98 protein-coding genes and 1 pseudogene (2 of these 99 running past the window's edge) are annotated in these 115343 nt (G+C 63.4%); 43 read left to right on the forward strand and 56 right to left on the reverse strand.

The features are described from left to right. The 9 genes from JQ600_RS12040 to JQ600_RS12080 all read left to right on the forward strand — a co-directional run. A protein-coding gene (locus tag JQ600_RS12040; RefSeq protein ID WP_212388961.1) for a hydantoinase/oxoprolinase family protein crosses the window boundary here: on the forward strand, window positions 1-1665 show its 3' portion. Its footprint begins 360 nt before the window's first position; the window shows 1665 of its 2025 coding nt (coding positions 361-2025); its start codon lies off the left edge, out of view; it ends in the stop codon at window positions 1663-1665. Between the two features lie 4 nt (window positions 1666-1669). Then, entirely contained in the window at window positions 1670-3631 is a 1962-nt protein-coding gene (locus JQ600_RS12045; RefSeq protein WP_212263750.1) for a hydantoinase B/oxoprolinase family protein, read from the forward strand. Between the two features lie 107 nt (window positions 3632-3738). Continuing rightward, a complete protein-coding gene (torT, locus tag JQ600_RS12050) occupies window positions 3739-4836 on the forward strand; it encodes a TMAO reductase system periplasmic protein TorT (protein WP_212263749.1) in 1098 nt (365 codons plus the stop codon). A 79-nt stretch (window positions 4837-4915) separates the two neighbouring features. Next, complete coding sequence (locus JQ600_RS12055) at window positions 4916-6454, forward strand: sugar ABC transporter ATP-binding protein (protein WP_212388962.1); 1539 nt, start codon at window positions 4916-4918, stop codon at window positions 6452-6454. Beyond that, window positions 6451-7470 (forward strand): ABC transporter permease, encoded by a 1020-nt coding sequence (locus JQ600_RS12060; RefSeq protein ID WP_212388963.1) that lies wholly within the window; start codon window positions 6451-6453, stop codon window positions 7468-7470. Before JQ600_RS12055 ends, JQ600_RS12060 begins: the two co-directional genes overlap by 4 nt. Continuing rightward, window positions 7463-8476: an ABC transporter permease gene (locus tag JQ600_RS12065; RefSeq protein ID WP_212388964.1), complete on the forward strand. Its 1014-nt coding sequence runs from the start codon at window positions 7463-7465 to the stop codon at window positions 8474-8476. Before JQ600_RS12060 ends, JQ600_RS12065 begins: the two co-directional genes overlap by 8 nt. Beyond that, window positions 8473-9348 carry a xanthine dehydrogenase family protein subunit M gene (locus tag JQ600_RS12070; RefSeq protein ID WP_212388965.1) on the forward strand — a complete coding sequence of 292 codons (876 nt, stop codon included), beginning with the start codon at window positions 8473-8475 and terminating at the stop codon, window positions 9346-9348. The genes JQ600_RS12065 and JQ600_RS12070 overlap by 4 nt, the downstream gene beginning before the upstream one ends. Before the next feature lie 24 nt (window positions 9349-9372). Beyond that, entirely contained in the window at window positions 9373-9831 is a 459-nt protein-coding gene (locus tag JQ600_RS12075) for a (2Fe-2S)-binding protein (RefSeq protein WP_212388966.1), read from the forward strand. A 14-nt stretch (window positions 9832-9845) separates the two neighbouring features. Continuing rightward, window positions 9846-12209, forward strand: coding sequence for a xanthine dehydrogenase family protein molybdopterin-binding subunit (locus JQ600_RS12080; RefSeq protein WP_212388967.1), 2364 nt, complete (start codon window positions 9846-9848; stop codon window positions 12207-12209). Window positions 12210-12250: 41 nt separating this feature from the next. Here JQ600_RS12080 and JQ600_RS12085 read toward each other — a convergent pair whose 3' ends face one another. Next, window positions 12251-14176, reverse strand: a complete 1926-nt coding sequence (locus JQ600_RS12085) for an FAD-binding monooxygenase (RefSeq protein WP_212388968.1) — start codon at window positions 14174-14176, stop codon at window positions 12251-12253. A 134-nt stretch (window positions 14177-14310) separates the two neighbouring features. On the opposite strand from JQ600_RS12085, the gene JQ600_RS12090 reads away from it, so the two are divergent. Together JQ600_RS12090 and JQ600_RS12095 are read left to right on the forward strand one after the other, a co-directional pair. Then, on the forward strand, window positions 14311-14793 hold the full coding sequence (locus JQ600_RS12090; protein WP_212263741.1) for a MarR family winged helix-turn-helix transcriptional regulator: 483 nt from the start codon (window positions 14311-14313) through the stop codon (window positions 14791-14793). A 331-nt stretch (window positions 14794-15124) separates the two neighbouring features. Next, window positions 15125-15928, forward strand: a pseudogene (locus JQ600_RS12095) (LysR substrate-binding domain-containing protein); the annotation flags it as partial. 87 nt (window positions 15929-16015) lie between these two features. Here the strand turns inward: JQ600_RS12095 and JQ600_RS12100 are convergent. The 19 genes from JQ600_RS12100 to JQ600_RS12190 form a co-directional block, all read right to left on the reverse strand. Continuing rightward, window positions 16016-17473 (reverse strand): amidase family protein, encoded by a 1458-nt coding sequence (locus JQ600_RS12100; RefSeq protein ID WP_312010973.1) that lies wholly within the window; start codon window positions 17471-17473, stop codon window positions 16016-16018. A 7-nt stretch (window positions 17474-17480) separates the two neighbouring features. Then, window positions 17481-18284 (reverse strand): xanthine dehydrogenase family protein subunit M, encoded by an 804-nt coding sequence (locus JQ600_RS12105; protein WP_212263739.1) that lies wholly within the window; start codon window positions 18282-18284, stop codon window positions 17481-17483. An 11-nt stretch (window positions 18285-18295) separates the two neighbouring features. Continuing rightward, window positions 18296-20683, reverse strand: coding sequence for a xanthine dehydrogenase family protein molybdopterin-binding subunit (locus JQ600_RS12110; RefSeq protein WP_212388969.1), 2388 nt, complete (start codon window positions 20681-20683; stop codon window positions 18296-18298). Between the two features lie 2 nt (window positions 20684-20685). Continuing rightward, window positions 20686-21174, reverse strand: a complete 489-nt coding sequence (locus tag JQ600_RS12115) for a (2Fe-2S)-binding protein (RefSeq protein ID WP_212388970.1) — start codon at window positions 21172-21174, stop codon at window positions 20686-20688. 28 nt (window positions 21175-21202) lie between these two features. Then, window positions 21203-22309 (reverse strand): ABC transporter ATP-binding protein, encoded by a 1107-nt coding sequence (locus JQ600_RS12120; RefSeq protein WP_212388971.1) that lies wholly within the window; start codon window positions 22307-22309, stop codon window positions 21203-21205. Between the two features lie 10 nt (window positions 22310-22319). Beyond that, window positions 22320-23186, reverse strand: coding sequence for an ABC transporter permease (locus JQ600_RS12125; protein ID WP_409363300.1), 867 nt, complete (start codon window positions 23184-23186; stop codon window positions 22320-22322). A 23-nt stretch (window positions 23187-23209) separates the two neighbouring features. Continuing rightward, on the reverse strand, window positions 23210-24070 hold the full coding sequence (locus JQ600_RS12130; RefSeq protein WP_212388973.1) for an ABC transporter permease: 861 nt from the start codon (window positions 24068-24070) through the stop codon (window positions 23210-23212). 91 nt (window positions 24071-24161) lie between these two features. Further along, window positions 24162-25508, reverse strand: coding sequence for a PotD/PotF family extracellular solute-binding protein (locus JQ600_RS12135; protein ID WP_212388974.1), 1347 nt, complete (start codon window positions 25506-25508; stop codon window positions 24162-24164). Between the two features lie 375 nt (window positions 25509-25883). Continuing rightward, the gene (locus JQ600_RS12140) at window positions 25884-27050 is read right to left on the reverse strand and encodes a M20 family metallopeptidase (RefSeq protein ID WP_249135845.1); all 1167 of its coding nucleotides are present in this window, start codon (window positions 27048-27050) and stop codon (window positions 25884-25886) included. Window positions 27051-27149: 99 nt separating this feature from the next. Beyond that, window positions 27150-28733, reverse strand: a complete 1584-nt coding sequence (locus JQ600_RS12145; RefSeq protein WP_212388975.1) for a GMC family oxidoreductase — start codon at window positions 28731-28733, stop codon at window positions 27150-27152. Between the two features lie 21 nt (window positions 28734-28754). Then, complete coding sequence (locus JQ600_RS12150; RefSeq protein WP_212388976.1) at window positions 28755-30317, reverse strand: ABC transporter substrate-binding protein; 1563 nt, start codon at window positions 30315-30317, stop codon at window positions 28755-28757. A 292-nt stretch (window positions 30318-30609) separates the two neighbouring features. Further along, window positions 30610-31800 (reverse strand): multiple monosaccharide ABC transporter permease, encoded by a 1191-nt coding sequence (gene mmsB, locus JQ600_RS12155; protein WP_212388977.1) that lies wholly within the window; start codon window positions 31798-31800, stop codon window positions 30610-30612. Then, window positions 31797-33386 carry a multiple monosaccharide ABC transporter ATP-binding protein gene (gene mmsA / locus JQ600_RS12160; protein ID WP_212388978.1) on the reverse strand — a complete coding sequence of 530 codons (1590 nt, stop codon included), beginning with the start codon at window positions 33384-33386 and terminating at the stop codon, window positions 31797-31799. Before mmsA ends, mmsB begins: the two co-directional genes overlap by 4 nt. Window positions 33387-33466: 80 nt before the next feature. Continuing rightward, the gene (chvE, locus tag JQ600_RS12165; protein WP_212263729.1) at window positions 33467-34531 is read right to left on the reverse strand and encodes a multiple monosaccharide ABC transporter substrate-binding protein; all 1065 of its coding nucleotides are present in this window, start codon (window positions 34529-34531) and stop codon (window positions 33467-33469) included. Between the two features lie 183 nt (window positions 34532-34714). Further along, window positions 34715-35602, reverse strand: coding sequence for an SMP-30/gluconolactonase/LRE family protein (locus JQ600_RS12170; protein WP_212388979.1), 888 nt, complete (start codon window positions 35600-35602; stop codon window positions 34715-34717). Window positions 35603-35612: 10 nt separating this feature from the next. Next, window positions 35613-36719: an aldose epimerase family protein gene (locus JQ600_RS12175; protein WP_312010974.1), complete on the reverse strand. Its 1107-nt coding sequence runs from the start codon at window positions 36717-36719 to the stop codon at window positions 35613-35615. Window position 36720: 1 nt separating this feature from the next. Continuing rightward, a complete protein-coding gene (locus JQ600_RS12180) occupies window positions 36721-37650 on the reverse strand; it encodes a Gfo/Idh/MocA family protein (protein WP_212388980.1) in 930 nt (309 codons plus the stop codon). Between the two features lie 39 nt (window positions 37651-37689). Continuing rightward, window positions 37690-38622: a dihydrodipicolinate synthase family protein gene (locus JQ600_RS12185; protein WP_212388981.1), complete on the reverse strand. Its 933-nt coding sequence runs from the start codon at window positions 38620-38622 to the stop codon at window positions 37690-37692. Window positions 38623-38641: 19 nt separating this feature from the next. Further along, a complete protein-coding gene (locus tag JQ600_RS12190; protein WP_212388982.1) occupies window positions 38642-39364 on the reverse strand; it encodes a FadR/GntR family transcriptional regulator in 723 nt (240 codons plus the stop codon). A gap of 467 nt (window positions 39365-39831) precedes the next feature. Here JQ600_RS12190 and JQ600_RS12195 point away from each other — a divergent pair, with 467 nt between their 5' ends. After that, complete coding sequence (locus JQ600_RS12195) at window positions 39832-40788, forward strand: tripartite tricarboxylate transporter substrate binding protein (RefSeq protein WP_212263723.1); 957 nt, start codon at window positions 39832-39834, stop codon at window positions 40786-40788. A 15-nt stretch (window positions 40789-40803) separates the two neighbouring features. Here the strand turns inward: JQ600_RS12195 and hutU are convergent, their stop codons facing one another. Genes hutU through hutI form a run of 3 tightly spaced genes read right to left on the reverse strand, consistent with a single transcriptional unit; the run spans window position 40804 to window position 45259 of the window. Continuing rightward, window positions 40804-42474, reverse strand: coding sequence for a urocanate hydratase (hutU, locus tag JQ600_RS12200; RefSeq protein ID WP_212388983.1), 1671 nt, complete (start codon window positions 42472-42474; stop codon window positions 40804-40806). Then, window positions 42471-44048: a histidine ammonia-lyase gene (gene hutH, locus JQ600_RS12205; RefSeq protein ID WP_212388984.1), complete on the reverse strand. Its 1578-nt coding sequence runs from the start codon at window positions 44046-44048 to the stop codon at window positions 42471-42473. Before hutH ends, hutU begins: the two co-directional genes overlap by 4 nt. After that, on the reverse strand, window positions 44045-45259 hold the full coding sequence (hutI, locus tag JQ600_RS12210; protein ID WP_212388985.1) for an imidazolonepropionase: 1215 nt from the start codon (window positions 45257-45259) through the stop codon (window positions 44045-44047). The genes hutH and hutI overlap by 4 nt, the downstream gene beginning before the upstream one ends. 89 nt (window positions 45260-45348) lie before the next feature. On the opposite strand from hutI, the gene JQ600_RS12215 reads away from it, so the two are divergent. The 5 genes from JQ600_RS12215 (at window position 45349) to JQ600_RS12235 (ending at window position 50171) form a co-directional block, all read left to right on the forward strand. After that, window positions 45349-46707, forward strand: a complete 1359-nt coding sequence (locus tag JQ600_RS12215) for a formimidoylglutamate deiminase (RefSeq protein ID WP_212388986.1) — start codon at window positions 45349-45351, stop codon at window positions 46705-46707. Next, window positions 46704-47447 carry a histidine utilization repressor gene (hutC, locus tag JQ600_RS12220; RefSeq protein ID WP_212388987.1) on the forward strand — a complete coding sequence of 248 codons (744 nt, stop codon included), beginning with the start codon at window positions 46704-46706 and terminating at the stop codon, window positions 47445-47447. The genes JQ600_RS12215 and hutC overlap by 4 nt, the downstream gene beginning before the upstream one ends. A gap of 130 nt (window positions 47448-47577) precedes the next feature. After that, on the forward strand, window positions 47578-48528 hold the full coding sequence (locus JQ600_RS12225) for an ABC transporter substrate-binding protein (RefSeq protein WP_249135846.1): 951 nt from the start codon (window positions 47578-47580) through the stop codon (window positions 48526-48528). Between the two features lie 87 nt (window positions 48529-48615). Continuing rightward, entirely contained in the window at window positions 48616-49389 is a 774-nt protein-coding gene (locus JQ600_RS12230; protein ID WP_212263784.1) for an ABC transporter permease, read from the forward strand. Beyond that, window positions 49386-50171 (forward strand): ABC transporter ATP-binding protein, encoded by a 786-nt coding sequence (locus JQ600_RS12235; RefSeq protein ID WP_212388988.1) that lies wholly within the window; start codon window positions 49386-49388, stop codon window positions 50169-50171. Before JQ600_RS12230 ends, JQ600_RS12235 begins: the two co-directional genes overlap by 4 nt. Window positions 50172-50213: 42 nt before the next feature. Here JQ600_RS12235 and JQ600_RS12240 read toward each other — a convergent pair whose 3' ends face one another. The 15 genes from JQ600_RS12240 to JQ600_RS12310 all read right to left on the reverse strand — a co-directional run bounded on the left by JQ600_RS12240 (window position 50214) and on the right by JQ600_RS12310 (window position 66541). Beyond that, on the reverse strand, window positions 50214-51299 hold the full coding sequence (locus tag JQ600_RS12240) for a putative FMN-dependent luciferase-like monooxygenase (RefSeq protein ID WP_212388989.1): 1086 nt from the start codon (window positions 51297-51299) through the stop codon (window positions 50214-50216). Between the two features lie 143 nt (window positions 51300-51442). Further along, window positions 51443-52438 (reverse strand): ABC transporter ATP-binding protein, encoded by a 996-nt coding sequence (locus JQ600_RS12245; protein ID WP_212388990.1) that lies wholly within the window; start codon window positions 52436-52438, stop codon window positions 51443-51445. Further along, window positions 52435-53424, reverse strand: coding sequence for an ABC transporter ATP-binding protein (locus JQ600_RS12250; RefSeq protein WP_212263714.1), 990 nt, complete (start codon window positions 53422-53424; stop codon window positions 52435-52437). Before JQ600_RS12250 ends, JQ600_RS12245 begins: the two co-directional genes overlap by 4 nt. Window positions 53425-53428: 4 nt before the next feature. Continuing rightward, a complete protein-coding gene (locus tag JQ600_RS12255; protein WP_212388991.1) occupies window positions 53429-54352 on the reverse strand; it encodes an ABC transporter permease in 924 nt (307 codons plus the stop codon). After that, complete coding sequence (locus JQ600_RS12260) at window positions 54349-55290, reverse strand: ABC transporter permease (RefSeq protein ID WP_212263712.1); 942 nt, start codon at window positions 55288-55290, stop codon at window positions 54349-54351. Before JQ600_RS12260 ends, JQ600_RS12255 begins: the two co-directional genes overlap by 4 nt. Before the next feature lie 17 nt (window positions 55291-55307). Next, window positions 55308-56912 (reverse strand): ABC transporter substrate-binding protein, encoded by a 1605-nt coding sequence (locus tag JQ600_RS12265; RefSeq protein WP_212388992.1) that lies wholly within the window; start codon window positions 56910-56912, stop codon window positions 55308-55310. Between the two features lie 234 nt (window positions 56913-57146). Next, window positions 57147-58319: an amidohydrolase/deacetylase family metallohydrolase gene (locus tag JQ600_RS12270; protein ID WP_212388993.1), complete on the reverse strand. Its 1173-nt coding sequence runs from the start codon at window positions 58317-58319 to the stop codon at window positions 57147-57149. Between the two features lie 81 nt (window positions 58320-58400). After that, the gene (locus JQ600_RS12275) at window positions 58401-59774 is read right to left on the reverse strand and encodes an amidohydrolase family protein (RefSeq protein ID WP_212388994.1); all 1374 of its coding nucleotides are present in this window, start codon (window positions 59772-59774) and stop codon (window positions 58401-58403) included. Further along, entirely contained in the window at window positions 59771-61351 is a 1581-nt protein-coding gene (locus JQ600_RS12280; RefSeq protein WP_212388995.1) for an ABC transporter substrate-binding protein, read from the reverse strand. Before JQ600_RS12280 ends, JQ600_RS12275 begins: the two co-directional genes overlap by 4 nt. A 49-nt stretch (window positions 61352-61400) precedes the next feature. Continuing rightward, window positions 61401-62285 (reverse strand): polysaccharide deacetylase, encoded by an 885-nt coding sequence (locus tag JQ600_RS12285; protein ID WP_212388996.1) that lies wholly within the window; start codon window positions 62283-62285, stop codon window positions 61401-61403. Then, on the reverse strand, window positions 62272-63084 hold the full coding sequence (locus JQ600_RS12290; RefSeq protein ID WP_212489950.1) for an ABC transporter substrate-binding protein: 813 nt from the start codon (window positions 63082-63084) through the stop codon (window positions 62272-62274). The genes JQ600_RS12285 and JQ600_RS12290 overlap by 14 nt, the downstream gene beginning before the upstream one ends. A gap of 16 nt (window positions 63085-63100) precedes the next feature. After that, a complete protein-coding gene (locus JQ600_RS12295; RefSeq protein ID WP_212388997.1) occupies window positions 63101-63865 on the reverse strand; it encodes an amino acid ABC transporter ATP-binding protein in 765 nt (254 codons plus the stop codon). Then, window positions 63862-64719: an amino acid ABC transporter permease gene (locus tag JQ600_RS12300; protein WP_212388998.1), complete on the reverse strand. Its 858-nt coding sequence runs from the start codon at window positions 64717-64719 to the stop codon at window positions 63862-63864. The genes JQ600_RS12295 and JQ600_RS12300 overlap by 4 nt, the downstream gene beginning before the upstream one ends. Further along, window positions 64716-65540, reverse strand: a complete 825-nt coding sequence (locus JQ600_RS12305; RefSeq protein ID WP_212388999.1) for an ABC transporter substrate-binding protein — start codon at window positions 65538-65540, stop codon at window positions 64716-64718. The genes JQ600_RS12300 and JQ600_RS12305 overlap by 4 nt, the downstream gene beginning before the upstream one ends. A 41-nt stretch (window positions 65541-65581) precedes the next feature. Next, entirely contained in the window at window positions 65582-66541 is a 960-nt protein-coding gene (locus JQ600_RS12310) for an N-carbamoyl-D-amino-acid hydrolase (RefSeq protein WP_212389000.1), read from the reverse strand. Between the two features lie 149 nt (window positions 66542-66690). Between JQ600_RS12310 and JQ600_RS12315 the strand changes: the two genes are divergently transcribed. Further along, a complete protein-coding gene (locus JQ600_RS12315) occupies window positions 66691-67590 on the forward strand; it encodes a LysR family transcriptional regulator (protein WP_212263702.1) in 900 nt (299 codons plus the stop codon). Between the two features lie 28 nt (window positions 67591-67618). Here the strand turns inward: JQ600_RS12315 and JQ600_RS12320 are convergent, their stop codons facing one another. Genes JQ600_RS12320 through JQ600_RS12330 form a run of 3 tightly spaced genes read right to left on the reverse strand, consistent with a single transcriptional unit; the run spans window position 67619 to window position 70151 of the window. Continuing rightward, window positions 67619-68659 carry a biotin-dependent carboxyltransferase family protein gene (locus JQ600_RS12320; protein WP_212389001.1) on the reverse strand — a complete coding sequence of 347 codons (1041 nt, stop codon included), beginning with the start codon at window positions 68657-68659 and terminating at the stop codon, window positions 67619-67621. Continuing rightward, window positions 68656-69384 (reverse strand): allophanate hydrolase subunit 1, encoded by a 729-nt coding sequence (locus tag JQ600_RS12325; RefSeq protein ID WP_212389002.1) that lies wholly within the window; start codon window positions 69382-69384, stop codon window positions 68656-68658. Before JQ600_RS12325 ends, JQ600_RS12320 begins: the two co-directional genes overlap by 4 nt. Continuing rightward, window positions 69381-70151 carry a LamB/YcsF family protein gene (locus JQ600_RS12330; protein ID WP_212389003.1) on the reverse strand — a complete coding sequence of 257 codons (771 nt, stop codon included), beginning with the start codon at window positions 70149-70151 and terminating at the stop codon, window positions 69381-69383. Before JQ600_RS12330 ends, JQ600_RS12325 begins: the two co-directional genes overlap by 4 nt. Before the next feature lie 319 nt (window positions 70152-70470). Here JQ600_RS12330 and JQ600_RS12335 point away from each other — a divergent pair, with 319 nt between their 5' ends. From JQ600_RS12335 to upp, 3 genes are read left to right on the forward strand one after another with little or no spacing between them, the layout of a single operon-like run. Next, window positions 70471-71721, forward strand: coding sequence for a GTP cyclohydrolase II (locus JQ600_RS12335; protein ID WP_212263698.1), 1251 nt, complete (start codon window positions 70471-70473; stop codon window positions 71719-71721). A 30-nt stretch (window positions 71722-71751) separates the two neighbouring features. Beyond that, on the forward strand, window positions 71752-72975 hold the full coding sequence (locus JQ600_RS12340) for a URC4/urg3 family protein (protein ID WP_212489951.1): 1224 nt from the start codon (window positions 71752-71754) through the stop codon (window positions 72973-72975). 16 nt (window positions 72976-72991) lie between these two features. Further along, window positions 72992-73621 (forward strand): uracil phosphoribosyltransferase, encoded by a 630-nt coding sequence (gene upp, locus JQ600_RS12345; protein ID WP_212263697.1) that lies wholly within the window; start codon window positions 72992-72994, stop codon window positions 73619-73621. 8 nt (window positions 73622-73629) lie between these two features. Here upp and JQ600_RS12350 read toward each other — a convergent pair whose 3' ends face one another. Then, window positions 73630-74415 carry an alpha/beta fold hydrolase gene (locus JQ600_RS12350; RefSeq protein WP_212389004.1) on the reverse strand — a complete coding sequence of 262 codons (786 nt, stop codon included), beginning with the start codon at window positions 74413-74415 and terminating at the stop codon, window positions 73630-73632. A 145-nt stretch (window positions 74416-74560) separates the two neighbouring features. On the opposite strand from JQ600_RS12350, the gene JQ600_RS12355 reads away from it, so the two are divergent. Further along, the gene (locus JQ600_RS12355) at window positions 74561-75316 is read left to right on the forward strand and encodes a helix-turn-helix transcriptional regulator (RefSeq protein WP_212389005.1); all 756 of its coding nucleotides are present in this window, start codon (window positions 74561-74563) and stop codon (window positions 75314-75316) included. 30 nt (window positions 75317-75346) lie between these two features. Here JQ600_RS12355 and JQ600_RS12360 read toward each other — a convergent pair whose 3' ends face one another. Continuing rightward, entirely contained in the window at window positions 75347-76183 is an 837-nt protein-coding gene (locus tag JQ600_RS12360; RefSeq protein ID WP_212489932.1) for an alpha/beta hydrolase, read from the reverse strand. Between the two features lie 186 nt (window positions 76184-76369). Here JQ600_RS12360 and kynU point away from each other — a divergent pair, with 186 nt between their 5' ends. Further along, entirely contained in the window at window positions 76370-77563 is a 1194-nt protein-coding gene (kynU, locus tag JQ600_RS12365; protein ID WP_212389007.1) for a kynureninase, read from the forward strand. Further along, window positions 77560-78414, forward strand: coding sequence for a tryptophan 2,3-dioxygenase (gene kynA / locus JQ600_RS12370; RefSeq protein ID WP_249135848.1), 855 nt, complete (start codon window positions 77560-77562; stop codon window positions 78412-78414). The genes kynU and kynA overlap by 4 nt, the downstream gene beginning before the upstream one ends. A gap of 3 nt (window positions 78415-78417) precedes the next feature. Here the strand turns inward: kynA and JQ600_RS12375 are convergent, their stop codons facing one another. The 3 genes from JQ600_RS12375 to JQ600_RS12385 form a co-directional block, all read right to left on the reverse strand. Next, complete coding sequence (locus JQ600_RS12375) at window positions 78418-79200, reverse strand: aspartate/glutamate racemase family protein (RefSeq protein WP_249133271.1); 783 nt, start codon at window positions 79198-79200, stop codon at window positions 78418-78420. 79 nt (window positions 79201-79279) lie between these two features. Then, window positions 79280-80467 carry an ABC transporter substrate-binding protein gene (locus JQ600_RS12380; RefSeq protein WP_249135849.1) on the reverse strand — a complete coding sequence of 396 codons (1188 nt, stop codon included), beginning with the start codon at window positions 80465-80467 and terminating at the stop codon, window positions 79280-79282. Window positions 80468-80730: 263 nt separating this feature from the next. Further along, window positions 80731-81300 (reverse strand): winged helix DNA-binding protein, encoded by a 570-nt coding sequence (locus JQ600_RS12385; protein ID WP_212389008.1) that lies wholly within the window; start codon window positions 81298-81300, stop codon window positions 80731-80733. A gap of 74 nt (window positions 81301-81374) precedes the next feature. Between JQ600_RS12385 and JQ600_RS37380 the strand changes: the two genes are divergently transcribed. The 13 genes from JQ600_RS37380 (at window position 81375) to JQ600_RS12455 (ending at window position 98824) form a co-directional block, all read left to right on the forward strand. Beyond that, the gene (locus tag JQ600_RS37380) at window positions 81375-84209 is read left to right on the forward strand and encodes an ABC transporter permease subunit (protein WP_312010975.1); all 2835 of its coding nucleotides are present in this window, start codon (window positions 81375-81377) and stop codon (window positions 84207-84209) included. Further along, a complete protein-coding gene (locus tag JQ600_RS12400; RefSeq protein ID WP_212263691.1) occupies window positions 84206-84925 on the forward strand; it encodes an ABC transporter ATP-binding protein in 720 nt (239 codons plus the stop codon). Before JQ600_RS37380 ends, JQ600_RS12400 begins: the two co-directional genes overlap by 4 nt. A 5-nt stretch (window positions 84926-84930) precedes the next feature. After that, entirely contained in the window at window positions 84931-86100 is a 1170-nt protein-coding gene (locus JQ600_RS12405; RefSeq protein ID WP_212389009.1) for a thiolase family protein, read from the forward strand. 13 nt (window positions 86101-86113) lie between these two features. Then, window positions 86114-87358, forward strand: a complete 1245-nt coding sequence (locus JQ600_RS12410) for an SDR family NAD(P)-dependent oxidoreductase (protein ID WP_212389010.1) — start codon at window positions 86114-86116, stop codon at window positions 87356-87358. Then, window positions 87355-88182 carry a cyclase family protein gene (locus JQ600_RS12415; protein ID WP_212389011.1) on the forward strand — a complete coding sequence of 276 codons (828 nt, stop codon included), beginning with the start codon at window positions 87355-87357 and terminating at the stop codon, window positions 88180-88182. The genes JQ600_RS12410 and JQ600_RS12415 overlap by 4 nt, the downstream gene beginning before the upstream one ends. Next, entirely contained in the window at window positions 88179-89789 is a 1611-nt protein-coding gene (locus tag JQ600_RS12420) for an ATP-dependent acyl-CoA ligase (RefSeq protein ID WP_212389012.1), read from the forward strand. The genes JQ600_RS12415 and JQ600_RS12420 overlap by 4 nt, the downstream gene beginning before the upstream one ends. Before the next feature lie 132 nt (window positions 89790-89921). Then, a complete protein-coding gene (locus JQ600_RS12425; RefSeq protein ID WP_212263686.1) occupies window positions 89922-92072 on the forward strand; it encodes an indolepyruvate ferredoxin oxidoreductase subunit alpha in 2151 nt (716 codons plus the stop codon). A gap of 12 nt (window positions 92073-92084) precedes the next feature. Further along, complete coding sequence (locus JQ600_RS12430) at window positions 92085-93635, forward strand: indolepyruvate oxidoreductase subunit beta family protein (protein WP_212389014.1); 1551 nt, start codon at window positions 92085-92087, stop codon at window positions 93633-93635. 8 nt (window positions 93636-93643) lie between these two features. After that, window positions 93644-94606 (forward strand): PDR/VanB family oxidoreductase, encoded by a 963-nt coding sequence (locus JQ600_RS12435; protein WP_212263684.1) that lies wholly within the window; start codon window positions 93644-93646, stop codon window positions 94604-94606. Between the two features lie 17 nt (window positions 94607-94623). Next, window positions 94624-95937 carry an aromatic ring-hydroxylating dioxygenase subunit alpha gene (locus tag JQ600_RS12440; protein ID WP_212389015.1) on the forward strand — a complete coding sequence of 438 codons (1314 nt, stop codon included), beginning with the start codon at window positions 94624-94626 and terminating at the stop codon, window positions 95935-95937. 8 nt (window positions 95938-95945) lie between these two features. Beyond that, window positions 95946-96428, forward strand: a complete 483-nt coding sequence (locus tag JQ600_RS12445; protein ID WP_212263682.1) for an aromatic-ring-hydroxylating dioxygenase subunit beta — start codon at window positions 95946-95948, stop codon at window positions 96426-96428. A gap of 7 nt (window positions 96429-96435) precedes the next feature. Beyond that, on the forward strand, window positions 96436-98088 hold the full coding sequence (locus tag JQ600_RS12450) for an AMP-binding protein (protein WP_212389016.1): 1653 nt from the start codon (window positions 96436-96438) through the stop codon (window positions 98086-98088). 7 nt (window positions 98089-98095) lie between these two features. Further along, window positions 98096-98824, forward strand: a complete 729-nt coding sequence (locus JQ600_RS12455; protein ID WP_212389017.1) for an SDR family oxidoreductase — start codon at window positions 98096-98098, stop codon at window positions 98822-98824. A gap of 6 nt (window positions 98825-98830) precedes the next feature. Here the strand turns inward: JQ600_RS12455 and JQ600_RS12460 are convergent, their stop codons facing one another. The 6 genes from JQ600_RS12460 to JQ600_RS12485 all read right to left on the reverse strand — a co-directional run bounded on the left by JQ600_RS12460 (window position 98831) and on the right by JQ600_RS12485 (window position 105463). Continuing rightward, entirely contained in the window at window positions 98831-100702 is a 1872-nt protein-coding gene (locus JQ600_RS12460; protein WP_212263679.1) for a bifunctional sugar phosphate isomerase/epimerase/4-hydroxyphenylpyruvate dioxygenase family protein, read from the reverse strand. Between the two features lie 130 nt (window positions 100703-100832). After that, window positions 100833-101894, reverse strand: coding sequence for a Gfo/Idh/MocA family protein (locus JQ600_RS12465; protein ID WP_212489933.1), 1062 nt, complete (start codon window positions 101892-101894; stop codon window positions 100833-100835). A 3-nt stretch (window positions 101895-101897) separates the two neighbouring features. Next, window positions 101898-103193 (reverse strand): FAD-binding oxidoreductase, encoded by a 1296-nt coding sequence (locus tag JQ600_RS12470; RefSeq protein ID WP_212389019.1) that lies wholly within the window; start codon window positions 103191-103193, stop codon window positions 101898-101900. Between the two features lie 19 nt (window positions 103194-103212). Next, on the reverse strand, window positions 103213-103944 hold the full coding sequence (locus JQ600_RS12475) for an amino acid ABC transporter ATP-binding protein (RefSeq protein WP_212389020.1): 732 nt from the start codon (window positions 103942-103944) through the stop codon (window positions 103213-103215). Then, window positions 103941-104594, reverse strand: a complete 654-nt coding sequence (locus JQ600_RS12480) for an amino acid ABC transporter permease (protein ID WP_192734427.1) — start codon at window positions 104592-104594, stop codon at window positions 103941-103943. Before JQ600_RS12480 ends, JQ600_RS12475 begins: the two co-directional genes overlap by 4 nt. Window positions 104595-104695: 101 nt before the next feature. Then, entirely contained in the window at window positions 104696-105463 is a 768-nt protein-coding gene (locus JQ600_RS12485; protein WP_212263675.1) for an ABC transporter substrate-binding protein, read from the reverse strand. A gap of 184 nt (window positions 105464-105647) precedes the next feature. On the opposite strand from JQ600_RS12485, the gene JQ600_RS12490 reads away from it, so the two are divergent. From JQ600_RS12490 to JQ600_RS12505, 4 genes are all read left to right on the forward strand, one after another. After that, window positions 105648-106247: a cupin domain-containing protein gene (locus JQ600_RS12490; protein WP_212263674.1), complete on the forward strand. Its 600-nt coding sequence runs from the start codon at window positions 105648-105650 to the stop codon at window positions 106245-106247. Window positions 106248-107030: 783 nt separating this feature from the next. Then, window positions 107031-108005, forward strand: a complete 975-nt coding sequence (locus tag JQ600_RS12495) for an N-carbamoyl-D-amino-acid hydrolase (RefSeq protein ID WP_212391174.1) — start codon at window positions 107031-107033, stop codon at window positions 108003-108005. 338 nt (window positions 108006-108343) lie between these two features. Then, entirely contained in the window at window positions 108344-108823 is a 480-nt protein-coding gene (locus JQ600_RS12500) for a phasin (protein ID WP_312011097.1), read from the forward strand. A gap of 225 nt (window positions 108824-109048) precedes the next feature. Further along, on the forward strand, window positions 109049-109276 hold the full coding sequence (locus JQ600_RS12505) for a hypothetical protein (protein ID WP_212391172.1): 228 nt from the start codon (window positions 109049-109051) through the stop codon (window positions 109274-109276). Here the strand turns inward: JQ600_RS12505 and JQ600_RS12510 are convergent. From JQ600_RS12510 to JQ600_RS12520, 3 genes are all read right to left on the reverse strand, one after another. Then, on the reverse strand, window positions 109251-110084 hold the full coding sequence (locus JQ600_RS12510) for a Crp/Fnr family transcriptional regulator (RefSeq protein WP_212391170.1): 834 nt from the start codon (window positions 110082-110084) through the stop codon (window positions 109251-109253). The two genes, JQ600_RS12505 and JQ600_RS12510, sit on opposite strands and share 26 nt — an antisense overlap. Before the next feature lie 335 nt (window positions 110085-110419). Next, a complete protein-coding gene (locus JQ600_RS12515; RefSeq protein ID WP_212391168.1) occupies window positions 110420-111685 on the reverse strand; it encodes a D-amino acid dehydrogenase in 1266 nt (421 codons plus the stop codon). Between the two features lie 71 nt (window positions 111686-111756). Then, window positions 111757-113085: an aspartate aminotransferase family protein gene (locus tag JQ600_RS12520; RefSeq protein ID WP_212391166.1), complete on the reverse strand. Its 1329-nt coding sequence runs from the start codon at window positions 113083-113085 to the stop codon at window positions 111757-111759. Between the two features lie 161 nt (window positions 113086-113246). Here JQ600_RS12520 and JQ600_RS12525 point away from each other — a divergent pair, with 161 nt between their 5' ends. Further along, on the forward strand, window positions 113247-113795 hold the full coding sequence (locus JQ600_RS12525; protein ID WP_212269126.1) for a cupin domain-containing protein: 549 nt from the start codon (window positions 113247-113249) through the stop codon (window positions 113793-113795). A 12-nt stretch (window positions 113796-113807) separates the two neighbouring features. On the opposite strand, the gene JQ600_RS12530 is transcribed toward JQ600_RS12525, so the two are convergent. Continuing rightward, window positions 113808-114755: a LysR family transcriptional regulator gene (locus JQ600_RS12530; protein ID WP_212391164.1), complete on the reverse strand. Its 948-nt coding sequence runs from the start codon at window positions 114753-114755 to the stop codon at window positions 113808-113810. A gap of 258 nt (window positions 114756-115013) precedes the next feature. Here JQ600_RS12530 and JQ600_RS12535 point away from each other — a divergent pair, with 258 nt between their 5' ends. After that, on the forward strand, window positions 115014-115343 hold the 5' end (the start) of the coding sequence (locus JQ600_RS12535; protein WP_212269124.1) for an ABC transporter ATP-binding protein. Its footprint extends 753 nt past the window's final position; only the first 330 of its 1083 coding nucleotides appear in the window; its start codon is at window positions 115014-115016; its stop codon lies beyond the right edge, outside the window.

Consider the following 115343-nt stretch of genomic DNA (forward strand, 5'->3'; position numbering starts at 1 on the left):
TCCGAACGCGTCGATGCGGCCGGCAAGGTGATCCAGCCGCTCGACACTGACGCCGCGCGCAAGGTCGCGCGCATTCTGAAGCGCCGGGGCGTGGCCGCGATCGCGGTCTGTTTCATGAACGCCTACCTCAATGGCGAGAATGAGCGCGCGATGCGCGATATCCTGCTGGCGGAGATGCCGGACATTCCGGTGTCGATCTCCTCGCAGGTGCTCCCCGAAATCTTCGAGCACGAGCGATTCTCGACCACGGTCGTCAACGCCGTCGTCAGTCCGGTCGTCGTCAGCTACACGAGCCGCCTCGGCGAGCGCCTTGCCGACGAAGGCTACACCCGCGATCTCCTCCTGCTGCACACCGGCGGCGGCGTCATGACGCCGGCGAGCGTCAAGGATTTCGCCGCGCGCCTCGCAGGTTCCGGCATTGCCGCCGGCGCGATTGCCAGCCGCTACATCGCGGGTCTCTGCGGCTTTCCCAATTCGATTGGCCTCGACATGGGCGGTACCTCGACCGACGTTTCGCTGGCCTATGAGGGTCAGTCACGCATCACCAAGGACTGGTACATCGAATACGGCTACCCGATCCGCTTTGCCTCCATCGAGGTGCTCACCATCGGCGCGGGCGGAGGATCGCTCGCCTGGACCGATCCGGCCGGTTCCTTGCGCAACGGCCCGCAATCGGCCGGCGCCTATCCAGGCCCGGCCTGTTACGGCAATGGCAATGCGCAGCCGACCAATACCGACGCCAACGTCACGATGGGTCGGCTCGGCACCAGCCTGGCCGGCGGCAAAGTGATGCTCGATCCCGAGCTTGCCCGCAAGGCCGTCGAGGATGGCGTCGCAAAGCCGTTCGGTTTCGGCCTGCACGAGGCGGCCGACGCGATCCTCAAAGTTGCCAACGCCAACATGTCGGACGCGGTACGGCTGATCTCGATCAGCCGCGGCTACGATCCGCGCGACTTCGCCCTCGTCGCTTTTGGCGGCGCCGGCGCCCTGCACGGCGTCGATGTCGCCCGCGAACTCGCGATCCCCGTCGTGATCGTGCCGCCCAATCCCGGCGTGACCTCGGCGCTCGGATGCCTCCTGGTCGACATGCAGCACGACTTCTCGCAAAGCTGCATGGTCGGCGCCGACGAGGCCGATTCCGCCGACATCGAGGCGCAGTTCGCCGCGCTGGAGAAAGAAGCGCTGGCGCGGCTGACCCACGAAGGCGTCGCCCAGCAGGACATCGTGCTGCAGAGGTCGATCGATATGATGTATCGCGGCCAGTGGCGGTCGCTCGCCGTCAGCGCGCCGCGTCCGATTGGCGCGATAGCCGACCTCGTCAAGAGCTTCCACGCCGAGCACCAGCGCGAATACAATTTCCGCCGCGACGATTCTCCCGTCAGCTTCTTCCGTCTCAACCTGAAGGCCGTCGGTATCGTACCCAAGGCCGAGTTCGCCGTGCACAAACCTACCGGAGCGACCCCGGAGCCGGTCGATCGGCGCCGGGTGTGGTTCGACGGCAACGGGCTCGACACGCCGGTGTTCCAGCGCGACGACCTGCCCTGCGGCTTCAGCTTCCAGGGTCCCGCAATCATCGAACAAGTCGACGCGACCACCGTGGTGCCGCCCGGCGCCAGCGCGGAAGTCGACAAATACCTCAACATCATCATCCGCGTGAAGGAGTGAGCCGATGGCCGGCAATCTTGCGCTCGACCCTGTAACCTTCGAAGTCCTGAAGAACTCCTTCATCACCAGCGTCGACCAGATGGGCGAGCAGGTGCTGCGGACCTGCTATTCCTTCGTCATCTACAACCGCGATTTCTCGAGCGCCCTGCACGATGCCAAGGGCGAATGTGCAGCCCAGGGCAATCAGGACATCGCCGTCCATGTCGGAACGCTGCACTTCACCTGCCAGGACGTCATGCGCCACTTCGAAGGCGACATGCATGAGGGTGACGTCTTTGCGATCAATGACCCCTATGCCGGCGGCACGCACTTCTCCGACGTACGCCTGATCCGGCCGATCTTTGCCGACGGCAAGATCATCGCCTTCAGCCAGTCGAACGGACACTGGTCTGATGTCGGCGGCAGCGTGCCCGGATCGTTCGACGTCGCCGCCCGCGAGATGTTCCGCGAGGGGCTGCGCATCACCCCGGTACGCCTGTTTGACAAGGCCGGCCTGCGCAGGGACGTCGCGCATTTGATCGCCTCGAACACGCGCGACCCGGCTTCGATCATTGGCGACATCCAGGCGCAGGCCCAGGCAACACAAGTCTGCGAGCGCGAAATCCTTCGCCTCGTCAACAAATACGGCCGCGACACCGTCGAGACCGGACTTGCCGCCGTCCAGGACTATGTCGAGCGCTCGGCGCGCCAGCGCATCGCCGCCCTCCCGGACGGTGAATGGGAGACGGTCGACTTCATCGATCGCGACCCTGCCGGTGGCGAAGGGATGATCCCGATCCGAATCAAGATGACGATCAAGGGCGACCGTGCAATCTATGATTTCACCGGCAGCCATCCGACCATTGGCTCGATCTACAATTCGGCCTTCGGCGCCACCTTCTCGGCCGTTGCGGCGGGCATGAAGACCTTCTTTCCCGACTTGCCGCTCAACTCCGGCTTCTACCGCTGCTTCGACATCATCGCGCCCGAGGGCTCGATCGTCGACGCCAAATGGCCAATCGCAGTCACCGGCTTCCTGATGCCGTTCGAGAAGATCATGAATTCGATCTACGAGATGTGGTCGAAGCTGATGCCGGAGCGCGCGCTCGCCTGCGCCTTCAATCTCGAATATTTGCTCACCGGCGGTCTCGACGCCCGCAGCTCCGACAAGCCGATCTTCATGTTCTACGACTGGCTGCCGGGCGGCTGGGGCGGACGCAACGGCAAGGACGGCAGCAACGTCACGACCGCCTGCTTCGGCACCGGCCTGATGTCGCAGCCTGTCGAGGGCCAGGAGCGCGCCAATCCGATCCTGACCACCAAGTGCGAAATCCTTACGGACTCGCCCGGCCCCGGCAAATGGCGCGGCGGTGCAGGGGTGGTGAAGACCTCACGGATGTTGCAGGCGGAGAAGACGGTGATCTCCTATATCTGCGACCGCGAACGCGCCGTGGTCTGGGGCATTGAAGGCGGCCTGCCTTCGATGCCGCATGGCCTGACCCTGCATCGCGCCGGCGCCGCCGCCGAGGAACGGCTGGGTTCGATCTTCTCCGATGTCCCGATCGGCGAAGGCGACGTGTTCTCGCGCCCCACCGCCGGTGGCGGCGGGTTCGGCGATCCGCTTCTGCGCGATCCGCGTCTTGTGATCGAGGACATCAAGGACGACTACGTCTCGGTCGAGCGCGCCGCCAAGGACTATGGCGTGGTGGTACAGACCATCGACGCCGAGCTCTGCGAATATGAGATCGACAGGGCCGCTACCGATGCACTCCGCGCCAAGATCAGGGCCGAGCGCGTCGCCAAGGCGCGGCTCGACCCGGAAGTGGTGGCGCAACGTTTTCGCAGCGGCGCGATCGATACGCTCGACGTGATCCGCCAACACGCCGTGATCCTCGACTGGGGCACCGGCGCTCTCCTTCCTGAATCCACGCGCCAGTTCCGCGAGGTATTCGAGCGACGCTCGGTCGCAAATTGGGCCGCGGACTAATCCCCGCCGGCAACCGCGTCGCCCACGGGCGGCGCGGCGCGCGCATGCAAATGGGGAGCCGAACTCGTCGGCCCTCGCCCTTTCATTCGAACCATGAGGATAGAGCTATGACCAGTACGACGTACCTTCCCGTCAACCGGCTTCGGCCGATCCGCTCCACGCTCTGCATCGCCGCGGGCCTCGCACTTGCGGCGATCTCGCCCGCCGCGGCCGAGACGCCCTGGTTTCCGATGAAGGTCTACGACGCCTCGTCCGGCACACCGAAGCCGGCGGAGTACACACCACTGCCGAAGGCCGAGAAGCCCTACAAGCTCTGCGTGCTGTTTCCGCATATGAAGGACAGCTTTTGGGTGGCGGTCGCCTACGGCATCGTCAAGCAGGCCGAGACAATGAACGTCAACATGACCCTCTACGAGGCCGGTGGCTATGAGAACCTGCCGAAGCAGCTCTCGCAATTCGACGATTGCATGGCGAGCGGCGCCGACGCGATCATTGTCGGCGCGATCTCCGGTGCGGGTCTCAGCAAGAAATTCGAGGAAGCCAAGGCCAAGGGCGTGCCGGTCGTCGGTGTCGCCAACCCGCTGCCGCCCAACGCCCTGCCCGCCGCGATCTATGTCGACTTCGTCGCCATGGGCGGGGTGACCGGCGAAGGCCTGCTGGCGCAGGCCAAGCCCGACGCCAAGCTCAACATCGTGACATTCCCGGGCCCCGCCGGCTCGGGCTGGGCGGAATCCTTCAACGAAGGTTTCAAGAAGGCGGTGGCGAAGAATCCGAACGCCAAGGTCCTTGCCGAGAAGTTCGGCGACTCCGGCGTTGCGGTCCAACTCCAGTTGATTCAGGACGCGCTGCAGGCCTACCCGGGCATGAACGTGATCTGGGGCACCGCACCCACCGCTGAAGCGGCGATCGGCGCGGTCGCGGAAGCCGGCCGCAGCGACATGAAGATCATGTCCTCCTACGAGAACCAGGCCATGCTCGATGCACTGAACCGCGGCGACGTCCTCGCCTTTGCGACCCAGTACCCGGTCGGCGAAGGCGCCGTCTCGGTCGATCAGGCCGTGCGTTTGATCGAGAAGAAACCCGTGATGAGTCTGGCTCAGCCGTTGGCCTCGGCCGTCGACAAGACCACCGTGCCGAAGCTGCAGATGGGCCTCGTGCTGGCGCCCGGAAGCTGGAAGCCGGTCTACTCGGTCAAGGCCAAGTAAAGCCTCAAGTAAGCTCCGGCAACACACCGGCGGGAGACAAGCGCTCCCGCCTGCTTACCGGCCGCCTGCGGAGACGGGGATGGATGTCGACATCGACTTGAAGCAGACCGGGCCCCTGCTCGCATTGCGGGGGATCTCAAAACGATTCACCGGCGTCCGCGCCCTCGACCGGGTCGATCTCGATGTCCGTGCCGGCGAACTGCATGTGCTGTTCGGCGAGAACGGCGCCGGCAAATCGACCCTGATCAATGTGGTGTCAGGGACGTTTCCGCCCGACGAAGGCACATTCCATTTCGGCGGCGAGGAAATCCGCCACCTCACGCCGCAGCGGGCGCGCGCGATCGGCATCAGCCCGGTGTTCCAGGAATTCTCGCTGGTTCCAAGCCTCACGGTGGAAGAGAACCTGTTCCTCGGCCGCGAAGTCTCGAGCAGCGGCGTGTTGCGGGCGCGCGAGATGCGCAAGCGGGCCCGGGCGCTGATCGACGAACTTGGCTTCGACCTTGATCCATCGCAGCGCGTCGACGATCTCTCGCGCGCGCACCAGCAGATGACGGAGATCGCCAAGGCGCTGCTCGGCCGGGTGCGTCTGCTCATCCTCGACGAGCCGACCGCCTCGCTGACGGAGCGCGAGACCGGACGGCTGTTCGAGCTGATTGCCCGGCTGAAGAGCCAGAATGTCGGGCTGATCTATGTTTCACACCGCATGCGCGAGATCCGTGCGCTTGCCGACCGCGTCACCGTGCTGCGCGACGGCCGCCATATCCGCACCCTCAATGCCGCCACGTCGACCGACGGCGAACTGGTCGAACTGATGACCGGCCGCAAGATCGACCTGCTGTTTCCGACGATCGCGCACAAGCCGGACAAGGTCATGGTCGACGTCGAAAACCTCACCTTGACCGACGGCAGTGTTCGCGACGTGAACTTCTACGCCCAGGCGGGCGAGATCACCGGCATTGCAGGCCTCGTCGGCTGCGGCAAATCGGAGCTGATCCGCGCCATCTACGGGCTGGAGCCGATGGCTTCGGGCGTAGTCCGGATCGATGGCTTGCGCTACGAATTCCCCACGCCGCGGCGCAGCCTGAAGCATGGCATCGCCTATTTCCCCGCCAACCGGATCGCCGAAGGGCTCGCGCTGTCGCGCCCGATCCGCGAGAACGCCTCGATGACCGGACTAGACCTGCCCGCGTTCGCCCGCTTCGGCGTGCTGCGACAGGCTGCGGAGCGCATCACAATCGCCGGCATCATGGAGCAGTTGCAGCTCAGGCCGCCCAACATCGAGCGGGCCGCAGGCGCGCTGTCCGGCGGCAACCGCCAGAAGGTGATGCTCGGGCGCGCGCTGACGCGCGAGCTGACCGTCTTCCTGTTCGACGAGCCGAGCGTCGGTATCGACGTCGGTGCCAAGCTCGAGGTCTACGAATTCATGAAGCGCCTCGTCGAGGCCGGCGCTGCGGTCATCGTGGTGTCGTCCGAATTGCCGGAGGTGCTGGCGCTGTCGAACCGGCTCTACGTCATGCACCATGGCCGGATCGCTGCCGAGCTGAAGGGCGCCGAGAAGACCGAGCAAAACGTGCTTGCGAGCTTCTTCCGCGATCACCTTGCGGCGGAGGTGGCATGAGCACGGCCCTCACCGCCACCCAACCTCGAACTTCCACCGGCTCTGGCCGATCGATCGCCGGATGGATCGGATTGCTGCCGGCGCTGCTGGTCGCGCTTGTCGCCGGCATGTCCGCGATCGATCCCCAGTTCTACGGCATCATCAACATCCTCAACATCCTGCGCAACGCGTCGTTTCTCGCGATCGTCGCTTGCGGCCAGGCGCTGGTGATCATCGCGGGCGGTTTTGACCTCTCGGTCGGCGCCGTCGTCGCGCTCGCCAGCGTGGTGACCGCAAAGACCATGGCGGCCGCGGCAGTCGCGTTTCCCGGCAACAACGCCCTCATCATCGCAAGCGGCGTCGCTGCCGGGCTCGGCTGCGGACTGCTGGTCGGGCTCGTCAACGGCTTCTGCGTGGCGAAGCTCAAGGTCTCGGGCTTCGTGGTGACGCTCGGCACGATGTCGGCGACCGCCGGCGTCGGCCTCATGATCACCAGCGGCATCCCGGTCTACGGCATGCCCGAGGCTTTCGTAAAAGGTTTTGGGCGTGCCCAGGTGCTCGGCCTGCCGACCGCTGTCTACCTCGCACTCGCCGTCATCCTCGTGACGATGTTCGCGCAGCGGCGAACCTTGTTCGGCCGCTACGTCTATGCGATCGGCGGCAACGTCGATGCGGCCGTGGTGTCCGGTGTGTCGATCCAGCGCCATATCGTCGGCACCTACGTCCTCTCCAGCGTGCTCGCCGCCCTCGCCGGCATATTGCTGACCGCACAGGTCGGCTCCGGCCAGGCCAGCTTTGGCGGCGACCGCATGATGCTGCAGTCGATCGCCGCCGCCGTGATCGGCGGCGTCAGCCTGCGCGGCGGTGTCGGCCGGGTCGAGATCGTCGCCATCAGCGCGCTGTTTCTGACCATCCTCGGCAACGCACTCAACCTCCTGCACATCGACTCCCGCCTGCAGCCGGTATTCCTCGGCGTCATCATGGTAGCGGCGGTGGCGCTGGACGAACTCAGCCGACGGAGGAAGTCCCGTGTCTGACCTCGAATTGTCGGTCGCCGCCAAGGACACCGGTCAAACGAGACGGCTTCCGGCCGAATGGCTCTGGAGCGCGATGCTGCCGATCGCGCTGGTCGTGCTGCTGCTCGGCTTTGCCGCCGTCGACAGCCGCGTGCTCTCCCCGGCCAATCTGCTCAACATCGCCCAGCAGACCAGCTATCTCGCACTCTTCGCGATGGCGCAGACCGTGGTCATCCTGACACGTGGCTTCGATCTTGCCCTTGGTCCGACAGTATCGATGGTCAGCGTCGGCACCGCGCTGGCGATGGCCGGCGCCACCGCATCGGGCCACGACACGACCACCGTCCTGCTCGCCGGACTTGGCGCCGGCTTCGGCCTTGGCATCGCGTGCGGCCTGTTCAATGGCGTGGTGATCGCGCTGCTCGGCGTGAACCCCTTTGTCGCAACCCTCGGCAGCTACAATATCGCGATCGGCGTCGCGACGACGCTGTCGGCCGGACGGCCGGTGCAGGGCGTACCTGGCACGTTCTCGCAGATCTTCTACGGCGGCAACATATTCGGTGTCCCCGCCGCCATCGCAATCACCGTCGCGATCGGCATCGTGCTGCAACTGATGCTGGCGCGTACCGTCTTCGGTCGCTCGCTCTACATCATCGGCACCAACCCGCGCGCCGCAGCGGTGGCGGGCTTGCCGGTGAAGCGCATCCTGGTTCTCACCTATGTGCTGTGCTCGGCCCTCGCCGCCCTCGGCGCCATCATGATGACGGCGCGCACCGGCTCGGGCGAACCTAATCTCGGCGGCTCGCTGTCGCTGCAGGCGATTGCAGGCGCCGTGGTCGGCGGAACGAGCCTCGCCGGCGGACGCGGCGGGGTCGGCACCGCGGTGCTCGGCGCCTTGTTCGTCACAATCCTCTCCAACGGCATGAATCTCACCCGCATCGACGGGTACGTCCAGATGGTCGTGCTGGGCGCCATCGTCATCATCGGCGTGCTGCTCGATCGCCTGCGACTGGAGCGGCGCCAATGACGACTAATCCCCTCCTGCAAAGCGGTCCGGCGGGATCGTTCTACGTCGCGCCCTCGCTGCCGGCAGCACTCGATGCGCTGAGCGACTACGGCACCGCTGGCGCTCCCTTTGCCGGTGGCACCTGGATCATGCGGTCTCCGATCCGGCACGAGCAGCTCAAGGCGCACTATGTCGCGATCGGGAAAATCCCCGAACTGAGCGCGGTCAAGATCGGCACCGACACGATCGAGATTGGCGCCGCGGTGACACACGCGGCGTTGGCGCTGGCTTTGGCCCGTCTCCCCGAGTTCGGCGTGCTCACAGCGGCGGCCGGCCGCGCCGCCAATCCGGCGATCCGCGCGATGGCGACGATCGGGGGCAACCTCTCGGCAACGGCGTTCGCCGCGGCGGATTGTGTGCCGGCGCTGCTATGCCTCAACGCCGAAGTCGAAATTGCCAGCCGAAACGATCGTGAGCGGATCAATCTGGAACAGTTCCTCAGGATGCGATCGACACTCGCACCCGGCCGGCTGCTCACGCGGATCGTCGTGCCGCGGAACGCGCGCAAGACCGCGCATGCGCGCCTGCCACTGCGCCAGTCGGGCGACTACCCGGTCGCCATCGTCAGCCTCGCGGTGGCGACCGATCCGGCGAACCGTGTGCAGGCCGTTCGGATCGCCGTCGGTTCGGTCGAACCGGCTGCGCGCCGCTGGGTCCGCCTCGAAGCGGCGCTGCTCGGCCACGTGCTGAATCCGGTACAGGCTACCAAGGTCGCGGCCGAACTGGCCGATGAATTCACCGGCCGCGACAGCGTCGAGGTGCCGGCCTGGTACCGCGTGAGCGTGTTGCCAAGCCTTGTGCGTCGCGCTGCCGTCGCCGCGCTTGGCAGCTGAGCGCCGATGATGATGGAGGTGAACATGGCCCTGAGCCTGAACGTCAACGGCGATCGTCGCGGCTTCACCGCTGATCCCGTCACGCCGCTGGTCGACGTCCTGCGCGAGGAGTTTCACCTGACCGGCGCCAAGCCGGTCTGCCGCGAGGGCTTTTGCGGCGCCTGTATGGTGCTGGTCGACGACAGGCCCACTTTGTCGTGTCTGATGCCCGCGGCGCTCGCGCAGGGTTGCGAGGTCCGCACCGTCGAAGGCCTCGCGGCAAATGGCACATTGAACCCGATTCAGCAGGCGCTCGAGGCTTGCGACGCCGTGCAATGCGGCATGTGTTTTCCCGGCATGGTGGTGACCCTGACGCATCTGATGAAGGCGACGCCCGGCGCAACGCGCGACGACGTCCGCTCCGCGCTGACCGGCAACATCTGCCGGTGCACCGGATATGAGAGCATCGTCGAAGCGGCCGTGCGGGCGCTCACCGCGACATGATGGGAGGCCCAGCGATGGCCGACGTTTCCGCAACCATGGATTTCCGACGCCGCGATGCCGGCGACAAACTGCGCGGCCACACGCGCTACACCGTCGATCGCTATCTACCGGGCATGTTGCACGCCGCGGTGCTACGCGCCAACGTCCCCTCGGGACGCATCGTCCGCCTCGACACCGCCAAAGCCGCGCGCATGCCCGGCGTGCGCGCGGTGGTGACAGCCGCCGACGCACCCGGCACGATCGGAATCGGCATCGCCGATCACCCGCTGTTTGCCCGCGACGTGATCCGCTACGATGGCGAGCCCTTGGCAGCGGTTGCCGCCGACACGCTTGCGCAAGCCCAGGCTGCCCTCGCCGCGATCGAAGTTGAGACCGCGCCCGAGCCGGCCGTGCTCACCATGGCCGAGGCGCTTGCGCCTGAAGCGCCCCTCGTTCATCCCGACTGGCGCGCGTACGAAGTCCTGTTCGAAGGCGGGGCACGCGAAGGTAACGTCGCCTGGGAAGCGACCGTGGTCCGCGGCGATGTTGATGGCGCCTTCGCACGGACTGACGTGGAGATCATCGAGAGCGCCTTCCGCGTCGGCCGCCAAAACCATATCGCCTTCGAGCCGCGCGCGGTGGTCGCAAGCTACGAAGACGGCCGTTTCCACATCGAGACCTCGACCCAGGTTCCCTGGGGCATCCGCAACGCAACCGCACGGCTCCTCGGTGTCGCCGCATCGCAGGTGCGCGTGACGGTGCCACCGGTCGGCGGCGGCTTTGGCCTCAAATTCGATCTTGCGGTCGAACCCTTCGCCGCCCTGCTTGCCCGCGCCAGCGGCCGGCCGGTCCGGCTGGTCAACTCGCGGGAAGAGGAGATGCTGACCTGCCTGTTCCGCGAGAATGCCGAGATCCGCATTCGCTCGGCGGTGACACGCGAAGGCGAGATCGTCGGGCGCGAAGCCGTCGTCCTGATGGACTGCGGGGCGTATGGCGGAGAACAGATCTTCCTGACCACCATGACCGCGCACACGCTCGGCGGCAACTACCGGCTCGGCGCGGTGAGGCTGGTCTCGCGTGCGGTCTACACCAACACCGCTCCGAACGGAGCGTTCCGCTGCTGCAACGGCGTCTACAACACCTTCGCGTTGGAGCGGCACACCGACGAGATCGCCGCCCGGATCGGCATGGATCCCCTCGCCTTCCGCCGCCGCAACGTGCTCGGCGATGGCGATCTCGGCGCCACCGGCCAGGTGTTCGAGGGCGACGTGCTCGGCCCGATGCTCGCGCGGATGGACACGCTACGCGACGCGGCCGCCCCGCCCCGCAAGCTTGCCGACGGTCGGCTGTTTGGCCGCGCCACCACGGTCGGAACCTGGTTCGTCTTTGTCGGTCCTTCGGCGGCAACCGTGAACATGAATGCCGATGGCACGGCCACGCTCGTGACGTCAGGCGTCGAGATCGGCTCCGGCTCGATGATGCAGAGCCTTCCGCAGATCGTCGCCAGTACGCTCGGCATTGACCCTGGAAACGTGATCGTGCGCGCCGCCGACACCGATGCGGCTGGCTACGATGTCGGCGTCGGCGGCGGCCGCACCACGGTCGCGCTCGGCGCAGCCAGTCTTTCGGCCGCGCAGGAAGTACGCACAAAGCTGCTCAAGGTCGCCTCTGACATGATCGAGGCGGCACCGGAAGACCTCGTGATGCGGCAGGGACGAATCGAGATCGCCGGCGCGCCCGGTTCGGGCCGCACGGTCGCCGAGGTCGCGACCCGCGCCCAGGCCCAGATCGGACCTGTCTCCGGCACCGGCGCCTTCACGGGGGCCGGCGTGCCGGCGATGCCGGGATGCGTCGCCGGCCACTTCATCGACGCGATCGACATCCCCGTATTCGCTGTCCATGATTGCGAGGTCGCCGTCGACGGAGAGACCGGGCATGTCGAAGTGCTCAGCTATCGCGTCGTCCAGGATGTCGGCCGCGCACTGAACCCGCGCGCGATCCAGGGCCAGATCCAGGGCGGCGTCGTGCAGGGACTGGGCTATGCCTTGCACGAAGAGGTCACGATCGGCACCAACGGCCGCGTCAACCAGAACGGATTCGAAACCTACCGCGTGCCGCTGGCGCTCGATGTCGTGCCGGTCGAAATCAGCCTCTACGAGGGTGCGCCGTCAATCGGACCGCTCGGTACCAAGGGTGCCGGCGAAGTGCCCATCCTCAATGTCGGCGCGGCCATCGCATGCGCGGTTGCTAACGCAACGGGTAAACGCGTCCAGGAGCTGCCACTCACGCCACCGCGCGTGCTCGAACTGCTCCTCGACCAGAAGCCAGACCTCTCGCTGTCCCACATTGCCGAAGACTGGGCGGACAATCTGGTGCGCCCGCACGGTACTACCGGATAGAGAAGACGTCCTCAAAACTTCAGTTCGGGCGCGGGCTGCGTTCAGTCCGGTCGGGTCATGAAGCCATCGAAGAACGTCGTGAGCGGCCCATACCCCTCGAGCGGCAGAACGTGCGCCACGTACTGGTCTGGCCGTACGATCACCATGCATCCCTGTTCGCGATCGATGCCACGCATCGTGAAGATGTCGTTGCCGCCTGTCAGGTCGGCGCAGAACATTTTTTCGTAATCGCGAAGTCCATAACGTCCCTTCTCCGGCAGCAGGAAGGACGGCATCGCCTCGATAGCGAGCGCGTGATGATGTTGCTGGAAAACCGCGCGAACATCGATCACCGAGTCGATGTCCTCGTTATCAGGGGTGTATTTCCGCACAGGAGAGGCCTGCGCCTCGGCGAGGAAGTCGCACAGGGCCCGGATGCCGGAGCTGGACGCGGCGGGATTCTCCGCGCCGGCAAAGGCAAAAATGCGCCAGCGGCCGTCCGCCTTGACCGCGTGGCCGAGGTGAACCGGCTTGGCGTCGGCCAGACGGACGACCGGCGCGGAATGAAAGCGCATGCCGATCGTCAGCCCCTCGGCCAGATGCTGATGGGTTGGCTCGCCGGTCAGGAGCGAGGGTCGGTAACGGGCCGCGGTTCCCGCGGTGTAGCGCCCGTGCCTCACGAAATAGCGCTGCGTCTCGGCCGGATCGAACCCCTTACTCGATGCGAGCAAGGCGGCCCATTCGCGGTCGAAGTCGATCAGTTCCTTGGCAATAGCCTGGCGTTCGGCCGAATAGCTGTGCAGGAGGCTGGGCGCGCATCGCTTCCGCAAGACAGCCGCCAGCTTCCATCCGAGATTGAAACCGTCCTGCATGGATACGTTCATGCCCTGGCCCGCTTTCGGGCTATGGGTGTGGCAGGCGTCGCCGGCGATGAATACACGCGGCAGACGTTTCGCGACGTCCGCTTCCGGCACGTCATCGAACTTGTCGCACAGGCGCTGGCCGATCTCATAGACCGACCACCACGGAACCTCTTTCACGTCGAGCGAATAGGGCTTGAAAATGCGCCGCGCCGCCGCGATCAGGTCGTCGGCCGTGATGTTACGATTGGAAATCCTCTCGCCGGCATCGAGCTTGTCGAGTTCGATATACAGCCTGAAAAGATAGCCGCCTTCCCGCGGAATGATGATGATGCTGCCGTGGTTGGCGGACTGTATCAATGACTTGAAGCGGACGTCCGGAAAGTCGGTGACGGCCAGCACGTCCATGACGCCCCAGGCATGGTTGGCGGAGTCGCCGCGCAGCGTGCGCCCGATGCTCGCGCGCACCGTGCTGCGCGCCCCGTCGCAGCCCACCACATAGCGCGCCTTGATCGTCTCGATCTGTCCTTCGTGCGCGGAATCGAGCCGTTCGAATCTCGCGGTCACCTGATGGGGACCGGCATCGTCGCCGGAGGTGGCCGCAGGGTCGATCTGAAGATCGAGCAGGCGCCGCGCATAATACGGCTCGAGCCGCGACGGCGATTTGCGCATGACGTCGAGGTAGAAATCATGCACCCGCGCCTGGTTCAGGACGACATGCGGAAACTCCGACAGCCCGTCTTCGGTGTCCTGCACCCGTCCGCTGCGGACGATGTTGTCGGGCTGCGCAGGGTCGGGCTTCCAGAAGCTCGTCTCGTTGATCCAGCAGGCTTCCTTCAGCACACGCTCGCTGAAGCCGTAGGCTTCGAACATCTCCATCGTGCGGCAGGCAACGCCATCAGCCTGGCCGCGGAGCAAAGGGCCCGGCTTCTGTTCAACGATGCAGGTCTTGATATCGGGAAAGACGGACAGTTGAGCCGCCAGCGTCAGCCCGGCCGGACCGCAGCCGACGATGAGGATGTCGACCTCCGCCGGAATGGCGCCAGCAGATCCTGGCGCAACAACCCGTTGTGCAGGGTCTTGAATCTCGGGGTCGCCGGGTTCGAATCCGTTCAGATGAAATTGCACGAAACCCTCCCCGCGCCTGACGCGAGTTCCGGGCCGTCAGCTTGCTCAGCTGCGGACCCAAAAAGCTGTTGCCGAATTTAATCAGTATGCTTATTATCAGTATACTTGTCAAGCGAGCAACCTGGAGGGTTTTGGTGACCGAGAACGACGACAAGCCGGGGCACCTGGCGCGCCGGTTCCAACAGATTGCGGTGGCGGTCTTCCATGCCGCGGTCGAGGAAGCCGGCTATGACCTCACCCCAGTTCAATACGCAGCGCTCACCACCATCGGGACGCAACCGGGAATCGATCAGGCGACGCTTGCCGGGTTGATCGCCTATGACAGGACGACCATCACCGGCGTTGTGGATCGGCTGGTGCAGAAAGGCTTGCTGGTTCGGCTGGCTAGCCGCACCGACAGGCGCGCCCACGCGTTGCAGGTCACCGATGAAGGACATCGGACGCTCGACGGGATAGAGCCGGCAGTCGAGGCTGCACAGCGGATCTTGTTGGCTGGCCTGTCCAATGCCGAGGCCGCGACACTCATGCGGCTCTTGCGCAAGGCCATCGCCGCCGGCAACGAACTTAGCCGCGCCCCGCAGCAAACGGCTTTGACAGATGCCGCCAGAAAGAAATAGCTTTCGTTCGTCAGGCAGCGACGACGGGAAGCCCACGGCCCCCTACTCGGCGCGCGTGTTGACAAGCCTTAATCCGGTCGTTTCCTGCCGACGTCCAGCTTAAATCGCACCGACTGCTATCTTTTTTGGCTTGCTGCTTAATCCGTGATCGCTGGCGCGCGAATCTTTCGAGAACAGGACGCGGCGCTCCGCGCCAGTCGTAAGCACACCCCGCTCTTTATCAGCACCGGCCCAGGACTCCTTATTTTCCTACCCAAGCACGAAAATTGCATAGAACGGCCCTGCCTGCACAGCGAGCAACGCCATGAACCTGATCAATCTGGACATCCGCATGCTGCGTTCGCTGATGTCGGTCGTCGAAACCGGCAGCATCACCGAGACGGCGCGGCGGCTTGGTCGTACCCAACCCGCGATTACCCTTCAGCTACAGCGGCTGGAGGAGCTCACCGGAAAGGCGATTTTCATTCACGAGGGCCGCCGGCTGTTTTTGACGGCGGAAGGCGAGACGGTCCTGAGTTACGCACGATCGATCGTCGGATTTCACGACGAAATGTTGTCGCAACTCGCCTCTCCGGACATCGAGGGTCACGTGGTGCTCGGCACCCCGGACCTCTATGCCGCCTTCATGCTCCCCTCGATCCTGAGGATTTTCCGCAAAGCCTTTCCGCGCGTTCAGCTGGAGCTGAACTGCTCTCTTTCGACACCACTCGTCGGATGCGTGAAGCGCGGCGAAGTCGATATCGCGCTGGTGACCCGCATGAACGATTTCACCGGCGGACAGGTGGTGCGGCAGGAGCAGTTAGTCTGGATGACCGGGGAGCAATCCACGGCGCATAACGAAAAGCCAATCCCCCTGGCGCTGCTGCCGCCGGGCAATATCTTTCGCGACCATGCGATCGAACGGCTGGAAGCATCAAGACTCCGATGGCGCATTGCCTGCGTCAGTCCCAGCGTCGGCGGTTTGCAGGCCGCCGCTTTCGCCGGCATGGCGGTCACCGTCCTCGGCCGCTCCGCACTGGTGCGCAACATGCGCGAGATCGGCGACAAGGAAGGGCTGCCGCCGCTGCCTAAGGTCGATCTCCTGCTGTATAAGTCCCCGACCGCGACATCAAAGGCCGCGAGCGCCCTGCACGACTATCTCGCACACTATCTCAATCTCGAAGACGAGCTCCTGCTGGGCAAGGAGCTTCCGCTATCCGAAAACGACAGCAGCGCAAGCCGATCAGCTCATCTGGGGCCGAAACTCGGTCCAGGGCCGCGCCCGCTCGAAGGCAGCGGCGATGCGGATGATGAGCCCCTCCTCGAGCCACGGCGCGATAATCTGAAGTCCAATCGGAAGCCCGTCGCTGTCGAAACCGCAAGGAATCGTGGCGGCCGGCAGCCCGGTCAGATTTATCGGCCAAGAGAACGGCGACCAACCTAGGTGGCGGTCGACGGCAACGCCGTCGACTTCATCGACCCCAAGTGCACCGGCTGGAAATGCCGTCACGGCCACCGTCGGCGTGACGATCGCATCGACCTTGCCAAACATTTCCAAAAACGAACCGCGCAGGCTGTTGCGGCGATAGCTGGCCTCGACATATTGGACGCCGCTATACACTGCGCCCTTCGCCACGACGTCACGGTAGTCGCCATCCGAGCCTGCGAGCGCGCTGGCGTCGCGGGCCGCGACGGCTGCGGCCTGCTCGGTGTAAGCGATCGGCTTCAAGATTCGTTCGAGCATATCAGGTTCGAAATGAACACAATCCGGAACGATGCTGGCGCCAAGCGAACCGAGCGTCTCAACCGCCGACTGAAAGGCCTTGCGAATGTCGGGCGCCACCGCCGCATAGCCGAAGTCGACACTGCTTCCGATCCTGATCCCGTCGAGCTTTACCGCTGTGGCGTCAAAGCTGCGCGTCGGCACCGGCAGGCTGGCGGCATCACGCAGATCGTGGGCCGCGATCACTTCGAGAAGCAGGGCCGCGTCGGCGACCGTACGCGCAATTGGTCCGGTATGTGCGAGCGACGCCCATGACGGCGGCGCGAAGCCCGGCGACCTCGGAACCAGCCCAAAGGTCGGCTTGATGCCGACCACGCCGCAGAAGGAGGATGGCACGCGTATCGATCCGACTCCGTCGGTGCCGATCGCGAGCGGCCCGCATCCGGCAGCGACCGAGGCCGCGGCCCCGCCACTCGATCCGCCACTGGTCCGTTTCGTGTTCCAGGGGTTGCGCGTGATACCGGACACCGGGCTGTCGGCCGTCAGCTTGTAACCGGATTCGCAAGTCGTGGTCTTGCAGGTCACGATTGCACCTGCCGCCTTCAAGGCCGCAACGGCCGCGCCATCGACGGTCGGCACCAGATCCCTGTTGGCGGGCGCGCCTCCGAGCGCGCGCACGCCGGCGACATAGACAAGGTCCTTGATGCTGACCGGCACGCCGGTCAGTTTGCCTGCCGGCTGCCCCGCGGACCAGGCAGCTGTCGCCACGTCAGCCGCCTTGCGCGCCTGATCATAGGTCTCGGTCACGACCACGTTGCAGGATGCATTGGTCAGTTCCAGTGCGGCAATCACATCCTCGATGACGTCGCGCGGCGTGAACCGCCTGGTGCGATAGCCCTCCAGTAATTCAACGGCTGACAGCCTGGCCAACGCATTGGCTTCAGTGGCGCCGTCGGCGCGGGCCTTTCCTGCTTTCACGGCAACCTCACAACGTCTGGAGAGCGGCCGCTATGGCCTTCTTTGCCATCACAGTCACGAGATGGGCGCGGTATTCCGCATCCGCGTGGATATCGGAGCTGAGGTTTTCCGAACTCACCTTGATGGCGGCGACTGCACCCGGCGTGAACGAGCCTTCGAGCGCAGCTTCCATCGCTCCGACGCGAAACACGCCAGGCCCCGCCCCGGTCACTGCGACCCGGACCTTTCCGGCCTTCTTCGCCGCGCAGACGCCGACGACCGCATAGCGCGACGCCGGGGATTTGAACTTGGCATAGCCGCCGGCCGACGGCACCGGGAAGCGCAGCGCAATAATGATCTCGCCCGGTTCGAGCGCCGTTTCAAACAGCCCGCGAAAGAACGCGTCGGCGGCGATCTCCCGGCGATCGGTCACCACAATCGCATCCAGCGCGAGCACCGCGGCCGGATAGTCGGCCGAGGGATCGTTGTTGGCGACCGAACCGCCGATCGTGCCGCGGTTGCGAACCGCGGGATCGCCGATACCGGCGGCGAGACTGGCCAACAGTGGGATCTTGCCGCGCACCAGTTCTGATTCCGCGACATCGACATGCCTGGTCATCGCGCCGATCGTCAGGACATCGTCCTTGAACGAAATCCCCGCCATTTGCGGGATCTTCGACAGGTCGATCAGCGCGGCCGGCGCCGCCAGCCGCTGCTTGATGGTCGGCAGCAATGTCATCCCGCCGGCCAGTGGCATGCTGTCTGCCACACCGCCAAGCAGCGCCGACATCTCGTAAAGCGTGCTCGGCCTGTGAAATGCAAATGATCTCATTTCGACTTCTCCTACTCTGCGGCCTGCGGCATTGCGGCATTCTGAATGACGCGCCAGATCCGGTTCGGCGTCGCCGGCATATCGACATGCATCACGCCAAGATGCGACAAGGCATCGACGACGGAGTTGATGACGGCCGCGGGCGACCCGATGGTGCCGACCTCGCCGCAGCCCTTCACACCCATCGGGGTGTGCGTACACAGCGTGGAATGGGTCTTGATCGTCATGTTCGGCAGATGATCGGCGCGCGGCATGGTGTAGTCCATGAACGATCCTGACAGCAGCTGCCCCGAGACGTCGTCATAGACGGCGTTCTCATAGAGCGCCTGGCCAACGCCTTGAACGATGCCGCCATGCAGCTGGCCTTCGACGATCATCGGGTTGATGACGGTGCCGACGTCGTCGACCGCGGTATATTTCTCCAGCGTCACGATCCCGGTCTCGGGATCGATTTCGACCTCGGCGATGTGGCAACCGCCGGGATAGGTGAAATTGACGGGATCGTAATAGGCCTGCTCCTCCAGCCCGGGTTCGAGGATTTCGAGCGGATAATCGTGCGGCACATAGGCGGCGCCCGCGATTTCCTGAAAGGTCTTGCTGCGGTCGGTACCGGCGACCGAGAAGACGCCCGCCTCGAACTGGATATCCTGCTCACTGGCTTCGAGCAGGTGCGCGGCGATCTTCTTGCCCTTAACGACCACCTTGTCGCTGGCCTTCGAGAGCGCGGCGCCGCCGACTACCAGCGAACGCGAGCCATAGGTGCCCATGCCGAATTGCACACGGTCGGTATCGCCGAACACGATGTCGACATTGTCGAAGGCGACCCCGAGCTTTTCCGACACGATCTGCGCGAAGGTGGTCTCGTGCCCCTGCCCGTGATTGTGGGTCCCGATCAGCACGGTCACCTGCCCGGTCGGATGCACACGCACGGTGGCGCTTTCGTAAAGACCGCCGCGGGCGCCGAGCCGGCCGGCAAAGCGTGACGGTGCAAGGCCACAGGCTTCGACATAGGTCGAATAACCCAGCCCGCGGAACTTACCGTCGCGTTCCGACGCCGTCTTGCGTTCCGCAAAGCCGGCGACATCCGCCGCCACGAGAGCGCCTTCGAGGCAGCCCATCGGATCGCCGGAATCATACTCGACCAGAACCGGCGTCTGGTACGGATAGGCTTCCTTTGGGATGATGTTGCGGCGGCGCAATTCGACGCGATCGATGCCCATTTCCTTGGCCGCGACATCCACCAGACGCTCGACCACGAAGGTGGCTTCCGGACGCCCGGCGCCGCGATAGGCGTCGACCGGCACCGTGTTGGTGAAGACCACCTTCACGTTGCAATAGATCGCGGGCGTGGTGTAAACGCCGCCGAGCAATGGACCATAAAGGTTGGTCGGGATGTTGGGGCCGAAGGTGGAGAGATAGCCGCCCATATTGGCCAGCGTGACCACCTTCAGCGCCAGGAATTTTCCGTTCTCGTCGAGCGCGAGTTCAGCCTCGGTGACGTGATCCCTTCCGTGCCGGTCCGAGACAAACCCTTCCGAACGGTCCGCTACCCATTTGACGGGACGGCCGACGCGTTTGGCCGCCCAGGTGATCACGGCCTCCTCGCCGTAATGGAATTGCTTGACGCCAAAACCGCCGCCGACATCGGGCGCCACCACGCGCACTTTCTGCTCGGGGATTTTCAATACCAGCGCGCTCATCAGGAACCGCACCACATGCGGAAACTGGCTGGTGGTCCACAGCGTGTAGTGGCCCGTTCCACCATTATATTCGGCGATCGCCGCGCGCGGCTCCATCGGGTTGCCGATCAGGCGATTGTTGACGAGGCTGAGGCGCGCTACATGCGCGGCCTTCCTGAACGCGGTCGTAACCGCGGCCTTATCGCCGAGCTCCCAATCGCAGCAGAGATTGTTCGGCACGTCGTCGAACAGTTGCGGTGCGCCGGGGCGAACCGCTTCGAGCACGCCGACTACCGCCGGCAGCACGTCATAGTCGATCACGACCGCTTCCGCCGCCGCGCGCGCGAGCTCCAGCGTATCGGCGATCACGAAGGCGACCATGTCGCCGACGAAGCGCACCTTGCCCTGCGCCAGCATCGGAAACGCCGGCTCCTTCATCGGCAGGCCGTCCGAGCCGTGAATGCCCCAGCCGCACGGCAGCGAACCGAGCCCGTCGGCGGCGACGTCGTCGCCGGTGAGAACGGCCTCGACGCCCGGCATTGCCAGCGCCGCCGTCCTGTCGATGCCACGGATGACAGCATGGCCGTGCTGGGAGCGAATGAACACGCCGAACGTCATGTCAGCGCGCTTGACGTCGGCGACGTAGTTGCCGCGGCCGGTCAGAAACCGGAAATCTTCCTTGCGACGGGGCGCGGCGCCAATTCCGATAATGTTGGACATGGCTATTCTCCGATCGCAGGTGCGTTCATGGCGGCGGCACCGGCCAGCACCGATGCCACGATGTTCTGATAACCAGTGCAGCGGCAGATATTGCCTTCGAGGCTGTGGCGGACTTCAGCCTCCGTCGGCGCCGGGTTCTTCGCGGTCAGCGCCACCGCCGTCATCACCATGCCCGGCGTGCAGAAGCCGCATTGCAGGCCGTGATTTTCATGAAACGCCTGCTGCATCGGATGCAGGGCGTTCGAACCGCCCGGCCCCGACAATCCCTCGATGGTCGTCAACGTGCCGCCGTCGAGCATCGGTGCAAGCAGAGTGCAGCTCTTCACCGCCTCGCCGTTGAACAGCACGACGCAGGCGCCGCACTGGCTGGTGTCGCATCCGACATGGGTCCCTGTCAGGTTGAGGTTCTCGCGCAGCAATTCGGCGACCAGCGTCGCAGGCTCGACATCGACCGTCCGGGGCCGGCCGTTAAGCGCAAAACTGATTTTCATCTGGCATCTCCGGGGGCTGGGGCTGACATCAGGCAAGAACGCGGGCGCGGCCCGCCGACCAGGTCGCAAGCAGCATATCGCCGACATCGAAGGGATCGCGGAAGAACGTCCGCTCCGGGATGTAGGCGACAAAATCCTCGTCAGGCAACGTGTCGAGCATGACCTTGACGAACGATCCCTGGTACTCGATGGCGACGACGCGGCTCGGCAGCGCCGTCGCGCCATCGCCGAGACCGCCGGCGTCGACCCGCATCAGTTCGATATCGTCGCGCCGCACCGCCAGATCGATCCGATCGCCGACGGAAAGTCGCGCATCGGCGCACAGCCCGACCTGGATCCCGCTGCGGTTCGGCTGCGACAGCACGACGTGGCCATCGCCGATCTTCTCGACCTTGCCGGACAGCACATTCTGGCCGCCCAGGAATTCCGCGACGTAGCGGTCCCGCGGATAGGCGTAGACGTCGCGCGCCGGCCCCGATTGCTTGATCTTGCCCTTCTCCATCACCACGACGATGTCAGCGAGTGCGATCGCCTCGAGCTGGGTATGGGTAACGTGAATGAAGGTGATGCCGAGTTCGCGCTGCATCCGGCGCAGCTCCTGGCGCATCTGAACCCGAAGCTGCTCGTCCAGCGCCGACAACGGCTCGTCAAGCAACAGCACCCGCGGTTCGGTGATCGCCGCGCGCGCCAGTGCGACGCGCTGCTGTTGTCCACCAGACAGATTGGCCGGCAACCGGTCCGCCAGTTCGGTCAGCCGCACCTTTTCCATCATCAGATCCGCAGCCTTGTAGCGCTCGGCCCTGGATTGGCCGCGCACCCGCAGCGCGAAGGCGATGTTATCGCGTACGTTCAGATGCGGAAACAACGCGTAGGACTGGAACATCATCGCAGTGCGTCGCTCGACCGGCGCCATTCCCGCGACATTCTCGCCGCCGATCACGATCTCGCCCGCGGTCGGATCCTCGTGACCCGCAATCATCCGCAGGATCGTGGTCTTGCCGCAGCCGGAGGGCCCGAGAAAGCAGCAATAGGCGCCGTCGGGAATTTTGAGGTTGACGCCATCGACCACGTTGGTCGCGCCATCGTAACTCTTGCAGAGACCTGCCAATTCGATATCGCCGGCGCCTGCGCGCATTCCCAATTCCTCAGTGCGTTGCCGCGCGCACGCCGCGGCGCTTGTTGATGAAAACAATGGCGGCGATGCAGCCGCCGATGATCGCAAACGACACGATCGTGGTAACGGTGCCGAGCGCATAGAGCGATGGCGACGTCACGTTGAGCGTCATGCTCCAGATTTCGAGCGGCAGGGTGTTGAGCGAGCCCGCGGTCTGCAGCGTGCGGGCGAACTCGTCATAGGACAGCGTGAAGCCGAACAACGCGACCGCAACCAGGCCGGGCGCCAGCACCGGGATCACCACCAGGCGGATGGTCTGCCAGCGGGTGGCGCCGAGATCGCGGGCCGCCTCCTCCCACACGCTGTTGAAGCGGGACATCACGGCGAACATCACCAGCACGCCGAACGGCAGCGTCCACGACAGCTGCGCACCCAGCGCGGAGGTGTACCAGCTCGCGTTGATGCCGAGCCACTGAAACAACAGACCGATGCCGAGCCCGAGCACCAGCCCGGGCGCCACCAGACTGCCGATCATCAGGTAGAACACGAAGGTGTCACCGAAGAAGCGGCGGCGGAACGCCAGCCCCGCCATCAGCGACACGACCAGTGTAACCACCGTCACCAGCGCCGCCAGTTTGATCGAACGGTCGAACGATCCCTTGACGTCGCCGGTGCGCACCTGCGTGAACAGATCGACGAACCAGTGCAGCGAATGCCCTTTCGTCGGAAACACCAGTCCGCCGCGGATATCCTGGAACGACAGGATGTAGATGCAGATCATCGGCCCGTAGAGTGCCGCGACGTAGAGCGTGAAAACGGCCGCGAGCGCGTAGAACGTCCAGGGGCGGCGATCGCCGCGCGCGACGGCGGGGACACGCCGGGTTCTGACCATAGCCATATCAGCCTCGCCGAGAGCGACCGTCATTGCGTGATCTCCCGGCGAATATCGACGACGCGCAGGATCAGGGCGATGACGGCAATCAGAACGACGGTCAGCAGCACCGCGCTGGCCGCGGCGATCGGATATTGCAGCACGCCGACGTTCTCGTAGAACGCGCTGACGACGGAAGCCGACCCGCCGCCGGACATCACCTTGACCACAAAGAAGTCGCCCATCACGATCGAAATCACGAAGGTCGATCCCAGCGCGATGCCACTCTTCGACATCGGGATGATGATGTAGCGCATCACGTCGAGGCGGCTGGCGCCGGCGTCGAGCGCCGCCTCCACCACCCGCTTGTCGATGCGCGCCAGCGAATTAAAGATCGGCACCACCATGAAGATCGTCAGCTGGTGGACATAGGCGATGACGACCGCGAGACCGGAATAGAGCAGCACTTCCAGCGGTTCGCGGATCAGGCCGACGCCAAGCAACGCCGAATTGACGAGTCCTTCCTTTCCGAGCAACGGTATCCAGGAAATCATCCGGATGATATTCGAAGTCCAGAACGGAATCGTGCAGATCAGAAACAGGCCGATCGCGAGCAACTGGTTCCTGACATGGAAGACTAGGAAATAAGCGACCAGGAACCCGATGATCAGCGTGAACAGCCAGGTCAGCACCGCGAATTTCAGCGTCGCGACATAGAGATGGAACGTCTGCGCCGAAGTCAGCACATCGGCGTAGTTTGCCAGCGTGAACGTCGGCAGCAACCCGCCAAAACCGTCGGTCTCGAAGAAGCTCGCGACCAGCACGACCAGCGTCGGCAGCAAGAAAAACGGCACCAGCACCAGCATCAGCGGTGTCACGTAGAGCCATGCGCTCAAATTTGGTTGCCGCATCACCTGGCCTGACTGGACTTCATTTCGGATCTTTCGGGACGGCAATTTGAGGTTTGCCGGCGCTCGGGCTGCGCCGGCAGGACCATTCACATCAAGCGACCTTGAAATCGTTCCATCGCTTGTTCATGTAGGCCGCCTCATCCATCAGCGTGTTCCAGCAGGAGATGTTCTTGACCCGGTCGAGGAATGAACCGCCGTCCCGCTTGGTGCCGGCCTTCTCCATTGGCACGCCGTAGGGATCGTTGATGACGGAGGGCGCGGGCTTGCCGTCGTACCAGAAGTCCCACTCCGCCGCGGTCAGGAACTTCTTGGCCGTCGATGGCACCGGGCTGTAATAGCCGTAGCGCCCGACAAACCCACCCTGCCAGCCCGAGAGATACCAGTTGAGATAGTCGTAGGCGGCACCGAGCTTCTTGCCCGACAGGTGCTTCATCAGGCCCATGCCGTTGCACCAGCCGCGATAACCTTCCTTGCCGTTCTTGACGTTGACCGGCGCATAGACGCAGGGAATCTCCTTGACGCGGACGGCGGCAACCGCCGGCGACCACATCGACTGGATCACCACCTCACCTGCCGCCATCAACTGCACCGACTGGTCGAAGGTGGTCCAGGTCGCGCGGAACTGACCGGCCTTCTTCAGTTCGATCAGCTTGTTGCAGGTAAAGTCGATCTCCTCCTTGGTCATGTTGCCCTTGTTGCCGTACTTGATCAGGCCGGCGCTCTCGAAACAAAGGGCGGCGTCCATGATGCCGATGGCGGGAACGTCGAGGATGGCGGCCTTGCCCTTGAACTTCGGGTCGATCAGGTCCTTCCACTCGGTAATTTCACGGCCGACGAGATCAGGACGATAGCCGATCGAGTCCGCATTATAGACCTGCGGCAGGAAGGTCGCCCATTCCGTCACGCCGTCGTTCAATTCGGTCGAATTCGGCTTGGCGATATACATCGCTTCATAGGGGGAAATGCCCTGCCGCGGAATCTTGTGGCCGTCGATCTCGCCCTTGGTGAAGATCGGCAGGATGTTGTCAAACTCCTTGATCTTCTTGACTTCGATGCCCTGGATCACGCCGCGCTTGGCGGCAAGCTTGGCCTGCCATCCCTCGAGATCCGCGATATCCACCGAGTCCGGCTGGCTGATGAAGCGGTTGATCGAGGCCGATGTATCCAGATTCTGCATCGTGACCTTGAAACCGAGGTCCTTTGCCGCCTGATCGCCGATCGCCTTGACCACCGAGTAGGAGACGCCGACATGCCGGAGCTCGATGTCCTTGATCTCCTGCGCCCAGATCGTCGGGAAGCCGCGAAACGCGTCGGAGCCGACAGCTGCGCCCGCCGCAGCCGCACCAGCTTTGAGAAGCGCCCGCCTCGAAAGACCTTTCTTCTTTACCGGAAGTTTGGACGAACCGGCCTTCGCACCGTCCTTGTCGTCATCAAACATCGTTCTCTCCGTTCGCGTTTGGTGGACCAGCCTGCACCCCAACCGGCTCGTTCGTTTGCGCGACCGTGTTGATGATCAACCGTAGCGAGGGAGAAATCCGATTGTAAAATCGGAAGTTAAAATTCCACGTATAAGGACGACTAATGTAGATCGCCGCCTGCTCAATGTGGCAGCAAGCCGATCTATAATTTGACCTTTACTTTGGAGAACGGTGGACGACCGATGAGCAGATCACGGAGGCTGCCTGGCGTCGTTTCGACATTGACGGTCCAACCAGGATGTCGAAATTCGGGATTGCTACCGTCGTCGGAAGCTGAGTTGAACCTTCATGGACGCTCACGGTGCAATGGCGGTCGCGGCCGAGGAAGCGGCAGATTAATCGACACCAGTCCTGAGGATCGCCAGCGCGAGCGCCTGGGCGCGCGGGACGATGCTGTCGAGTTCGAGATATTCCTGTGCGGTATGGGCTTTGCCGCCAACCGGGCCTACTCCGCAAATCGTCGGGGTGCCGACGCTCGCGGTGAAGCCGGAATCGGCGCAACCGCCGGCGAATTCGCCGTCGAGGTTAGGCAGGCCTGCATCCTTTGCCGCCGCGCGGTAGCCATCAAACAGGATTTTCGACGTCTCACTCTGCACCACCGGCAGGAATTCGCCGTTGATGTGCAGCTTCGCCGTCGTGCCCGGCACCGTCGACGTGGCGATAATGGCCTCGATCGCCGCCAGTGTGGTGGCGCGATCGGCGGGATCGATGTAGCGCATGTCGATCTGGCCCTCGGCATACGGCGCAGTGGTGTTGACCGACTGGCCGCCGGCGACCAACCCGACATTGAGGGTGATGCCTTTTGCAAGGTCGGTCAACGCGTGGATCTGCACGATCTTGTGCGCGAGTTCGCCGATCGCGCTGATGCCTTCGGCAAAATTGCCGCCGGAATGCGCCGCCTTGCCTGATATCTCGAAGCGCATGAACACGCCGCCCTTGCGGCTGGTGACGACGTTGCCGGTCGGCCGGCCGGGCTCGGAATTATACACCGCACGCGCAGCTCGGCCTTCACGTTCGATCACTGGACGCGACGATGGTGAGGCGATCTCCTCGTCGGCGGTGAGCAGCAGTTTGATCGGGCACGGCGCGCCGCCGAATTTGTGGAATGCCACGGCGACAAAGGCGTTGATCACCAGACCGGCCTTCATGTCGGCGACCCCCGGCCCATACGCCCGGCCGCCCTCGATGGTGAACGGCCGGCGCGCCACCTCGCCCTTGGGAAACACCGTGTCGCGATGCCCCATCAGCAAAATCGGCTTCTCGTTGCTGCCCGGCTTCGTCACCAACGCGTGGACGGCATCGCCGAACACATCATGCGGCTCGCGCCACGCCTCGATGCCGTGCGCGGCAAAATGCTGCTCGAATCGTGCGCCGACCGCATCGACGCCCGCCTTGTCATAAGAGCCGGAATCGATGTTCACGGCGTCGCGCAGCAGATCGATCATCGATTGCTTTTGCGACGCGATCCATTCGGTGATCTGCACTTCGGTACTGGCGGGCATGGCATTTCCTTCGTGGCAATCTATCGAGCCGCATCCGCCTCCATTTGGAGAAGGAGCGGCTCCCGGTTCTTACAATGCCAGTTCTTAAAGCGCCAATTCTTAAAGCACCATGGCGGCGGCGTTGTTTGACACGCCGGTCTTCCTCATCATCATGCGCGCAATCGCCTCGCCAATCACCACCGTGGTGAAATGGGTGTTGGCGCGGCAATCGGACGGCATAATCGAGGCATCCGCCACGCGCAGCGCGGCGATGCCCTTCACGGTGCCATCCGGATTGACCACGCCGTTGGCGTCGTTGAAATCAGCCATGCGGCACGAACCGGCGGCATGCTGGATGTCGCCGGTGTCGCGGCGGAGCAGCGCTTCGAGTTCCCCGTTCGGCAGCGCAGCGGCCTGCGGCAGCGTCAGGTCGGTATCGATCAGGCGGATCCACTCGGCGATGTCAGCCAGCGCCGGCCGGGTGGTGAGCACGGCCAGCCGCTTCACCGCATCGACCATGCGCAGCAGGTCGCGGTCGTCGGCCAGCATGTTTTCGTCGACGATCGGATCGATCGATGGGTCGGTCGAAGCCAGCTTCAAATTGCCGCGCGAATAGGCGTTGAACAGCCCCGCACCGATGGCACCGGGGTTGCCGACGCCGCGATGGTTGAAAGCGATCAGGATCATGTCGCGCTTGCCTCCATCCGCCAGCCCGGACGAATACGTCACGCAGCAATTGGTGTGACGCGTGTCCGGATCTGTCGGCTGGAATTCGTCGCGCAGCTTGATGGTAGCGCGAAACAGCGGATGGTCGAAGAAGTGCCTGCCGACCGGCAGGTCGCGCTCGACCGCGATGCCCATCGCCTTCAGCTCGTCGGCCGGGCCGATGCCCGAACGTAGCAGTATCGCCGGGCTATGGATGGCGCCGGCGCACAGCACGATCTCGCGCGCCTTGATCTCCGAACTGCCCTGCCCTTCGATGTGAGCCAGCACACCGGTGGCCTGACCGTCCTTGATCAGGAGGCGGTCGACCAGCGCGTGACCCCGGATCTCCAGATTGGCGCGGCCGCGCGCCGGCTCCAGATAGGCTTCATTGGTGGTGATGCGGCGGCTGTCGCGGCTGTTGATCGGATAACAGGCGACGCCCTCGCCAACCGGCCCGTTGAGATCGGCACACCACGGATATCCCGATGCCAGCGCGGCGTCGCGCAGCCCGCGATCGATCGGCCCCCACTTCTCCGGCGGCGCGCGATAGACGGGCAACGGTCCGCCGCGGCCATGACCTGCGCGGTCGCCGAACTCGAAATCATCCTCGATGACCGAAAACAGCGGCATGACCTGTTTCGCCGACCAGCCGGTGCAGCCACCAGCCGCCCATTCGTCGAACGCGTCAGCCACACCGCGGATGGCGATCTGGCCGTTCATCATCGAACTGCCGCCGAGGCCCTTGCCGCGCCAATAGAAGCGCGCCTCCTGCCCCGCCACCCGGCGCGTCAGCAAGTTAGGCCACTGCCATTTCTCCTGATATTCGCGCATGTGAATGATTGGAATCGGATTCGGCGTCCGGACCTCCCAGGGCGCCTCATCGGCGCGCCAGTCGAGGCCAGCTTCCAGCAGCAGCACGCGCCTGGTGCCATCCTCGGAGAGCCGGGCGGCAACCGCGGCGCCGGCAGAACCGCCGCCGACTACAATGACGTCATACATGGCGTTACTTCATACATGGCGTTACTTCTCGATGTTCCAGAAGATCGGAATGGCGGACGGTATCAAACCGCGCAGATTGGCGCGATAGGCGGCCGGCTGAGCGAACTGTCCCCACGGAATGCCGGGTGCCTGATCATACATCACGGTCTGGATCTCGGAAGCAATCTTCTTGCGATCCTCCTCGGCGGGAGCCTTGGCAAAGGCGTCCAGCAGCGGAGTGATGCGCGGATCGCACTGCCAGCCCGTGAAGTCGGCGCAGTTGAACGCCACCATGACGTTGGTCAAGGGTGACGCCAGATCGAAGCCGCCGGCGTGAACGCCATAAACGCTCCAACCTTCCTTCTTGGTGCGACGGGCAAGCACCGAGGCCCAATCCATCACCTGCAGATCGACATTGAAGCCGGCCTGCTTCAACTTCTCTGCAAGGACCTGCGCCGAAATGCGCGGCGCCTCGAGGTCGCTGGCCTGCATCACGATCACAGGCTCGCCGGCATATTTCGTCGCCTTGAGCGCCGCGCGCGCCGCCTCGACGGAAGGTTTCGCGGCTGCTTCGGTTCCGGCCTTGCTGTCATAGGTGGTGCCGCAAGTAAAGAACGTTGCGCAAGGTGTGGCGTATTTGGCATCGAGCCCCAACCCGTCCATCACCTCGCGCTGATCGACCAGCTTCCACAGTACGCGCCGGATCGCCGGATCGTCGAACGGCTTCTGCGTGGCGTTCAGGCGATAGGCGCCGGCAAACATGTTGCCGCCGGTGAAGTTGACGACCTTCACGCGGGCGTTCTTTTCCAGAACCGGCAGCAGGTCGAACGGCGCGTATTGCATGTAATCGACTTCGCCGGTCTGCAGCGCCGACGCCGCGGTGGATCCATCCGGAATGACGCGAATTTCCAGCGTGTCGATGTTGACGCGCTTGCCGCCGGCCAGGAAGTCGGCGGGTTCGGAACGCGGCACATAATCGGCGAACTTCTTCAAGATCATGCGGTCGCCGCTGCGATGATCGGCCTTGCTGTAGACGAACGGCCCGGAACCGACGATTTCGGTGATGCGTTGATCGGCCGGCGTCTTGGCCACCCGCTCCGGCATCATGAAGGCAACAGGGCTGACGGGATTTCCGAGCGCATCGATCACGAGGCCCGAAGGTTCTTTCAGCGTCAGCACGAACGTCCTGGCGTCAGCAGGCTCGAGCGATGCGGTGATGGCGAAGATTCGCCGGCCAAGCGCGTTGCGCTGTCCCCAGCGGCGCAGCGATGCGACGCAATCCGCTGCCGTGACTGGCTGGCCGTCATGCCATTTCAGGCCGTCACGCAAGCTGAACGTGTAAACCAGTCCGTCAGGCGAAACCTTCCAGTCCTGCACCATCTGCGGCTTGATCTCACCCTTGGTGTCCTTTGCGAACAGGGTGTCGAACACCATGAACCCGAAGGTCCGCGAGATATAGGCCGGCGTAAAATGCGGATCGAGCGTGGCGATTTCCGCTTCCAGCACCGCGACAAGATTGCCGCTAGCATAGGACGGCGTAATCGCCGGAGCCGCGCCGAGCGCGAGCGAAAACGTGGCAGCGATGAAAGCCTTCAATTTGAACATGGATGCCTTTTTTGGGTTCGTGAGGAGAGTCTGCGAGGCTTCGGAAGCCGAGAAACGCACCCCCGCAAGCAGGTGCTTAATCAAGCAATGTCCGTGCCGTGTGGGGCACGCTGCTCATGTCGCAACGACTACCTGCCGTGCATTTGCCGAGGCCTCGGAGCACCGGTTGTGACGTTGGTCCCGGCACGTCGCCTTCGAGAATGAAGCGATCGCAGACGTATCCGCGCCACAACTACGGCCGCGCGCGCATGCCGGATCGCCGGCTGATTGAGGAATTGGATTGCTTCGCGCCTCAGCGTCGCTGGTTATAAACGTCAAGACATACCGCGCCCAGCAACACGAGGCCCTTGATCACCTGCTGGTAGTCGATCCCGATGCCGAGGATCGACATGCCATTGTTCATCACCCCCATGATCAGCGCGCCGATCACGGCGCCGGCGACTCGCCCGACACCGCCATAGGCCGAGGCCCCGCCGATGAAGCAGGCGGCGATCACGTCGAGCTCGAAGCCGACCCCGGCCTTTGGTGTCGCGGTGTTGAGCCTTGCGGCGAACACCAGGCCGGCGAGCGCGGCCAGCACACCCATGTTGACGAAGGTGAGGAAGGTCAGCCGCTCGGTCTTGATGCCTGATAGTTTTGCGGCCTTCTCATTGCCCCCTACCGCATAGATCTGCCGCCCGATCGTGGTGCGCGCGGTGATGAAGCCGTAGAGCGCGATCAGGGCGATCATGATCACGAGCACGTTGGGCAGTCCACGATGCGAGGCGATCAGATAGGTGAAATAGACGATCACGCCGAACAGAACTATGTTCTTGAACACGAAGAAGCCGGTCGGCTCGACCTCGACACCGTGGCTTGCGCGCCGGGCGCGGGTGGTGACGCCGACATATACCAGGCCAAGCGCCAGCACGGCGCCGATCAGGAGTGAGGTGGGGTTGAGCGAGCCGGCGCCGGGAAACAGTTCAGGAATGAAGCCGGAGGAGAGTTTCTGGAAGGTCGGTGAAAACGGGCCAACCGATTGACCTTGTAACACCGCCAGCGCCAGCCCCTTGAACACCAGCATGCCGGCCAGCGTGACGATGAAGGACGGAATCTTGAAATAGGCTACCCAATAGCCCTGCGCCGCGCCGATTAGCCCACCGAGCGCGAGGCAAATGATCGCGGCTGGAATGAAATGCATGCCGTAACGTACCATCAGCACCGCGGCGATCGCGCCGATGAAGCCCGCGACCGATCCGACCGACAGATCGATGTGCCCGGTGACGATGACCAGCAGCATGCCGAGCGCCATGATCACGATATAGCTGTTCTGCAGCACCAGATTGGTGAGGTTGAGCGGGCGCAGCAGCGTGCCGTCGGTGACGACCTCGAAGAACAGCATGATCGCGAACAGCGACAGCAACATGCCGTATTCGCGCAAATTGGCCTTGAGAAAGCCCGCATGCTTGCGCGCCTCGGGAAGCATCACGGTGTTATCGCTCATGGATGCGCCTCTCCCAATAGCTTCTCTTCCAGTTTTCGTTCCAGGTCTCTATCGACCAGTTGTTCGCCCTTGCGCACGATGACCCGCATGATTTTTTCCTGCGTCGCCTCGGCGTGATCGAACTCGCCGACAAAGGCCCCACCGTTCATGACGCAGATGCGGTCACAGATCCCGAGCAGTTCCGGCATTTCCGACGAGATCACGATGACCGCCTTGCCGGCATCGGCCAGCTCATTGATGATGCAATAGATCTCGTATTTGGCGCCGATGTCGATACCTCGGGTCGGCTCGTCCAGGATCAGGATTTCCGGATCGGTGAACAGCCATTTCGACAGCACCACTTTTTGCTGGTTGCCGCCGGACAGGTTGCCGGACGTCTGATAGACATCGGAACAGCGGATGCGCATGCGGTTGCGATAATCGCTCGCCACCTGCAATTCCTTGATGTCGTCGATGACGCGGCGGGCTGCGACACTATCGAGATTGGCAAGCGTGATGTTCTTGCGCACGTCTTCAGCGAGCAGCAGGCCGAGCTGCTTGCGGTCCTCGGTGACGTAGGCCAGACCGGCGTCGATGGCGCGGCTCACGGTCGAGAGGTCGATCTCGCGACCATGCAGCAAGGCGCGGCCCGTGATGTTGCGGCCCCAGGAGCGGCCGAACAGGCTCATGGCGAATTCGGTGCGGCCTGCGCCCATCAAACCGGCGATGCCGACGATCTCGCCGCGGCGAACCTGGAAGTCCACATTCTTGATGGCTTGCCGATCGGTATGCTGGGGATGATAGACCGACCAGTTCTCGACCTTGAACACCACCTCGCCTATCGCAGGCTCCCGCTTGGGGAAACGATGCTCCAGATCTCGGTCCACCATCTTGCGGATGATACGATCTTCCTCGACCGCGCCTAGCTCACAATCCAGCGTATCGACAGTACGGCCATCGCGCAGCACCGTAATGCGGTCCGCGACGCGGGCCACCTCGTTGAGCTTGTGCGAGATCAGGACCGCGGACATGCCATGGGAGCGGAACTCGAGTAGAAGGTCGAGCAGCGCCGCACTGTCGCTTTCGTTGAGGCTCGCGGTGGGCTCGTCCAGAATCAGAAGGCGCACTTCCTTGGACAGCGCCTTGGCGATCTCAACCAGTTGCTGCTTGCCGACGCCTATATCGGTGACCAGCGTGTCCGGCGCCTCATTGAGCCCCACTTTCGCCAGCAGCTGCTGCGACCGCCGGTAGACCGCGTCGCGATCGATCACGCCGAACCGCGACGGCGGGCTCGCAATGAAGATATTCTCCGCGATCGAGAGCAGCGGGATCAACGCAAGCTCCTGATGAATGATGATGATGCCGAGCGCCTCGGAATCGTTGATGTCGCGGAAGTGGCGCTCCTCGCCGTCATAGACGATGCTGCCGTCATAGCTGCCATGGGGATAGACGCCGCTCAGCACCTTCATCAAGGTCGACTTGCCGGCGCCGTTCTCGCCCACCAGCGCGTGGATCTCGCCTTGCCTCACGGTAAAATTGACGTCGTCGAGCGCTTTGACGCCGGCGAAGGCTTTGCTGATACCGCGCATTTCAAGCAATGTGGCCATTCAAGTTCCCTGGAAGATGCGGGAAGGCATGGATGGCCGGGGCATATGTTCCCCGGCCATCCGCTTCATTACAGCTCGCCTCAGTTGATTTGCGCCTTCTTGTAATAACCGCCGTCGATCAGGATTTTTTCCCAATTGGTCTTGTCGACGACTACAGGCTTGAGCAGGAAGGACGGCACGACCTTGACGCCATTCTTGTAGGTGGTGGTGTCGTTGACAGTTACGGTCTTGCCGCTCAACGCCGCGTCCACCATGTCGGCGGTGACCTTGGCAAGGTCGCGGGTATCCTTGAAGATCGTGGAGTATTGCTCGCCGCGCAGCATCGATTTGATGGAAGGCACTTCGGCGTCCTGACCGCTCACGATCGGCATCGGCATATTGCCGCTACCGTAGCCGACGCCCTTGAGCGACGACAGGATGCCGATCGAAAGGCCGTCATAGGGCGAAAGCACCGCGTCGACCCGCTTGGTGGTGTAGAACGCGCTGAGCAGATTATCCATCCGGGCCTGCGCCGTGGCGCCGTCCCAGCGCAGCGTCGAAACCTTGTCCATTCCCATCTGCTTGCTCACGACCACGAGCTTGCCGCTGTCGATATAGGGCTGCAGCACCGACATCGCGCCGTTGTAGAAGAAATAGGCGTTGTTGTCGTCGGGTGAGCCGCCGAACAGCTCGATGTTGAACGGGCCCTTGCCTTCCTTCAGCTTCAGCCCTCCCTCGATCGACTGCGCCTGCTGCACGCCGACCTGGAAATTGTCGAACGTCGCATAATAATCGACGTTGGGCGTGTCGCGGATCAGGCGGTCATAGGCGATTACTGTGATGCCCTTGTCCTTGGCCTGCTTGAGCACATCGGACAGGGTAGTGCCGTCGATCGAAGCGATCACCAGTACCTTGGCGCCCTTGGTCACCATGTTCTCGATCTGGGAGAGCTGGTTCGGAATATCGTCTTCGGCGTATTGCAGGTCGGTATTGTAACCGCGCTCCTTCAGCACCTTGACGATATTGTTGCCGTCATCGATCCAGCGCGCCGAAGCCTTGGTGGGCATGGCGATGCCGACAGTGGGCTTGGTTTGCGCGAGCGCGGGTTCCGCAAGGGCGACCGCGCCGAGCAAGATGGCCGATAGAGCAGATTTGAGCAGTTTCATGTTTCACTCCCAGGTGTTGAACGTTAATCGCCGCGTTATCAGCGGTTTGCTTTTGGCGCCGGTAACGTATCGGCGCATCATTGGGGAACGTCAGGCCGGCAGAGACGTGAACAGATGATCGGCCACACGTTATGGTTCCGCAAGTACATGCAGCCCTCATGGGCCGAATTGTGAAGCGACACATCATGACGAACCGAGCCTGATGCGCGGTTCCGGCCGCCCCCGTGCGCCGACATCGAGAACGAAGGTTTGGCCGTGGTGCGGGTCGGCAGCCCTGGCATGCTCGTCCATGCCCTCCCAGGCCGTGGTGACCAGCAGCGAAGCGAAATTCCGGCCGACAAAGACCGGGCAACTCGGCTGCTTCGCCGGAATCCTGATGGTGCGGACCCGATCGCCTGCCGGGGTGTAGGCATCGATGCACGATCCGCCCCAGCGCGCATTCCAGATCAGCCCATCCGCATCGACGACCGCGCCGTCCAGGCCGCCTACCCCGCCGCTGGCATCATAGAGTGTCTCGGGATTTCCGGTCGGCAGCGCGTTCGCCGGGTCGACGGCGACGCGGTAAAGGACGCCCTTGCTCGTATCGGTGAAGTAGGCCGTGGCGCCATCGGGCGAAAAGCAGATTGCGTTCGGGATGGTAATGCGGGCATAGAGCTGACGCAGCTCGCCGCGGTAAAAACGATAGATCGCGCCGGCTCCCTTTTCTGCGGTGCGGCCCATGGTCCCGATCCAGAGCGCGCCGCAGGGATGAACGCGTCCATCGTTGGAGCGGGTTGTCGCATTGTCCGCTTCGAGCGGCATATGAAGCGTGAGGCGGCCATCCGCGATGTCGCGGACATAGAGGCCATCTTCGGTCGCAAGCAATTGGCGCTTGTCATCGATGAAGGCCAGGACGCTGGCCATCAGCGGAAGCGCGTGCGAATTGACCGCGCCGGATGCAAGGTCGGCCTGAAACAATTGGCGCTCGATGATATCGAACCACCATGCGGTGTCGGTCGCCGCATCATAGGTGCAGCCCTCGCCGAGATGGCAATGCCAATCGCTCAGGATGCTGGTGCCGACTTCTTCCACGCGAGTTCCCTTATTCCCCTGCAACTTGATTGACGGAAAATCGATACAGCGACGTATGACGATAGGTCTGCCCGGGATCGAGCCGCGCCGATGGAAAATCGGGACGGTTTGGCGTGTCGGGATAGACCTGCGGTTCGAGGCAGAGCGCGTCATACTGCCGGTGAACGCGGCCATACTTGCCGGTCACGGACCCGTCGAGAAAATTGCCGGAATAGAACTGGACGCCCGGCTGGTTGGTCCAGAGTTCGAGAACCCGGCCCGACTTTGGCTCTTCCACGCGGGCGGCAAAGCGCGGCTCCGTGGTCGCGCCGCCGGGCAGACAGAAATTGTGGTCGTAGCCCTGCCGGATCTGAACCTGCTCGGCCGCATCGCGCAGGCGGGCGCCGACAGGATGGGATTTGCGAAAATCAAACGGCGTCGCATCGACCTTATCGGGCGCGCCCAACGGAATGCCGGCGGCACTGATCGGCAGATATGCGTCCGCCACGATCGTCACATGATGGTCGAGCACGTCGCCACTGGACTCGACGCCAGCGAGATTGAAAAAGCTGTGGTTGGTCAGATTGACGATGGTCGGCTTGTCGGTCACCCCTGAGAATTCAAGCGCGAGCTCGCTGCCACCGGAAATGCGATAGATGACCTCGGTTTTCAGCGTGCCGGGATAGCCCTCCTCGCCATCCGGACTGACATAGGACAGCGTGACGAACGGCGCCGGGTCTTCACCCATTGCCGTGATGGTCCATGGTTTGCGATCGAAGCCTGATAACCCGCCATGCAGCGCGTTGGCTCCGTCATTGGTGGGCAGCTGAAAGCGTTCGCCATCGAGTTCGAACGTGCCGCCCGCGATCCGGTTGGCATAGCGCCCGACCGTGGCGCCGAGGAAACGCCGAACCGCGAGATAGCCTGCAAGATCATCGCGGCCGAGGACCACATCGGCAAGGCGCCCGGCCCGGTCAGGCACGAAGATCGACTGCAGCGCCGCACCATAGGTGATGAGACGCACCTCAAAACCATCGTCACCACGCAGCCGCACCATTTCGATCGCGGTGCCGTCCGGAAGATGCCCGAATACCTCGCGGGCAATCTTCGCCGTCTGTGATTGGCCTGACTGCGTCACGTCATACCTCGATGAATGGTTCGACGTCGCGGCGCCGGCCGAGCATGAAGGCATCGGCGACATGGACCAGCGGCGACAGATCGACATCGGACGCACCGCTTGCGATCAGTTCGACGAAGCGCCGATAGATGCCGCGATATTCCGCCTGCTTTTCGTCAACCAGGATATGGCCATCATGCGAGAGATGGCTGCCGCCGGAAGAGAGCGTCAACCGCCCGGCGTCGGTCTCGACCCGGATGTCCCAGGTCTGGGGGCCGGTCTGGCGCCAATCGAACTCCGCCCGGATCGGAATGCACGTCTGGTCCGAAAAGACGAGATCGGCCGCGATCGGCGCCGCGCGATTGCGCGGGAAGGACAATTCGGCCTCCGTTAGAAAGAACGGCCGCGGCAGGATGCGGGTCAGGATCGAGAGCGCGTTGATGCCGGGATCGAACACGCCAAGTCCGCCCGGCTCCCAGATCCAGGCCTGACCGGGATGCCAGACCCTGACATCCTCCTTCCATTCGACGACCACGGATTTGATCTGGCGGCCGGCGAGGAAGGCGCGCGCGGGTTCGACGGCCGGCGCAAAACGCGAATGCCAGGTTGCAAACAGCGTTCGCCCGGTTTGCCTGGCCGCAGCGACCAGCGGATCGAGTTCACTGACGGTGGCGCCCGGCGGCTTCTCGAGCAGCACATGCTTGCCGGCCTTCAGCGCAGCCGCCGCCTGCGCGTGGCGCACCTGGGGCGGCGTGCAGAGCGCAACGGCATCAATATCGAGTCTGGCGTCGAGTAGTTCGTCAAGCGTCGCAAAATGCACGATCCCGTCGATCGAAGCATTGCGGCTGGCGATCGCGGCAAGTTCGATGCCGTCGGTGTCTGATATCGCCGGGATATGCTGATCCCTGGCGATCTTGCCGAGGCCGACGATGGCAATGCGAATGGTGGTCACGTCAATTCTTCTCGACGTTCGAGGAACGATGTCAGCGGCTCACTTGCCCCAGCGCAGCACTAGCGGATTCAGCGGGCGCGCGATTTCGATCAGCCCAGCCCGAACGGCCGGATGCAGCGGCTGCAGCGGAAGCCGGACGGTCTCGTGCCGGATGACGCCGCCTTCCTTCATCAGCGCCTTGCAGGCGATCAGGCCGCACTGGCGGTTTTCATAGTTGATCAGCGGCAGCCAGCGTTCATAGGCCGCAACCGCTTCGGCGCGTCGGCCGGCGAAATACGGATCAGTGATCTGGCGAATGCCGTCGGGATAACCTCCACCGGTCATGGCGCCAGTCGCACCGGCATCGAGGTCGGCCATCAGCGTGATCGCCTCCTCGCCGTCCCACGGACCCTCGATCGCCGTGCCGCCGAGCGCGATCAACTCGCGCAGCTTGGCGGCGGCCTGAGGCGTCTCGATCTTGAAATAGGCGATGTTCTCGAGCTTCCGCGCCATGCGGGCGAGAAAGGCCGCCGACAGCGCCGTACCGGCGACCGGCGCATCCTGGATCATGATCGGAATCGAGATCGCATCCGAAACAGTGCGGAAAAACTCATAGATGGCGTTTTCCCCGACCCGGATGGTCGCGCCATGATAAGGCGGCATCACCATCACCATCGCGGCGCCGGCCTGCTGGGCCCGCCGCGAACGTTCAGCACAGATGTGCGAAGCAAAATGCGTGGTCGTGACGATGACGGGGACGCGTCCCGCGACGTGCTTCAACACGGCATCGAGCACCGTGTCGCGCTCGGCGTCGGTCAACACGAACTGCTCGGAGAAGTTGGCGAGGATGCACAGTCCCTGCGAGCCGGCATCGATCATGCAATCGACGGCACGTTTCTGGCCGTCGAGATCGAGCCGGCCGTCGCCGTCGAACACCGTCGGCACGACTGGAAACACCCCCTTATAGGGCCGCTCGACGGTGGAATCTGCCATGACCATTCTCCGCTTTTGCTTAACCAGCCGCGCCGTGGCGGCGCAGGCCGTTGAAGATGACTTCCTTCATCGCCGCGGAAGCCGCCTCGGCATTCCGCTCGGCGATTGCGTCGACAATTCGTTCGTGGGCCGCGATGGTGATTTCGCGCTCTTGCTCTTCGGTCGGCGCGCTCAGCCGGAACGACGCGCGCAATGCCGCCTCGATCACGGCGCCGATCGATCGCATGAACGGGTTGGCCGAACTGGTCGCGATGTCGAGGTGCAGCCGAAGATCGGCGTCAGCAAATTCAACTGAATCAGAAGCGAAGCTGCGCATCCTGGCGATGCTGTCGCGCAGGTGAGCGATCGCATCATCCGCCCGTCGCTCGGCGGCGAGAGCTGCGGCATGCGGCTCGACGGCGAGGCGAATGTCGGCGAGATCGCGAAGAAACCGCTTGTCGATCCCGGCTTCGAGGTGCCAGCCGAGCACATCGGAATCGAACATGTTCCAGGCCGAACGTTCCCTGACCCGCGTGCCGACGCCCGCCTTGGAATTCAGCAATCCCTTGGCGGACAACGTCTTGACGCTTTCACGCAATACGGTGCGCGAAACGTCGAACATGGCAGTCAGTTCCGCATCGCGCGGCAGACTGGCGCCTTCCGGATAGCGGCCGACAATGATGTCGATCCCGATCGTCCGGGTCACTTCCACCTGGCTGAAATGACCGCGGCCCGGCGCAATCACGACCCGGTCGGACCTCATGGCGGGTCTCGTGGAGTCATGGCTGGTTTCGCTCCCTGATCGTTGCGGACCGTCCTGCCTCTTCGGGCAAGCTCAAATCTGGCGCGATCTCCCATGCCACAACCCTCAAGCCTTGTATAGCATATTATCATATTAGTATGACTTTCTTTCGGTCGACCATTTTGTGTCCTTCGGCCCCCCTCGTCGCGGCTGTGCTCAAGGGGCTGCGCAGTTGGCGCCACAGCATGTCAACAGTTTCCATATCGTGGATATGAACTGGCAACTGTAGACACTACGTCAGCGAACCGGTATGAACGGCGACCTGCGGGCAACCGCATCGTCGGTCGAAAAAAGCGTTTCGAGCGCCGCGCCGGACACCTGGCGCAACCGACGTCTTCAGCCAAAACACTGCGCGCCGTTGCATTTTTTCACGGCCAACCGGCTTTCATCACCCGAGGGAATCGACAGTGGACATTTGGAGCAGATCCATGCGCCGTACCGTGCTGGCGTTCGCAACGCTTCTTGCCGTGTGTGGCGTCGCAACGGCGGAAACATACCCCTCACGTCGGATCACTGTGATCGTGCCGTTCGGCGCGGGCAGCGGCACGGATGGCGTGGCCCGAATTGTCACCCAACGGCTCTCCGAAATGCTCAAAACGACCATCGTGGTGGAGAACCGCCCCGGCGCGAGCGGCGCGATCGGTGCGGTCGCGACCGCGCGTTCCGCGCCGGACGGCTATACGCTGATGTTCGGCGGATCATCCACCCATGCCGCCAACCCCAGCCTGCTTAAGTCCATCCAGTATTCTCCCAAGGACGACTTCGCGCCCGTCTCCCGTGTCGGCCTGTTCCCCTACATCCTCGTCGTCAATCCCGGGATCGAGGCCAAAAACGTCGGCGAACTGATCGCGCTTGCAAAGCAGAAGCCCGGCTCGATGTCGTTTGCTTATTCAAATGCGCTGGGCCAGCTTGCCGGTGAAATGTTCAAACGGCGCGCCGGTATCGATATCCAGGCCGTGCCGTACAAGAGCAGCCCGGAAGCCATAACGGACGTCATCGCCGGTCGCGTTTCCCTGATGTTCAACGATGTAACTTCTACCCTGCCCCTGGCGCGGTCGGGTCAGCTTCGCGCACTTGTGACCATCACGAAGGACCGCACGACGCTGCTATCCGAATTGCCCACCATCCAGGAGCAGGGACTTGATTTCGGCAATCTCTCCGCATGGACCGGCGTGTTCGCGCCCAAGGGCACGCCGCCGGAGGTGGTCGAAAAGCTGGCGGAGTCGCTGCGCGAAATCCTGGCTGAACCCGCGGTCCGCCAGCGCCTCGCCGAAATCGGCTTCGAAGCGCAGTGGCTCCCGCCGAAGCCATTCGCCGAACACGTCGCCACCGATATCGAGCGATGGGCAACACTCACCAAGGAAGCGGGCATCGTGCCTCAGTGAGGCTGACGGTTTCGGCTACGACGGTAAACCGGGCAGATCGAGACCGTTGGTCCTTGCACACTCGATCGCGGTCTCATAGCCCGCATCGGCATGGCGCATGACCCCCGTCGCCGGGTCATTCCAAAGCACCCGCTCGAGGCGGCGCGCGGCCTCCGGCGTTCCGTCTGCGACGATCACCATGCCGGCGTGCTGCGAATAGCCGATGCCGACGCCGCCGCCGTGATGCAGCGAGACCCACGTGGCCCCGCTGGCACAATTGAGCAGCGCATTGAGCAGCGGCCAGTCCGACACCGCGTCCGAGCCGTCGCGCATCGCTTCGGTTTCGCGGTTTGGGCTCGCCACCGAGCCGCTGTCGAGATGATCGCGACCGATCACGATCGGTGCCTTCAACTCGCCCCGCGCCACCATTTCATTGAACGCCAGGCCCAGCCGGTGGCGATCGCCAAGGCCGACCCAGCAGATCCGCGCCGGCAGTCCCTGGAACTTGATCCGCGCTCGGGCCATGTCGAGCCAGTTGTGCAGATGCTTGTCATCCGGCATCAACTCCTTGACCTTGGCATCGGTGCGGAAAATGTCTTCGGGGTCCCCTGATAGCGCGGCCCACCGGAATGGCCCGACGCCGCGGCAGAACAGCGGGCGGATATAGGCCGGAACGAAGCCGGGGAAATCGAACGCGTTCTTCAATCCCATGTCCTTCGCCATCTGTCGGATGTTGTTGCCATAGTCGAGCGTGGGAATGCCCTGCGCATGGAAATCCAGCATGGCCTGGACGTGGCCGACCATGGAAGTCTTCGCCGCCGCCTCAACCGCTTTCGGATCCGCCTCGCGCCTGGACGTCCACTCGGCAAGCGTCCATCCCTTGGGCAGATAGCCGTTGATCGGATCATGCGCGCTGGTCTGGTCGGTGACGATGTCGGGCCTGACGCCGCGGCGCACCAGTTCGGGAAAAATATCGGCGGCGTTGCCGAGCAGGCCGACCGAGACCGGTTTCCCGCTTTGCGCCACCTCCGCCATGATCGCGAGCGCCTCATCGAGCGTGCTTGCCTGCCTGTCGAGGTAACCCGTGCGCAGCCGCATCTCGATGCGGCTCGGCTGGCATTCGACGGCGAGCATCGACGCACCGGCCATCGTGGCGGCAAGCGGTTGGGCGCCGCCCATGCCGCCAAGACCGGCCGTGAGAATCCATTTGCCCGCGAGGCTGCCGCCATAATGACGTCGCCCCACCTCGACGAACGTTTCGTACGTCCCCTGCACGATGCCCTGGCTGCCGATGTAGATCCACGACCCGGCGGTCATCTGGCCGAACATCATCAAGCCCTGCTTGTCGAGTTCGTTGAAGTGATCGAGCGTCGCCCAGTGCGGTACCAGGTTCGAATTCGCGATCAGCACGCGCGGCGCATCGGGATGGGTTCGGAAAATTCCGACCGGCTTGCCCGACTGAACCACCAGCGTCTGGTCGGCTTCGAGCTTGCGCAAGGAGGCAACGATCCGGTCGAAACTGTCCCAGTCGCGCGCCGCGCGGCCAATGCCGCCATAGACGACGAGTTCGCTCGGCCGTTCGGCAACGTCAGGATCGAGATTGTTCATCAGCATTCGGAGCGGCGCTTCGGTGAGCCAGCTCTTGGCGCTGATCTCGGACCCGTGCGGCGATCGGATGATACGGTCGTTGTCCAGTCGGCGGTTCATGACAAATGACCTTTCTCGGCAAGGTTTGGAAACGGATTGTTCTCGAGCACCGAAATCGCAACTGATGGCAATGTGCCGGCTGCGACCAGCGCCGTTGCTTTCGCAATGTCGTCGGCCATATAGCGATCGCCACCGAGCGCCGGTACTTGCTCGCGCAGCGTAGCAATCACCGCAGCAAGTGCGGGGCTGGTCGTATGCGGCGCGCGCAGCCCGATGCCCTGCGCCGCCACCAGCAGCTCAATGCCGAGAATGGCCGCAAGATTATCCGCCATGTCAGACAACCGGCGGGCGGCGTGCGCGGCCATCGACACATGATCTTCCTGGTTGGCGCTGGTCGGTGTCGAATCGATCGAGCAGGCCGCGGCACGTTGCTTGTTCTCGGCATAAAGTGCGGCCGCCGTCACTTCGGCAATCATGAAGCCGGAATTGATGCCGGGCTCCGGGGTGAGGAATGGCGGCAGACCAAAGTTCAGCGCAGGATCGACCAGCGTAGCGATGCGCCGTTCACTGATCGCGCCGATCTCCGACAAGGCCAGCGCAATCTGGTCAGCGGCGAACGCGACCGGCTCGGCGTGAAAATTTCCACCCGAGACGATCTCTCCGGTCTCTACCAGCACCAGCGGATTGTCGGTGACCGCGTTGGCCTCGATCGTCAGTGTGCGGGCGGCTTGCGTCAGCAGGTCAAGTACGGCGCCGGCCACTTGCGGCTGGCAGCGCAGGCAATAAGGATCCTGCACGCGCTCGTCGCCTTCGAGATGCGAGTTCCTGATATCGCTGCCCTCCAGCAACGCTGTCAGCGCCGCCCCGGCTGCGATTTGCCCGTTATGTCCGCGCAACTGCTGGATCTCGGCGCGAAACGGCGCCGTCGAGGCCATCGCCGCATCGACCGACAAGGCGCCGGTCACCAGCGTCGCGCAGAGCAGCCCATGGGCGCGCAATAATCCGGAAATCGCATAGGCCGTCGAAAACTGCGTGCCGTTGATCAGGGCCAAGCCTTCCTTCGGGCCGAGCGTCACCGGCGCGAGACCGGCGGCGGCCAGCGCATCAAGGCCCGGCACGACCTTGCCATCGACGAGCGCCTGCCCTTCGCCGATCATGACGGCCGTCATATGCGCCAGCGGCGCCAGATCGCCGGACGCGCCCACTGAGCCCTGCTGTGGCACCAGCGGAAAAACGTCGCGCGCCAGCATCGCCTGCAATTGCTCGATGATTTCGCGTCGAACGCCCGAGGCGCCCCGCCCCAGCGAGACGATCTTCAGCGCCATCATCAGACGCACGATCGGTTCGGGCGTTGGCAGCCCTACCCCGCAGCAATGCGACACGATCAAATTTCGCTGCAGCAGAGTGGTCTGGCCGGGCGGGATTCGCTTCGACGCCAGTTTTCCAAAGCCGGTATTGATGCCGTAAGCCGGAATGTCCGCGTCCGCGGCCTTGGCAACAATGGCCGAAGCCGCCTCGACGCGCGGCAAGAAGGATGGATCGAGCGCGACGGCCGCGCCCGCAAGCACTTGCGCAAGCTCGTCGAGGCTGACCCGTCCGGGCGAAACGACAATGGATGCGTTGCGGTCGCTCATTGTCCCCTCCACACCCTTGCGTGCAACGGGTTGAAGCCCATCCGGTAGACGAGTTCGGCGGGCCGCTCGATATCCCAGATCGCGAGATCGCACCATTTGCCGGCTTCGAGCGTGCCGGTCTCCCCGAGAACGCCGAGCGCGCGAGCTCCTTCGCGCGTCACACCGGCCAGGCATTCGGCAACATTCATCCGGAACAGCGTCGCGCCCATATTCATGGCCAGCAGCAGCGACGTCAGCGGCGAACTGCCGGGATTGCAGTCGGTCGCGAGCGCCATGTTGACGCCGTGGGCGCGGAACGATTCGACCGGTGGTTTCCTGGTCTCGCGAATGAAATAGAACGCGCCCGGCAGCAACACGGCTACCGTACCCGCCCGCGCCATTGCCGCGGCGCCGGCTTCATCGGTGTGTTCAAGATGATCGGCGGACAGAGCGGAAAATCCCGCAGCAAGGGCCGCTCCGCCGAGGTTCGACAACTGATCCGCATGCAGTTTGACCGGCAGTCCCAGCGCCCTTGCCGCACGGAACACCCGCGCCGTTTGATCGCCCGAGAAAGCGATACCTTCCATGAAGGCGTCGACGGCGTCGGCAAGCCCGGCCTGCGCCACCGCCGGCAGCATCTCGCGGCAAACAAGCTCGATGTATCGATCCTTGTCACCATCGGCTTCCGGCGGCAGTGCGTGCGCGCCAAGAAACGTGGTTCGGATGCTGACCGGCCGGCTGCGGCCCAGCGCACGCGCGGCTGACAGCTGTCGCATCTCGGTTTCGGTGTTGAGCCCGTAGCCGGATTTGATCTCGAGCGTCGTCACGCCCTCGCCGATCAGCGCATCTAACCTCGGCAGCGCACCGGCAACCAGGTCGGCCTCGCCGGAGGCCCGCGTCGCCGCGACCGTCGAGACAATACCGCCACCCGCCCGTGCGATCTCTTCGTAGCTTGCGCCCTGCAGGCGCAGCTCGAACTCGTGGGCGCGGTTTCCGCCGAACACCAGATGGGTATGACAATCGATCAGTCCCGGCGTGATCCACCGCCCCGCGCAATCGATCCGTTCGACCGCATCGGCGTCAGATGGAAAGTCGGAACGGCTGCCGGCAAAGACGATGCGGCCATCCCGCGCGGCAATCACGCCCTGCTCGATCACGCCGAGGTCGGGCAGATCCTCCCGAACGGTGGCGAGCCGGGCATTATGCCAAATTCGATCAAAGCGCTCGGCCATGCAGCATTCCCTCAACGGCAGAAGCTTGACGGGACGATATGTCTATACATATTATCGTGCCGGTGTTCTGTCCAGCCGGTTTGGAAAACATGTCCACTCTGCATTTCGCGTCAGCGCTGCTCCCGTCCGGTTGGGCTGATGACGTGCAGGTGGCTGCTACCGATGGGATCATCACCAAGGTCACCCCTGGCATGGCGCCGGAAGCCGACGACGAACGCCACCAGCTGGCCGTCCCGGGAATAGCCAGCCTGCATAGTCACGCGTTCCAGCGTGGCATGGCGGGTCTTGCCGAAACACGCGGTAATACCGCCGATACATTCTGGACATGGCGCGAGACGATGTATCGCTTCGCGCTGAGCATGGCCCCCGACGATGCCAAAGCCGTCGCGACACTGCTCTATGTCGAGATGCTGGAGCAAGGTTTTACGCGCGTCGGGGAATTCCACTATCTCCATCACGCCCACGATGGCACGCCCTACGCTAATCCCGCCGAGATGGCGACGCGAATTGCGCAAGCCGCCGAGGCCACCGGCATCGGGCTAACGCTGCTGCCGAGCTTCTACGCGCACGGCTCCTTTGGTGGCGCCGCGCCCCATGCCGGCCAGCGCCGCTTCATCTGTTCGGTCGACCAGTTTGCCAAACTGATTGACGCTACAAAGCGGACCCTCCGCGAATTGCCCGGGGCCAATGTCGGCATCGCCCCGCACAGCCTGCGCGCCGTGACACCAGATGAACTGGCGGCAATCGTGCCGTTGGCCGAAGGCGGGCCGGTCCATATCCACGCCGCCGAACAGACCAGGGAAGTCGAGGAATGCATCGCCTGGTCGGGCCGGCGGCCGGTCGAGTGGCTGCTCGAGCATGCCCCAATCGATCAGCGCTGGTGCCTGATCCATGCGACGCACACCACCGCGACCGAGATCGCTGCGCTTGCCAAAAGCGGCGCCGTCGCAGGCCTCTGCCCGGTTACCGAAGCAAGCCTCGGCGATGGCATTTTTCCGGCGCGCGAATTCCTTGATGCAGGCGGCCGGTTCGGCGTCGGCACCGATTCCAATGTCCTCGTCGGCGTCGCCGACGAACTGCGCCAGCTCGAATATGGCCAGCGGCTCAAACACCGGGAACGCAATGTGTTGTCCGGCGGTCCCGGCATCTCGACCGGACGCGCATTGTTCGACACCGCGCTGGCCGGCGGCGCCCAGGCGCTCGCGCAGCCGACCACAGGAATCCAGGCAGGCGCGCGCGCCGATATCGTCACCCTCGACACCGCACATCCCTCGCTCGCCGGGCGCCATCGGGATGCCGTCCTCGATGGCTGGATTTTCGCCGCCAATGCGGGGGCTATCGACTGTGTCTGGGCAGGCGGCAGCAAGGTCGTTGAAGGCGGGCGTCACCGGCTTCGCCAGAAGGCGCGCGAGACCTTCAACGCCGCCGTTCGAAGGCTCGTCGCATGAGCCTCTCGATCGATCGCGACAAGGCCCATGCAACCGACAAGCCGACGCTGTACAAGCAGATACGCCTCGACATCGAACGCCGCATCCTGACCGGTGAATGGCCGCCGGGTCACCGCATCCCGTTCGAACACGAACTCATGGCGCACTATGGCTGCGCGCGGATGACCGTGAGCAAGGCGTTGTCGGAACTGGCCCAAGCCGATCTCATCGAGCGGCGGCGGCGGGCCGGCACCTTTGTACGCCGCCCCAAATTTCTGTCAGCAGTCCTGACGATTCCTGATATCCGCGCGGAAATCACCGCGCTCGGCCGCAGCTACTTCTATCAGCTGATCCAGTGTTCGCGCCGTGCCGCCAACGCCGCCGACCGCGCGCGTCTTGGGGTACGAAAGACCGGCAAGGTGATCGCGATTGCCTGTCGCCACAGCGCCGACGGCGTGCCGTTCGCGATCGAGGACAGGCTGATCGATCTCGACGCGGTACCCGAAGCCGCCACGGCCAATTTTGCGATCGAACCGCCCGGCACGTGGTTGCTTCACCATGTCCCATGGACGGAAGCAGAGCATTCAATCAGCGCTATCGTGGCCGACGACAAGGCCGCAGCCGCACTGGATATCGCGATCGGCGCGCCCTGCCTCGTGATAGAGCGGCACACCTGGCGCAGTGCACGGACACTGACGGCAGTGCGCCTGCTCTATCCAGGCGATTCCCACAAACTGGTCGCCCGCTTCAAGGGCGGCTGAGAGGGATATCAATGCGCATAAGATCCGGCACAATTTATGCAACAGCAATAAACAAAGCAGCAACTTACAAAGCAGCAACGCTGCACAGACGAGCAAGACGCAATCCATGAACCAGAAAAGGGATACAGCCATGCTTAGTTTTAGTTTTAGAGTGCTTGCCGCAACCGCAGCTCTCCTGGTGTCCGCACCAGCCGTCGCACAGGACGTGAAGGTCGGCATCGGCATCTCGGGGTGGACCGGCTTTGCACCGCTCACGCTCGCAAACCAGGCCGGCATCTTCAAGAAGAACGGCCTCGACGTGACGATCAAGAAGATCCCGCAGAAGGACCGGCACCTGGCCATTGCGTCAGGTGACATTCAGTGCGCGGCAACCACGGTGGAAACCTGGATTTCCTGGAATGCCAATGGCGTCGCGACCAAGCAGATCTTCCAGCTCGACAAGAGCTACGGCGCCGATGGCATGGCCACGCGAAACGACGTCGCCGCGATCAAGGACCTGAAGGGCAAGACGGTCGCAGCGTCCGCGCCCGGCACCGCTCCCTATTTCACCCTGGCCTGGATGCTCAAAAAGAATGGTCTCACGGTCAAGGACGTGACCGTGGTGAACCTGGAGCCCGCCGCCGCCGCCCAGGCGTTCGTCGCCGGCCAGAACGATGCGGCCATGACGTATGAGCCTTACCTCTCGACGGTGCGTGCTGCGCCGGACAAGGGCAAGATCATCGCCACCACGCTCGACTATCCGATGATCATGGACACGTTCGGCTGCACCCCGAAATTCCTGACCGAGAATCCGAAGGCCGCGCAAGCACTGGCTGACAGCTATTTCGAGGCCGTTGCGCTGATCGAAAAGGACCAGGCCAAGTCGTACGAGATCATGGGATCGGACGTGAAGCAGTCCGGCGAGCAGTTCGGCAATTCGGCAAAATATCTGCGCTGGCAGGACAAGGCTGCGAACCAGAAATTCTTCGCGGGCGAGTTCCAGGCTTTCACCAAGGAGGCTGGAGAACTGCTGCTCGAGATCGGTATCATCAAATCGATCCCGAAAACCGACGACCTCTTTGACGCGAGCTTCATCAAGTAGACACCCGGTCGGCGACGCGCCGGTCCCGCTTCTGTGGAAGCGGGACTTGCCGCTATCGGCGCACCGCTTTGAGGAATTTGTCCTGTGATACGACCCCTGGATCCCGTGACGTCGAAGCAGCGCGTGGCCTATGGCTTCGCGTTCTTCGTCCTGTTCGTTGCCCTGTGGGCATGGGCCACGTTTGGCGGCTATGTTTCGAAAACATTTCTCGCCAACCCGCTGACCATGCTGCAGGAAGGCTGGGAACTGCTGACGAAGCACGGCTTCCTGTACGATATCGGCATGACGATATGGCGGGTGATCGGCGGCTTCGTGCTGGCGGCCATCATCGCGGTGCCGCTCGGCGTTCTGATGGGCGCTTACAAACCGATCGAGGCTTTTCTCGAGCCGTTCGTTTCGTTCGCCCGTTATCTGCCCGCCTCGGCCTTCATCCCGCTGTTGATTCTGTGGGCCGGTATCGGCGAACTGCAAAAGCTGCTGGTGATTTTTATCGGCTCGGTGTTCCAGATCATCCTGATGATCGCCGTGAACGTCGGCAACACGAGGCGCGATCTCGTTGAAGCCGCCTACACGCTTGGTGCTGGCGACAGCGGCATCATCCGCCGCGTCCTGCTGCCTTCGTCCGCTCCCGAGATCGCGGAAATTCTCCGGCTCGTTTTGGGTTGGGCATGGACCTATGTCATCGTCGCCGAACTGATCGGCTCATCGTCAGGCATCGGCCACATGATCACCGACAGCCAGGCGCTGCTCAACACCGGCCAGATCATCTTCGGCATCATCGTCATCGGGCTGATCGGCCTCGTCTCGGATTTCCTGTTCAAGGCCTTCAACGCCTGGCTGTTTCCGTGGAGACTAGCGTGACCACGCTGAAGATCGATCAGGTCTCACGGACCTTCCCTGCGCGCCAGGGCAATGCGCCGACACGGGCGCTGGAACCGACCAATCTTGATGTCGGCAACAATGATTTCGTCACCATCCTTGGCCCCTCGGGCTGCGGAAAATCCACGCTGCTACGTATCATCGCCGGGCTCGACCGGCCGACCAGTGGCAGCGTCATTCTCGACGGGCAGGAGGTAACGGGCCCCGGCGCGGATCGCGGCATGGTGTTTCAATCCTACACGCTATTCCCGTGGCTGACGGTGCGCGAAAACATCGCGTTCGGGCTGCGCGAGCGCGGAATTTCCGAGGCCGAACGCGGCAAGATCGCCGATGGATTTATTCAACGGGTTGGCTTGTCCGGCTTTGAAAATCACTGGCCGAAGCAACTCTCCGGCGGCATGCAGCAACGCACGGCGATCGCGCGTGCGCTTGCCAACGATCCCAAGATCCTGCTGCTCGACGAGCCGTTCGGCGCACTCGATAATCAGACCCGCGTGCTGATGCAGGAAATGCTGCTCGGCATCTGGGAGCGCGACCAGAAAACCGTGCTGTTCGTCACCCACGACATTGAGGAGGCCATCTTCCTCGGCAGCCGCGTCATCGTCATGAGCGCCCGCCCCGGCCGCATCAAGGCCGAGATCGCGGTCGATCTGCCCCACCCACGATCCTACAAGATCAAGACCGCGCCCGAATTCGTCCAGCTGAAGGAAAGGCTGGTGGAAGAGATCCGCGCCGAGGCATTGAAGGTGGCGGTTGATGCCTGACGGATGCTCGTTGCCTTGCTGATTTCCGCACCGCGAATGGTATTATAGAACCCCCAACCCCGGACTATCTTTCTTTGCATGGGGTTGTTTTCGCGATTCTGTGTCCGGGCTCGGTATGGTCCCTTTCGTCCACCCCAATGCCGGCGCAACCCTTTCGGCGATCAACTCGATCGATCGCAGAATGAACGGGTGCGGCGGATCGACCGAATGGGCCTGAAACACCAGATCGGTCACCCGCTCCAAAATGCTGTCGGCGCGCAGCGAAGCGATGACGTCGTCGGGCGTCCCGACATGGGTATCGAACGCGGCGATCATGTCGCGCAACGCCTCCCCCGGCGGGGCATGACCGCCGGCGATGAAGCTCGCGCGCGCCCGGCGTAGCCCGATGTCTGCCAGCTGTAGCGCCTCCTGCCGTTCATCGGCGGCGAAGATACTGCGCGATGCCATGATGCGAGGCTCGCGCCCCGGCGGCAGTGCGGCGAGATAGGCGTCGATGATGGGGTGTTGAATCTCGGCAAGCGACGCGTGCGGCGTCTCCCTTGGGCGCGGCTGCGTTCGCGACAACAGCAAGCCGTCGCCCGCTTTGCCGGCCCTCGTCCCGCCGCTGACGGAAAAGGTCGCCTGCCAGATCCGGTCGCACAGTTGCGGCCTCGGTGGATAGAGCGTATCGCCGCCGGCCAACGGCGCGCCGGCCAGGGCGTTACGGACAATGTCGAGATTGTCAGTGAAAATCTCCGCGCGTTGCGCACTGTCCAGCCCAAAGGCTGCAAAGGCTGACGGGTTTCCGCCGGTGCCGACACCAAGCTCAAAACGGCCGTTTGATAACAGGTCGAGGACCGCGGCGTCCTCCGCCACCCGTACGGGATTTTCCAGCGGCAGGGTAACGATGCCGGTGCCGAGACGAATGCGGGATGTCTGTGCCGCGACGAAGCCGAGAAAAGCAAAGGGCGCCGGCAGCCCGCCCTCACTCTCATGAAAATGGTGCTGAGCGATCCATGCGGAATCAAGACCTGCTGTTTCCGCGTGGACGATCTGCGCTGCCGCGAGGCGATATCGTTCCGCCGGACCAACGTCGTCGAGAAGGCGCGTGAAGAATCCCAACCGCTTCAAATTTGCCAGACGATTCATGAAGACTTTCGGAGAACATAACCCATGCGACCGAGGCCCAGCCGCCTCCGCCTCACGAGTCTGCGCGGGGATCGCGGGACAGTCAAATCAGCGCAGGCAAACGGACTTCGATGGTTCGAGCCCTCGCGGACTCCGCCGCGGAATTAGACCGGCAGTGCGTCGAGATGACACGCGGCCCACTGGTCGTCGCCACCCAAGCGAAGTTTCGGCTCCTCGGTCCGGCAGCGATCGAACACGTATGGACACCTGGTGTGGAATCGGCAACCGCTCGGCGGATTGATCGGGCTCGGCACGTCGCCCTTCAGGATGATCGGGTTGCGGATCGCCCCAGGCACCGGCACCGGTACGGCCGACAGCAACGCCCTGGTATAGGGATGCCTGGGCGCGGTGAAGATCTGCTGCCTGGGCGCCATCTCGACGATCTTGCCGAGATACATCACCGCGACACGGTGCGTCATGTGCTCGACGATCGCCAGATCGTGGCTGATGAAGAGCAGCGCGAGGCCGAACTCGCGCTGCAGATCCTGTAACAGGTTGACGATCTGCGCCTTGACCGAGACGTCGAGCGCGGAGACCGCCTCGTCGCAGACGATCAGTTCGGGCTCCGCCGCCAGTGCCCGGGCGATGCCGATGCGCTGGCGCTGGCCGCCCGAGAATTCGTGCGGCCGGCGGCCCAGCGCGTCGCGCGGCAGGCGCACGGTGTCCATCAGCGCTGCAACCTTGGTCTCGAGTTCGGCGGAAGATTTGGCGAGACCGAAGTTGCGGATCGGCTCGGCCAGGATGTCGCGCACGCGCATGCGCGGATTGAGGCTGGAGAATGGATCCTGGAACACCACCTGCACGCGGCGGCGCATGCTGCGCAAGGCTGCGGGTGACGCATCGTCGATGCGCTGGCCATCGAGCACCACCTGGCCTGCCGTGATGTCGAACAGGCGCAAGATCGCGCGGCCGACCGTCGACTTGCCGCAACCGGACTCGCCGACCAGCGACAGCGTCTCGCCGCGCGCGACCTCAAAGGACACGCCGTCCACCGCATAGACCCATTTGGACCTGCGGCTGAAGAACCCGCCGCGGACCGGAAAATGTTTCTTGAGATCGTTGACTTGCAGCAACGGGACTTGGAGCAGTGGCGCGTTCATGCCGCGGCCGCCTCCTTGGCGGCATAATGACAGGCGGCGATATGGCGGGGGCCCTTCTCTTCAAGACCCGGCGCGACCTGCCGGCAGAGATCGGTCGCCAGTGTGCACCGCCCCGCGAACACACAGCCCTCGATCCGTCCTTTGAGGCTGGGCACCTGGCCCGGGATTTCGGCGAGACGCCGCGCGGCCCCTGTTAACGAAGAGCCGAGCTTGGGCACCGCGCCGAGCAGGCCCTGCGTATAGGGATGACGTGGCGAGCGGAACAGTTCGGCCACCGGCGCCTCCTCGACCTTGCGGCCGGCATACATCACCATGACGCGCTCGGCGATTTCGGCGACCACGCCGAGATCATGGGTAACCAGAATGATCGCCGCACCGACCCGGCGCTTGAGGTCCAGCATCAACTGCAGGATCTGCGCCTGGATCGTGACGTCGAGCGCCGTGGTCGGCTCGTCGGCGATCAGGAGTTTTGGGTTGCAGGCCAGCGCCATCGCGATCATCACGCGCTGGCGCATGCCGCCAGAAAGCTGATGCGGAAATTCGCGCACGCGCCGTACAGACTCCGGGATGCCAACCAGATTCAGCATGTCGACGGCGCGGGCCTCCGCGGCCTGCTTGTCGAGCCCCTGATGCATGCGCAGCGTTTCTCCGATCTGACGACCGACCGTCAGCACCGGATTGAGGCTCGTCATCGGCTCCTGGAAGATCATCGAAATATCGTTGCCGCGGATGGCGCGCATTTCGCGCTCGGAGAGTTGCAGCAGATCCTTGCCCTGGAAACGAATCGAGCCCGCGATCTTGCCGGGAGGCTCGGGGATCAGCCGCATCAGCGACATCGAGGTGACCGACTTGCCGCAACCGGATTCGCCGACGATGGCCAGCGTCTCGCCCTCATTGACATGGAAGGAAACACCGTCCACGGCGCGGTTGATGCCCTCGGGGGTCCGGAAATGGGTCTGCAGATTTTCGACTTCGAGCAATGCCATCAGATCAGAGACTCTTGGCCATGCGCGGATCGAGCGCATCGCGCAGGCCGTCACCGAGCAGATTGACGGCAAGCACGGTGACGGACAGGAACGCGGCGGGAAAGAATACGATGTAGGGTTTGACCTGCCACAGCGCCCTGCCCTCGGCCATGATGTTGCCCCAGGACGGAATGGTGGGCGGCGTGCCGGCACCGATGAAGGACAATATGGACTCCACGATCATGGCGCTGGCGCAGATATAGGTCGCCTGAACCAGCATCGGCGCCAGCGTGTTGGGCAGGATGTGGCGCAGGATGATCATCGGCGTTCGCGTGCCGGAAGCTGTCGCGGCGTCCACGTAGGGCTGTTCACGCAGCGACAGCACGACGCTGCGTACCAGGCGCGAGACGCGCGGGATCTCGGCTACCGTGATCGCCAGGATCACATTGCCGACGCTGGCGCGCGTCAGCGCCATCAGCGCAACCGCAAGCAGGATCGGCGGGATCGACATCAGCCCGTCCATGAACCGCATGATGATGCCGTCGGCCCATCGCACGAACCCGGAAACAAGACCGATGGCGAGACCGGCCAGCGATGCCAGTATCGCCACCGAAAGACCGACCGTGAGCGAGACCCGCGCCCCGTAGATCACGCGTGAATAGATGTCGCGGCCGAGCAAGTCAGTTCCGAACCAGTAGTCCGCGGAAGGCAAGCGCGTGCGTTTGGCGGGCGCGATCGCGGTCGGATCGACGGTCCAGAGATAAGGCGCAAAGATTCCGACCAGGACGAGGCAGACGAGCAAAGCACCGCCGATCGCCACCGTCGGATGGTTGCGCAGGAAACCGAGGACGCCGCGACGAATCTTGACCGGCGACAGCAGATCCGGCAATTGCTGCGCGACCACAAGACCCGGTGGTATCCGTAGCGTGTTGGTTTCCAGGACGGTCAATAGCGGATCCTCGGGTCAACCAGGGTGTAGGTGACGTCGACCATCAGGTTGACCAGCACATAGAGGAAGCTGAACAGCAAAACGATGCCCTGGATGACGGGATAGTCGCGGCGCAGGATCGCGTCGATCGTGAGCCGGCCAAGGCCCGGAATGGCGAACACGCTTTCGGTCACCACAGCGCCGCCGATCAAAAGCGCGATACCGATACCGATCACCGTCACGATGGGAACGGCCGCGTTCTTCAGCGCGTGAATGAACAGGATGCTGCGCTGGTCAAGGCCTTTGGCGCGGGCGGTGCGGACATAATCCTGCTGCAACACCTCGAGCATCGAGGCCCGGGTAATGCGCGCGATCAGCGCGATGTAGACGGAGCCGAGGGCAAGCGCCGGCAGGATTAGGTTCTGGAACCATGGCCAGACGCCATTGGATAGCGGCGTATAGCCCTGCACCGGAAGCCATTCGAACTGCAGCGCGAACACATAGGCAAGCACGTATCCGACCACAAAGACCGGGAGCGAGAAGGCGAACACGGCAAAGGCCATGATGGTGCGGTCGATCCAGCTTCCCGCCTTCCATGCCGCCACCACGCCGAGCGGAACCGCGACAAGGATAGTCAGGACCAGAGTAATCGCCATCAGCGAGAATGTCGGCTCGATCCGCTGCGCGATCATCTTGGCGACCGGCAAATTGGTGAAGATCGAGGTGCCGAGATTCCCGTGCAAGATATCCCATAGCCAGCTGCTGAACTGGACCAGAAACGGCCGGTCGAGTCCGAGGCTTTGGCGTATCCGCTCGACGTCGGCGGGGCTTGCCTGGTCACCTGCAATCACCGCCGCCGGATCGCCCGGCGCGATGTAAAGCAGGCTGAAGACGAACAGCGCGACGATCCCCATTACGGGCAACGTCGAGAGAATACGGCGCAGGATATACGAGAGCATGTCGCTTCACTGTCCCATCATGCGGTCTTCGACACGCCCCAGAAGAACGGTAGCGGCCCCTTCGCGATGCCGGAGACATTCTTGCGCCACGCCGTATAGCTCAGGAAGAAGCCGGTCGGCGCATAGACGACGTCCTCGAGCGCCGCCTTGTTGAGGCGCCCCACCGCGGCCTTCTCCTCGTCGAGATTCTTGGCGCCGAACCAGGCCGTGACTTCCTTTTCCACGGCCTCGCTCGTGGGCCAGCCAAACCACGCCTTGTCGCCAGTGCCACGAACAGCATTGTAGACGGCCGGATTGACGCAATCCGCGCCGGCGTGCCAGGTGTGAAATACTTGCCAGCCTCCCTGACCCGGAGGCGTCTTCTGGGCGCGGCGGGAACCGACCGTGCCCCAGTCGGTTGCGATGAAATCAACGTTCATCCCCATCTGCTTCAGAAGATCGGCGGTGACATCGCCGAACGCTTTAGTGATCGGTTGATCCTGCGCCACCAGGCAAGTGACCGGCTGTCCCGAATAACCGCTCTCGGCCAAGAGCTTCTTGGCCACTGTGAGGTCGCGCTTGCCCTTCAGTATCTCGCCGCCCGCCTCGCTGTAGAGCGGCGTATCCGGCGTGAAGAAGCCCGGCAGCGGCTTCCAGAGCGCGGGGTCATCTCCAACCAACGCGCGCATGTAATCTTCCTGGCTCAGCGCGGTGAGCACGGCGCGCCGCGCCTTCACGTCGTTGAAGGGCGGATGCAAATGGTTCATCCGGAACGAGCCGATGTTGCCGAGTGGATCGGCGATATCGACGTTGATGTTGCGGTTCTTCTTCAGCGACGGCACCAGATCGGTGATCGGATTCTCCCACCAATCGACCTCGCCGTTCTGAAGTGCTGCGGCCGCCGTAGCGGGATCCGGGATCACCACCCATTCGATGCGGTCGATCAGCATCTGCTTGCCGCCGGCCAGCCAGGACGCTTTCTCTTGCCGCGGCGTGTAATCGGCAAATTTCTCGAACACGGCCTTGGCGCCGGGCACCCACTCGCTTTTCGCGAATTTCATCGGGCCCGAGCCGATATAGTCGGGGATTTGCTTGAACGGATCGGTCTGCGCGATGCGCTCCGGCATGATGAAGGCGATCGGCGTGCTGTTCTTGCCCAGCGCCAGCAGCATTTTCGGATAAGGCGCCTTCAGCGACCACTTGAAGGTCCTGTCGTCGACGGCGACCAGTTCGTTCTGGATCGCCTTGAGCATCAGTCCCATCGGATCGCGAGCCGACCAACGCGTCAGGCTTGCCACCACATCCTTGCTCCGCACCGGCTCGCCGTCATGGAACTTCAACCCCGGCCGGAGCCGGAAGGTCCAGACCAGACCGTCATCGGAGGTCTCCTCGGACTCGATCATCTGGCGCTGCGGCTGCAGCGCCGCGTCGACGCCGTAGAGGGTGTCCCACACCATCGCGGCGGCGTTGCGCACGACATACTGGGTCCCCCAAATGGGGTCGAAATTCGCAAGGTTGGCCTGGGGCACGAAGCGCAAGGTGCGCGCCGCGGCGCCTTGGGAAAGGGCCGGCATCGACAAGCCAGCCGTTGCGGCCAGGCTGCCCACCCCCGCAAATCCCTTCAACAGCGTCCTGCGATCCATGGTGCTCTCCCCAGTTTTGGGTTGTGATGAACGATTCCGCCCGTTTCATGGGCCGAGGGTTCGGCGCCGGTGAGGTGAAACAGGCCAATCAGATGATAGCGATCAGCTTCCTTTGCGTGCAAATGGTATGCCAGCGGGGCCAGGTTGTTCCGCTGCCAAAAGTCAGGTCGATCATGAACGAAGAAACATTTTTCGAGCGATCACATCTTCGAGCGATGCATCATCCAGGGCCGACTAACCTGCTGCGAGTTGCCTGAACTTCTCCGATGGTTTCGGGTGCCACCAGCGACCGCCAATGACGACGCCTTCGGACACGATCTTGCGGTCGCCGATCAGATGCTCGCCGATGACGTCGACATAGTCAAACTGCCCTTGCGCGATCGAGATCAGGGTGGCGTCGCCGGCGCTGCCCGGCTTGAGGCTGCCGAGTTCGGGACGCCGCAGCGCCATCGCGGCGTTGACCGTCGAAGCCGCGACCACGTCAGGGAGCGGCATTCCCATGCAGAGGAACTTGGACATGGTCGTCACCTGATCGAACGCTGGGCCGTCGATGCACAACAGATGGACATCCGAAGAGATGGTGTCGGGATAGAAACCGTTGGCGAGCATCGCCCGGGCGGTCTTGAAGGCGAAGGAGCCCTTGCCGTGGCCGATGTCGAACAACACGCCGCGTTCGCGCGCCTCGAGAACCGCCCTTTTCACCGTGCCCTGGGCCGTAGCCGGCGTATTGGGAAACGGCCGGAATGCGTGGGTGAGGACGTCGCCCGGACGCAGGCGGGCGAGCACCTCCTCGTAGCTCGGCGGCGGATGGTCGATATGCGCCATCAGCGGCATGCCGACCTGTTCGGCGACCTCAAGCGCGATGTCGAGCGGCACGATACCCGAAGTGCCCGAGGCGTGAAGACCGACCCGCACCTTGATGCCGACAATGAGATCACGATTTTGATCCGCCACCATGGCAGCGTCGATCGGATTCATCAGCCGGAGCTCTTCGCTCTCGCCGACCATAACCCGATGCGAGAAGCCGAAGATGCCGGCATGCGAAACGTGCAGATAAGCGAGAATGCGGACCTGGCTCGGCTCGATCACATGCTTGCGGAAGCCTGCAAAATTCCCCGGGCCGGCGCTGCCGGTATCGACCGCCGTGGTGACGCCCGAAGTACGGCAGAATTCTTCGGCGTCGATGCCCAGCGAGGTGCCACCCCAATAAACATGGGTGTGCAGATCGATCAGACCCGGCGTGACGATGTAACCCGAGACGTCGCGCACGTCGGTGCCGGGACCGGCCTTGAGCTCATTTCCGACCATGGCCACCTTGCCGCCGGCGAAGGCGACATCTGTCACGGCGTCGAGTTTTTGGGATGGGTCAACCACCCGGCCGCCGCGCAGGATCAAGTCGAAAGGCATTGCTAACTCCTGATAAGACAGTGAAGGAAGCGGCGGGAGCGCGTCTCGCCTCTCCAACATTGTGCCTGTGTCGACGGGACGTCAGCCACTAAAGGCCGCCTGGGCTTCTGGCAAATCCCAGATTTTGCCGATCGCCGCGGTTCCGGCCGAGATCGTCGCGGCCTCGTCGCCATGAATGTATTGGCCGCCATCGATCAGCACACGCCCGTCAACAATGACCTGGTCGATATTGGCGCGATTGCCAAGCGCCACCAGCCCACGCCGCGGATCGAACAACGGCTGCAGATGGGGATGGGTCAAATCAACGACGGTGAGGTCGGCTGTTGCGCCCGGGGTGATGATCCCGAGATCCGGTCGCTTGATGACCGCGGCCGCGGTTGCCGTGACCGACTCGATCAATTCGGGTGCATTGGCGACGTCGGGCCGAGCAGACACGATCTTCGAGATCATCGACGCCGCGTTGAGTTCGCCGAGCAGATCCATGTTGTAGCCGTCGGTTCCGACCACCGTCCGCACGCCGTGCCCGGCAAACCGGCTGAACGCCGCGGTGACGCCAGCGCGCGCAAACACGCGCGGGCAGTTCAGCACCGTGGCGCCCCTCGCCGCCATCAGCTTCAAATCACCATCGGTGCTCGCGATGCAGTGCGCGGCCAGAAGGTCTGGCGCCAGCAGGCCCAGCCAGTCGAGATACTCGGCCGGCGTGCGACCACCGTGACGGCTGCCGATCGTCGCGACTTCGGCCTGGCTTTGCGCCAGATGGGTGGTGATGGGAACGCCGAGCTCGCGTGCGCGGGCGGCGCACGCCCGCAGCAGATCCGGACCACAGGTGTCGGTCGCGTGCGGGCTCATCGCAAGGCCGATCCGCCCATCGCCGCGCCCATTCCAGCGATGGTACAGCGCGTTCCATGTATCCATATCGGCCTGGCCGTCATCGCCCGCGTAGCGTACCACGCCGTCCGGCCCGGCCTTGGCGTCCGATGTGGAGAACAAATACGGCGCGCCATAGAAGCGGATGCCCATCTCCTCGGCGGCGTCGAACATTTCAGGGATGGTGTTGCGAAACGGCTCCATGACCGTGGTGGCGCCGCCCTTCAGCAATTGCAGAATGCCGAGCCGTGCGATGGCGAGCCGTTCCGAAGGCGACAGCATGTCGGCGCCCCGCTTGGTCAGCGGCAGCAGCACCGTATAGACGATGCTCTGGTTGTTCTTGCGACCGTTGCCGTCCTCCGTATGGGTCCGGGCGACGGCTTCGCTGAAGCAATGGTTGTGCAGGTTCAAAAGCCCGGGCAGCACGAAGCGGCCCGGTCGGTCGAACACCTCGGTGGCGGACGGGCGGTCGCGCGTGACGGCGGCGATCCGCTTGCCCTCGAGCAGCACCCAATGATCGCGCAGCACCTCCTGCGCACCGTCTTTGCGTGACAACACATAGCTGCCGAAGATCGCGATCGTGCTCATGCGGGTTTCACATTCCAGAACACGGCCGTGCCGTCGAGGATCCCGGTGATACCAGAGCGGTAGGCCGTCGGTTGTTTATACTGACCGATCGGGAAATAAGGAATTTCCTCGAACGACAACGCCTGGATATCGCGGCAGATCCGCTGTTGCTCGGCCAGATTGGCGGCGGCGAGCCATTGGCTTCGGAGCGCCCCCATCTTCTCGCTCTTGTACCAGCCGGCCACTTTGCTGTCGCCGCGCAGGTTCGAATTGCCGGCCGGGTTGAGCCAATCGATGCCCTGCCAGTTGCCGACGCCCGCGCTCCAGCCGCCCTGGGCGACAGGATCCTTTTTCAACTGCCGCTGCAACACCAGGCCGAAATCCAGCCCGGCATATTCGACGTTCATGCCGGCCTGCTGCAGCATGTCGGCGGCGATGTCGCCGAGCGGCTTTTGTGCCAGCGAATTGGTGGGGACGAGCAGCACCACCTTCTCACCATTATAACCGGCAGCTTTCAGATCGGCCTTGACCTTCGCCATGTCGCGCGGCCCGCGAAACACGTTCAGGCCGACATCGCTTGCCATCGGCGTACCCGGCGCAAAGAAGCCGATCGGCGCGGATTGATAGGCGGGATCTTCGCCCGCAACCGCCGTCATGAAGGCGGACTGGTCGATCGCGCCGAGCAGCGCGCGGCGGATAGCCGGATTGTCGAATGGCGGCTGCAGATGGTTCACCCGCAACATGCAGGTGTACCCTCGCGGGTCGAGGATCCGCGTGGTGACGCCGGTACGCTTCAGCACCGGCAACAGATCGTGCGGCGTCGTTTCCTGCCAATCCTGTTCGCGCGTTTGCAGCGCAGCGACCCCTGTCGCCGCATCCGGCATCGTCGTCCAGACCACGCGGTCGTAGTGAACGATCTTGGGACCGGCGGTCCAATCCGGCTTGCCATCCTGACGGGGCTGATAGCGATCGAAGCGGGCGTACACATTGCGCGCGCCCTGCACCCGCTCGTCTGCCACGAAACGGAAAGGACCGCTGCCCACCACCTCGGTCAGCGGCTTGAACGGATCCTGGCTCGCCAGCCGCTCGGGCATCATGAACGGCGCCTGGATTGCCGCCTTGCCGAGCGCCGCGGGCAACAGAGGGAAAGGCCGGCTCAACCGAAAGCGGATGGTGCGGTCGTCCGGCGCCGACAATTCATCCGTCGCCGCCATCAGTTCGGCGCCGAATCCGTCGCGAGCCGCCCATCGGCGAATGCTGGCGACGCAATCCCGCGCCAGCACGCGCTCGCCGTCATGCCATAGCAGGCCGTCGCGCAACGTGAGATCCCATTGCCGGTCTTCATTGGAGACGACATGCCCGGACACCATCTGCGGCGAGACCTCGAGCGCCGAGTTCATGCCGTAGAGGGTGTCGTAGACCATGAATCCATGGTTACGGGAGACCTGCGCCGTGGAGTAGATCGGGTCGATGAAGGTCAGATCGATCACGGGAATGAAGCGCAGTGTGGTCTGCGACTGCGCCCGCACGATTCCCGGCAGCGACAGCGCCGGCGCCGCGGCGGCAGCCTTCAACAGTGAGCGGCGGGAAACAAGCATCGAGAACTCCTGGAACAATCAATCGGCGGATATTCGATCGGTGCGGTTCTCAGCGGCTGGCGGCTTCGTGACGGCTGTAATTTGCCGCGATCGCCTCGCCGGTCGTGATCCACAGATCGGGGCAGGATTTGGCGTAGGTGAGAAATTCCCGCAGCAGGCGCAACCGCATTGGGCGACCGCTGCATTGCGGATGCAGCACGGTCGTCACCATCGCGCCCCAATCTCTGATCTCGTCGAGCTCATCCTTCCAGATCGAGAGCACATGCTCCTTGGGAAAGATCGGCCGCGGGCTGAACCGGGCAGACAGGCCGTGCATCCAGTCGTCATAGCTTGCGGTCACCGGAAGCTCGATCGTGCCCGGCCGGCCATCCGCCAGCCGGTGGCGGTAAGGCCGCACGTCGTCCCTAAACGAGGAGGTATAGACGATGCCGTGGCGCACCAGCGCCACGCGCAGTTCTTCGGTGAATTCGCCGTAAGGCGCCCGGTAGCCGGTCGGCTTGACACCAAGGCGACGCTTCAGCGCCTCAAAACCGCGCTCCAGTTCTTCCTCGATCCAGGGATCGCCCGGGTCCGGCAGTAAATGGTGATAGCCGTGATGGCCGATCTCGTGGCCGGCCTTGAGAATGGCCTCGGCCATCGCGGGATGCGCATCCACCGACCAGCCAGTGATGAAGAACGTCGCCTTCAGATCAAGCTGATCGAGCAGTTCCAGCAGTTTCGGCGTGCCGACGCGCGCCTCGTAGCCGCCGTAGCTCATCGTGATCAGGCGCTGGGCATGGGCTGCGTCCTTGCTGGTCCAGGCACTCTCCGCGTCCACGTCGAAGGAAAGGAACATCGCCGAGGTATAGGGTTTGGGCCAGGGATACTCCGGCGCCATCGGCGCGGTGTTCGCCGGTACCAGCGGAATGCTCGCGAGCGCTTTACTGTCCTGCATTGATCATCGCCTTTTCTACGCCGTAGTCGGTCAATTTCCATTTCGCCAGCAACGCGCGGTAGGAGCCGTCGGCGATCAAGCCGTCGAGGGCCTCCACTAACGCCTGCTGAAGCACAGTCTCCTTCACACCCAAAGCAAGTCCTGTGAACTGGACCGCGAAAACCTCGCCGACCGGAACATAAGTCCCAGGCTCGAGGTCCATGATGTAGGGAAGCGTCTCGCCGCCCTGAACGGCCGCGTCGAGCCGCCCCTGCCTGAGCTGGGTCCGGGCATCGGCCGAGCCTTCGGTGCCGACGTATACGATCGGATTGCCGCCGCAATTCGCATCGCTCCAGGCGGCGATCAACTTCGGAAACGACGTGCGGCGGCTCGCGCCGACCTTTTTTCCACAGAAAGCCTTCGTGTCCTTGAACTCGGCTGCGCGCGATTGCTGCACAAAGAAGCGCGGACCGTTGCGGAGGTAGTCGACAAAGGTCGCCGTATCCTGCCGGCTTGCCATGTCGGTCATCCCGGACAGGATCGCATCCACCCTCCCCGTCGCAATCGCGGGCATCATCTGGTCGAAACTGGTTTCCTGCCAGACGATCTTGAGTCCGAGCTTGCGGCCGAGCGCCTCGCCGAGTTCGACGTCGAAACCGGCCAGCGTGTTGGTCGCGGGATCCTTGAATTCCAACGGGGGATAGTTCGGTACGATGGCGACCTTGATACTGCCCTGCTTTGCGATTTCCGGAGGCAACTCGACCGCCATCGCTGAGCTATCGGCGGCACAGAGGAACGCCGCTGCAAGAATACGTTTGATCATGAAAATGTCCCCATCAGATCACCGCGGAAAGAAACGATTTTGTGCGCACTTCACGGGGCGCGCCGAGAACTTCGGCAGCGGGCCCGGACTCCACGATCGCGCCATGGTCCATATAGATGACGGTGTCGGCGACCTCGCGCGCGAAGCCGAGTTCGTGCGTCACCACCATCATCGTCATGCCGCTGCGGGCAAGCTCCTTCATGACGCCGAGCACCTCTCCGACAAGTTCGGGATCGAGCGCACTGGTCGGCTCATCGAACAGCATCAGCATCGGCTTCATGGCAAGCGCACGGGCAATCGCCACCCGCTGCTGCTGCCCGCCGGAAAGCTGAGAGGGATAGGCATCGGCTTTCGCCACCAGCCCGACGCGCCGCAGCAGTTCCATCGCCTCCGCCTGCACCTCAGCCCGGTTGCGGCCCTGCACCTGCACCGGACCTTCGGTGATGTTTTCCAGTGCTGTCTTGTGCGGAAACAGGTTGAAGCGCTGGAACACCATGCCGGTCTTCAGGCGCTGGCGCGCGACCTGCCGCTCGGTGAGGCGATGCAACCGCCCGCCCTCTTCCCGCACGCCCAGCAGCTCGCCATCGAGCCAGATGCCGCCGCTGTCGACCGGCGTAAGCTGGTTGATGCAACGCAGCAGCGTCGTCTTGCCCGACCCTGATGCACCGATCAGGCAAAGCACCTCGCCTGCCCGGACGTCCAGCGAGACCTTGTTCAGGGCCTGAAACTCCCCGAAATACTTGCTGACCGAACGGATGGCGACGAGGGGCTGGGTCATCGGGTGATCTGCAATGCGCCACGCGCGAAGCGTCGCTCGAGCAGCATCTGCAGAGGCGTCAGAATTGACACGACGAGCAGATACCATGAGCCGGCGACGATCAGCAGTTCTATTACGCGCGAGTTCGCGTAGTAGATGCTCTCCGCGGCGTGCAGCACCTCCGGATACTGGATGACGCTCGCCAAAGACGTCGCCTTCACCATGCCGATGAATTCATTACCGAGCGGCGGGGTCACCACCCGCATCGCCTGCGGCAGAATGATCCGGCGCAGCGCGCGCAGCCGCCCCATGCCGATCGCCTGCGCGGCCTCATATTGTCCGACGTCGACCGACAGCATGCCCGCCCGCATCACTTCGGACGTATAGGCGCCCTGATTGATGCCGAGACCGAGAAGGGCTGAAAGGAACGGCGTCATGACGTCGACCGCCCGGGCCTCCCACAGGCCGGGAATGCCGATCGTCGGAAACACCAGCGCGATGTTGAACCACAATAGCAGTTGCAGGATCAGCGGTGTGCCGCGGAACAGCCACGTATAGCCGGCTGCGACCGATTTGAGCACTGGATTGGGCGACAGCCGCATGATCGCGGCGACGACGCCGAGCACGATGCCAAGGGTCATCGCAAGCACCGCCATCACCATGGTGTTGACGATGCCTTCGAGGATCGCCTTCGCAGTCAGGAAGCGGCCGACATAGCTCCATTCGATCTGACCGTTGACGAAGGCGCGGCCGATCGCAGCCAGCACCAAGAGAATAGCCGCCGCGGCAAGCCATCGCTGCCAATGCGCCTGACGCGCGACCGTCATGCCGGAGATGTCGGGGAAGCCTCCGGCCAGCGCGGGCGCCGTTCTCATTGCGTGGCCGCATTCATCATCGGCTGGGCGACCGCGTTCGCACCGAGCCCCCATTTGTCGAGGATGGCCTTGTACGAACCATCCTTCATCATCGCGGCGAGATGCTCCGTCACCACCTCGCGCAGCGCCGCATCGTCTTTCCGGAACATGATGCCCTGATAGCCGGTGGAGAACGGCTCACCGATAATGCGGTATTTCCCGGCCTCCTGTGCCTGGGCGTAGGGCAAGGTTTCGCTGCCTTGCACCGCGGCATCGATGCGGCCCTGCTTGAGCTGGTTGCGGACATCGATGCTGTTTTCGCCCGGGACATATTGCACGGCGGCCTTGCCGGTCGCTTCGCAGTTCTGCTTGCTCCATTTCTCGATCTCGATCGGGAAGCTGGTGCTGCGCGTGGTCCCGACCTTCTTGCCGCAGAGATCAATGGCGGTCTTCGCCGCATTTTCTGACAGAACGAAGAACTGCGGACCTGTCGCCAGATAGTCGATGAAATCAGCGGTCTCGCGCCGCGAGGCGCGATCCGAAATGCCGCTGATGATGAAATCCGCGCGCTTGGTCTGCAATGAGGGGATGAGCTCGGCGAACGGCGTTTCGCTCCAGATGATCTTCACGCCGAGGCGTTTCGCAAGCTCGTTCGCGAGATCGATGTCGAGCCCGACGAGCTGGTTCGTCGTCGGATCGCGATACTCCATGGGCGCGTAGGTCGAATTAACCGTCAGCCGCAACGTGCCCGCCTGCTTGATCGTTTCAGGCAGCTCGGCTGCCTGCGCAGTTGTAATGGCAAGGAGAGCGGCGAAACCAGCGGAGTACCAGAGGCGTATCATATCAGCTCCTTCAGCCCGTGGCCGCGACTGGACGCATCATGTTAAATCGCATCGAGATCGGCCGGTTCGACGACGCCCGCGCGCGCCGTAATGGCCATGTATTGCTCCGGTCGCCGATGCGCGGCGAAATTGAACATCTTGTCCTTGCCCTGGCGACAGAGATCGAGGTCGAGGTCGGCGACGACGACCTCGTCGGCGAGTGTCTGCGCCTCTGCAACAATCCGGCCATTCGGATCGACGATGCAGGAGCCACCAATCAGTCCGGAGCCGTCCTCGTTCCCTGCCTTGGCGACCGAGATCGCCCAGGTCGCGTTCATGTAAGCGTTGGCCTGCGTTACGAGCTTTGAATGGAAGGTACGCAGCGCCGCATCTTCGGAAACACCGCCGTTGGGATCGTAGGCCGCGGAATTGTAGCCGATACACACCAGCTCGACGCCCTGCAGGCCCAACACGCGCCAGGCTTCCGGCCAGCGGCGATCGTTGCAAATCATCATGCCCATGATCGCGTGGCGCCAATCCTCCCCCGCCCGAAAGGCAGGAAATCCGAGATCACCATATTCGAAATAGCGTTTTTCGAGCTGCTGGTAGCGTGCGCCGGCCCGCGGCTCGACCGAACCCGGCAAATGCACCTTGCGATAGCGGCCGAGAATTTCGCCGTCGCCATCGACCAGGATGGAGCAATTGAAGCGCTGACCATCCGAGGTCAGCTCGGCATAACCGACATAGAAGCCGATCCGCAGCGCCCGGGCGCGATCGAACAAGGGCTGCACGGCCGGATTCGGCATGCCGCGCTCGAAATAATGCTCGAGCGCTTCACCCTCGATCAGCCATCGCGGGAAGAAGGTCGTAAACGCCAATTCGGGAAAAACCACCAGCGTTGCGCCACTCGCCGCGGCCGCCTCCAACAGTTCCAGCATCCGGCCAAGCGTATGCTCTCGCGGATCCGCTTTTTGCGTCGGCCCCATCTGAGCGGCGGCGGCGCGGAGAACTCGAACCAACATTGCCTCCAATCTGAGCGGATTGCTTACGCAGGAGGCGGACAAGCCCGCTCCGGCAACGCCCCGATGCAGAGGTGATTACGCGAAAGCGCGGGCCAAAACGCAATCACTCGTGCTATGATATTTTCACCGAGACAATAACCGGTGGTTATATGAACCTGCGCCAATTGGAGATCCTGCGGGCGGTCATCCGCCATCGGACCACGGTCGCGGCGGCCGACGAACTGGCGCTGTCGCAGCCGGCGATCAGCAATGCGCTCAAGGCGATGGAAGCACAGGCGGGTTTCGCCCTGTTCGAGCGCGTCAACAACCGGCTGTTCCCGACATCAGAGGCGATGACGCTCTACAAGGAAAGTGAAGCGATCTTTGCGCTGCACGCCAAGCTTGAAAATCGCGTGCGCGATTTGCGGGAGTGCCGCACCGGCCTTCTATCGATCGTGGCGACGCCGCCGCTGGCCTACAGCATCATTCCACACGCTCTATCGGACTTCCTGCGCCGCCGTCAGCAGACGCGCGTCTTCTTCGACGTACGGCGCTACGAGGGTATCATCGACGGCGTCACGAGCAGGGTCGCAGAACTCGGCTTCGCGCTTGGGCTGTCACATCATCCCGGCATCGCGCACGAGGTGGTTCACACCGGCGAAATGGTCTGCGTCTTGCCGCCGAACCATGCGCTGGCCGAACGGCCGGTCATTTCAGCCACCGACCTCGTCGGCTTGCCCTTCATCGGGCTGGAGCGCGGTACGCGATTGGGTGAAGCCGTGCGCGAGAGTTTTGCGCAAGCCGGCGCGCCGTTCCAGCCGACCGTCGAAGTGCGATACTGCAATACGGCCTGCGTGCTCGCGGCCGCCGGCGTAGGCGCTGCGGTCGTCGATCCGTTTTCGCCGCGCCAGGGCGGCGGCCAGGGCCTTATCGTCCGGCCTTTCACGCCGAAAACCGTGGCCGTGGCGTATATGCTGTGGTCTGAGGCGGAGCCTCTGTCGCGTTTGGCCAAGGCGTTCCTGAACGAAGTCCGGCAGGCGAGCCGCGCCCTGGACCGGGACGGCGCTTAGGCATTGAACCCCGTTGATGGCCGGAGCCTCATCCGGAGGCCTCAGCGCCGACAACACCGTCGATCAGATTGAGGCCGAGCAGAAATTCGGAGCTGAGTTCGGTGCGCGTCAGCGGCTCGACGACAATGCCGCGCGCCAGCAACGCGGCCTCGCTGCGGCGCGCTTCGACCGCCTGTCCGATCGTGACCGCCGCGAATCTGAACACCGCTCCCGGTCGCGCCTGCGCCAGCCGGCCAAGATCGGGTCCGATGATGTTTGCAATCTTCGGATAACCGCCGGTGGATTGGCGATCGGCCATCAGAACGATCGGACGGCCGTCTCCCGGCACCTGGATCGCCCCCATGGCGATCCCGTCAGACACGATGTTGTAGCCACGCGCGTGCGTCAGCCGGGGTCCGTCAAGATAATACGCCATGCGATCGACCTTGGCGGAGACCGTCCAGGGCCCGGCAAGAAACGCGGCGATCTGGTCGTTGGCGAAGTAGTCGTGCTGAGGGCCTAGGACCACGCGAATGGTGTCGAGGGGACGGTCGAGCCATGGTGCTGCGATGGCGCTCAGCGACGATGTCGAAGAAGCGGATCGCTCGATGGCGAGACGATCGCCCGCGGCAAGCGCGCGGCCATTCACGCCGCCAAAGCCGGTGCGCGTGTGGGTGGCGTGAGAGCCCAGCACCTTTGGCACGATAAAGCGGCCCGCCACCGCCAGATAGCACCAGGAGCCGCGACCGCCGGCGCGAATTTTCAGCACGGCGCCTGCCTCCAGATTGAGTACCACCGCCGGTGGGAGCGACCTGCCGTCGAGGCTGAGCGAGAATTCGCCGCCGGCAACGGCGACACAGAGCGGTCCAGATTCAGCGGTCACCTCTAACCCACCGACGGATACTTCGATCGCGGTTGCGCCCGCGGGATTGCCGACCGCAAGGTTTGCCGTGGCGTGCGCCAGTTGATCCATCGGGCCTGCGGCAGTGACACCAAAGCGCAGATAGCCGTGCCGGCCGGCGTCCTGCAGCGTTGCACCCGGCCCGGCCGACAGGATGCGAAGGCTCGCCTCCGAAGCGTCAGCCCTCATGCGGCACGCTTGCGGGCAACGATTTCGCCGCTCCCGGCGCGTTGCGCCAGATCGCGAAATGTCGCGAGATCGATCGGTTCGAACCGCACGAGATCGCCGGCCTGGATCAGAAAGGCATCTTGGCGTTCCGCGGCAAAGAGGCGCTCCGGCGTTTGGCCGATGACATACCAACCGGTCGGCATCACGAACGGCACCACGGTGCCAAGACCACCTCCGATCGACACCGCACCGGCCGGATGCGGCGGTCTTGGGGTCGCGCGGCGCGAGATCTTCAGCTGCTCGGGTACGCCGCCCAGATAGATCTGGCCAGGCGTGAAACCACACATATAGACGCGATACGTCGCCTTCGTATGCAAAGCGACGGCGTCATCCCGCGTGAGGCCGAGAATCCTGGCGGCCTCGTCGAGGTCCTCGGCCAGCGCGGGATCGTAACAACAAGGCAACGTCCAAATGGTGCCCTCGCCCCGCCATTCGGTAAGACCCGTCATCATACGGCGCACGATGGCAACCAGCGTTTCCCTGTCGATCCCAAGCGGATCATAGTGAATCATCAGCGAGCGATAGGTCGGCACGAATTCACGCGTTCCTGTCGGAGGATCGGCACGCAAAGCCGCGTCGAGGGCAAGCACCCTGTCGTTAATCACGGGATCAACGGTGTCACCGAATTCGACGACGAGGGCGGCTTCCCCCGCGTCGAGAAAGCGCGGATCGATCTGCAGTGTCATGAGGCCATCGGCTTGAACGGCTTCAGCGTAACACCGGCCTTTTCCAATCGCGCGCGCACGAGGCTGGCGGTCGCAACCGCATGGTCGGAATCGCCATGAACGCAGATCGAACGGATCGGCGTCGGCAAATGCTTGCCGCTTGCGGTGATCACCGCCCCCGCCTCGACCATCGCGAGCACGCGCGCGGCAGCTTCTTCAGCGCCTTCGATCATCGCACCGGGCTGGCCGCGCGGGATCAATTGCCCGGTTTCGGTGTAGCCGCGGTCGGCATAGATCTCCTGATGAATTTCAAGTCCCGCGGCTTCACCGGCCGCGACCAGCTCCGTCACCGCGATGGCCAGCAACGCCAGATTGGGATCGACCGCCCGCACCGCCCTCGCTACCGCGTCCGCAACGTCGCGTTCCTCGCAGGCGATGTTGCCGAGCGCGCCGTGGGTCTTCACATAGGTGATACGATGACCGGCGTAAGCCGCAAGCGCCATGGCCGCACCGATCTGGTAGGCGATGAGCCTTTCGATCTCGCCATTCGAGAACGGGAGACGGCGGCGACCAAAACCCCACAGATCCGGAAACCCGGGATGGGCCCCCACCGCGACGCCGCGCTTGCGCGCGACGGCAAACGTCCGCGCCATCACCTCGGGGTCGCCGGCATGAAGCCCGCAGGCCACGTTGGCCGAGGTGACGATGGCGAGCATAGCGTCATCGTCGCCGCAGCGATAAGTCCCAAATCCTTCGCCAAGATCGGAATTGAGGTCGACGGTTGGCATGGCGGTCTCCTGAGCGTTGCTGATGTCCGCAAATCGAACGTCACCTTCGCCGCGAAACACGGGATCGTAAAGTCGGGAGGCATCGACCGATGCCGATATCTGCCCTGCAATGCTGCGGGGGCATAAAAACAGGCATCGCGGCACCGCACCCAAAAGGTTAACAGGCCGGGAAGGCCTCCGTAGCGCGTTCTGATCGCCGTTGTAATCGGCCAAGATTTGATTATATTGCTCTCTCAGCTGCAACCGCTGCTGAATTTAACGTTGGTGTGACCAGGCCCGTCTGTCCAGGCGGGCCGTCGCCGTTTCAGGGTTCGTAGCGATGACTCGTTCCAATCGGGTTGATCATATTCGCATTACGTCGCACCCGGCTCCGGGTGCCAAGCTCAACTTTCCAATCAGCTGGGGCGCCGCCAGCGCGCGTGAGCGCGGACCGGTGATCGGAACGGTGTCGCGCCCGCAGGACCGCAACGTCATCGGCACCCATGGCGGCTCCTATTCAGTCTATCGGGCACTGGCCGTCTCCTCCGGCGCGCTCGATCCGATCCGGCGCCCGGATCTCACCAACACCCACCCCGCCGAAACCATTGGGCCGTTTCCGCAATGGACCGATCCGCAGCGGATCGTTTCGCTGGATCCCTGGGGACATCTCGCCGCGGAAAATTTTGCAACCGAGATCGCCGAGGGCATCGACATCCGCCCGAGCATTGCCATCACCCGCGCGCGCCTTGACCTGCCCGAGTTGCAGGCAGCGATCGAAGCCGGACGGCTCAAGCACGACGGCGAGTTCGTGCACAAGAACGGCAGTGTCTCCGTGGTCAAGATCGCGATCGACCCGGTCTGGTATCTGCCGGGCCTGGCGGAACGCTTCGCGACCACCGAAAACAATTTGCGGCGGCAATTGTTCGAGCAGACCGCCGGCATGTTTCCGGAACTGGTGACACGGCCCGATCTGCAGGTTTTTCTGCCGCCGATCGGCGGCACGACGGCTTATCTGTTCGGCGACGTTACCAAGCTGCCGGACCACCGTACCAAGATCACCTGCCGCGTGCATGACGAGTGCAACGGCTCCGACGTGTTTGGTTCTGATATCTGCACCTGCCGTCCGTACCTCATTCACGGCATCGAGGAATGCGCGCGCGCCGGCCAGACCGGCGGTCTCGGCATCATCATCTACAATCGCAAGGAAGGCCGCGCGCTCGGCGAAGTCACGAAGTTTCTGGTCTACAACGCGCGCAAGCGTCAGGAAGGCGGCGATGCCGCGGCCCAGTATTTCGAGCGCACCGAATGCGTCGCCGGCGTGCAGGACGCCCGGTTCCAGCAATTGATGCCGGATGTGGTGCATTGGCTCGGCCTGAAGCGGATCGACCGCTTCGTATCCATGAGCGACATGAAGCACGACGCGCTGACCGGCCAGGGCATCGAAATCGTCGAACGCGTGCCTATCCCCGACGACATGATCCCAGCCGACGCGCATGTGGAAATCGCGGCAAAGAAAGCCGCCGGCTACTACACGCCCGAGCCGCAAGAAAGTCCGGACAATCCGGTCGGCCGTCCGCTCGAAAAATTTTGAGAGGGCGCTGTGTCCCCCGCAGATCCGGAGATTTCGGCCGCGTTGTCATTGCTGAACGCCAGCGCGGTCCGTGAGCGGGCGCATCGCATGCTCGCAATCGGCCTTGACGACAGGCTGCCGAATTTCCGTGTTCACCTCGATCGCATGGACAGCGCCGTCGATTTGGTGCTGGAGACCACGCGCAAGGCCTATCCCTCCTTCGACGTTCCCTTTCATTCGCGCTGGCGGCACTTCGTCACCAATGGGGATAATCGCTGGGCCGATATCGCCGGCCGGACCAAATGGCTCGGTCGGGCGGCCCGCGCCCGGGCCGAATTCGATCTGGCGATCGTCAGCGTCTTCCTCGATGCCGGCGCCGGACCGTCGTGGCGCTACCACGATCCGAAAACCGGATCTGACATCGCCCGTTCGGAAGGATTGGGGCTCGCCAGCCTCGCGATGTTCGCCGGCGGCGCTTTCTCGGCCGATCCGCAGGAGCCGCTGCGCGCCGATGGCGAGATCCTTGCAAATCTTGATGTCGCCGACCTCGAGCGTGGCATGCAGGTCTCGGATACCAATCCGCTGGTCGGAATGGACGGTCGCGCCGAGCTATTGCGCCGGCTGGGCCGACTGGTGGTCTCGAAGCCGGATGTGTTCGGCAGCCAGGACACGCCGCGGCCCGGCGGCCTGTTCGATCGATTGGCGAAACTCGCCTACGGCGGAAAGCTTCCCGCGCCAACCATTCTTGTGGAGTTGCTGCAACAGCTCGGCCCAATCTGGCCATCGCGGCTGACGCTGGGGGGAATCCCGCTCGGCGACTGCTGGAAGCATCCAGCATTGACGACAGCGGATGCGACAAATGGACTCGTGCCGCTGCACAAGCTCTCGCAATGGCTGGCTTACTCCCTGATCGAGCCGCTGCAAACGGCCGGCATCACCGTGACCGATATCGATGGCCTCACCGGCCTCGCCGAATATCGCAATGGCGGACTGTTCATCGATATCGGCGTGCTCGCGTTTCGCGATCCGGAATCCGCGCAAAGGGAACACGAGGTCGCGTCACCGCTGGTCGTGGAATGGCGTGCGCTGACGGTGGCGCTGCTTGACCGCATCGCCGATGGTTTACGACACCGGCTCAAAGTCGATGCCACCTCGATGCCATTGGCAAAAATTCTCGAGGGCGGCAGCTGGGCGGCGGGTCGATCGCTGGCGCGCGAACGCCGCGCCGACGCTTCGCCGCCGGTGAAAATTATCAGCGACGGCACTGTTTTCTAGATTTGGGATTAGCAACATGGACGGCGTCACGATCGTTAGTCATCCGCTGGTGCAGCACAAGCTGACGCTGTTGCGGAAGAAGGAAGTTTCGACCAAGTCGTTTCGCGAACTCCTCAAGGAGATCGGGATGCTGCTGTGTTACGAAGTCACCCGTGACCTGCCGCTGGCCGACGTCGAAATAGAAACGCCGCTTGCGCATATGATGTCGCCGCAGATCGCGGGCAAGAAGCTGGTGTTCGCACCGATACTGCGCGCCGGCATTACGTTTGCCGACGGCATGCTCGATCTGGTGCCGACCGCGCGTATCGCGCATATCGGTCTTTACCGCGAGCCGGAAACCTTCGTTGCCGTCGAATATTTCTTTAAAGCCCCGAGCGATCTGCACGAGCGACTGGTGATCGTGATTTCACCGATACTGGCAACGGCGAACTCCGCCGTCGCCGCGATCGACCGGCTGAAAGAGCGCGGCGCCAACGACATCAGGCTGGTGTGCCTGATCGGCGCACCGGAAGGCGTCGAGCGCGTGCGCGGCATTCACCCGGACGTTCCGATCTGGCTCGCCGCGATCGACCAGGGGCTGGACGACAACGCCTACATTGTGCCCGGTCTCGGCGATGCCGGTGACCGTGCCTATGGCACCAAATAGGTTGGCAATCAAAGTGCAGCGCAGAGCGCGCTGTTGAATTGCTCGGCCTTGGTGAGGAACGCGCAGTGTCCCCCGCCAGGAATGAGAGCGAGCTTGCCGCCAAGCGTATCAGCCAGGAACTGGCTTGTCGCCGGCGGACAGATCATGTCTTCAGTACCGCAGAGCACGCTGACCGGTTCGCGGATCGAGCCCAACAGGGGACGAAGATCGCTGCCGCCGAGATTCTGCATGCAGGTCAAAGTGACGCGCGGCGGTGTCGCCAGCATGATCTGCCTGACAAAGTTCATATCGTCCTCAGAATTGGCTTCCGGGAACATCATGCGACAGAAGCCGTCGACGCCCGCGTCATAGTCGGTTGCCAGCGCCTGCCCGAGTTGCTCGGCGGCCGCCGGCGGCACCGCGTGCGGCCAATCGGGTCGCTGAATCAAGCATGGCGTCGTACCGATCAGCACCAATCGCGAGGCTATCCCAGGAAACGTCGCCGCAAATGCCAGCGCGATGGCTCCGCCCATCGACCAGCCGGCAATGATCGGCCGCGTCAGATTGAGATGATCGATGACGCATTTCAAATCGGCGACAAAATTCTCCCCCGAGTACCCGGTCTCCGGCCTGTCGGACTGGCCGAAGCCGCGGAGATCGACGGTGACGACCCGATAGTCAGCGGACAGCGCACTGACCTGGCGCTTGAAGACGGCACCGCTCATCATGATGCCGTGCAGAAACACGATGGCCGTATCACCATGTCCTTCCGACTCGACGTGGAGGCCGCATCCGTCCGGCATTGAGATCTTCATGTCGTTCCTCGTCTTGATCCACCGGGAGCTGATGGGGCGCCCCTCCCGCGCTTGACGCACCACACGCTAGCTTTCACAATATTTGCCCACTATCCCTGTTTTCTGGGATGCGCCTCACTGCACGACAGGAGCCCTCGGCAACGCCATGGCGCTTAGTCTTTCTTCCAAGGATGTGACACTCCTGAAGCGGGTGAGCGAGGCCCTGCTGCAGCCATTGGCTCCCGATTGGCTGCTGACAGCGCCAGGCGTGGCCTTGGATCTGCAGCACCTGCTATCGATGGATTTCATCGGGACCACCCTGTGGAATCCCGCCAGTGGCCGCTACGAAAACGCCATGTGCGTCGGCCGCGGAATGGACATGGCGCGGGCCTATGTCGCGGAATTCCAGGGCTGTGACCCTATTTCGCCGCGGCTTCGGCACCGCAAGGGTCCGACGCCGATCTATTCGGTGATCCGCCGCGATGAACTCGAGCGCACGCGCTACTTCCACGAATTCTTGCGGACCTACCGGACCATCGACGGTATCGATCTCCATCTCTATGACGGCGGTACGAACGTTGGCGACTTCAGGTTCTGGCGCGATCGAGGCCGCACGCCGGTCGGGTCGCGCGAGATGTTGCTGCTGGGACTATTGCAGCCGGTGCTGCTGCGGGCGACCCGAGAGGTGCGCAACCAGAGCCTCGCCCCCGCTTCGCTTTGCTTTCAGCAACTGACGGTCAGGGAACGGCAGATAGCTGCGGGCGTCGTGAACGGCTTAACCGATCGCGCCATCGCCAGATCACTGCAGATCAGCTATTGGACCGTCCGTTCGCATCTCGACCATATTTTCGAGAAGCTCGCGGTGGGCAATCGCGCGGCCCTCGTCGCGCGGCTTCATCGTGGACCTTCCGCGACCGAATAAACACGTCGATGTCTACAAAGTCATGGTGAACTACGCGGCATCGGCCAAGAGGGTCCGGACGATCGGATGATTCCGGTCGGTCAGGCCGTCAATGACGTTGAAATGGTGGCGACCGGGTTCTTCGATCGTGCAGGTTTGCGCGCCGAGCCCGGTCCAGATGTTGGCAAGCAGGGCGTTCTGGCGGACGAATTCCGGGCGCTCCGCGCTGCCCACCCAGCAGGTCACGCGGGCACCGGGCAAAGGCTGCAGGAGCGCGGGGCTTTCGGTTTGGGCTTCGGCGTCGTCGATCCGCAGCTCGGCATTCATCGCGGTCTTCAACATCGGGCGAAGGTCATGGACGCCCGAGATCGAGACGGTATTGCGGATGCGCGCGCGGGCGGGCTCCGACAGCGGCGAAGTCGCCGAAATCATGCGCGTGACCAGGTGTCCGCCTGCGGAGTGGCCTGTCAGGAAAATCGGGCCTTCCACCATCGAGGCCGCCTGCGTGATCGCGGCGGCAATTTCGCGCGTAATGTCGGCAACGCGAACGGCGGGGCATAGTGTGTAGGAAGGCATCGCCACCGCATAGCCGCTTTCGACGGAGCCGCGCGCGAGGTGCGACCAAAAACTCTTGTCGAGGGCGCGCCAGAACCCGCCATGAACGAAAACGACCAGGCCCTTGGGCTGGCCCTCGGGGCGGAACAGATCGAAGCGGTTTCGCGGCCGCTCGCCATAGCCGACATCAAGCGTCGTGCGGCCACTCCCCCCTAGTTCATCGCGATAGGTCTGGGCGGGTTGCACCCAGGCCGCCGGCCAGCGTTCGCCACCGGGGATGTTGGGGCCATTGGCGTAGGCGTCGTTCCAGTCGGAAATCTGATGAAAGATCATGCGGGTCGGTTTCCGTTTGGTCTTGAGTAGCCGGCGCAGGCGCCTACGATCAGGATTCAGTTGGGTGATATCTACTCACATCGGCCGCCAGCAGGACAAGTCCAAAAGTATTTTAGACATATAACTTATGGGCTTGAAACAATTCGCCGCCATGCGAGTATCCGCCGCCTGCGAACGAGGCCAATGATGACCGATTTCACGCGAACGCGATCCCTGTTCCATATGCCGGATGGCGTCATCTATCTCGACGGCAACTCGCTCGGTCCCCTCCCCGTTGCGGCGACCGATCGCGTCCGCAGCATGATGTCCGAGCAATGGGGGAAACAGCTTATCAGGGGCTGGAACAGCGCCGGCTGGATGGCTCAGCCGCGCCGCATCGGAGATCGCGTCGGCCGGCTGATCGGCGCGCCTGAAGGCACCGTGGTGATCGGCGACACCCTGTCGATCAAAGTCTATCAAGCGCTTGCCTCAGCGCTCGAACTCAATTCCAGCAAGCGTGTGATCCTGTCGGACAACGGCAACTTTCCAACCGACCTCTACATGGCCGAAGGTCTGCTCAGATCGCTCGACCGGGGATATCAGCTCAAGATTGTTGCCCCCGAGGAAGTCGAAGACGCCATCGACGCAACGATTGCGGTGCTGATGCTGACCGAGGTCGACTATCGCACCGGCCGCCTTCACGACATGAAGGCCTTGACGCAGAAAGCGCACGCCGCCGGCGCATTGACGGTTTGGGACCTCGCCCACTCCGCGGGAGCCATCCCGGTCGACGTGTCAGACGCCAAAGCCGATTTCGCGGTCGGCTGCACCTACAAATATCTCAATGGCGGTCCCGGCGCGCCGGCCTTCATCTATGTCGCACCTGACCATGCCGACATGGCGCGGCCGGCACTTTCCGGATGGATGGGGCATCAGGCGCCGTTTGCCTTCGATCTTGATTACCGGGCCGGCGCCGGCATCGAACGGATGCGGGTTGGAACGCCTCCCGTCATTGCGATGGCCGCGCTCGACGCAGCGCTCGATGTCTGGGAGGGCGTCAGCATGAACGAGGTCCGCAAGGCGTCGATCGCGCTGGCCGATCTGTTCATCCGCGAAGTCGAAGCCCGCTGTCCGGAGTTGACGCTGGCCTCGCCGCGGGACGGCAACAAGCGCGGCAGCCAGGTGTCGTTTCGCCACGCCAACGGCTACGCGATCATGCAGGCGCTGATCGCGCGCGGCGTGATCGGCGATTTTCGCGCCCCCGACGCGATCCGCTTCGGGTTTACACCGCTCTACATCGGCGAGGCCGAGGTTCGCGCGGCGGTCGATGCGATCGAGGACGTCGTGAACAATCGCCGCTGGGATGCCGCGGAGTATCGCAAAATGGCTGTCGTGACATGACCGAAAAACCCTTGACCGAAAAACCTTTGGACCCCTCCCGCGAGGGAGCCCAGATGTCGTTCGACGGGCGGATGTCCTACAGTGATTACCTGCATCTGGAACGCGTATTGGACGCGCAGGAACCGCTTTCGGATGCGCATGACGAACTTCTGTTCATCATACAGCATCAGACCTCCGAACTCTGGATGAAGCTGGCGATCCACGAAATCCGCTCCGCCATCAAGGCCATCCACAACGACAAGCTCCAACCCGCGTTCAAGATGCTGTCGCGCATCGCCCGAATCTTCGAGCAGCTCACGGGCGCCTGGGATGTTTTGCGGACGATGACGCCGAGCGAGTACACCGAATTTCGCGACCAGCTCGGCCAATCGTCAGGCTTCCAGTCGTACCAGTACCGGGCGATCGAATTCCTCGCCGGCAACCGCAATGTTGCAATGCTTGGCCCTCATGCCCACCGCGGCGACATCGTCGCGAAGCTGGAGGAGATTCTGAGCCAGCCCGGTCTCTACGACGAAGCCCTGCTTCTGCTCGCGCGCAACGGCTTCGACATCGGCGAAGATGCGCATCGAACGGATTGGCGCCTGACGCGGACCGCAAATGACAAGGTGCTGGATGCCTGGAAGACCGTCTACGCATCTCCCGAGAAATACTGGATGCTGTACGAGCTGGCCGAAAAACTGGTCGATTTCGAAGACTATTTTCGCCGCTGGCGCTTCAACCACGTCACCACGGTCGAGCGCATTATCGGCCTGAAGCGCGGAACCGGCGGTACGTCGGGCGTTTCCTATTTGCGCAAGATGCTCGAGGTCGAACTCTTTCCGGAGCTTTGGAAAGTAAGAACGGAGCTTTAGGCCCTAGCCGAGCTTCGGATGCGTCATGAATTCCTCGATGATCTCCGCTGGCGGCTTGACGAATTCCCCCGCGCGACTGACGCCGAGGCCGGTGAGACGGCGAAGTTTTACCGCCATTTCAGCCATCTTCACCACGATCGGTATGCCGTTGATGACGGGCGCGCCGTCGATCGCGTGATTGCGGAGCGCAGCAAACAGCAGCATCGGGATGCCGCCGCCCGGGATCAGCACTTCGACACCCTTGGCCACCAGCGGCCGCGCCTGTTCGGCGAACAGCTCTTCGACCTCACGCGCCAGCGCTTCCGATTCATAGGCCTTCAAGATCTGCCCCGGCTCGAACGTCATGGCGTGGGTGCCCGCAACGCGGCGCTCCAGCCCGTATTTAGTGATCTGGTGATGGAACCAGGGAATGTAGCGGGGATTGATCGTGATGATGCCGCTGCGTTGGCCGAGCTGGCAGCCGTGGAGCATCGACGATTCGCCGAGCGCCAGAACCGGAATATCGACCACCGAGCGGGCTTCGTATAAACCCGCATCCTGGAAGTGGCCGATCACGAAGGCATCGTACCCCTCGCGTTCAGCCCGCACCGCATTGCAGATCACTTCGCGCGCACAACGGAATTCGACGATGGCGTGGGCATAGGAATCGTGCGGCGTAATGCCTTTGATGTCGATCGTGGTGCCGGGCTCGACGACGTCATCGAGATGTTTGCGCAAACGATCCCAATAGGTCTTGCCGTTCTCGTAGTCGACGTAGCTCTGATACCAGATGCGGATCGGCTTCATGGCAGGCGTCTCCTTCCGCGCGCGTCCCTAGGGACGGCGCGGCGTTTGATGAATGCGGCGCGATCGTCGGGGCCGTGGCTCAGGCCAGCAGTTTCCACTGCCCCTTCTCGAGCGTGACGATGACGCGAGCGCGTTCGTCGACACCGGAATTGTCGTTCTGGGTATAGTTGTAGACGCCATGCGAGCCCACCACGTCCTTGGTGCGGTAGAGCTCATCGCGCAACGCCGACCGGAAGGCGGCCGTGCCGGGCGGTGTCGACGCGAGCGCGCGCTTGGCCGCGGCGGCGAAAACCAGCCAGCCGTCGAAGGAGTAGGCCGAGAACGCGTCGGTCGAGGCCACGTTGTTGGCCTTGAGGTGAGCGGCGCGGAATTCCAGACCGACTTTCTTCACCGGATTGCTGTCGGGCAATTGTTCGGCGACGATCACCGGCCCGGTTGGCGCCAGAACGCCTTCGACCGCCGCGCCGCCGACCCGGATGAAATCGGGGTTGATCAGGGCATGCGTGCCGTAGATCGGGCCGCGAAAACCGCGCTCGCGCAGCGCCAAAAACGGCAGCGCCCCCGGCGTTCCCGAACCGCCGGTCATGACGGCATCGGGCTGGGCGGCCATGATCTTGAGCGTTTGTGCGGTCACCGTGGTATCGGGACGCGCATAGCGCTCGTCTGTCAGGATCTTGATGCCAATGGGCGCGGCCGTCTTGGACAGCGCGTTGAAGACGAGATCGCCCCAGGCGTCGCTGAAGCCGATATAGCCGAGGCTCTTGATGCCGGCTTTTTGCATTTGCGCGACCACCGCCGCGACCATCAGCGGTGGCGGTTGCGGAATCGAAATCGCCCAGAATCCCCCGTCACCCTTGCCCGCCGTCGGCGGAAGCGGCGAGATGGAAACGAACGGCACCTTCTGCTCGCCGGCGACCGCCGCCATCGCGACCGATCCCGGCAGGCCCGACGTCCCGATCAACAGGTCGACCTTTTCTTCTTCGACTAGCTTGCGGGCATTGCGCGTGGAAGCCGATGGATCGCCGCCATCGTCCATCTGGACCAGCCTGATCTTATGGCCTTCGATCGTGTCGAGGTAAGCCATGGCAGCGGCAATTCCCCTCGAATAGGGAATGCCGATGGAGGCGCCCGGTCCGGTCTGACCGGTAACGAAACCAACGGAGATGGGAGCGGACTGCGCCCGAAGGATCGCGGGAGCCGCGACGAAACCGGAGAGTGCTGCACCGCCGACGAGAACGTTTCGGCGCGAAATCATCTGTCTGCTCATCGTCGCTACCTCCTGTTGGGCCGCCGGTCAGTCGACGGGGGCCGGGCTACTGAAGAAGTGGGAGACCGGAGCGATGGCAGGCCGACGGCGGCATGGCCGCCGGTTCGTCCCCGCGTCGTGGCTTGATTTACTGTTCACAGCCGCGCCATCCGCCATTCCGGACAAAAATTGTTTTAGACATAAAATATAAAAGCGTGCAGTATGGCCCCAGTCAAGAGGCAATTCACATGATCAACTTACCGATTAAAGTTGCAATTCATGCCTTATGGCCGAAGGCCGAGGGTGTCGCCGATCTGGCTCGACAGGATCGTGCTGGCCTGATCGTAGAGACCGGTCATCACATGGAGGATCGAGGTCGCCTGCTGCAGTGCGTCCTGGGTGCCCGACATGCTGCCGACCAGACGCACCAGGGTGTCGCGCCGGTGCTGCAGATAAGCGTCGACGATGGCACGGCCGGGCTCGGTGGGCACGTAAGTGGTGTTGCGGCGCGAGGCGCCATTGCTCGCTTTCTCGATAAAGCCCAGCGAAAGCAGCTTCTTCAGCCCATATTGCAGATTGGCAAGATCATCGCGGTGCAGAAGCCGCGCCACATCGCTCAGGCCCTTCGGCGTGCCATTGAGATGAAGCACATGCAGGATCGAGGCCTCCGTACCGCCCAGCGCGTTCGTTGGCATGGCGCCCAGACAGTCGCGCCGCCAGCGCGCGAACGCCGAACCGAAATGCCAGGCGGCATATTCGAACGCGTTCACGGTCTGCTCGATCGGCGAAACTTCGGCGGCCGGCTCCGAGACTACTGCCGTTATTTGTGCCGAAACTGCTTGTTTTTTGGCCACAGAATGCCTCCTCAAATATCAATTTCAAACAGCAATTTAATGTATTAACCTGACTAATCAAGGTGCTGGATCGCATGACGACTGAAATCGCCATCATTCTGCTGCTCGATGGGATCGCCAATGGAGCGATCTACCTGCTGGCGGGCCTCGGCCTCGTGCTGATCTTTTCGGTCACCCGCGTCGTGTTCGTGCCGTTCGGCGATATCACGGCGTTCTGCGTACTCTCGATCGCCGCGTTCGAACTTGGCCGGGTGCCAGGCACGATCTGGGTGGTCGCGATCCTGGCCATTATCGCAACCATTGTCGATGCGGCCGGTCATTACCGATCAGGCGAACACGCGCGGATCCCGCGTTCGTTTTTCATGTATGGCCTGCTGCCGCTTATTCCCTGCGCGCTGGCCTGGGTCGCCGCATCGTACGCCCTGCCCCAGGCGGTGCAGATCATCCTTGCGCTGGTGCTCGTGCTGCCGATCGCCCCGCTGCTCGACCGCATCGCGTTCCGGCCCGCCGCCGATGCTTCCGTGCTGGTTCTGCTCATCATCGCGCTGGCGGTTCATTTCGCGATCAGCGGACTGGGCCTGATGGCCTTTGGCGCCGAAGGATTCCGCATTCGTCCCTTGGTCAATGGCATCTACAGCTTCGGCGGCGTCATCGTATCGGCGCAGGTCCTGCTGATGCTGGTCACCGCCGCCCTGCTCAGCCTGCTGTTCTTCCTGTTCTTCGAGCGCTCGATGTCGGGCCGGGCGCTGCGCGCGACCGCGGTCAACCGCATCGGCGCCCGGCTCGTCGGTATCCGGCCGGCACGCACCGGCACGATCGCCTATTTCATTGCCTCGCTGCTCGCCGGCGTCTCCGCCATCCTGATCGGTCCGACCACGACGATCTATTACGATTCCGGTTTCATGATCGGGCTGAAAGCCTTTATCGGCGCCATCATCGGCGGCTTCACCAGCTATCCGATCGCAGCGCTCGGCGCCGTGTTCGTCGGCATCATGGAAAGCTTCGCCTCGTTCTGGAGCAGTTCCTACAAGGAAGTGATCGTGTTCGGCCTCTTGATCCCGGTGCTGCTCTGGCAGTCCTGGAAGTCGGCCGGGCATGCCGATGAGGAAGGCGAGGAAATGGAAATGCCCGACGCGATCGCGTTGAGCGCGCCGCTTCGCATCGGCCTGATCAGCGCCGCCGTCATCGCCCTGCTGATCGCACCTGCACTGCTCGGCAGCTTCGCCATTACGCTTCTCAACTATATCGGCATCTCCGCGCTGGTCGCGCTCGGGCTGGTGTTGCTGACCGGCATCGGCGGCATGACGTCTTTCGGGCAAGCCGCCTTTGTTGGTATCGCCGCCTATGCGACGGCCTGGGCGACCGTGACCCTCGATTTGTCGCCGTGGGTCGGATTGCTGCTGGCGCTGGCAATGACCGGGCTTGCGGCGCTGGCGATCGGCGCGCTGACGCTGCGGCTCGGCGGGCACTTCCTCTCGCTCAGCACGATCGCGTGGGGGATCTCGATCTATTTCCTGTTCGGCAATGTCCCAGGCCTCGGGCAGAATACCGGCATGGCCGGCATCCCGCCGATCACCATCGCCTCGGTCCCATTGATTTCCTCGCAAACGATTTTCTATCTGATCTGGCTGATGGTCGGGCTCGCGATGCTGGCGAGCGCCAATCTGCTCAATTCCCGCGAGGGCCGTGCGATCAGAAGCCTGCGTGGCGGCGGCATTCTGCTGGCGAGTCTCGGCGTCAACATCTTTCGAATTCGCCTTGTTACCTTCGTGATCGCGGCCCTGCTCGCCGGATTGGCCGGCTGGCTCTATGCGCACATGAACCGGTTCATCAGCCCCGCCCCCTTCGACGTCAAGCCCGGCATCGAATACCTGCTGATGGCGATGGCGGGCGGTGCCGGCCATATCGCGGGCGCCGTCGCCGGCTCCGCTTTGATCACGCTGCTCAAGAACTGGTTGCAGGATGTGCTGCCGCTGGTGACGAAGAACCCGGCGCAATTCGAGATCATCGCTTTCAGCGTTCTCCTTGTCCTGCTGCTGCAGAATGCCCGCGGCGGACTCATCGCGTTCATCGCCAAGCGCCTGCCCAAGGGCACGCGCCCGGCGCCCGCGGCCGCCGAGGCGATGCCGCGCCGCGCGCTGCCGGAAAATGGCACGCTGATTTTGAACGTCGAAAACGCCGTGAGGACCTTCGGTGGACTGACCGCCGTCAACAAAGTGAGTTTTGATCTCAAGGCCGGCGAGATCCTGGGCCTGATCGGTCCGAACGGCGCCGGCAAGAGCACGATGTTCAACCTCTTGACCGGCGCCTTGCAGGCCAATGCCGGCCGGATCAGTTTTCTGGGCGAGGACATCACATACCGTCCACAGATGGAAATCGCGCGCATGGGCATCGCGCGCACGTTTCAGCACGTGAAGCTGCGGCCGAACATGAGCCTGATCGACAACGTCGCGCTCGGCGCCTATGCGCGCACCGCGACCGGTTTCCTGAAGAGCGCGCTTCGTCTCGATCGCGCCGAAGAGCGGCGGACGCTGCACGAGACCCAGCGGCAATTGCAGCGCGTCGGCCTCGGCGACAAATCTTACGAACTCGCCGGCAACCTTCCGCTCGGCGGACAGCGCATCCTCGAAGTTGCCCGCGCGCTGGCGGCCGATCCCGTGCTGGTGGTGCTGGATGAGCCGGCCGCAGGCTTGCGGCCGCCCGAGAAGGAAGCGCTTGCCAAGGTCTTGCGCCAGATTCGCGATGAAGGCGTCACGATCCTGATCGTCGAGCACGACATGGATTTCGTCATGGGCCTGGTCGACCGGCTGGTGGTCATGGAGTTCGGCTGCAAACTGGTCGAGGGAAATCCGGCAGCGGTCCGCGCCGATCCGAAGGTGCAGGAAGCCTATCTCGGAGGCGTATTATGAGCGCGATGCTCGAAATATCAGATCTTCATGTGGCTTACGGCAAGGTCGAAGCCGTACGCGGCGTTTCGCTATCGCTGCAGAGAGGCCAGATCGTCACGGTGATCGGGCCGAACGGCGCGGGCAAGACCACCCTGCTTGCGGCCACCATCGGCCTTTTGCCATCGCGCGGCCGGCTTATCTTCGAAGGCCAGGATTTGTTGAAGCTCGACGTCGAGGCGCGTGTCGAGCACGGCTTCTGCCTGGTGCCGGAGACGCGGGAGCTGTTCGGAGAGTTGACGGTCTACGACAATCTCGTGCTCGGGGCCTACCCGCGCCGTTCGGATCGCGCCTTCGTCGCCCGCGCGCTTGAGGAGACGTATGGACGCTTTCCACGCCTTGCCGAACGTCGTTCCCAGCGCGCCGACACGCTTTCCGGTGGCGAACGCCAGATGCTCGCGCTTGGCCGCGCGCTGATGTCGGCGCCGCGGCTCCTGATGCTCGACGAGCCCAGCCTCGGCCTCGCGCCGCTGATCGTGCGTGACATCCTGCGCATCGTCGCTGGCCTGCGCGATGCCGGAGTCTCGATCCTGCTGGTTGAGCAGAATGCGAAGGCGGCGCTTGAAATCGCCGACTACGGCTATGTGCTGGAAACCGGCGAAATCGTGCTCGACGGTGAAGCCGCTAGCCTGCTCGGCGATGCCCGCGTGCAGGCAACTTATCTGGGCGGAGGGCATTGACCGCCATGGCAAACCGCATTGCAAGTTACGACGGGGTCGCCGTCGCGGTACCCGTCAGCGTGCCCTATGAGCGCTTCTCCATCCGCGGCGCGCACTGGTTCATCGCCCGCGCGCTGAAGGCCCTGGTTGATGGCGCCGGGATTTCCAAGGATGAAATCGACGGCCTGTGCGTGGGGAGCTTCACGCTGGCGCCCGACAGCGCCGTCGGCCTGACCCAGCATCTCGGCCTTTCGCCGCGCTGGCTCGATCACGTGCCGATGGGCGGCGCATCCGGCATTGTCAGCCTCCGCCGCGCCGCGCGCGCCGTCCAGGCGGGTGACGCCGAGATCGTTGCCTGCATTGCCGGCGACACCAACCACGTCGACAGCTTCCGGCTCAGCACGGCGACCTTCAGCATGTTTGCGCAGGACGCGGTCTATCCCTATGGCGCCGGTGGGCCCAATACCAGTTTCGCCTTCCTCACCGCCTATTACATGCGCACCTATGGCGCGAAGCCTGAGGATTTCGGCAAGCTCTGCGTCGCGCAGCGTTCCAACGCGTTGCAATTCCCCCATGCGCTGTTCAAGAAGCCTTTGACCCTGGACGAGTATCTTAACGCCCGACCGGTGGCCGACCCGCTTCGGCTGTTCGATTGCGTGATGCCTTGCGCCGGCGCCGAAGCCTTTCTTGTCATGAGCGAAGACCGGGCCCGGCGCCTCGGATTGCCGCACGCGCGGCTGCGAGGTGCCATCGAGCGGCACAACGCATTCCCTGATGATCCCGTGCAACACCGGGGCGGCTGGGCAATGGACCGCGACCGCCTGTACGAAAGCGCAGGCATCGGGCCTGAAGACATCGACCTGCTCGAGGCCTATGACGATTATCCGGTCATCTGCGTGTTGCAGATCGAGGATCTCGGCTTCTGCGGCAAGGGCGAAGGGCCGGACTTCATTCGTCGCCACACATTCGAAGCGAACGGCAGCTTTCCCTTCAACACATCGGGTGGACAATTATCTGTCGGCCAGGCCGGTGCCGCCGGCGGCACGCTCGGAATCGTCGAAGCGCTCCGGCAGGTCACGGGACAGTCGCTTGGCGCGCGGGTCGAGAACGCCCGTCATGCGCTGGTCTCCGGATTCGGCATGATCAACTTCGACCGGGGACTATGCACCGGCGCCGCCATTCTCGCCGCAACATGATTGGGACTTGATGATGAGTGAAACAATCAAACGGCCCAAGCGCAAGAACCCGATCCTGAAGACGCGCGCGCCGACACTGCCGCCGGACCGCCGCAGCCGCATTGCGCTCGGCCTCGTTCGCGGCGCAGCACTTGGTAACCTCGAACTGCAATGCTGCGCGGCCTGCGGCGCCGTGCAATATCCGCCGCGCGAGGCCTGCGTTCGCTGTCTGTCGGCCGAACTCGAATGGACCGTGATGAGCGGACGGGGCGAACTCGTCAGTGAGACCACGTTGCATCATTCCCAGGAACTGTTCTTTCGCGAGCGCATGCCCTGGCGACTTGGACTGGTCCGCCTGGCCGAAGGCGTCAGCCTCGTCGTCCACCTCGACGCGCGCTGTGGCCCGGCGCCGTCTCCGGTCATAGTGGAGGCGGTGCTCGACCGCGCCGGCCAGGCCGCACTCGTCGCCAAGCCGGATGGTGGCAATACCGCCCTCGCCGACGAGCCGAAGCTGCGCAATTTCACGTCGGATCCGAGATTCCGCAAAGTGCTGGTCACCGACGCCAAATCGGCGGTCGGCCAGGCTGTCGTGAAAGCGGTGCTGGAGGCCGGCGCCGATCTCGTCTGGGCCGGCCATTGCGAACCCTGGAAGAACCCGCCAGGCTGGCCGGCGATCGCCGAGCTACCCAAGGTGACGCTGGTCCCGCTCGATGTCACCGACACCAAGTCGGTCAATGAGCTTGCCGCCGAACTCGGCTTCAAGGTCGACATCGTGATCAACACATCAGAACATCATCGCACATTTGGCATTTTCGGCCGTGCCGGCGTCGAAACCGCGCGGGCGGAGATGGAGACCAATTGCTTCGGCCTGTTGCGGCTGGCCCAGGCGTTCGGTCCGGTGATGCAGTCGCGTGGCGCCGATGGCGAAACAAGCGCGGTGGCCTGGGTCAATCTGCTGTCGATCTATGCGCTGTCCAATTTTCCGCAGCACGCGACCTATTCGGCGTCGATGGCCGCGGCCCTTTCGGTCGCGCAGGCGCTTCGCGCCGAAATGCGCGTCGCCGGCATCAGGGTCATCAACATCTTTCCGGGACCGATCGACGACGAATGGAATCAGCTGCTGCTGCCGCCGAAATTGGCGCCATCGGCGGTCGCCCGTGCCATCGTCGGCGCGCTCAAAGGATCGGTCGAGGACGTCTATCCCGGCGATATCGCGCAGGACTGGCTCGCCCGTTTCCGCGACAATCCCAAGGCACTGGAACGGGAGCTTGGCCGATGAAACCGCACGATCCAGCGCCCGGCCCTGAAATCCTGGCGGGCTTCACCGCAGCGCTCGCGACCGGCGCGATCCGCATCATCGATCTGACGCAGACGTTGGGTCCGGATTTTCCGAGCATCGTGATGCCGCCGGAAATAGGCCAGAGCCGCGCCTTCCGCATGGAAGAGATTTCGCGTTACGACGAACGCGGCGGCGCCTGGTACTGGAACAATTTGTCCTTTGGCGAACATACCGGCACGCATTTCGACGCCCCGATCCACTGGGTCTCGGGCCGCGACCTTCCCAACAGCTCCACCGATACGATCCCGGTTGCCGATTTCATCGCGCCCGCCGTGGTCATCGACTGCTCGAAGGAATCCGCACAGGATGCCGACTTCCTGCTGACGCCGGATTTCATCAAGGCCTGGGAAGCCGTGCACGGCAAAATCCCGCCGCGATGCTGGGTGCTGATGCGCACCGACTGGTCGAAGAAGACCGATCCGGCGGCCTATCAGAATTTCGACGACGTCGGGCAGCACACACCCGGTCCCGATCCTGACGCCGTGCGTTTCCTGCTCAATGAGCGCGACGTGCTCGGCTTCGGCACCGAAACCATCGGCACCGATGCGGGCCAGGCGGCGCATTTCCTGCCTCCCTATCCGTGCCACTACTACATGCACGGTGCCGGACGCTATGGCCTGCAATGCCTGACCAATCTCGACCTGCTGCCACCGACCGGCAGCTCGCTGATCGCGCCGCCGCTGAAGATCCAACAGGGCAGCGGCAGCCCATTGCGCGTGCTGGCGCTGGTGCCTTCAAATCATGCGGGAGCGCCCCGCTCGTGAGCCTCCATGCGCCCGGCATGATTCCGCTGCCGCCGGAAGACCGGACGCTGCCGCGCATGCTCGAGATTCAGGCCGGAAGCCACGGCGACCGGACCTTGGTCTCGTGCGCAACTGATTCATGGACGTTCCGCGAGGCGCGCGACATCGCGGCCGGCCGTGCCGCGACGTTGCGCGCTGCCGGCGTTTCGGCCGGCGACCGGGTCGCGATCCTCTGCTCCAATCGCCTCGAAATGCTGGAGATCGTTTTGGGGTGTGGCTGGATCGGCGCCATCGCTGTCCCGATCAACACCGCCGCGATGGGACCGCAGATCGGTTACTACCTGTCGAATAGCGGTGCACGGCTGTTCGCGATCGAGGCGCAATTCGTCGAACGCCTGGCCCATGTCCCCGAAGGCATGGCCTCACTTGGTTCGATCTGGGTGATCGGCGCCGATGCCCCGCCCAAGGGTGCAGCGCCGTTGATGGAAGCCATGCCGCCACGCGCAGCCCCGATTTCGGCAGCGCCCGTCAGCCCCGGCGACACGCTCGCGATCATCTATACCAGCGGCACCACCGGTCCATCCAAGGGCGTGATGTGCCCGCATGCACAATATTATTGGTGGGGCATCCACTCCGGCCGCATTTTTGGCCTGACGGCAGACGACGTGCTTTGCACGACCCTGCCGCTGTTCCATATCAATGCCCTCAATACTTTCGCGCAGGCGCTTCTCAGCGGCGCGCACATGGTCCTCGAACCGCGTTTCTCGGCCTCCGGTTTCTGGCCGGCCATGATCCGCAACGAAGCAACGGTGATCTATCTGCTCGGCGCCATGGTGCCGATCCTGCTGGCGGGTGAACCGCGAGCGGACGAACGCGGGCACAAAGTCCGCACCGCGCTCGGACCAGGGGTTCCGGCTAATCTCGGCGCGACATTCGCTGCGCGCACTGGCGTTACGCTGCTCGAAGGTTACGGCTCGACCGAAACCAATTTCGTCATCGGCGCATCGCCGGAAACGCAGAAGCCGGGAACCATGGGCCGTATCATCGATGGTTTTCAGGCCCGCGTCGTCGATATCAGCGACGTTGAATTGCCGGATGGCGAGGCCGGTGAGCTGGTGCTGCGCGCCGACGAGCCGTTTGCGTTCGCGAGCGGCTATTTCGGCATGGCCGAGAAGACCGTGGAAGCCTGGCGGAATCTCTGGTTCCATACCGGCGATCGGGTTATCCGTGACGAGAACGGCTATTTCCGCTTCGTGGACCGGCTCAAGGACGCGATCCGCCGCCGCGGCGAGAACATCTCGTCCTATGAGGTCGAGCAGGTGCTGCTGGCTCACCCTGACATCGAGATGACGGCCGTCTTTCCCGTGCGCTCGGAACTTGCCGAGGATGAAGTGATGGCCGCGATCGTGGTGCGGCCGGGAGCGGCGATCCCGCCCGTCGAACTGATGCAATTCTGCGCCCTGCGTCTGCCCTATTTCGCGGTTCCTCGCTTCATCGATTTTGTCGCGGACCTGCCACGGACGGAGAACGGCAAAATCCGGAAATACGAGTTGCGCGAGCGCGGCGTGACCGCGTCGACCTGGGATCGCGAAGCGGCCGGCTACCGGCTGAAGCGGGGTGCCGTGTAATGGATAATTATTTGACACTTAAAATATGTCGGCTTAGCATTTTTACCGATCCGACACCGGGCCGTCATTGGCGACGACCCCAGTCGAGATGGCACGGCTCGCCGCCATCGCCCAAGCCGAAGGAAATGCGTCATGGCTGAACGCTCTTTCGCCCGAGAGGTCCAGGACCTCAAACTAGGCAACGGGGATGTCTTCCATGGCGAGGGGATTCTGGCCATCACCAAGGCGCTGCTGCAGTCCGGCGTCGGCTATGTCGGCGGCTATCAGGGCGCGCCGATCTCGCATCTGATGGACGTGCTGGCGGATGCGCAGGACATTCTCGGCGATCTCGGCGTGCACTTCGAAACGTCGGCGTCCGAGGCGGCCGCAGCCGCGATGCTTTCCGCATCCGTGATGTATCCGATCCGCGGCGCCGTCACCTGGAAATCGACCGCCGGCACCAACGTCGCCTCCGATGCGCTGGCTAATCTCGCCTCCGGCGGCGTCACCGGCGGCGCGTTGATCGTGCTCGGCGAAGATTATGGGGAAGGCTCCTCCATCATGCAGGAGCGCAGCCACGCCTTTGCGATGAAATCCCAGATCTGGCTGCTCGATCCCCGCCCCAACCTCGAATCCATCGTGAAAGCGGTGGAGGACGGATTTGAGCTGTCGGAGGCGACCAATACGCCCGTGATGCTCGAAGTGCGCATCCGTTCCTGCCACGTCCATGGCCGCTTTGTCGCCAAGGACAACAAGCGCCCCGAATTCACGCTGGCCCAGGCGCTGGAAAATCCGCGGCGGGATACCAACCGCATCGTGCTGCCGCCGGCCGCCTACCAGCACGAGAAGGAAAAGATCGAACAGCGCTGGCCGGCCGCAATCGCCTTCATCAAGGCGCGCAAGCTCAACGAGGTATTCGAAGGCGATATCGACGACGTAGGTATTATCCTGCAAGGCGGCATGTACAATGGCGTGATCCGCGCGCTGCAGGGCCTTGGCCTGGCGGACGTCTGGGGCAACACCCGCATTCCGCTCTACGTGATGAACGTGACCTACCCCTTGATCGACGATGAGCTGATCGACTTCTGCCAATCGAAGCGCGCGGTGCTGATGGTTGAGGAAGGCCAGCCTGATTACATCGAACAGGCCCTGCACAAGGTGCTGCGAAAGGCTGATGTCTCTACGAAGATCTACGGCAAGGGCGAGTTGCCGATCGGCGGCGAATATACCGCAGCCGTGATGGCGGCGGGGCTTCGCAACTTCCTCACCGCTGCCGCGCCCGGCGCGCTGCCGGATCGGATCCGCGCCCCGAACGACCCATCGATGTCAGCGCACGACAAGGTCAAGGCCTTGGCCGAAGTGGTGCCGGCGCGTCCCGCCGGCTTCTGCACCGGCTGCCCGGAGCGGCCGATCTTCGCCGCGATGAAGCTCGTGGAAAAGGACCTCGGGCCGCATCATGTCGCGGCCGATATCGGCTGCCATTTGTTCTCGATCCTGCCGCCGTTCAACATCGGGGCGACGACGATGGGCTATGGCCTCGGCCCGGCCTCGGCGTCCGCGTTTAACGTGAAGGCAGACAAGCGTTCGATCGCTATCATGGGCGACGGCGGCTTCTGGCACAACGGCCTGACCAGCGGCATCGGCAATGCGGTCTACAACCAGCATGACGGCGTCATCCTGGTTGTAGACAATCATTATTCCGCGGCCACCGGCGGCCAGGACATCCTGTCGTCCCGCGCCGACAATAAATCGCGCTCGACCAACCACCCGATCACCGAGGCCGTCAAAGGCATCGGCGCCAAATGGGTCCGCCAGATCGACCGCACCTACGACGTCGCCAAGATGCGCGACACGCTGAAGGAAGCGCTCACAAGCACCGACAAGGGACCGAAGATCATCGTCGCCTCGTCCGAATGCATGCTGAACAAGCAGCGCCGGATCAAGCCGCTGTTCAACAAGGCCGTGAAGGGTGGCGAGCGCGTCGTGCGCGAGCGCTTCGGTGTCGATGAGGACGTCTGCACCGGCGACCATGCCTGCATCCGGCTGTCCGGCTGCCCCTCGCTTTCGGTGAAGCACACCGACGATCCCCTGAAGGACGATCCGGTGGCGGCGATCGACAACAGCTGCGTCGGCTGTGGCAATTGCGGTGAGGTGGCGGAGGCCGCCGTACTGTGCCCGTCATTCTACCGCGCGGATATCATCCACAACCCGACCGGATTCGATCAGTTCATGGCGAAACTGCGCGGCGGCATTATCGGTTTCCTGCAGCGACGCCGCGACCGGCGCCGTCTCGCTCTGGTTTGAGGGCATGACCGAATGAACATCGTGCTGCAGCCCCCCGCCATCGATCTGACCCGACCGCTTTCGATCGCCGTGCTCGCGATGGGCGGCCAGGGCGGCGGCGTGCTGGTCGACTGGATCGTGGCACTGGCGGAAAGCCAGAACTGGATTGCGCAATCTACCTCGGTGCCCGGTGTCGCCCAGCGCACCGGCGCGACCATCTATTATGTCGAGATGATCCCTGCCCGCGCCGATGCCGCCTACCCGGTGCTGTCGCTGATGCCGGTCCCCGGCGAAGTCGATGTCGTGGTCGGCGCCGAACTGATGGAAGCCGGCCGCGCCATCCAGCGCGGCCTCGTCACGCCAGACAAGACCACGCTGATCGCCTCGTCGCATCGTTCCTTCGCGGTCCAGGAGAAGCTCGTGCCCGGCGACGGCATCAGCGATTCCAGCAAGGTATATGAGGCGGCAGAGGCCACCGCGAAACGTTTTGTCGCCTTCGACATGGCTGTGCTTGCCGACAGCACCGGCAGCGCCATCTCGGCGGTGTTGTTCGGTGCGCTCGCCGGCAGCGGCGCCCTGCCGTTTGGCCGCGAAGCTTATGAAGCGACCATCCGCGCCGCCGGCATCGGCATCGAACCGAGCCTGCGCGCGTTCGCGGCGGGTTTTGAGCGCACCCAGGCGGATGCCGCAACCGCGACGCCGCCCGCGCCGCCCAAGCCTGCTTCAGCCGGCAAGCTGTATCCGGCGCTCGCACCAATCGGCGACTCCGCCTTCGATGCACTCGTCACCGACGCAAGCACGACTTTCCCCACGTCCCTGCACGGCATCATCGCCGCAGGCTTGCGCAAGGTCGTCGATTTTCAGGACGTCAGCTATGGCCGGGAATACCTCGATCTCGTCGCAGGCTTTATGCGCCTGGAACACGGCAGCGATCCCGCATTGACGCGAGCGGCGGCAAAACATGTCGCCGTGGCCATGGCCTATGACGACGTCATCCGCGTTGCCGACCTCAAGACGCGTGCAAGCCGTTTCGAACGCGTTCGCGGCGAGGTTCTCGCGAAACCCGATCAACTCGTCTACACCACCGAATTCATGCATCCGCGCATGGAAGAGGTCTTGGGCACGCTTCCCGCGGGCCTTGGCCTGTGGCTCGAAGGCAAGCCTGGCCTGTGCAAGAGGCTCGACCGCCTCGTCAATCGCGGGCGGCGCGTGCAGACCGGCACCGTGCGCTGGTTCCTGCCGCTGTATGTGCTGGGTGGCCTGAAGCGCTTTCGCCGCGGCACGTTGCGCCATCAGCGCGAGGTCGCCCATCGCGATGCCTGGCTCAATCTTGCCCGCACGACCGCCGCAAAAGATTACGAGCTTGCCGTCGCCATTCTCGAGGCGCGTCGGCTGGTGAAGGGCTATTCCGACACCCACGCGCGCGGCGCCTCGAAATTCGACAGGGTGATCGCGGTTGCACCGCGTCTTGCCGGTCGCGCTGATGGTGGCCAATGGCTGCGCCGCCTTTGCAAGGCGGCACTCGCCGATGAAGAGGGTAAGGCGCTCGACGGCGCGCTTGCCACGGTTGAAACATTTCTGTGATTGATACGATGGACCAGTTCGACCTCACCGTGACCGATATCCACGCGGAAACCACGTTGATCCGCGCGATCAAGCTCGCCCGTCCGCACGCCGAGCCGCTGCCCTCCTGGGAGGCCGGCGCGCATGTCAAAGTACGCCTGCCCGATGGCAGCGAACGCTCCTACTCGCTGATCAACACCTCGCTCGATCCGGCAGCGACCACGCGCCCGCACGCCTACCGGCTCGGCGTGCGGCTGGAACAGCCGAGCCAGGGCGGCTCCCAATTCATGCATGCGCTCAAGGTCGGCGACGTTCTCTCGCTCGCCGCGCCACGGAATAACTTTCCGCTGGAGCCGGCGTCGAAACCGATCGTGCTTCTTGCCGGCGGCATCGGGGTGACGCCGGTGCTCTCGATGGCAACGACGCTCACCGCCAGCAAGCACCCCTACCGCTTCATCTATGCCGGCCGCTCGCGCGACCAGCTCGCCTTTCTCAGCGAAAGCGAGGCGCTGTGCGGCGAGCATTTGACCGTCCACACCGACGACGCCAACGGCATCTTCGACGTGAAGGGCCTGATGACCTCACTCACCGGCGACGAACCGCTGTACGTCTGCGGACCCAAGCCGATGATCGATACGGCGATCCAGAGCGCCAAGGATCTCGGCTGGGCCGACGGTCGCTTGCGGTTCGAGATTTTTGCCACCGCCGCCCCCCTCGCCGGTGACCAGCCCTTCGAAGTAGTGCTGAACAATTCCGGCAAGACCTTCCTTATTCCGCCCGACAAGACCATTCTCGCCGTGCTGATCGAAGCGGGTGAAGATCCCATGCATGATTGCCAGCGCGGCGATTGCGGCATCTGCCAGGTCAGCGTGATCGAAGGCACGCCGGACCATCGCGACTATATCCTGACCGATACCGAAAAGGCCGATGGCAAGGTCATGCAAATCTGCGTCTCGCGGTCGAAAAGCCCGCGGCTCGTGCTCGATCTTTGATTCCTGAGGAGGTGTTGATGGCCAGATATCGCGGAAATCTCGAAGCAATCAAAGGCCTCGTGCGCGAGACCGAGGTTCATCGCGACGTCTATATCGACGAAGAGGTGTTCCAGCTCGAAATGGAGCATGTCTTCGCCAACACCTGGGCCTATGTCGGCCATGACAGCCAGGTCGCGAAACCGGGCGACTATTACGGCACCACCATCGGCACCCAACCGATCCTGATGGTGCGCCACACCGACAACACCGTGAAGGTGCTGCACAATCGCTGCCCGCACAAGGGCACCCGCATCACCACCGAATCCTGCGGCAACACCGGAAAATTCTTCCGCTGTCCCTATCACGCCTGGAGCTTCAAGACCGACGGTTCGCTGCTCGCGATCCCCCTGAAGAAGGGTTACGAGAACACCGGCGTCGAACAGAGCCATGCCGGGCGCGGCATGAGCCCCGTCAAGCACGTGCACAATTATCGCGGCTTCGTTTTTGCAAAACTCAACGATGTCGGCCCCGGCTTCGAGGAATTTTTCGGCGACAGCCTGTCGAGCTTCGACAACATGGTCGACCGTTCCCCGGCCGGCCGGCTCGAAGTCGCCGGCGGCGTGCTGCGTTACATGCACAATTGCAATTGGAAAATGCTGGTCGAGAACCAGACCGACACCTGCCATCCCATGGTCGCGCATGAATCGTCGGCCGGCACCGCGATCGAGGTGTGGAAGAACGCGCCTCCCGGCGCCAAGAAGCCGATGGCGGTGGAGATCTACGCACCCTTCATGGCGCCTTACGAGTTCTTCGAGAACATGGGCATCCGCGTCTGGCCCAACGGCCACGGCCATACCGGCGTGCACCACTCGATCCATTCCGACTATTCGGCGGTGCCCGGCTATTTCGAGAAAATGACGGAGGCCCATGGCGAGGAACGCGCCAAGGCGATCCTGGGCGAGAACCGCCACAATACAGTGTATTTCCCCAACATCATGATCAAGGGACCGATCCAGCTGGTTCGCGTGTTCAAGCCGATCGCGGCCAACAAGACGCTGGTGGAAAGCTGGACCTTCCGCCTCGTCGATGCACCCGACATGCTGCTGGAACGTACCTTGATGTATAACCGGTTGATCAACGCGCCGACCTCCGTCGTCGGCCATGACGACCTCGAAATGTACGAGCGCGCGCAGGAAGGCCTGCATGTCGACGCCAATCAATGGGTCAATCTGCAGCGGCTCTACGACCCTTCCGAAATACCGGACACGACGGCCGTCACCAACGGCACCACCGAATGGCAGATGCGGAACCAGTTCCGCGCCTGGTCGAAATTCATGACGATGTCGATGTGAGTGCTGCCATGACCGCGCCCACCGACCAGCAATTGATCGATTTCGTCATTCGCGAAACCCGCTTGATCGACCAGCACCGGTTTGAGGAATGGCTCGACCTGTTCGCCGAAGACGGCTTTTACTGGATGCCGCTCGAATGGGGCCAGACCGATCCGCGGCTGACGACGTCGCTGATGTACGAGGACAAGCTGCTGCTCAAGATCCGCGTCGAGCGGCTCAAGGGAAATCGCACCTTCTCGCAGAAGCCCAAGAGCCGCTGTCATCACGTGCTGCAAACGCCGCAGGTCGACAGCCGCAACGAAGCATTGAACGAGTACGTCACCTGGACGCCGATGCATTATGTCGAGACCCGCCTCGATCAGCAGGACCTCTACGCCGCCTGGGCCACGCACACCTTGGCCGTGGTGGACGGCGCGCTCAAGATCAAGCTGAAGCGGGTCGACATCGTCAATTGCGATGCCGCCTTCGGCAACATCCAACTGTTCATGTGAGACGGTGATGCAGCTTCCGATCGAGGCTCCGGCAACCGTCTTCGAGGCTTTCGCGCGCGCCGCGGCGAGCCACGGCGACAAGCCATTTCTCGCCGTGCTGCCCGAAACGGCGCAGGCCTATGGCATCGCGGCCGGCGAGATCGGCTATGGCGAGGCGCTCGCGCGGATGGCGGCGTTGACCGACGCCTATCGCGCCAAGGGCTACGGAAGCGGCCATCGGGTCGGCATCCTCATGGAGAATCGCCCGGGCTTCTTCCTGCATTGGTTTGCGCTCAATGCGCTCGGCGTGTCGCTGGTACCCATCAATCCGGACATGCGCGCAGCGGAACTCGAATATCTGATCGGCCATTCCGAGGTCGTCGCGGCGGTCGTGATCCCTTCGCGTCAGGACGATGTCGCGGCCGCGGCCAAGGCAATCGGGCGCGACATTCCTGTCGTCGGGCCGGATGACGAACCGGCGGCGATCCACGCCTCAGCGCCGCAGCCGGGCACACCCGATCGCGACAGCGAATGCGCCCTGCTCTACACGTCCGGCACCACCGGCCGGCCGAAGGGCTGCGTGCTGCCGAACGAATATTTTCTTTACGCCGGCCACTGGTACGCCACGGTCGGCGACCTGATCGCGCTGAACGACGGCGCCGAGCGGATGCTGACGCCGTTGCCGGTGTTCCACATGAATGCGATGGCCTATTCCGCGATGGCGATGGTGACCACCGGCGGTTGCCTGATCGTGCTCGACCGCTTCCACCCCAAGAGCTGGTGGGCCAGCGTCAAGGACAGCCGTGCCACCATCGTGCATTATCTCGGCGTGATGCCGCCGATGCTGATGGGCGCGCTTGAGAGCGCCGACGACAAGCGCCATGGCGTGCGCTTCGGTTTTGGCGCCGGCGTCGACAAGGCGCTGCACGATCCGTTCGAGGCACGGTTCGGCTTTCCGCTGGTCGAAGCCTGGGCCATGACCGAAACCGGCGCCGGCGCCGTGGTCGTCGCCTCCCAGGAGCCCCGCCACACCGGCACAAGCTGCTTCGGCCGCCTCGGATCCGAACTCGAGGCTCGCATCGTTACCGATACTGGCGCAGACGCCGGTGTCGACGAACCCGGCGAACTTCTGGTGCGCCACGCCGGCGCAGCGCCGCGCTACGGCTTCTTCCGCGAATATCTCAAGGACGCGGAAGCCACCGCGGAGGCCTGGGATGGCGGCTGGTTTCACACCGGCGACGTGGTGCGGCGCGGTCCGGATGGGGCGTTTCATTTCGTCGACCGCAAGAAGAACGTGATCCGCCGCTCCGGCGAAAATATCTCGGCGGTCGAGGTTGAGAGCGTGCTGATGCAGCACCCGGCCGTGAGGCAGGTTGCGGTGGCGCCTGCCCCGGACCCGGTGCGCGGCGACGAGGTCTTCGCCTGCGTGGTGAGCGAGGGAGCCTCCCCGGACGCCGCGGCACGCAAGCAGATCGCGGCCGATCTCGTCGCCTGGAGCCTGAGCCGCCTCGCCTATTACAAGGCGCCCGGCTATGTCGCGTTCGTGTCGGCGCTGCCGCTGACCTCGACACAGAAAATCCAGCGCGGTGCGCTCAAGGAACTGGTTGCTGCGACGATCGGTTCTGATCAGTGCGTCGATACAAGGTCGCTGAAGAAGCGGCCGGTGCAGAAGGCCGGATGAGGGAATCATGAGCGAGCGCAACGTTGCCATCGTCACGGGCGCCAGCGGCGGGATCGGCCGGGCCATCGCCGAGGCGATGCTTGCGGCCGGTCACCAAATCATCTCGCTCGACCGGCGCCTGCCGGACTGGACGCACGCCAACCTCGAGCCGGTTCTGGTGGATCTGTTCGATCCGAAGGCGACGGCGGATGCTGCCCGGGATGTAGCCGCACGGCATGAAGTTTCACACATCGTCCACAATGCCGGGATCATCCGGCCCAATCTGATCGAACAGGTGACGCCAGACGACATCGCAGCGCTCAGCCAGCTCCATCTCGGCGCGGCGTTGACGCTGGTCCAGGCCGCGCTGCCCGGCATGAAGCAACGGCATTTCGGACGCATCGTCCTGATCGCCTCGCGCGCCGCGCTTGGCGCCGCCACCCGCACCGCCTATTCGGCAACGAAATCCGGCATGCTCGGCATGGCGCGGACCTGGGCGCTGGAGACGGCCGCCCATGGCATCACGGTCAATGTGGTGGCCCCTGGACCGGTCGAGACCGACATGTTCCACGAGGTCATTCCGCAGGGCAGCCCGAAGGTCGATCAACTCGCCCGCTCGATCCCGGTCGGCCGCATCGGCCGGCCGAACGATGTGGCGCGCGCCGTGATGTTCTTCTCGAGCCGCGATGCCGATTTCATCACCGGCCAGGCGCTCTATGTTTGCGGCGGCGCGAGTATCGGATCGATCGCGCTCTAGATTTTTTCACGCGCGGGGAATGGTCAAGGGCCGCGACTCCCGCGTCTGCGCCGCGAGGCGAACCGCGGCATTGGCGGCGCCAAATCCCTGGTAATCCCGCCGCTGGACGATCTCGAAGAAGAATCGGTCATCGAAGGTATGGGTGTAGACCTGGAAGAATTCGCCGTCGCCTTCGCGATCGTACAGAATCTGGTTGTCGCGCAGGGCCGTCATGGTCGCGGCATCGAGATCGTATTTGGCTTCGATATCGTCGTAATAATTGTCCGGAATCTTCAGGAAATCCGCACCGCGCGAGCGCATGTCCGCGACAGCTGTAAAAATATCGCTGCATGAAAATGCAATGTGCTGAACCCCGGAGCCGAAGAATTCGTTGATGAATCGGGCCGACAGCGTCCGCGTCGCCGACGAGCCGTTCAGGATCACGCGCAAGCCCTGATTGCCGTTGATCAGCGCCTGGCTCTGCACCAGCCCGACCGGATCGGCGATCTCCATCTGCGGCAGGCGCTGCAGATCGAGTATGCCGGTGTAGAACAACAGCCAGGACAGCATCTCGTCATAAGGCATCGACTGCGAGATATGGTCGACCACCTCGAGACGGTCGGTCGCGGCATCGCTGCGCAACGCTTCGAAATCGGTGTCCCAGTTCTTGCCCGCCGCCTCCAGAAAATACAGCAGGCTGCCGCCGACGCCCCGGATCGCGGGGATCTCGAGCTCACCGGGCCCAACCGGCTGATAGAAGGTGTGGGCCTTGAGCGCTTCCGCGCGGGCCATGGTTTTCCCGGCGTCGTCGATGTCGATCGCGATGGCGCAGACGCCCGGGCCGTGCGTGACGTAGTGCGAATGAGCAAAGCCGTCCGGTTCGCAATTGATGACCAGCTCGATATGGCCCTGCGACCAGCGTTCGACATCCTTGCTGCGGTGGGAACCGGTCTTGCGAAAGCCGAGTTGGCCCAACAGCGCCGACAGGTTCCTCGCTTTGGTTTCATCGACGGCGAATTCGACGAAGCCGACGCCGCGGCTCTGCGCTTTGGGCTGCAGCCTGTTCGTCGATGCCCTGGACGAACTCTTGGCGAGTTCATCCTCCAGCAAGATCAGCGAACGCAGCCCGTCGGTCGCGGTGCGGACCGGCGAGCCGGAGCGAAACTGATCGTTGAATATTTCCAGCGACAGCGGGCCGCTGTATCCGGTCGCGGCCACAGCGTCCATGAAGGCCCCCACCGGCAGGTCGCCCTGCCCCGGGAAGCAACGGAAGTGCCGGCTCCAGGACAATACGTCGAGACCAAGCTTCGGCGCGTCGGCAAGCTGAACCAGGAATATCCTGTCCGCCGGAATCGACTGGATCGCGCTGACCGGAAATCCCGGCGCCAGCGCGTGAAAACTGTCTAGAATGACCCCGATCGATTTGTGATCGGCGCGGCGCACGATTTCCCAGGCGTCGCGATAGTCATTGACGTGACGCCCCCAGGCCAGCGCCTCGAAACCGACGCGCAGGCCGTGCGAAGCCGCGAGTTCGCCAAGCGCACGGAAATCCGCAGCGGCGCGGTCGATGCCTCCAAGGGACGCCGGTGAAACATTGCTGCAGATCAGCAGCAAGTCGGTCCCCAATTCCTGCATCAGATCGAACTTGTGTGCGGCGCGTGCAAAATTGCGGGCGCGCTGCGGTTCGGGCATGCCCTCGAAATCGCGAAACGGCTGGAACGCGCAAATTGAAAGGCCGAGGTCGCGGCAGAGCTGCCCGACGTCGCGGGGGCTGCCGTTGAACGTCAACAGGTCGTTCTCGAAAATCTCGACGGCATCGAAGCCGGCGCCGGCGATGGCGCGCAGCTTTTCGTCGAGCGAGCCGCTCAGCGAAACCGTGGCGATCGAGCGTTTGGTCATGCAATTAGCTCCGGAAGGTCCCAGGCGCGTCCCGAGGGCCGCACGATAGAGCTAAAGCATCTTCTTTTTCAACCATTTGGACCAATTGTTATCTCTGGTCTCCAATAACTTTCACTGATTCTCAGCGGACCTATGGCGAAAGCGCCGCATACCGGTCCCGCAAGTCGATGCGCCGCCCGGCGGTGGCCGCCTCGGCGATCGCAAGGGTTGCGAGCAAGGACCGCGCGCCGTCCTCGACCGGCTGCAACGAGGAAGCGGTGCCGCGGATAATGTCGCGGAAATGATCGAGCTGCGCGACATAGGGATCGATCGTTGGCGCGTGGAGGCGCTGGGCCTGGATCGGCTTGTTCCAGTCCTGCGCGTCGCCCGCCTGCGTCCATTGCACGAGTTCGGGAAACTCGATCGCACCGCGACGGCCCATGAAGCGGTAGCTGCTTTCGCCGCTGAACGGGAATTCCGGCGCCTCACCCAGACCCTGCTCCGTCGTCCAGGGGGAGACGGCGCTGTCGCTGATGAAAAAGGTGCCGAGCGCGCCATTGTCGAATTCGATCAGCGCGGCGGCGCTATCCTCGACCGCAAAGCCGCGCTGGCGATTCGACGCGATGGCCTCGACGGCTACGATTTCGCCGACGGTGTAGCGCAGGAAATCGATCTCGTGGATCAGGTTGATCAGGATCGGGCCGCCGCCAGCCTCACTCCGCCACGGCGCGATCTTGAAGTAATGCGCCGGCTTATGCGTCGCCCAGATCGCCGATACACCGACGATATCCCCGATCCGGCCATCCCGCAGCAGCGCTTGCAGCGTCTTGACCGGCAAATGATGGCGGCGGTGATGTCCGACCAGCGATTTGACACCGCCCTTTCGCACTTCCGTGATCAAGGTGGCCGCCGTCTCGAGCGTATCGGTGACCGGCTTCTCGATCAGGATATGAATGCCCCGCCGGGCGCATTCGATGCCGTTCTCCGCATGAAGCTGGTTGGGGGAAGCGATGATCACGGCTTCCGGCCGTGCTTCGTCAAGCAACTGACGGTAATCGGCGAAAACGCGCGTCCTGGGGTGCTCGGCGGAGACCGCATCGGCATTCACGTCCGCGATGCCGACGAGCTCGTAGTCGTGCCGCTCGGCGATTTTGCGCAGATGCTTGCGCCCGATCAGCCCGGCGCCGATCACGCCGATCGTGATGTTCTTCATGTCCTAAAGCCCAAGGCGATCGCGGATCCGGCCCGTCATCACCACACTCTTGACCGCCACCGGCCACAATGCGTGAAAACGAATGGGTTTCAAGCCGGTAATCGGCATGTCGATCTCGGCCTTCTCGCCCCCGATCAGCCGTTTCGCGAGTTGCTGCCCCATGGCGGTTGCGAGTGCGACGCCGCGGCCATTGCAGCCGAGATAGGCCAGCGCGCCCGCGCCGGGTTCGTGCACATGCGGGTAGTGATCCGGCGTCATGGCGAGGCGGCTGTTCCAGCCGTGCGTCCAGCGCGCGCCGCGGATTCCAGGCCAAAGCCGTTCCGCGTAACGCATGAGGTATGAGACCGGCGCTGGATCCTTGATCCATTGCATCGGACCGCGGCCCCCCATCAGCAGGCGGTTCGACGCATCGATGCGATAATAAACGGTGATATGGCCGCTTTCGTACAGCACCGACCGCGTCGGCATGATTTTTCGCGCGACCTCGTCGGGCAACGGCTCAGTCGCGGCGATCGAGCTGAACACCGGCACGATGGTGCGGCGCAGGTCGGGCCAGAGATCATCGGTAAAGCCGTTGGTGGCGATCAAGACCTTTTCGGCCCGGACCACCGCGCGCGGGGTTTCAATGCGCCATCGTCCGCCTTCGCGCCGCAGCGAGGTCGCCGGGGTCTCGCCGTGAACGGCAGCACCGGCAGCCATCGCCGCCCGCGCAAGACCGCGCGCGTAGCTCAGCGGCTGCACGTCGCCGCCACGCGCGTCCCGCATCGCCAGCAGATATCGGTCCGTCCCGGTCGCTTCGCGGACGGCGTCGCGGCCGAGTACCGTGACCGGCATGCCGCGCCGGATGCATTGCTCGGCGGTGGTTTCAACCCCCGCGGTGCTGGACGGATGATAGGCGGCGCGCAGGGTGCCGTTCTGCCGCGCCTCGCAGGGTATCCCGAGACGGCGGATCAGGTCGAGCGTGAATACCGGCGTGTTGTAGCTGAACGCGATCATGCGCCGGCCGAGATCCGCACCGAACGTCGCCTCGATCGTATCGGGGTCGAGCTTCAGTCCCGGATTGAGCTGGCCGCCATTGTTGCCCGATGCGCCCCAGCCGGGCTGCTGGGCTTCGAGCACGATCGCGTCGGTTCCCGCTTCAGCAAGATGCAGCGCGGTCGACAATCCGGCAAAGCCGCCACCGATGATCGCCACCGACACGATCTTGTCGACATCGAGCGGCGGCGCCGCGACCGGCGCAACGGCGGTGTCCGCATAGAGGCTCGGCGGCAGGGCAAGGGGATGGTTGGTCACGGTCATCAGGTCCGGCAGCTTCAATTCAGAGGGGATGCAGCACGCGGTGCAGGAAATCCTGGGTCCGCGCGTGCTGCGGCGCGTTAAGCACGGACTTCGCCGCCCCCTGCTCCACAATGACGCCGCCGTCGATGAACAGCACGCGATCGGCGACGTCCCGGGCAAAGCCCATCTCATGGGTGACCACGACCATGGTCATGCCGTCATCGGCGAGCTTGCGCATGACGCCGAGCACCTCGCCGACCAATTCAGGGTCGAGCGCGGAGGTCGGCTCGTCGAACAGGATCGCCTTCGGCTGCATCGCCAGCGCGCGCGCAATGGCGACGCGCTGCTGCTGGCCGCCGGAAAGCTGCCCCGGATGGGCGTCGGCCTTCTCGGCAAGGCCGACCTGCGCCAGCAGCGCGCGGCCGCGCTCAAGCGCCTCGGCCGGCGGTTCCTTTTTCACATAGATCGGTCCTTCGACGACGTTCTCCAGCGCGGTCCGATGCGGAAACAGGTTGAAGCGCTGGAACACCATCGACACCTGGGTTCGGATCGCCACGATCGATGGCGCCTTGTTATCGACCTTGGTGCCTTCCACCAGAATGTCGCCGGAATCGTAGCTTTCCAGGCCGTTGATGCAGCGCAGGATGGTCGACTTGCCGGAGCCTGACGGGCCGATAATGCAGACCACCTCGCTCTTCTCAATCGAAGCGGTAATGCCCTTGAGTACCTCGTTGGAACCAAAGCTCTTATGGACGTTGCTGAGCTCGATCATTTGCGCTTCGCCTTGTTCTCGAAATGGCGAACCAGCAGGATCAGCGGGATGCTCATGGTCAGGTACATCAGCGCGACCAGCGTGAACACGCTGGTGTTCTTGAAGGTCGAGGATGCGATCAATTTGCCCTGCAACGCCAGTTCGGCGACCGTGATGGTGGAGGCCTGCGAGGAATCCTTCAGCATCATGATCATGACGTTGCCATAGGGCGGCAGCACGATCCGGACCGCCTGCGGCAGCACCACGCGGCGCATGGTCAGCCACCAGCCCATCCCGATGGTCTGCGCCGCCTCGATCTGCCCCTTGTCGATCGCCTCGATGCCGGCCCGGAAATTCTCGGCCTGGTAGGCCGAATAGGCAATGCCGAGCCCGATAATCGAGGCCTGCAGCGCCGTCAGCGCGACGCCGAAATCGGGCATCACGAAATAGAGGTAGAACAGCAGCACGATGATCGGGATGCCGCGGATCACGTTGATCAGGCCGGCGCTCAGGCCGGTCAGGACCCGAATGCCGGAGACCCGCATCAGGGCCCATAGCAGGCCCAGAACGGTCGACAGCAGCAGCGAGCCGATGGTGACGACGACCGTCAGCCATACGCCCTGCAGCAGGATCGGCATGAACTCGACGGCATCGCGCAGGAAATTTTGCATCAGTTCATCACGCGTTGCCGGCTTTATTTTTTGACGCGTTTTCCTTACGCGAACCGGTATCCACTTCGCTCGAAAACGCTATGCCGCATCAAGGGGCCTGATCAGGAAGCTTTGGGCTTCAGACCCCATTTGTCGAGAATCTTGTCGAGGGCGCCATTGGCCTTGAGCTTGGCGAGCGAGGCGTTGATCTTACCGAGCAGTTCCTGGTCGGTCTTGCGGACCCCGATCGAGACCGTACCGACGGTGACCGGCTTATAGGAATCCACCAGCCGGACTTCGCCAAACGCGCCCTGCTTCAGATTGTAGGCGAGGATCGGGAAGTCGGCGAAGCCGGCCTTGAGACGGCCCGCATTCACATCACGCAGAATATCCGGAATGGTGTCGTAGACCTTGACCTCACTGAACAATCCCGTCTTCTTCAACGCATCGACGAAGGCCGTTCCGACTTGGGCGCCGACCACCTCGCCCTTCAGATCTTCCTGCGAGGCATAGTTCTTGGCGTCGGCCTTCGGCACCACGAGACCCTCGCCATAGGTGTAGACGGCCTCCGAGAAATCGATCACTTCCTTGCGCGCGGCGGTGGCGAACATCGCCGCCGAGATGATGTCGATCTTGTTCGACGTCAGCGACGGCACCAGCGCGGAGAATTGCATCGGTTCGATCTGGACCTGGAAGCCGGCGTCCTTGCCGATCTCCGTGATCAGATCGACCATCACGCCCTGAATGCTGTTGGTCTTGGTTTCGAGGAAGGTGAAGGGCACGCCGGTCGGGGTCGAGCCGACCTTGAGCACCTGCTGCGCCGATGAAGGCGTGGCGGCGGCAAGGACGAGCGCCGCGGCCGCGGCCTGAACGAGACGTTTGAAAAGCATCGTACCCCTCAACTGTTTGGGCACCGGGCGGCGAATTTGCCTCATCGTCAACAAGCCAGTTGCAGGTTTCGCCGTCCAAGCCTATTTTCACAACCATGAAATTATGGACACATTGCCCGGAATTGCGCAAGCGGGATTTTCATACACATGAAGGACGCGGTTTGACGTGAGCGGCGGCAAGCGCATGAGCAAGAAGGCCGTCAAGGCCGAACCGGCGGTGGACGTCGCGGTCGGGCAGCGCCTCCGCGACCTGCGGCGAAGCCGCAAGCTGTCGCTTGAAACGATTGCCGCCCGCACCGATCTGTCGATCGGCTTTCTCAGCCAGATCGAACGCGGCCTGTCCTCGCCTTCGCTGCGGGTGTTGGCGACCATCGCCGACGTGCTGGGCGTCGGCATCGCCGGCCTGTTCGGCGCCAAGGAAGCGGCCGGAAGCGGCTCGGAAGCCATTGTCACCCGCGAACCGCAGCGCGCCGAGTTGAATTTGTGGCGCACCGGCATCTCCAAGCAGTTGCTCAGCCCGTCGGGTTCTGAAGGCCGACTCAATCTGTTTCTGGTCCACATGGAGCCCGCCGGCAGCACCGGTGACGAATTGTATACGCATGACGGCGAGGAAGCCGGTCTCGTGCTCGAAGGCGAAATGAAACTCACGGTCGATGCCGAAAGCTGGACGCTCAAGACCGGCGACAGTTTCCGTTTCGCCAGCCGCCGCCCGCACCGTTTCAGCAATCCGTCTGACAAGGCCAAGGCGGTGGTGCTGTGGGTGAATTGCGTTTCGGCGCAGTAGCTGTCGTCCCGGCGGAGGCCGATGCGCAATTGCGCATCGGGGGACCCATACCGCGTGATCTCTCAATAGAGGCTCGGTAGCAGAGACCGTTCGCAAAACTACTCCCTGGGGTTATGGGTCCCGGCCTTCGCCGGGACGACAAGGATACAGTTTCGCTTTCTCGCGACGCACTGCGCCCGAGCTTTGCCAGAAACTTCCTTGCCCTCCAATGAGAGGGCGCAGGGAAGACCGGGTGCGCGCTGCACCCGCGGTCCCGTGTGCGGTTTGCACAAAAAAGGCTGCACACGAGCATACAGGGCAGCGGAGAACACCCGGCCTTCCCTGCGCAATGGCTTTACGGCTTATGCCGTGCTCTCCCCGGAGACGAGTTCTTGGTTGACTCCGTCACCGCCGGTTCAGCTTGCGCTTCTCCGACAGCTTGACGCCTGCCACGGGCGCCAGGACCACACGGTTTTGCCGTACGCTTATCCACGCCGTCGTCGAGGCGCAAACCAGCGTCCACCGCAACCCGTCCAACGTCCGTGACGACGGCCGACGCCCTTCTGAGGAGGACGGGATGGGCGAATATATGCCCCTGATTTGTGTTCTGGTAACCAGAAATATTTTTTATTTCGGGGCTTGACACGATTTCTGTAAATCAGAACTGATTTGCCCGACGGGCCAGATGTTGTGGTCCGTAGCCCGGAGGAGCAGAGTGATTTTCAGGAATTCTCGCACCGGCCGCGCCTTGGCACGCGTTCTGCACTGTGCCGAGCAACCCGGTAACGGATCAAAGGAAAGACAGTGGCAAGATTTGTGAACGTCGCAGCGGGACAGTTGGGCCCTGTCGCCCGAAGCGAAACGAGGACCGAGGTTGTCGCGCGGCTGATGGCGTTGATGCGCCAGGCGCACGCCAACGGATGCGACCTGATCGTCTATCCCGAGCTGGCGCTGACGACGTTTTTTCCGCGCTGGTACATGGAGGATCAGGCGGAAATCGATTCCTTCTTCGAGCATGAGATGCCCGGTCCGCAGACGCGCGCTTTGTTCGACCTGGCCCGGGAACTGGGCATCGGATTTTGCCTGGGTTACGCCGAACTGGCGGTCGAGAACGGCGAAACCCATCGGCACAACACCTCTATCCTCGTGGACAAGCGCGGCAAAACCATTTCCAGGTATCGCAAAGTGCATTTGCCCGGCCACGCCGAACACGAGCCCTGGCGTCGATTTCAGCATCTGGAAAAGCGCTACTTCGAGCCCGGCTCCGGCTTTGGCGTGGCCGACGCGTTCAATGGCGCGATCGGCATGGCGATCTGCAATGATCGCCGCTGGCCCGAAACCTATCGCGTCATGGGACTGCAGGGCGTCGAAATGGTGCTGATCGGCTACAACACGCCGGTGCATAATCCGCCCGCGCCTGATCATGACGACCTCTCGCTGTTCCACAATCGTCTTGTGATGCAGTCCGGCGCCTACCAGAACGGGACTTGGGTCGTCGGCGTCGCCAAGGCCGGGATCGAAGAGGGCGTCGACCAGATTGGCGGTAGCTGCATTGTGGCGCCATCAGGTGAAATCGTCGCCGCCTGCACGACCAAAGGTGACGAAATCGCATTGGCGCGCTGTGATCTGGATTTGTGCAACTCCTACAAGCGCACCACCTTCAACTTCGACGTCCACCGGCAGCCCCATGCCTACGGGCTGATTGTCGAACGAAGGGGACAGCACATGATGGCGGATGGAACGCCCGTGCCTTCGGGCAAAAGCGGTCGCGGCCTGTAGCCTGGATGAACCAACGGGTCGCGCGAATGCACGCCCGATGACAGGCTCCCCGCTATCCGGGTATTTTCCCGCACGGCCCCGCATGTCGCGCGCTCATGCGGGCTACGCGCTCAACGTCGTCATGCCCGGGCTGAAGCGCGAAGCGCGTCTTCGCGCAAGATTTCCCGATTACCGAAAAATTCCGACGCGAGAGTCAGAAAGCGAACGGAAGCCCCGGCGTTAGTCAGCCATATCTTGTTCAGGCAGGCGCGAGGCGGATGTCCCAGGCAGCACCTTTAGGAAGCTCCCTCGGAAGGTCCAAGCGCAAATCCGTTGACGACTTGAAAGGATGAAAACCCGTGGGAAAGGCCGATATTAAAGCCAAAGCGAACACCGATACGCCGAATGCGAAGGTCGATACGAATGAAAAGCGGAACTTTGACGGTTTCACGATGCCGGGAATTTTCCGCGGGATCGCCGAGCAGGGTATGGTGCGGACAAAGGACAACTACGAGAAGTTACAGGCTGCCTCGGGGGAGATAGCCGACATTCTCAGCGAAACCTATTCGACCAATGCAAAGACCTCCGCGGATTACGGGATCAAGGTCATCGAGATCGCGGGCGCCAACACCAACTCCGCCTTCGATTTTCTCGCCAAACTCATGGACACGAAGTCGCTCTCGGAAATCATGCAGCTGTCAGCCGCGCAGACCCGCAAGAACTTCGAAGCCACGTCCGCGCAGAACAAGGAACTTTGGCAGCTCGCCCAGAAAGTCGCGACCGAGACGGCCGAGCCGATCAAGAAGGGCCTCACCAAGGTCCTGCAGAAAGCCTCCTAAAATCGAACTTCCCAGGTCGCCGGGATCGGCTGGAACAAGAGCCTTTTCCGTTCCGATGGAATCGGAACGGGGCTCTAGATTCCTATTTTGACGCGTTTTCTTCACGCGAACCGGTGTCCACTTCGCTGGAAAGAGCTCTAGCCGCCTCCGGTGAGAAGAGGTGCGTCCAGCCGATGGCGAACGGACACGTTGCTGCGACACGACAACGGAACAGGGAGAAACAACATGGGTATCGTCATGATCAAGTGCCCTCAAACGGGACGCGAGATCCCGACGGGTATCAAGGCGGATCGGGAAAAGTTTCGGTGCAGCGTGGTGTTCTTCGCGCGCACCTTCTGCTCACTCTGCAAAGCCAATCACGAATGGTTCGCCAAGGATGCCTGGGTCAAGGAAGCCTGGGTTCATGAGCCAAGCGGGGCGGCGGAGATCAATGGCCTCTTGGCCGCGGGCTAGTCCCATGCGTTCGCGGGTGCCGCTGCGCGACATCCACCTTGGCCAAAAGCGGATCTGGCGCGCGGAGGATTTTATGTACCGGAGGCATGTGAGGCTTCATTCCTTCAGGCGAAACGATATGATCGATTCTGCGGCGCATGACGTCGTAGCACTCGCATGCCGCGGATTCGAGCCGCGGCCTGTCAATCTCGATCAGGCCCCGCCGATTAGACCGGATAGCCCGCAACGTCCGCAGCTTGTGCACGACATGCGTCACGGTCGTTCGACGTACGCCAAGCAGCTCCGCAAGCGCCTCTTGCGTCAGCGGCAGGAAATCACCGTCGACGCGATCGTGGATGTGGAGCAACCACCGGGCCAAGCGGGCCTCGACCGAGTGCAGCGCATTGCAGGCGGCGACGTGCTGGAATTGCGCCAATAGCACCCTGGTGTAGATCTGGACCGCCTCTTTGATGGCGGCACTGCGGCTGAGGGCCGCCTCAAATCTTGCCGGAGAAATTTGCAACGAGGTTCCGGCCACGCGGACGACCGCCGTCATCGGAGAGCGGGAAGGTCCCAGCGCGGACAAGATGCCCACGGCGCCCTCATTGCCGACGACCGCGGTTGCCACCGTTTGTCCGTTTGGCATGTCCATGATGAACGCGATCGTCCCGCTGAGGGGGAAATAGATCTGTTCAACCAGGTCTCCCGATCGAACCAGCACTGCATCGCCTTCAAGCGACACTTTGCGCAGGTGAGGCGCAAGCAAATCAAAATCTGCCGCTGGCAACGCAGCTAACAGTCGATTACCTACCCTGGTAGTGCGCTCCATCACGGGAAACTCCTCCCTCGACGGCCGGCTCTCCGCAGAGTACTCTTGGCACCACGCTGCGCAAGTAGCAGATTGGGCCTTGGTACCGAAACCTACTGCGCCAGAGATAGTTCCAGCCTGTAGCCCGGATGAGGTATTGTCCCGGCACCGCCCGCATGTCGCTGCGCTCATGCGGGCTACGCGTTGCGCTCGATACCGCCCGCCCCCGTCATTGCGAGCGAAGCGAAGCAATCCATCGCGCCGCAAGCGGAGAAATGGATTGCTTCGTCGCTGCGCTCCCTTGCGCAAACGCATCGCGTTTATCGCAGGCAATGACGGCGCACGGCGATATCCCCTCACCCAAACCGGTGATCGTATCGGCTAAGCGCCAGCTCCTTCACATCGATATCCGGCTTGCGGCCCGAGAGCATGTCCGCGAGCACCCTCCCCGAACCGCACGCCATGGTCCAGCCGAGCGTGCCGTGTCCGGTGTTGAGATGGAGATTACTGTAGCGCGTCGGGCCGATTACCGGCGGGCCGTCGGGCGTCATCGGCCGCAGGCCGCTCCAGAATGTCGCCTTGTCGATGTCGCCGCCGCGCGGAAACAGTTCGGTCAGTGAATAATCGAGCGTCGCGCGCCGCGCCGGATAGAGCCTGTCGGAGTACCCCGAAATTTCCGCGGTGCCGCCGACACGGATTCGATCACCGAGTCGCGTGATCGCGACCTTGTAGCTTTCGTCCATCACGGTCGATACCGGTGCGGCGTCGGGATCCGATATCGGCACCGTGATCGAATAGCCTTTTACGGGATAGACCGGCAGCGAAATGCCCACCGGCCGCAGCAGCCGCGGCGACCAGCTGCCGAGTGCGACGACATAGGCATCGGCCTGCAACACGCCATTGGAGGTGGCGACGCCTGATATGCGCGACGCATCCGCGATCAATCCCTCGATGCCGACATTGAAGGCAAAGCGCACGCCGAGCTTTTCGGCCTCGAGCGCGAGCGCCTGCGTGAACATGTGGCAATCGCCGGTCTCGTCCTGCGGCAGGCGAAGCCCGCCGGCGATCTTTTCCGAAACCTTCGCTAGCGCCGGCTCCGCGGCAATGCAGCCGGCGCGATCGAGCACTTCATAAGGCACGCCGTTTTGTTTCAGTACGGCGATATCGTCGGCCGTGCCGTCGAGCTGTGCCGCGTAGCGGAACAGCTGCAACGTGCCGCGCTCGCGCTCGTCATAGCGAATGCCGATCTCGCTGCGCAACGCGCGCAAGGCATCGCGGCTGTATTCGGCGATCGGAATCATCCGCCGCTTGTTGACCGCGTAGCGCTCCGATGTGCAGTTGCGCAGCATCTTCAGCAGCCAGAGCCACATCACGGGATCGACCTTCGGCCGGATCACCAGCGGACCGTGCTTCATCAGAAGCCATTTGATCGCCTTGACCGGCACGCCCGGCCCCGCCCATGGCGAGGAATAGCCGGGCGACACTTCGCCGGCGTTGGCAAAACTGGTCTCCAGCGCAGGTTTCGGCTGACGGTCGACGACCGTCACCTCATGGCCGGCTTTGGCGAGATAATAGGCTGACGTGACGCCGATGACGCCACTGCCGAGAATCAAAACTTTCACGATCCCTCATGCTTCTGCCGCGGCATCGTTCGATCACCGCACGATAGTCGATGCCGCAGTTAGAGCAAGGATCAGGCCACGCGCTTGATCGCGTCGCTGAGGATCGAGACCATTTCGTCGATGTGGCTCTTCTCGACGATCAGCGGCGGTGACACCGCAAGGGAGTCGCCGCTCTGGCGCAGATAGAGGCCGTTGTTGAAGCAATCGACCATCAGATCATAGCCGCGCGCGGCCGGCGCGTCCTTGCGCGGTGCGACCTCGATGGCGCCCATCAGGCCGACATTGCGGATGTCGATCACGTTCGGCAGGCCCTTGAGCGAATGCAGGCCCTGTTCCCAGTAATCGGCCATCGAGGCGCCGCGCGTCAGCAGGCCCTCGTCCTTGTAGATGTCGAGCGTCGCGATACCGGCGGCGCAGGCCACCGGATGCGCAGAATAGGTGTAGCCGTGGAACAGCTCGATCTGGGCCTGCGGGCCCGTCATCAGCGTGTCGTGAATCTTGCGGCTGGCGAACACCGCGCCGCAGGGAACGGTGCCGTTGGTGATGCCCTTGGCGGTCGTCATCATATCAGGCGTGACGCCGAAATAATTGGCGGCGAACGGCGCGCCGAGGCGGCCGAAGCCGGTGATGACTTCGTCGAAGATCAGGAGGATGCCGTGCTTGTCGCACAGGGTGCGCAGCCGCTGCAGGTAATTCTTCGGCGGCGGCAGCACCGCGGTCGAGCCAGGCACCGGCTCGACGATGACGGCGGCAATGGTCTCGGCGCCATGCAGCGCCACCAGCCGCTCGACATCGTCGGCGAGTTCGGCGCCGTGCTCGGGCTGACCCTTGGCGAACGCGTTGCGGGCGAGATCATGGGTGTGGCTGATATGGTCGACACCCGGCAGATGGGTCGCGAACGCGCGCCGGTTGTTCACCATGCCGCCGACCGACATGCCGCCGAAGCCGACGCCGTGATAGCCGCGCTCGCGGCCGATCAGGCGGGTGCGGGTCGGCTGACCTGCGGCGCGCTGATAGGCCAGCGCGATCTTCAGCGCGGTATCGACCGATTCAGAGCCGGAATTGGTGAAGAAGATGCGATCGAGGCCATCAGGAGCGATCGCGGCGAGGCGCTCGGCGAAGTCGAATGCCAAGGGATGGCCCATATTGAACGAGGGCGCAAAATCGAGGTTCATCAGCTGGCGCTCGACGGCGGCGGCGATCTCCTTGCGGCCGTGGCCGGCATTGACGCACCAGAGGCCCGCGGAGCCGTCGATCACCTTGCGGCCGTCGATGGTGGTGTAATGCATGCCCGAGGCGGAGGCGAACAGCCGCGGCTCGGCCTTGAACTGCCGGTTCGCCGTGAACGGCATCCAGAACGATTCGAGCTTCACGGTGTTGGGAATCTGGTGAATCGTCATGGGGCGCTCCTGTGCGGTTTCCCTACCCGACATCATGTTGATGATGTGCAGCAAGTCCTTTTCTGATACCATCCAAGCCATTGAATTTACTGGGGACGTTGGGTAGAATTCGTTCGATCCGCAACACACTCAACACCCCAAACCAACCCCTCGAGGCTTTGATGAGCATAGATGTCGGCGAACGGTTACGCTTCGTTCGCGCCCGCAACAAGATATCGCAGCGTGAACTTGCCAAGCGTTCGGGGGTGACCAACTCGACGATCTCGCTGATCGAATCCAACCAGATGAACCCGTCCGTCGGCGCGCTGAAACGCATTCTCGACGGCATTCCGATGGGGATGGCTGAATTCTTCGCCCTCGAACCCGACCAGCCGCGCACGGCGTTTTACCGCGCCGACGAATTGAGCGAGATCGGCAAGGGCAAGATCTCCTTTCGCCAGGTCGGCGACAATCTGTTCGGCCGGAGCTTGCAGATATTGAAAGAGCGCTACGAGCCAGGTGGCGACACCGGACGCATTCCGCTGGTACACGACGGCGAGGAAGGCGGCATCGTTCTCTCGGGCCGGCTGGAAGTGACTGTCGATAGCGAACGCCGCATCCTCGGGCCCGGCGACGCCTATTATTTCGAGAGCCGGCGGCCGCATCGGTTTCGCTGCGTCGGCGCCAAGCCGTGCGAAGTGATCAGCGCCTGCACGCCGCCGACATTCTGAGGGCGGGCAACATCAATAGCTGGCGGCCATCAGTTTCAGGCGCGGGTAAAGCTTGTCGATCGCCACGATGTCGCTGCGCATTTGCGCGATGATCCAGTCCCTGATTTCGACCGCAACGGGGCGGATCGGCCGGTTGCGCGGCGTGACGAGTTCGCAGACCCGCCGCGTGCTGACGAGTTTTGCGGACGCCGGCACCAGCGCACCGGTCAGCAGCCAATGCGCGACGACGGTGATCCAGCCGAGCGTCACGCCCTGCCCGAGCAGCGCCGCCTGCACCACGACCGCGTAATCCGAGAAGCTCAGCGCCTTGGCGGGACCTGATGCGCCGGTGAGCGCGCCCGGATATTGCAGCACCCAGTCTTCGGGCGTGTCGGCCAGCTTGATGATGGTGCGCCCTTCGGCAGCCTTGCGCGAAACATTGGTATCGCGGTAGCCGGGGCTGCAGATCGGCAGCATGACTTCCTTCATCACAAGGGCGCCGTTGGTCTCGGGGTCGTCCTGGTCGCGAAACCGCATCCCGACGTCGACGTTCTCGACCGCGCCGCGCAGCGAGCCCGAGATCAACTGGAACCGGAGGTCGACGTTCGGAAACGCGCGCTGCAGCTTGTCGATCCGCGGCATCAGCCAATGGTTGGTGAAGGCCGAGGAGACCGACAACGTGACGGTTTCGGTGCCCCGCCGCCGCCGCTCGATCTCGACCAGCCCGCTCTCGATGCTGCGAAAGCCGTCCGTGACGCGCCGATAGAGCAGCTCGCCCTCTTCCGTCAGGGTCGCGCCCCCGGCGCTGCGGTCGAACAGGCGGACCCCGAGGTAATCCTCGAACCGCCCCAGCATGCGGCTGACCGCCGGCTGGGTCACGTTCAACTCGGCCGCCGCCGCCGTGAAGCTGCCGTTGCGCGCGGCGGCGTCGAAGACGAACAGCGCATTGCTGGAAGGCAGCATCCGGCGAAGCTCAGGCATAACTCCAGGTTATGATGCAAGTGATAATTTGGCAATTGCCGGGCCGCCCTAATTTTGATTGCCTTGCCGATCAAGGAGGCCTGCCGGGAAGCGGAGCATTCCGAGCAAACCACGGTCGGGGAGATCGCCCCTGTCGCGCGGGAAGCGTCCGCCTATAAATTGAGATCATGCCAGTTCAACCCCCTTGGCCTTGCGGCAGGGGCGCCGGGAAGCCGCATTCATGCGGCCAGCGGCGAAGCGCAACAGGAAGGTCGTTCATTGGGCAGCGGTGGCGAAAGCGTCGAAATCAAATCCGCGAGCAAGCACTATGGTGCTGTCGTGGCGCTCGACAATGTCACGCTGGGCGTCGCACCACGTGAATTCGTCTCGCTGCTGGGGCCATCCGGATCCGGCAAGACCACCCTGCTCGGCCTGCTCGGCGGCTTCATCCAGCCCACATCAGGTTCGATCCATTTCGGCGAGCGCGACGTCACGCTGGAGCCGCCGCACAAGCGCAACATCGGCGTCGTGTTCCAGAACTACGCGCTGTTTCCGCATATGAGCGTCGGCGAGAACGTCGCCTTCCCGCTGCGCGCGCGGCGGCTGCCG

This window comes from Bradyrhizobium sp. AUGA SZCCT0176, assembly GCF_018130145.1.
Lineage (GTDB): Bacteria > Pseudomonadota > Alphaproteobacteria > Rhizobiales > Xanthobacteraceae > Bradyrhizobium.

Coding starts and splice junctions, on each gene's coding strand:
- JQ600_RS12045 (WP_212263750.1), top strand. CDS start 1,670: ATGGCCGGCAATCTTGCGCTCGACCCTGTAACCTTCGAAGTCCTGAAG.
- torT (WP_212263749.1), top strand. CDS start 3,739: ATGACCAGTACGACGTACCTTCCCGTCAACCGGCTTCGGCCGATCCGC.
- JQ600_RS12055 (WP_212388962.1), top strand. CDS start 4,916: ATGGATGTCGACATCGACTTGAAGCAGACCGGGCCCCTGCTCGCATTG.
- JQ600_RS12060 (WP_212388963.1), top strand. CDS start 6,451: ATGAGCACGGCCCTCACCGCCACCCAACCTCGAACTTCCACCGGCTCT.
- JQ600_RS12070 (WP_212388965.1), top strand. CDS start 8,473: ATGACGACTAATCCCCTCCTGCAAAGCGGTCCGGCGGGATCGTTCTAC.
- JQ600_RS12075 (WP_212388966.1), top strand. CDS start 9,373: ATGGCCCTGAGCCTGAACGTCAACGGCGATCGTCGCGGCTTCACCGCT.
- JQ600_RS12080 (WP_212388967.1), top strand. CDS start 9,846: ATGGCCGACGTTTCCGCAACCATGGATTTCCGACGCCGCGATGCCGGC.
- JQ600_RS12105 (WP_212263739.1), bottom strand. CDS start 18,284: ATGAGATCATTTGCATTTCACAGGCCGAGCACGCTTTACGAGATGTCG.
- JQ600_RS12110 (WP_212388969.1), bottom strand. CDS start 20,683: ATGTCCAACATTATCGGAATTGGCGCCGCGCCCCGTCGCAAGGAAGAT.
- JQ600_RS12115 (WP_212388970.1), bottom strand. CDS start 21,174: ATGAAAATCAGTTTTGCGCTTAACGGCCGGCCCCGGACGGTCGATGTC.
- JQ600_RS12120 (WP_212388971.1), bottom strand. CDS start 22,309: ATGCGCGCAGGCGCCGGCGATATCGAATTGGCAGGTCTCTGCAAGAGT.
- JQ600_RS12125 (WP_409363300.1), bottom strand. CDS start 23,186: ATGGCTATGGTCAGAACCCGGCGTGTCCCCGCCGTCGCGCGCGGCGAT.
- JQ600_RS12130 (WP_212388973.1), bottom strand. CDS start 24,070: ATGCGGCAACCAAATTTGAGCGCATGGCTCTACGTGACACCGCTGATG.
- JQ600_RS12135 (WP_212388974.1), bottom strand. CDS start 25,508: ATGTTTGATGACGACAAGGACGGTGCGAAGGCCGGTTCGTCCAAACTT.
- JQ600_RS12140 (WP_249135845.1), bottom strand. CDS start 27,050: ATGCCCGCCAGTACCGAAGTGCAGATCACCGAATGGATCGCGTCGCAA.
- JQ600_RS12145 (WP_212388975.1), bottom strand. CDS start 28,733: ATGTATGACGTCATTGTAGTCGGCGGCGGTTCTGCCGGCGCCGCGGTT.
- JQ600_RS12150 (WP_212388976.1), bottom strand. CDS start 30,317: ATGTTCAAATTGAAGGCTTTCATCGCTGCCACGTTTTCGCTCGCGCTC.
- mmsB (WP_212388977.1), bottom strand. CDS start 31,800: ATGAGCGATAACACCGTGATGCTTCCCGAGGCGCGCAAGCATGCGGGC.
- mmsA (WP_212388978.1), bottom strand. CDS start 33,386: ATGGCCACATTGCTTGAAATGCGCGGTATCAGCAAAGCCTTCGCCGGC.
- chvE (WP_212263729.1), bottom strand. CDS start 34,531: ATGAAACTGCTCAAATCTGCTCTATCGGCCATCTTGCTCGGCGCGGTC.
- JQ600_RS12185 (WP_212388981.1), bottom strand. CDS start 38,622: ATGGCAGATTCCACCGTCGAGCGGCCCTATAAGGGGGTGTTTCCAGTC.
- JQ600_RS12190 (WP_212388982.1), bottom strand. CDS start 39,364: ATGAGGTCCGACCGGGTCGTGATTGCGCCGGGCCGCGGTCATTTCAGC.
- JQ600_RS12195 (WP_212263723.1), top strand. CDS start 39,832: ATGCGCCGTACCGTGCTGGCGTTCGCAACGCTTCTTGCCGTGTGTGGC.
- hutU (WP_212388983.1), bottom strand. CDS start 42,474: ATGAACCGCCGACTGGACAACGACCGTATCATCCGATCGCCGCACGGG.
- hutH (WP_212388984.1), bottom strand. CDS start 44,048: ATGAGCGACCGCAACGCATCCATTGTCGTTTCGCCCGGACGGGTCAGC.
- hutI (WP_212388985.1), bottom strand. CDS start 45,259: ATGGCCGAGCGCTTTGATCGAATTTGGCATAATGCCCGGCTCGCCACC.
- JQ600_RS12215 (WP_212388986.1), top strand. CDS start 45,349: ATGTCCACTCTGCATTTCGCGTCAGCGCTGCTCCCGTCCGGTTGGGCT.
- hutC (WP_212388987.1), top strand. CDS start 46,704: ATGAGCCTCTCGATCGATCGCGACAAGGCCCATGCAACCGACAAGCCG.
- JQ600_RS12225 (WP_249135846.1), top strand. CDS start 47,578: ATGCTTAGTTTTAGTTTTAGAGTGCTTGCCGCAACCGCAGCTCTCCTG.
- JQ600_RS12240 (WP_212388989.1), bottom strand. CDS start 51,299: ATGAATCGTCTGGCAAATTTGAAGCGGTTGGGATTCTTCACGCGCCTT.
- JQ600_RS12245 (WP_212388990.1), bottom strand. CDS start 52,438: ATGAACGCGCCACTGCTCCAAGTCCCGTTGCTGCAAGTCAACGATCTC.
- JQ600_RS12250 (WP_212263714.1), bottom strand. CDS start 53,424: ATGGCATTGCTCGAAGTCGAAAATCTGCAGACCCATTTCCGGACCCCC.
- JQ600_RS12260 (WP_212263712.1), bottom strand. CDS start 55,290: ATGCTCTCGTATATCCTGCGCCGTATTCTCTCGACGTTGCCCGTAATG.
- JQ600_RS12265 (WP_212388992.1), bottom strand. CDS start 56,912: ATGGATCGCAGGACGCTGTTGAAGGGATTTGCGGGGGTGGGCAGCCTG.
- JQ600_RS12270 (WP_212388993.1), bottom strand. CDS start 58,319: ATGCCTTTCGACTTGATCCTGCGCGGCGGCCGGGTGGTTGACCCATCC.
- JQ600_RS12275 (WP_212388994.1), bottom strand. CDS start 59,774: ATGAGCACGATCGCGATCTTCGGCAGCTATGTGTTGTCACGCAAAGAC.
- JQ600_RS12280 (WP_212388995.1), bottom strand. CDS start 61,351: ATGCTTGTTTCCCGCCGCTCACTGTTGAAGGCTGCCGCCGCGGCGCCG.
- JQ600_RS12285 (WP_212388996.1), bottom strand. CDS start 62,285: ATGCAGGACAGTAAAGCGCTCGCGAGCATTCCGCTGGTACCGGCGAAC.
- JQ600_RS12295 (WP_212388997.1), bottom strand. CDS start 63,865: ATGACCCAGCCCCTCGTCGCCATCCGTTCGGTCAGCAAGTATTTCGGG.
- JQ600_RS12300 (WP_212388998.1), bottom strand. CDS start 64,719: ATGAGAACGGCGCCCGCGCTGGCCGGAGGCTTCCCCGACATCTCCGGC.
- JQ600_RS12305 (WP_212388999.1), bottom strand. CDS start 65,540: ATGATACGCCTCTGGTACTCCGCTGGTTTCGCCGCTCTCCTTGCCATT.
- JQ600_RS12310 (WP_212389000.1), bottom strand. CDS start 66,541: ATGTTGGTTCGAGTTCTCCGCGCCGCCGCCGCTCAGATGGGGCCGACG.
- JQ600_RS12315 (WP_212263702.1), top strand. CDS start 66,691: ATGAACCTGCGCCAATTGGAGATCCTGCGGGCGGTCATCCGCCATCGG.
- JQ600_RS12320 (WP_212389001.1), bottom strand. CDS start 68,659: ATGAGGGCTGACGCTTCGGAGGCGAGCCTTCGCATCCTGTCGGCCGGG.
- JQ600_RS12325 (WP_212389002.1), bottom strand. CDS start 69,384: ATGACACTGCAGATCGATCCGCGCTTTCTCGACGCGGGGGAAGCCGCC.
- JQ600_RS12330 (WP_212389003.1), bottom strand. CDS start 70,151: ATGCCAACCGTCGACCTCAATTCCGATCTTGGCGAAGGATTTGGGACT.
- JQ600_RS12335 (WP_212263698.1), top strand. CDS start 70,471: ATGACTCGTTCCAATCGGGTTGATCATATTCGCATTACGTCGCACCCG.
- upp (WP_212263697.1), top strand. CDS start 72,992: ATGGACGGCGTCACGATCGTTAGTCATCCGCTGGTGCAGCACAAGCTG.
- JQ600_RS12350 (WP_212389004.1), bottom strand. CDS start 74,415: ATGAAGATCTCAATGCCGGACGGATGCGGCCTCCACGTCGAGTCGGAA.
- JQ600_RS12355 (WP_212389005.1), top strand. CDS start 74,561: ATGGCGCTTAGTCTTTCTTCCAAGGATGTGACACTCCTGAAGCGGGTG.
- JQ600_RS12360 (WP_212489932.1), bottom strand. CDS start 76,183: ATGATCTTTCATCAGATTTCCGACTGGAACGACGCCTACGCCAATGGC.
- kynU (WP_212389007.1), top strand. CDS start 76,370: ATGACCGATTTCACGCGAACGCGATCCCTGTTCCATATGCCGGATGGC.
- kynA (WP_249135848.1), top strand. CDS start 77,560: ATGACCGAAAAACCCTTGACCGAAAAACCTTTGGACCCCTCCCGCGAG.
- JQ600_RS12375 (WP_249133271.1), bottom strand. CDS start 79,200: ATGAAGCCGATCCGCATCTGGTATCAGAGCTACGTCGACTACGAGAAC.
- JQ600_RS12380 (WP_249135849.1), bottom strand. CDS start 80,467: ATGAGCAGACAGATGATTTCGCGCCGAAACGTTCTCGTCGGCGGTGCA.
- JQ600_RS37380 (WP_312010975.1), top strand. CDS start 81,375: ATGACGACTGAAATCGCCATCATTCTGCTGCTCGATGGGATCGCCAAT.
- JQ600_RS12400 (WP_212263691.1), top strand. CDS start 84,206: ATGAGCGCGATGCTCGAAATATCAGATCTTCATGTGGCTTACGGCAAG.
- JQ600_RS12405 (WP_212389009.1), top strand. CDS start 84,931: ATGGCAAACCGCATTGCAAGTTACGACGGGGTCGCCGTCGCGGTACCC.
- JQ600_RS12410 (WP_212389010.1), top strand. CDS start 86,114: ATGAGTGAAACAATCAAACGGCCCAAGCGCAAGAACCCGATCCTGAAG.
- JQ600_RS12415 (WP_212389011.1), top strand. CDS start 87,355: ATGAAACCGCACGATCCAGCGCCCGGCCCTGAAATCCTGGCGGGCTTC.
- JQ600_RS12425 (WP_212263686.1), top strand. CDS start 89,922: ATGGCTGAACGCTCTTTCGCCCGAGAGGTCCAGGACCTCAAACTAGGC.
- JQ600_RS12430 (WP_212389014.1), top strand. CDS start 92,085: ATGAACATCGTGCTGCAGCCCCCCGCCATCGATCTGACCCGACCGCTT.
- JQ600_RS12435 (WP_212263684.1), top strand. CDS start 93,644: ATGGACCAGTTCGACCTCACCGTGACCGATATCCACGCGGAAACCACG.
- JQ600_RS12440 (WP_212389015.1), top strand. CDS start 94,624: ATGGCCAGATATCGCGGAAATCTCGAAGCAATCAAAGGCCTCGTGCGC.
- JQ600_RS12445 (WP_212263682.1), top strand. CDS start 95,946: ATGACCGCGCCCACCGACCAGCAATTGATCGATTTCGTCATTCGCGAA.
- JQ600_RS12450 (WP_212389016.1), top strand. CDS start 96,436: ATGCAGCTTCCGATCGAGGCTCCGGCAACCGTCTTCGAGGCTTTCGCG.
- JQ600_RS12455 (WP_212389017.1), top strand. CDS start 98,096: ATGAGCGAGCGCAACGTTGCCATCGTCACGGGCGCCAGCGGCGGGATC.
- JQ600_RS12460 (WP_212263679.1), bottom strand. CDS start 100,702: ATGACCAAACGCTCGATCGCCACGGTTTCGCTGAGCGGCTCGCTCGAC.
- JQ600_RS12465 (WP_212489933.1), bottom strand. CDS start 101,894: ATGAAGAACATCACGATCGGCGTGATCGGCGCCGGGCTGATCGGGCGC.
- JQ600_RS12470 (WP_212389019.1), bottom strand. CDS start 103,193: ATGACCGTGACCAACCATCCCCTTGCCCTGCCGCCGAGCCTCTATGCG.
- JQ600_RS12475 (WP_212389020.1), bottom strand. CDS start 103,944: ATGATCGAGCTCAGCAACGTCCATAAGAGCTTTGGTTCCAACGAGGTA.
- JQ600_RS12480 (WP_192734427.1), bottom strand. CDS start 104,594: ATGCAAAATTTCCTGCGCGATGCCGTCGAGTTCATGCCGATCCTGCTG.
- JQ600_RS12485 (WP_212263675.1), bottom strand. CDS start 105,463: ATGCTTTTCAAACGTCTCGTTCAGGCCGCGGCCGCGGCGCTCGTCCTT.
- JQ600_RS12490 (WP_212263674.1), top strand. CDS start 105,648: ATGAGCAAGAAGGCCGTCAAGGCCGAACCGGCGGTGGACGTCGCGGTC.
- JQ600_RS12505 (WP_212391172.1), top strand. CDS start 109,049: ATGGGTATCGTCATGATCAAGTGCCCTCAAACGGGACGCGAGATCCCG.
- JQ600_RS12510 (WP_212391170.1), bottom strand. CDS start 110,084: ATGGAGCGCACTACCAGGGTAGGTAATCGACTGTTAGCTGCGTTGCCA.
- JQ600_RS12520 (WP_212391166.1), bottom strand. CDS start 113,085: ATGACGATTCACCAGATTCCCAACACCGTGAAGCTCGAATCGTTCTGG.
- JQ600_RS12525 (WP_212269126.1), top strand. CDS start 113,247: ATGAGCATAGATGTCGGCGAACGGTTACGCTTCGTTCGCGCCCGCAAC.
- JQ600_RS12530 (WP_212391164.1), bottom strand. CDS start 114,755: ATGCCTGAGCTTCGCCGGATGCTGCCTTCCAGCAATGCGCTGTTCGTC.